The following is a 115,343-nucleotide window of genomic DNA, read 5'->3' on the forward strand; positions in this document are numbered from 1 at the left end:
TGACCATCGAGCGTGGCCGCGGCTACGTCTCCGCCGTCCAGAACCGCAGCGAGTTCAGCGAAGCGGGTCAGATCCCCATCGACTCGATCTACTCGCCCGTCCTCAAGGTGACCTACCGCGTCGAGGCGACTCGTGCCGGTGAGCGCACCGACTTCGACCGCCTGGTCGTCGACGTCGAGACGAAGCCGGCGATCTCGCCGCGCGACGCCATCGCGTCGGCCGGTCGCACGCTGACCGAGCTCTTCGGCCTGGCCCGCGAGCTCAACACCGCTGCCGAGGGCATCGAGATCGGCCCCGCGCCGGTCGACGCCGTCCTCTCGAGCGAACTGCAGACCCCGATCGAAGACCTCGATCTCTCGGTCCGCAGCTACAACTGCCTGAAGCGCGAGGGCATCAACACGGTGTCCGAGCTCGTCGCCCTCTCGGAGACGCAGCTCATGAACATCCGCAACTTCGGTCAGAAGTCGGTCGACGAGGTGAAGGACAAGCTCGTGGAGCTCGGCCTCTCGCTCAAGGACACGGTCCCCGGGTTCGACGGAGCCCACTTCTACAGCGGCTACGACGAGGAAGAGACCAACTAGGTCTCGTCTCCCGACGCCCTGATCATCTTCGACAGCTAGGAAACAACGATCATGCCCAAGCCCACCAAGGGTCCCCGCCTCGGAGGCGGCCCGGCTCACGAGCGTCTGATGCTCGCGAACCTCGCCGCTTCGCTCTTCGAGCACAAGAGCATCAAGACGACCGAGACGAAGGCCAAGCGCCTCCGCCCCGTCGCCGAGCGCCTCGTCACCTTCGCGAAGCGGGGCGACCTCGCGTCGCGTCGTCGCGCGATGCAGACGCTGCGCAACAACAAGGACGCCGCGCACATGCTCTTCACCGAGATCGCGCCGCTCGTCGAGAACCGTGAGGGCGGCTACACCCGCATCACGAAGCTCGGCTTCCGCAAGGGCGACAACGCCTCGATGGTGTCGATCGAGCTCGTGCTCGAGCCCGTCACCCCCAAGGTGAAGTCGTCGAGCAGCACGTCGGCCCCCGCGGCCGCCGCGCCCGCCGAGGAGGCCCCGGTCGAGGAGACCGAGACCGTCGAGGAGTCGGCACCCGTCGAGACCGAGACCGAGACGGCTGCCGCCGACGAGGTCGAGACCGACGCCGCCGAGAAGTCGGACGACGCCGCGAAGTCGGACGACACGAAGTAGTCCCGTTCCGCTTCGAAGGGCCCCGCAGCATCCGTGCTGCGGGGCCCTTCGGCGTCGGCGGGTCCCCTCGGTGCGTGACCTCGGTGACCGCCCCATGGCATCCTTCCGGCGATCGTGCGGCTCCGGTCCACCGCATGGGGGGCTCCGGCGTACCCCTCTCGGGGGGTGTTCATCTCGGCGACATGTGACAGAAACCTGTGAAGGAGCCAAGAAACGTAGGGTCGATTCATCCCTGCCTCTCCGACGAAGGATCACATGTCCGTTCGCCCCCGCCCTCTGACCCGGAAGCACATCGCCGTCGCGACCGGGTTCGCTCTCCTCGTCACACCCCTCGTCCCCTTCACCGCGGCGACCGCTGCGCCCGCGACGTCGACCGCCACCGCCGTGGCCGGCGGCCTGGTCATCGACGAGGCCTACCTGAAGGGCGGCAGCGCCAACGCACCCTTCACGAACAAGTTCGTGGAGCTCTACAACCCCACGACCAGCGCGGTGTCGCTGGCGGGCTGGTCACTGCAGTACCGTGCGGCCACGGCCAGCGCGGTCTCGGGTGTCGGCGCCCTCGCCGGCACCGTCCCCGCAGGCGGCAGCTTCCTCGTCCAGCTCGGCAGCAACGGCACCACGGGTGAGGCCCTGCCGACGCCGGACGCCACGCTGGGTCTGAACCCGAGCGGCTCGACAGGCACCATCGTGCTGTCGGACCAGGCGACGGCCGTGACCCTGCCGACCGGCGCCTCCTCGGTGGGTGTCGACGGAGTCGTCGACCTGCTCGGCTACGGCACCTCGAACACCTACGAGACCACGGTCGCGGCGACCTCCGGCGGCAACGCCGTCCCCAACTCGCTGACGCGCACCGACCATGTCGACACCGACGTGAACGCCGCCGACTTCAGCGTCACCGCCGACGTCACGCCTCGGAACTCGGCCGGCGGCGGCGACGTGCCGACCGACCCCGACGAGCCCGAGCTGCCGACCGAGCCGACTCCCGGGGTCGACGTCACGATCGCCGAGCTGCAGGGGACGACCGATACGAGTCCGTTCGCCGGGCAGCGCGTGACCACCCGCGGCGTCGTGACCGCGGCGTACCCGACCGGCGGTCTGAACGGCTACGTCATCCAGACTCCGGGCACCGGAGGCGCGCTCGACTCCGCGACGCACGTCGCGTCGGACGCGGTCTTCGTCTACTCCTCGGCCACCGCCTCCTCGGTGTCCATCGGCGACTACGTCGAGACCACCGGCACGGCGAGCGAGTACTTCGGTCTGACCCAGCTGACCGTCACCACCGCCGCAGACCTCGCCGTGCTCGACGCGGCGTCCGTGACGGCGCCGGTGGCTGCGACGGTCGGGTTCCCCGAGACCGACGCCGAGCGCGAGGCGCTCGAGAGCATGCTCATCGCGCCGCAGGGCGACTTCACCGTCAGCGACGTCTACACGACGAACCAGTACGGGGAGGTCGTGCTGGCCTCCGGCACGAAGCCGCTCATCCAGCCGACCGAGGTCGCCCGCCCGGGCAGTGCCGAGTACACGGCGACGGTCGCCGACAACGCCGCCCGGAAGCTCGTGCTCGACGACGGCTCGTCGGTGAACTTCTTCACGGCCTCGAACCAGGGGATCCCCGTGCCGTACCTCTCGACCGAGGCCCCCGTCACCGTGGGCGCGGCCGTGACCTTCGACGAGCCGCTCGTGCTCGACTTCCGCAACTCCACCTGGAAGCTGCAGCCCACCGAGCGGATCACCGGCGACACCGAGACGGCCGACCTGCCCGTCTCGTTCGAGGACATCCGTGAGGAGGCGCCCCGCGACGTCGGGGGAGACCTGCGACTCGCCGGCTTCAACGTGCTGAACTACTTCCCCACGACGGGCGACCAGCTGAGCGGCTGCACCTACTACACCGACCGCTTCGGAAACCCGGTGACCGTCCAGGGCGGCTGCGACGCGCGAGGCGCCGCGAACCAGGCGAGCTTCGAGCGTCAGCAGGCGAAGATCGTGGCCGCCATCAACGGCCTCGACGCCGACGTCGTGTCGCTCGAGGAGATCGAGAACTCGGCCCGATTCGGACAGGACCGCGACGAGGCGCTCTCGACCCTGGTCGACGCGCTGAACGCCGACCTGGGTGCCGACGAGTGGGCGTTCGTGCCGTCCCCCGCGACCGTCCCCGCCAACGAGGACGTCATCCGCCTGGCCTTCATCTACAAGAAGGCCACCGCGGAGACCGTCGGCGAGTCGCGCATCCTGACGGACGCCCCGGCGTTCAGCAACGCCCGTCAGCCGCTGGCGCAGACCTTCGCGCCCGTCGGCGCCCCCGCAGACGCCGACTTCGTCGTCATCGCGAACCACTTCAAGTCGAAGGGCAGCGGGTCGGGGGTCGACGCCGACCTCGGTGACGGTCAGGGCGCCTCGAACGCCTCGCGCGTCAACCAGGCGGAGGCGCTGGCCGACTTCTCGACGCGGGTCCAGTCCGACGCCGGGACCGACAAGGCGTTCCTGGTCGGCGACTTCAACGCCTACTCGCAGGAGGACCCGATCGAGGTGCTGCGCGACGCCGGCTACACCGACCTGGGCTCGACCGAGACCGACGAGTACAGCTACGTGTTCGGCGGCCTGAGCGGATCGCTCGACCACGTGCTCGCCAGCCCGGCCGCGGCCGAGGCCGTCACGGGCGTCGACATCTGGAACATCAACGCGGGCGAGTCCGTCGGGCTCGAGTACAGCCGGTACGACTACAACGCGGCCCCGCTCTACGCGGACGGCCCGTACCGGTCGAGCGACCACGACCCGGTCGTCGTCGGACTCGAGCTCGTCGGCGACGTCGACCCGGGCGAGCCCGAGCAGCCGGGCGACCCGGGTCAGCCCGATGAGCCCGGTCACGGGGGAGGCGCACCCACCCTGGGCCAGATCGTCACGGCCATCGTCACCGCGGTCATCGACTGGTTCAAGCAGCTGTTCGGCTGGCGCTGGCGGTGACCCGCCGGGTCGGATGACCCCGACCCGCCGATGAGACGGCAGGGCCCCGCGTCGTGGACGCGGGGCCCTGTCGTCGTCTCTCGTAGAATCCCAGGGTGACGACGACCGACGAGCCGACCCCGGACGACGCGGCCCTCGACCCGCCGAACCTGACGCGCATCCGGCTGAACGTCGCATACGACGGCACGAACTTCTCGGGGTGGAGCGAGCAGCCCGGCCGTCGCACCGTGCAGGGCGAGATCGAGCAGGCCCTGGTCACCCTCTTCCGCCGGCTCGGCGACGTCCCCACCGTGACGGTGGCGGGGCGGACCGACGCGGGGGTGCATGCCCGTGGTCAGGTGGTTCACCTGGATCTCACCGACGCCCAGATCGCGCAGCTGCAGCGCCCTCACCGGGGCATGGTCGACAGGACCCCGCTCGACGCCCCGACGGTGCTCGCCCGGCGGCTCAACGGGCTGGCCGGCGCGTCCGACGAGATCGTCGTCTCGGGAGGCCGGCTCGCGCCTCCCGGGTTCCATGCCCGCTTCGGGGCGCTCTGGCGACGGTACGAGTACCGCATCGCCGATCGCGGTGCCGAGCGCGACCCCGCGCGGCGCGGTCACACGCTCTGGTACGACCAGCGGCTCGACCTCGACCTGATGAACGCCACGGCCGCCGGGCTGCTGGGTCTGCACGACTGGGCCGCGTACTGCCGGTACCGCGAGTACGCGACGAGCATCCGCGAACTGCAGGAGTTCCGATGGAGGCGCGAGGCCGACGGCGTGCTCGTCGCGACGGTGCAGGCGGACGCCTTCTGCCACAATCTCGTGCGGAATCTCGTCGGCGCCTGCGTCGCGGTGGGCGAGGGGGTGCTGCCCCAGCACCGGGCCGTGGGGATCCGCCGCGAGGCCGAGCGGAACGGCGAGTTCAGAGTCGTGCCCGCGCACGGCCTCACGATGGTCGAGGTCGGGTACCCGCCCGACGACGAGGTCGCGGCGCGCACCGAGCTGACGCAGGTGAAGCGGTCGGCCGCTCAGGTCGACGAGTGACGTTTGACGCCCCAGGGGGTGTCGGGTATCGTTGCCCCTTGGTGTCTGCGCAACTGCGCGCTTTCGCCCGAAGTTGAGCCCTCCACCTGATTCGTTCTCGTCGCATCTGCCTCGAGAACGGCGCCGGAGCGGGATTCACGAACCTCTCACCTCGACAAGAAAGCAGCACTACTGTGACGCGCACTTTCTCCCCCAAGCCGGCTGACGTTCAGCCGAACTGGCTGATCATCGACGCCAACGACGTCGTGCTCGGCCGTCTGGCCAGCCACGTGGCAGCACTGCTGCGCGGCAAGCACAAGCCGACCTTCGCCCCCCACATGGACATGGGCGACTTCGTCATCGTCATCAACGCCGACAAGGTGGCCCTCACCGGCTCCAAGCTGGCCGAGAAGCTCTACTACCGTCACTCGGGCTACCCGGGCGGCCTCACGGCCACCACGTACTCCGAGATGGTGGAGAAGCACCCCACGCGTGCGGTCGAGAAGGCCATCCGCGGCATGCTGCCGAAGAACTCGCTGGGCCGCGCCCAGATTAAGAAGCTGAAGGTGTACGCGGGTGCCGAGCACCCCCACGCTGCTCAGCAGCCCACGGTTTACACCCTCGACCAGGTCGCTCAGTAGCGTCCGCCTTCAGACTTAAGGACTCCCACACAGTGGCTCAGATCGCAGATTCCATCGACCAGGCTCCCCAGAGCTTCACCACCGAGAGCACGTCCACCGAGGCCGAGGCGACGCCCCGCGCCGTCCTGAACGTCTCCGGTTCGGCCGTCGGCCGCCGCAAGGAGGCGATCGCTCGCGCTCGCCTCGTCCCGGGCTCGGGCACCTTCGTGGTGAACGGCCGCACGCTCGAAGAGTACTTCCCGAACAAGCTGCACCAGCAGCTGATCAACGACCCGTTCAAGGTCCTCGATCTGCTCGGCGCCTACGACGTCACCGTCAAGGTGACCGGTGGCGGCCCCTCGGGTCAGGCCGGCGCGCTGCGTCTCGCCATCGCCCGTTCGCTCAACGAGATCGACCGCGAGAACAACCGCGCGACGCTGAAGAAGGCCGGCTTCCTGACTCGTGACGCCCGCGTCATCGAGCGCAAGAAGGCCGGTCTCAAGAAGGCCCGCAAGGCCTCGCAGTTCTCGAAGCGCTAAGCGCGCACCCGAAGGCAGGTCTCGCGATGTCGCGTCTCTTCGGTACCGACGGTGTTCGGGGCCTCGCCAACCGTGAGCTGACCGCCGTGCTCGCCCTGGGCCTCGCCCAGGCGAGCGCGGTGGTCCTCACGAAGGGGCATCACGCCGATGCCCGTCGTGCCGAAGGGCGGCGGCCTGTCGCCGTCGTCGCACGAGACCCCCGCATCTCGGGGGAGTTCCTGACCGCCGCCGTCTCGGCGGGTCTGGCCAGCTCCGGTGTCGACGTGCTCGACGCCGGGGTCATCCCGACCCCCGCGGCGGCGTTCCTCGTGGACGACATCGGCGCCGACTTCGGCGTCATGATCAGCGCCTCGCACAACCCGGCCCCCGACAACGGCATCAAGTTCTTCGCCTTCGGCGGCACGAAGCTGCCCGACGAGGTCGAAGATCGCATCCAGGCCGCGATGGACGATCCGCAGCTGATGCCCATCGGCGGCGACGTCGGTCGCATCCGCCGGTTCGCCGATGCTGAAGATCGCTACGTCCTGCACCTCCTCGGCGCTCTGCCGAACCGTCTCGACGGCATCCACGTCGTCCTCGACTGCGCTCACGGTGCCGCGTCGGCGGTCTCGCCCGAGGTGTTCACCGACGCCGGCGCGAAGGTCACGCTCATCGGCGCCGACCCCGACGGCCTCAACATCAACGACGGCGTGGGGTCGACGCACCTCGACAACCTCGCCCGGGCCGTGCTCGAGCACGGCGCCGACGTGGGCATCGCCCACGACGGCGACGCCGACCGGTGCCTCGCGGTCGACGCGACCGGCGCCGTGGTCGACGGCGACCAGATCATGGCGATCATCGCCGTGGCTCAGAAGGAGCGCGGCGCGCTCGCGTCCGACACACTCGTCGCGACCGTCATGAGCAACCTCGGCCTCACCCGGGCCATGGCCGAGCACGGCATCACCGTGCGTCAGACCCGCGTGGGCGACCGTTACGTGCTCGAGGACATGGCCGAGCACGGCTTCAACCTCGGCGGCGAGCAGTCCGGTCACATCGTCTTCGGCGACCACGCGACGACGGGCGACGGCATCCTCACCGGCCTGTCGCTGGTGGCGCGCATGGCCGCGACCGGCAAGAGCCTCGCCGAGCTCGCCACCGTCATGACCGTCTTCCCGCAGATCCTGATCAACGTCTCGGGCGTCGACCGCACTCGACTCGCAGCCGACGCCGGGGTGGCCGAGGCCGTCGCGGCGTTCTCGGACGAGCTCGGCGACACCGGTCGGGTGCTGCTGCGTCCGTCGGGCACCGAGCCCGTCATCCGGGTGATGGTCGAGGCGGCCGACCAGTCGACCGCCGACCGCGTCGCCCACGCGCTGGCCGACGTCGTGCGCGAGCGCCTGGCCCTCTGACCCGGCGCGCCCAGCCTGCTCGGCTCGGCCGCGTCTCCGTCGAGGAGTCATGACGTGCCGCGGCGACCGCGAGAGGTGCGGCGTGTCGTGACTCCTCGAGGGGCATGGCGCAGGAGGCGCGGCGCCCGACCCGCTCGGAGAGTCCGGCATCATGAGCAGATGATCCTCCTCGTGCCGGCCCTCGTCTTCGCGGTGCTCTACGTCGTCAGCCGCCGACGCGACGCCCGTCGCCTGCGGAACGGCGTGTTCCTCGTGGCGGCCCTCGGCTGCCTGCTCCTCGCCGGGCTCGTCGAGCTGGACCGGTCGGGGCCGGCGCAGCAGTCGCTCGTCACGCTGGGGGCCCTGCTCGCCGTCGTGCTCGTCGGCGTGCTCGCCGTCGCCCTGATCGGCAACGGCGTGACGATGCTCCGATCGGAGGGCCGCAGCCTCGGCAATCTGCTGTCGCTCGTCGCCGGCGTGGCCATCCTCGTGCTGCCCGTCGTCGCGGTGGCCCTCGTGACGCTGCCGGGTCAGCTCGACCTGCCGTCGGTCGTCGACGTGCTGCTCGTCGCGCTCGGCCTGCTCGTAGCGTTCGGCTGCTTCTACGCGGCCGTGACCTTCGCCGCCTTCGGTCTCTACTCGCTCGTCTACAGCCGCTACCGGCACACGAAGACGCCCCGGGCGATCGTGGTGCTCGGGTCGGGCCTGATCCGAGGCGAGGTGCCGCCCCTCCTCCGCAGCAGACTCGACAAGGCGCTCGCCGTCTACCGCGGTGTCGCCGCCGACGGGCCCCGCCCCGTGCTGATCCCCTCAGGCGGGCAGGGTGCCGACGAGCCCCGCGCCGAGGGTGACGCCATGGCCGAGTACCTGCTCGGGCAGGGGGTCGACGCGGCCGACGTCCGCCCTGAGACGGCGTCGACGAGCACCCGCGAGAACCTGCTCCTCTCGCGCGAGGTGCAGCGTGCGGACGGCCGCGACGGTGCCACGCTCGTCGTGACGAACGACTACCACGTGCTGCGTGCCGCGCTGCTGGCTCGCTCCATCGGCAGCGACGCCCAGGTCGTCGGGTCGCCGACCGCCGCCTACTACGTGCCGAGCGCGTTCCTCCGCGAGTACATCGCCATCATGGTCGAGCACCGGCGACTGAACGCCGTCGCCGTCCTCGCGGCGGCGGCCCTCGTCGCGCTCGCGGCCGTGTGGTCGCTGCTGCCCGTCTGAACCGACCCGCGCCTCCTGCACTGACTCCGTGGTGCCGCGATGAGTCACGACGCGCCGCGGGGGTCTCGGGCGCGCGGCGTGTTGTGACTCATGGAGCTGAGGGCAGGGGGCTGGGGGGCAGGGGGGCGGGCGGGCGGCCCGGGTCAGATCTTGCGGAGCAGCACCGAGCTGACCTTGTGGTCGGCCGCCTTGCGCAGCACGAGGGTCGCCCGCGACCGGGTCGGCAGCACGTTCTCGAGCAGGTTCGGCTCGTTCACCCCGCGCCAGATGCCCGACGCGAAGCTGCGGGCCTCGTCTTCGTCCATGTCGGCGAAGCGGTGGAAGTACGAGCGCTCCTGGGTGAAGGCGCTCTTCTGCAGCGCCAGGAACCGCTCGACGAACCAGTTCTCGATGTCGCCGGTACGGGCGTCGACGTAGACGGTGAAGTCGAACAGGTCGCTGAGGGCGAGCCGGCCGCCGAGCGGGGGCTGCAGCACGTTCAGCCCCTCGACGATGAGGATGTCGGGTCGGCGCACGACCACCTCGGCGCTCGGCATGATGTCGTAGCTGGTGTGCGAGTAGAACGGCGCCCGCACCTCCTCGGCACCGCTCTTGACCTGCGAGACGAAGCGCAGCAGATGGCGGCGGTCGTACGACTCGGGGAACCCCTTGCGGTGCATGATGCCGCGGCGCTCGAGCTCGGCGTTCGGGTAGAGGAACCCGTCGGTGGTCACCAGCTCGACGCGGGGCGTGTCGTCCCACCGTGACAGGAGCTCCCGCAGGAGGCGCGCGACGGTGGACTTGCCCACCGCGACCGAGCCGGCGACGCCGATGACGAACGGCGTGCGCTGCGCCCGCTCGCCGAGGAAGTCGCTGGTCGCCCGGTGCAGGTTGCGGGCCCCGGCGGCGTACAGGTTCAGGAGGCGGCTGAGGGGCACGTAGACGTCTTGGACCTCGTGCATGTCGAGGCGGTCGCCGAGGCCTCGCAGCTGCACGATCTCCGTCTCGGTGAGAGGGAGGCGCGTGGCCGGGGCGAGCTCGGCCCAGGCGTCACGGTCGATCTCGACGAACGGCGAGGCGTGGCCGGTCGCCTGCGTCGTCGGGGTCGCGTCGGCCATGGGTTCGAGGCTACCCGGTGGCCGACACCGTAGGATCGTCCTCATGTGCGGAATCGTGGGTTATGTAGGGGAAACCGGTCTCGGCGAGCGGAGCATCGAGGTGCTGCTCGGGGGGCTCAAGCGTCTCGAATACCGGGGCTACGACTCCGCCGGGGTGGCCGTCGTCGACGCCGACGGCACGCTCGGCAGCCGCAAGAAGGCCGGCAAGCTGCAGATGCTCGTCGACGATCTCGAGTCCTCGCCGCTCACCGACGGCCGCACCGGCATCGGCCACACGCGCTGGGCGACCCATGGCGGGCCGACCGACGAGAACGCCCACCCGCACCTCGCCGACGACGGCAGACTCGCCCTCATCCACAACGGCATCATCGAGAACTTCTCCGAGCTGAAGGCCGAGCTGCTCGCCGAGGGCGTCGAGTTCCTCAGCGAGACCGACTCCGAGGTCGCGGCCCACCTCGTCGCCCGCGCCTACCGCTCGACGGGCGACCTCGCCGAGGCGCTGCGCACCGTCGTCAACACCCTGCACGGCGCCTTCACGCTGCTGGTGGTCCACGCCGACCAGCCCGGTCTCGTGGTCGGCGCCCGTCGCAACTCCCCGCTCGTGGTCGGTCTCGGCGACGGCGAGAACTTCATGGGCAGCGACGTGGCCGCGTTCATCGCGTACACGCGCCGTGCCATGTCCATCGGCCAGGACCAGCTCGTCTCGATCCGACCCGACTCGGTCGAGGTGGTGGACTTCGAGGGCCGCCCCGTCGAGACCACCGAGTTCGAGGTCGACTGGGACGCCTCGGCCGCCGACAAGGGCGGCTGGTCGAGCTTCATGGCGAAGGAGATCAGCGAGGAGCCCGAGGCCGTCGCCAACACGCTGCTGGGTCGCGCGGTCGACGGCGCCGTCACCCTCACCGACCTCGACGGCGTCCGCGAGCAGCTGCTCACCGTCGACCGCGTCATCGTCATCGCGTGCGGCACGGCCGCCTACGCGGGCATCCTCGGCAAGTACGCCATCGAGCAGTGGGCCCGCATCCCCGTCGAGGTCGAGCTCGCCCACGAGTTCCGCTACCGCGACCCGGTGCTCGACGCACGCACCCTCGTGGTGTCGATCAGCCAGTCCGGCGAGACGATGGACACCCTGATGGCCGTCAAGTACGCCCGCGAGCAGGGTGCGCAGGTGCTGTCGATCTGCAACACCCAGGGGTCGACCATCCCGCGCGAGTCCGACGCCGTGATCTACACGCACGCCGGGCCCGAGGTGGCCGTGGCGTCGACCAAGGCCTTCGTCGCGCAGGGCACGGCGCTGTTCCTCCTCGGTCTGCACCTGGCGACCCTCCGCGGCACGCTGACCGCCGAGCAGATCGCCGAGCAGGTCACCGACCTCCAGGCCATCCCCGAGAAGATCACCCGCGTGCTCGAGAGCTCGGAGCGCATCCGCACCCTCGCCGGCTGGATGGCCGACACGCGCTCGGTGCTGTTCCTCGGTCGTCACGTCGGGTACCCGATCGCCCTCGAGGGCGCCCTCAAGCTCAAAGAGCTGGCGTACATCCACGCAGAGGGCTTCGCGGCGGGCGAGCTCAAGCACGGCCCGATCGCGCTGATCGAGCCCGGGCAGATCGTGTTCGTCATCGTGCCGAGCCCGCGCGACCCCCGCAGCCTGCACCCCAAGGTCGTCTCGAACATCCAGGAGATCCGCGCCCGCGGGGCCCGCGTCATCGCCATCGCCGAAGAGGGCGACGCCGCCGTCCTGCCCTTCGCCGACGAGGTGCTGCACATCCCGCTCGCCGCGCCGCTGTTCGAGTCGCTGCTCGCCGTCGTGCCGCTGCACATCTTCGGGATGGAGCTCGCGGCGGCCAAGGGCCTCGACGTCGACCAGCCGCGCAACCTCGCGAAGTCCGTGACCGTCGAGTAGATGCGAGCCCGCCTCCGATGACACGCCGAGCACCCGCATGATCGTCGGGATCGGGGTCGACGTCGTCGACCTGACCCGCTTCGAGCGCTCGCTCGCCCGGACTCCGGCCCTCCGGGGCCGGCTCTTCGGCGACCACGAGACCGTGCTGCGAGACGGCGCACCCCGCCAGGTGCCGTCGCTCGCCGCCCGGTTCGCGGCGAAGGAGGCTCTGATCAAGGCTCTCGGCGGGTCGACCGGCGTGTCATGGCACGACATCGTCGTGGTCTCCGACGAGCAGGGCGCACCGTCGCTGACGCTGACGGGCGGGGCGCGTACGCTCGCCGACGCCCGCGGTGTCGCACGGCTGCACCTCTCGCTCAGCCACGACGGGGGTGTCGCCGTCGCCTACGTGATCGCCGAGGGCGACGACACGACGACCGCAGCACCGGTCGCCCCCGCCGACACTGCCCGCTCGGTCGCACCGGGCACCCCGAACCGAGACGAACCCGAGGAGGCGGTCAGCGCGTGACGCAGGACGTCAAGATCACCGTCGACACGTCGGCGCTCCGGCACAACGTGGCGGTGCTGCGCGAGGCCGTCGCACCGCACGCCGTCATGGTCGTCGTCAAGGCCAACGCCTACGGGCACGGCGCCGTCGAGTCGGCGAAGGCGTTCGTCGACGCCGGGGTCGACTGGCTCGGGGTCGCCGACCTCGACGAGGCCCTCGAGCTGCGCCGTGCGGGCATCACCGCGCCGATCCTCGCCTGGCTGCACGCGCCGGGCGAGACGTTCGAGTCGGCCGCGGCGCACGACGTGACGCCCGCGGTGTCCGACCTGGCGCAGCTCGAGGCGGCGGCGGCCGCAGGCGTCCGCGCCGTGCACCTCTGCGTCGACACCGGGCTGAGCCGCAACGGCGCCGTCGAGACCGAGTGGCCCGCGTTCTTCCGCCGTGCCGCGGAACTCGCCGACCGCCTCCCGATCGAGGGTCTGATGAGTCATCTTTCGAACGCCTCGCCCGAAGAGGACGGCCGGCAGGCGGCCGCGTTCGTCCGTGCCACCGGGGTGCTCGGCGGGCTGGGCGTCGAGCCGAGGCTGCTGCACCTCGCGGCCTCGGCCGCAGGTCTCAGCTACCCGGGGACCCGCTACGGGCTCGTGCGCTTCGGCCTCGCCGCCTACGGCCTCAGCCCCTTCGCCGGTCGCTCGGCCGCCGAGTGGGGGCTCCGTCCCGCCCTCTCCCTGTCCGCCCCGGTCACCACCGTCAAACGCGTCCCGGCCGGCGAGGGCGTGTCGTACGGCTACGTTTTCCGGCCCGAGCGCGACACGACGATCGCGGTCGTGCCGGTCGGCTACTCCGACGGCGTCGATCGGGCCGCGAGCGATCGGGCGTCGGTGACCATCGGCAGCCGCACCTACCGGGTCCGTGGTCGCATCGCCATGAACGCCCTCGTCATCGACGTCGGCGACGACCCCGTCGAGGTCGGCGACGACGTCGTCCTGTTCGGCGACCCCGCGGCCGGGCACCAGGGCGCGGCCGACTGGGCCACCGCCTCCGGGGGGATCACCTACGAGACCGTCGCCTGCCTGTCGGGCGCCCTGACCCGGAGGTACGTATGAGCACGGGCTACCTGCGTCGCGCGACCGTCGACCTCGCCGCCTACCGGGCCAACCTCGAGTCCCTCGTCGAGCGTCTGGCGCCCGTCGAGGTGCTCGCCATCGTCAAGGCCGACGCCTACTCGAACGGCATCGACGTCATGGTGCCCGAGGCCGTGGCGGCGGGCATCCGCTGGTTCGGCACCGTCGAGCTGGAGCCCGCCCTCCGGCTGCGCCGTGCCGGCATCGCCCTCGAGGCGTCGTTCTTCGCCTGGCAGCTCGGCCCCGACGACGACTACGCGGGCGCCGTCGAGCACGGCGTCGACCTCGGCGTCTCGACCCTCGACCAGCTCGAGCGCTTCGCCGAGGCCGCGCGCGACGCCGGCCGCGAGGCTCTCGTCCACCTGACCATCGACACCGGTCTGCATCGCGAGGGCTGCCTGCCCGCAGACTGGGCCGAGCTGGTGACCCGGGCGGTGACCCTCCGCGACGAGGGCGTGGTGCGCCTCCGCGGGGCCTTCTCGCACGTCTCCGAGACGAGCGAGGCCGACGACCACGCCGCCTCGGTCGTGTTCCGCAAGGCGCTCGCCGACGCCGAGGCCCTCGGGGCCACCTTCGAGAAGCGCCACATGTCGTCGAGCTCGGCCGGCATGGAGCACCCCGAGCGGCGCTTCGACATGGTCCGCATGGGGTCGAACGGCTACGGGATCCCCGTCACCGAGGGGGTCAGCGCGAGCGATCGCGGTCTCCGCCCCGTGCTGACCCTCAGCGCCTGCGTCGTGCGTGTGAAGCGCGTGCCCGCCGGCACCGGGGTGTCGTACGACTACACGTACCGCACCGACCGCGACACGACCCTCGCCCTCGTGCCGATCGGCTACGCCGACGGCGTGAGCCGTCGCGCGCAGCACGGCGTCGAGGTGACCGTGCGGGGGCGTCGCTACCCGATCGTCGGTCGGGTCGCGATGGACCAGTTCCTGATCGACGTCGGCGACGACCCGATCGAGGTCGGCGACGAGGTGCTGCTCTTCGGCCCGGGCGACGGCGGCGAGCTGACCATCGGCGAATGGGCCGATGCGACCGACACGATCCCCGAAGAGGTCTCGTGCCGCATCGGGGCCCGTGTGCCACGCGTCTACCTGGGCCGTCGGGGATGACCGCGAACGACCTCCCGCTCTACGACGGGCCGGTCGCCGACACCGAGACGATGGAGGGGCTGGGCCGGCGTCTCGGCGGGCTGCTCCGGGCCGGCGATCTGGTCGTGCTGACCGGGCCGCTCGGCGCCGGCAAGACGACCTTCACCCGCGGCGTCGGCGAGGGGCTGCAGGTGCGCGGGCAGATCGCGAGCCCGACGTTCGTCCTGGCGCGCACGCACCCCAGCGCCACGGGCGTGCCGCTGGTGCACGTCGACGCGTACCGGCTGGGCGGCGCGGCCGAGCTGGACGACCTCGACCTCGACTTCGAGGGCTCGGTCGTCGTGGTCGAGTGGGGCGCCGGTCTGCTCGACGGGGTCGCCGAGTCGTGGATCGAGGTCGTCATCGAGCGACCGACGGGTGCCGGCGCCGACGCCGCGCTCGAAGCCGGTGCGGCGAGCGACCCCCTCGACGCCGACGCCGACGCCGACGCCGACCCCGACGCCTCCGTCGACGAGCCGCGCCACGTGACCATCACGATGTACGGCCCCCGCTGGGCCGACCTCTAGACGAGCCGCGGGCGGCCGAGGAGGCGCGGGTCGACTCGGGGCGACCGCCTACGATTGACCCGTGATCCTGGCCATCGACACCTCCGCGGGAACGACCGTCGCCGTCGTCGACCGCGACCGCGGCGTGCTCGCGGAGCGCACCGAGTCCGACACCCGACGGCACGCCGAGGTGGTCGGCAGCCTGATCGAGTCGGCCCTCGCCGGGGCCGGTGTCGCCCCCGCGGATCTCAGCGCCGTCGTCGCCGGGGTCGGGCCGGGCCCGTACACGGGTCTCCGGGTCGGCATCGTCGCCGCGCGGGTCTTCGCCTTCGGGGTCGGGCGCCCCTGCCTGGCGCTCGCGAGCCACGACGCCATCGCCTTCGCGCGACTCACGGCGGGCGAGGGCGCCAGCGGGTCGGTCGCCGTGCCGAGCGGCCGAGTCGACGCGCCCCTCGTGGTCGTGACCGACGCCCGCCGCCGCGAGGTCGCGTGGACGGCCTACCGCGGGCTCGACGACGAAGGGCTGCCGGTGCGGGTCGAGGGCCCGTCGCTCGTGAGGCCGGCCGACCTCGACGACGCGCTGGGCGCCTCCTCGACGTCGCCTCGGACCGATCCCGACGACACCGTCGTGTCGGCGGCGGCCCTCGGGATGCTCGCCGAGCGGATGTTCGAGCACGGCCGCGGGTTCGCCGACCCGGCTCCGCTCTACCTCCGCGAGCCCGACGTCACCGTCTCGGCGGGCCCGAAGCCGGTCGGTCGATGACGTTCCACATACGTCGCGCCACGATCGACGACCTCGACGGGATCATGGCCCTCGAGACGTCGGTCTTCGTCACCGACGCCTGGTCGCGCGAGGGCATGGCCCACGAGCTGGCCTCGCCCGACGGGTGGTACCTGGTGGCCGAAGCCGGTTCGGAGGCCGGCGCGGACGCCGACACCGAAACCGGCATCGTCGGTTACGCGGGGCTCCTGGTGCTGCCGGGCGCACCCGACGCCGACGTCCAGACGATCGCGGTCGTGCCCGGGGCCCGGCGTCATGGGCTGGGGCGCACCCTGATGACCGCGATGATCGACGAGGCGCGGCGGCGCCGGGTCCGAGAGGTGTTCCTCGAGGTCCGTGCCGACAACCCCGGCGCCCAGCGCCTCTACGCCTCGCTCGGGTTCGAGTCGATCGCGGTGCGCCCGCGCTACTACATGCCCGACGGGGTCGATGCGGTCGTGATGCGCCTCAGCCTGACGACCTCCTCCGACGACGCGCCCGCACAGACAGGACCCTCCTCGTGAACCCGACCCGCGCCTCCTCGGCTCCCCGCTCCGCCGACTCGTCGGACGGGCCCGGTTCGTCGACGGGCCCGCTCGTGCTCGGCATCGAGACGAGCTGCGACGAGACCGGCGTCGGCATCGTCCGCGGCACGACCCTGCTCGCGAACGTCATCTCGTCGTCGATGGACGAGCACGCGCGCTACGGCGGCGTCGTGCCCGAGGTGGCCGCGCGGGCGCACCTCGACGCGATGCAGCCGGCCCTCGAAGCCGCGCTCGCCGAGGCGGGCGTCACGCTCGACGAGCTCGACGCGATCGCGGTGACGAGCGGCCCGGGTCTCGCCGGCGCGCTGATGGTCGGCGTGGGTGCGGCCAAGGCCCTCGCGCTCGCCACCGGCAAGCCGCTCTACGCGGTGAACCACCTCGTCGGGCACGTCGGCGCCGACGTGCTGCGGGCCGACGGCAGCGAGCTCGAGCTGCCGACCATCGCGCTGCTGGTCTCGGGTGGGCACACGTCGCTGCTGCACGTGCGCGATCTCGTCGACGACGTCGAGCTGCTCGGCGAGACCATCGACGACGCCGCGGGAGAGGCCTTCGACAAGGTCGCGCGCCTCCTCGGCCTGCCCTACCCCGGCGGCCCGCAGATCGATCGCGTCGCCGCCGACGGGGACCCGGCCGCGATCCGGTTCCCCCGCGGGCTGACTCTGCCGAAAGACCTCGTCAAGCATCGGTACGACTTCTCGTTCTCGGGGCTGAAGACCGCCGTGGCCCGCTGGGTCGAACGCCGACGTGACGAAGGAGGCGCGGTGCCGGTCGCCGACGTCGCCGCATCGTTCCGCGAGGCCGTCGCCGACGTGCTGCTCACCAAGGCGCTGGCCGCCTGCGCCGACCTGGGCGTGCCGCGCCTCCTGCTCGGCGGAGGAGTGGTCGCCAACGCCCGCGTGCGGCAGCTCGCACTCGAGCGCTGCGAGGCGGCGGGCGTCGAGCTGCGCGTGCCGCCGCTGTCGCTCTGCACCGACAACGGGGCGATGATCGCGGCCCTGGGTGCGCAGCTCGTCGCCCGCGGGCACGCGCCGTCGCCGCTCGACTTCGGCGCCGACTCGACGCTGCCGGTGACGACGGTGCAGGCGGTCTGAGCCGACGGGGCGTGGGCGTGGGGCCCTCAGGGCGAAGCGCGGGCGGGTCCGCGTAGGCTCGGGGCCACTCAGACAGAAGGAGACCTCGGCATGACCGACCACGACCCGGCCCGCCAGGGCCCGCAGAACCCCCCGGCGCCTCAGTACCCGCAGTACCCGCAGGGTTCGCAGAGCACGCAGGGGCAGCCCGGCGGCCAGCCGCAGCAGCAGCCGTATCAGCAGAACCCCTATCAGGGGCAGGCCCAGGGGCAGGGCGGCTACGGGCAGGGCGGCTACGGCGGCCAGTCGCCGAAGACCAACGTGCTGGCCATCGTGTCGCTCGTCGCGAGCATCCTGAGCTCGTTCGTCTTCAGCATCGTCGCGATCGTCACGGGCCACATCTCGCTGCGCCAGATCAAGCGGACCGGCGAGCAGGGCAAGGTCATGGCGATCATCGGCCTCGTGCTCGGCTACCTCGGCCTGCTCGGCGCGATCGCCGTCGTCGTGTTCTTCATCGTCGCGATCGCCGCCGGCGGGTTCGCGTACGACCAGAGCTACGAGTCCGGGTTCTGATCACTCCGAGTCCACTCATCGACGACGTCGATACCATGACGGGGTCCGCGCTCACCGGCGCGGGCCCCCTCGTGCATCGGGCGCTCGTCCGTCCGTCACGACCGCCGCACCGCACTCGAAAGGGTCCTCATGGCCACCGACGACACGACACCTCCCGGCCCGGTCCCTCCGGCCTCCACTCCCTCGCCCGAGTCGTCGGGGTCCGAGTCGTCGGGCTCGTCGGGCGCTGATCGGTCGGGTGCCGATCCGTCGGGCGCGGATCCCGCGGGCGCGACCGCCGAGGGCGGGGCGGCGTCGCCGTCGCTGCCCCCGACCGCGTACCCCGGGGCTCCGACGCAGCCCGCGCCTCCGACCCAGCCCGCGCCTCCTGCCGGGTCACGACCGGTCGGCGACCCGTTCGTCGCGCCGGGGCAGCAGGCCTCTCCGGTCGGGTCCGCTCCTGCGCCGCAGGGGCCTCCCGGGTCGGCGCCCTACGGCGCGGGTCCGCAGGGGCAGTACGGCCAGTACGGGCAGCCGGGGCAGTACGGACGACCCGCGCCCGGTCAGCAGGCATCCGACGGACCCCAGCCGTCGTCGGGTGGTCAGCAGTACGGGGCGCCGACCCGGCCCGGTCAGTCGCCGTTCGGCGAGCAGCCGGGCGGGGGAGCGCCGTACGGCGCCGCTCCGCAGCAGCCCTACGGTGCGCAGCAGGGCCAGCAGGGCCAGCAGGGCCAGCAGCAGTACGGACGCCCGCAGCCCTACGGAGCCCCGCAGTACGGGGCCCCGCAGAACGGGGGCCCGCAGTACGGAGCCCCGCAGCCCTACGGCTCGCAGTACGCCACGTACCAGCAGGGTGGCGCGCCCAGACCCTCGAGTCTGCTGAGCATCCTGTCGATGTCGGGGTCGATCCTCGGCGTGCTGATGTCGCTGGTGCTCTTCGGGTCGGGAATCCTCTTCTCGATCGCCGGCGTGGTGCTCGGTCACGTGGGGCAGAAGCGCGAACGCCATGCGCGTGGCTTCTGGCTGACGGGTCTCATCACCGGCTACGTCGGCATCGGGCTGTCGCTCCTGATCATCGGCGCCTGGGTGCTGTTCTTCACCGTGGTCTCCGGGATGCCGTCGACCGGCGACGGGTACTACAGCGGCACCTGAGCCGCCGACCCGGCTCCCCACGACGACGGAGGCCGCCGCACCCGAGGGTGCGGCGGCCTCCGTCGTCGTGCCGAGGGCTCAGGCGCGTTCGCAGAGCAGCGCCGTGTGCCGCCCGGCGACCCTGGTCAGCACGAGCGTGGCCGACCCCGAGCCCTGCAGCGAGAGGCGCTTGCGGAACGTCGCGGGGTCGACGTCGACCCCGCGCTTCTTGATCTCGAGGCGGCCGATGCCCCGCGTCCGCAGCTCGCGCTTGAGGGTCCGCTCGTCGAGGGGGAACGTCTCGAGCACCCGGAAGCCCTGGGCGAACGGGGTCTCGATCCGCTCGTCGGTCGTCAGCCAGGCGATGTCGCGGCTGATCATGCGGGCGTCGATCGAGCGGGCCAGGTCGCCGATCAGACGTGCGCGGATCACGGCGCCGTCGGGTTCGTACAGCCATTCGCCGAGGTCGCCCACCTCGACGTCGTCCGAGTCGGCGGGCGCCGTCAGCTCCGCCGCCCCGGAGGCGCTGATCACCAGGGCGGACCGGCCCACCCCGGCCCGGGCGAGCGGTCCGAACCAGACCCCGGCCTCGACCACGTCGCGATCGACCGAGATCCACTGGCACTCGGCGTCGTGGGGCAGGAGGTCGCGGTCGATCCCCGGGCCGAGCTTCACGCCCGTCGGCAGGCGGTCGGCGAAGGCGAACGCGACGTCGAGCGACGGCGACCAGTCGGCCGGATCGGCGATCCGCTTCGTGGCGCTGTGCCCGCCGGTGCGTCGCGCGGGGTCGAGGAACACGCCCTGCACATCGGTCAGGTCGGTCGTCTCGGCGTCGCCCTGACGGACTCGCGACGACGACCACGGAGACAGGTTGTACGAGGCCACGGCGGCGGTCACCTCGTCGCGGTCGACGGCCAGCACGTCGAGGTCGAGGGCCGCGAACGCCAGGGCGTCGCCGCCGATGCCGCAGCCGAGGTCGGCGACGCTGGTGAGTCCGGCCGAGCGGTAGCGGTCGGCATGGCGGGCGGCGACGCCGAGGCGCGTGGCCTGCTCGAGCCCGGCCTCGGTGAAGAGCATGCGACTGGCGAACTCGCCGAACTTCCCCTCCGCCTTGCTGCGGAGGCGCGCCTGGGTCAGCACGGCCGACACGCGCTCGGCGGGGTGGCCCTGCTTCCGCAGCGCGGCGACCGACGACACGACGTCGTCGGAGGCGCGCCACGGGGGAGGGAGTCGAGCAGCCGCAGCCCCTCGGGAGAGAGGACTTCGAGCAGCTCCGACGCATCCATGTCGTCCAGTCTCACGCATCCGGCGAGGTGCGGGGCCCGGGGTCGACGAGACCGACGCGCATCACTGGCACTCGGATTGACCGAGTGCCAGTGACGCCCTACAGTTGTTTCTGGCACTCGCACGTGGCAAGTGCCAACCCACGTTTTTCGAAGTTCCGAGAAAGTAGAGGCAACCGTGTCGGTCTCCATCAAGCCGCTCGAAGATCGCATCGTCATCCAGCAGGTCGAAGCCGAGCAGACCACGGCTTCCGGCCTTGTGATCCCCGACACCGCGAAAGAGAAGCCCCAAGAGGGCGACGTCGTCGCCGTCGGTCCGGGTCGCATCGACGACAACGGCAACCGTGTGCCGCTCGACGTCGCCGTCGGCGACAAGGTCATCTACAGCAAGTACGGCGGAACCGAGGTCAAGTACGGCGGAGAGGACTTCCTCGTCCTCTCGGCCCGCGACGTCCTCGCCGTCGTCGTCCGCTAGTCGGTCGACGCAGCTCCTCGAGAACCCCCGCTTCGGCGGGGGTTCTCGTCGTTGAGAGGCCGCAGGAGGCGCGGGTCGCCTCCTCCACCGGCCGCGCCTCCTGAGAACGGCGGTCGGAAGCGCCACCCTGTCGGAGGTGGACGTGTCGCGGTGTCGGTCGCCCGGCCTACAGTCGTGACGTGACCACCAGCCGCCCCCGCGCCTCCTCGGCTTCCGCCGCCCCGCTCGTCTCCGAGACGCAGGGCGGCGGCTCGCCCGGTACCGCCGGCGGGGGCGCCCGATCCGGGCTCGCGTTCGCGATCGGCGCGTACGGCCTCTGGGGCGTCCTGCCCGTGTTCTTCCTGCTGATGTCGCCGTCGGGGCCGTTCGAGATCGTCGCCTGGCGCATCGTCTTCTCGCTCGTGTTCTGCCTCGCGCTGCTCGCCGCGACCAGGGGCTTCCCCGCGTTCGTCCGCCTGCTGCGGCAGCCCCGTCTCGTCGCGACCATGGGGCTCGCCGGCGTCTTCATCGTCGTCAACTGGACGGTCTTCATCACCGCCGCCCTCGCCGGGCACGTCGTCGAGGCCGCCCTGGGGTACTTCATCAACCCGATCGTGACCGTGCTGTTGGCCGTCGTCGTCCTGCGCGAGCGGTTGCGACCCGCGCAGTGGGCGGCCGTCGGCCTCAGCGGCGTCGCCGTGCTGGTCATCGCGATCGGCACCGGCGACGTGCCGTGGGTGTCGCTCGTGCTCGCGTCCTCGTTCGGTCTCTACGGTCTCGTCAAGAAGCAGGTCGGCGGGCGGGTCGACGCCATCGGCGGTCTCACGCTCGAGACGATGCTGATGACCCCGGTGGCCGGGGCGGCTCTCGTCGTCATGGCCGTCACGGGGGTCGGCGGCGGGGTCGACTTCGGCTCCGTGTCGGTCGTCCACACCCTGACCGTGATCAGCTCGGGCATCGTCACCGCGGTGCCCCTGCTCCTCTTCGCCGCCGCCGCGCGTCGTCTCCCTCTGGCCACGATCGGTCTCACGCAGTACCTCGCACCGGTGCTCCAGCTGATCGTCGGCGTGGTGCTGCTGCACGAAGAGATGCCGGTCACCCGCTGGATCGGCTTCGCGATCGTCTGGGTCGCGCTCATCGTGCTCTCCGTCGACGCGGTGCGATCGTCGCGGCGGAATCGCGGTATTGAGCGCAAGTCACGAATTGCTAACGAAACGGTCCAGTGACGACCAGAACACACGCCAGAAACAATCCAGCCCTAGTTTCTACTCAATCGCGAGGACCGTCTGCCTAGTGTCGGTCCGGCTCTCCGCGCTTCACGAAAGGGACTACGGATGATCCGATCCACCAAAGGCCTGAAGGCTCTGGCGCTCGCAGGGGCCGCCTCCGTCTTGCTGGCCGCCTGTTCGTCGACGTCGTCGACTCCGGAGGACGGCGCGTCGTCGTCGCCTTCGGCTTCGCAAAAGGCCGACCCCGCAGCATCGTGCGAGGCTCCCAGCAGCCCCGGACAGGACGCGCTCCGCATCGGCACGATCCTGCCGAACACGGGAACCCTCGCCTACCTCGCTCCGCCCGCCGAGGCCGGCATCGGTCTCGCCGTCGAGGACATCAACGCCGCCGGTGGCGTGCTCGACCAGGACGTCACGGTCGAACCCCGCACCGACTCCGGCGACAGCAACGACCTCACCGTCTCGAGCGCCGCAGCGACGCAGCTCATCGACGCGAAGGTCCCGGTCGCGATCGGCGCCGAGTCGTCCAGCGTCACGCTGAACGTCATCGACCAGCTGACCGCCGCCTGCATCGTCGAGATCTCGCCCGCCAACACGGCGTCCTCGCTCAGCGGCTACTCGTCGTACTACTTCCGCACCGCGCCGCCGGACTCCGTCCAGGGGTCGGCGCTCGGCACCCAGATCGTCAACGACGGTCGCGCCAACGTCGCGTTCCTCGTCTTCAACGACACCTACGGCACCGGTCTCCGCGACTCCGTGCAGGAGTCCGTCGAGGCCTCGGGCGGCACCGTCGTCTACGGCGGCACCGGCGAAGGCCAGGAGTTCCCTCCCGGTCAGACCACCTTCTCGTCCGAGGTGACGGCGGCCCTGGCCACCGACCCCGACGCGATCGTGATCCTCGCGTTCGACGAGACCAAGTCGATCGTCCCCGAGCTCGTCGCCCAGGGTGCGGACATGACCACCATCTACATGTCCGACGGCAACACGGCCGACTACAGCGAGGACTTCGACCCGGGCACCCTCGAGGGCGCCCAGGGCACCATCCCCGGTGCGTTCCCGTCGTCCGACCTGCAGGAGCGCTTCAACACGTACTACCAGGAGAGCGCGGGCTCGGCGCTGACCGACTACTCGTACGCACAGGAGTCCTACGACGCCACCATGCTCGCCGCGCTCGCCGCGGTGAAGGGCGGCGGAACGGACTCCGGCACCATCCAGGCCAACATGGCCGCGGTGTCGGGTGCTGACGGCGGTACCGAGTGCTCGACCTTCGCCGACTGCAAGACGGCGATCGAGGCCGGCGACGACATCTCCTACACCGGCCCCTCGGGCATCGGAGCATTCGACGACCAGAACGACCCGTCGAGCGCCTTCATCGGCATCTACAAGTTCGACGGCGACAACAAGATCGTCTACCAGACGGCGGTCGAGGGCACGGTCCAGTAACCCGATCCCCTCTTCTGCGGAGGCCCCGGCGCGTATGCGCCGGGGCCTCCGTCGTGCGCCCGGGTGCCGCCGCCGGCCCGCACCACGGCCCGGGTGGTCGGAAACGGCCCTTGGCGGCGTCACGTGGGGCGCTTTCCGCCCACCCTGGGGGCGCGGCACGGGTGCGCGTGCGGGGCGCAGCGTCGTGCGTGCTTCGGTGGTCAGAAGATGCCCTTGGCGGCCTGCGGAACGGCGTTTTCCGCCCACCGTGGGGGCGCGGGGCGGGACGATGCCGCCACGGCACGACGGAGGCCCCGCACGTCGAGCGTGCGGGGCCTCCGGGCGATGCGGGTGGCGCGTCGGCGTCAGTGCGAGTCGTCGACGTCCTTCGCGAGCGTGCCCAGGTAGAGCTCGATCACCTTCGGGTCGTCGGCGAGCTCGCGGCCGGTACCCGAGTAGGCGTTGCGCCCCTGGTCGAGCACGTAGCCGCGGTCGCAGATCTGCAGGCAGCGGCGGGCGTTCTGCTCGACCATGATCACCGAGACGCCGGCCTTGTTGATGCGGCGGGTGCGGATGAACGTCTCGTCCTGGCGCACCGGCGACAGGCCCGCGGACGGCTCGTCGAGCAGCAGCACCTTCGGGTCCATCATGAGCGCGCGCGCCATGGCGACCGACTGCCGCTCACCGCCCGACAGCGATCCGGCCCGCTGACCGCGACGGTCGGCGAGCACCGGGAACAGGTCGTAGATGTACTCGAGCCGCTCGGCGAACTTCTTGGGGCGCAGGAACATCCCCATCTGCAGGTTCTCCTCGATGGTCAGCGACGGGAACACGTTGTTCGTCTGCGGCACGAAGCCGACGCCGGCCTGCACGAGCTTGTTGGCCTTGAGGTTCGTGATGTCCTCGCCGCCGAGGGTGACGGCGCCCGAGTGGATCTTGACGAGGCCGAACAGCGCCTTCAGCAGGGTCGACTTGCCGGCGCCGTTCGGGCCGATGATGCCGATCAGCTCGCCCGGGTAGCAGACCAGGTCGCAGCCGTTCAGGATGTTGACCCCGGGCAAGTAGCCCGCCACGAGGTCGCTGGCGTTCATGATCGGTTCGATGCCCGCGAACTTCTCGGTTCCCGGGTGCATCTGCGTGGTCGAGGCGCTCATGCCTTCTTGTCTCCGGTCTGCTGGTCGTCCGCCGCGTTGGTGGCGGCGGGGGTCGAGGGGTCGGGTGAGCCGGGCAGGTCGCGTCCGGCGATGCCGCCGCCGGTGGCCGAGGAGGCGCTGGTCGCGTCGTCCGCGCGGGCCGCGTCCTCTGCGGCCACCTCCTGCTCGAGCTCCTCGAGCACCGCGTCCGTCAGCAGCGAGTCGTCGCCCAGGTCGGTGTCGTGGTGCGCACCGAGGTAGGCGTCGATCACGGCCTGGTCGTCCATGACGGTGTCGGCGGGGCCCTCGGCCACGACCTTGCCCTCGGCCATCACGATCACCCAGTCCGAGATGTGGCGCACCATGTGCATGTCGTGCTCGACGAAGAGCACCGTGGTGCCCTCGTCCCGCAGGCTCTGGATGTGACCGAGCAGCGACTGGGTCAGCGCCGGGTTCACGCCGGCCATCGGCTCGTCGAGCATGATCATCTCGGGGTCGCTCATGAGGGCGCGGGCCATCTCGAGCAGCTTGCGCTGGCCGCCCGACAGGCTGCCGGCGTAGTCGTCGCGCTTGTCGTCGAGCTTGAACCGCTTCAGCAGATCTTCGGCCTTCGCCGTGATCTCGCGCTCGCGGGCCTTCCAGAGCGGCGGGACGATGCCGACGAAGAAGTTCTCGCCGGGCTGGTCGCGGGCGCCGAGCAGCATGTTCTGCATGACGGTCAGCCGCGACAGCGCCTTCGTCAGCTGGAAGGTGCGCACCATGCCGGCGCGCGCCACCTTGGCGGCGCCGACGTTGCCCATCGGCTTGCCGTCGAAGACCCACTTCGCCGTGCCCTCGCCGCGGTTGAACGCGGTGGGGGCCGACGAGGCCTTGTCGAAGCCGGTCAGCAGGTTGAAGAAGGTCGTCTTGCCGGCCCCGTTCGGGCCGATCAGCGCCGTGATCGCGCCGCGCTGCACCTCCACGTGTCCGACGTCGACGGCGGTCATGCCGCCGAAGCGACGCACGACGTTGTCGACGGTCAGGATGGGGTCGGGCTTCGACGAGCCCGGGGTGCGGTCGACGCCGGTCAGCTTGGCGCGGAGGGCGTCGCGGTCGTAGTCGTAGCCGGCCTTGCGTGCGCGGCCACCGGTCGTGGTTGTCTCAGACACTGAACGACAGCTCCTTCTTGTTACCGAGGATCCCCTGTGGCCTGAAGATGATCAGGCACATGAGGGCGACGCCGACGAGCACGTACGAGAACTGGTCGGCCTGTTGGTTGCTCATGATGCTCGCGGGGATGAAGTCGCCGGCCAGGGTGCGGATCAGCAGTCGCACGACGAAGAAGAGGATCGCGCCGAGCACGGGCCCGAACACCGTCGCGGCGCCGCCGAGCAGCAGGGCCGTCCAGATGAAGAAGGTCGTCGAGCGGCCGAGCGCGTCGGGCTGCACCGACGAGGGCAGCACGTAGATGATCCCGGCGAGCGAGCCGATCACACCACCGAAGACGAGCGCCTGCATCTTGTACGAGAAGACGTTCTTGCCGAGGCTGCGCACGGCGTCCTCGTCTTCGCGGATGCCCTTGAGCACACGACCCCAGGGGCTGCGGCTGAGCAGGAACACGATCACGCAGAGCAGGGCGACGAGGCCCCAGGCCACGATGCGGATCCACCAGCCGCTGACCCCGTTGTTGTCGTAGGTGAACCAGAGGATCGTGGTCTGACCGTCGGGCAGGGGCGAGAGGGCGGTGAAGGCGTCGCGGTACGACGAGCCGGTGATGCCGTTCGAGCCGCCGGTGACGTCGGTCAGGATGCTCGATCTGCCGACCATGCGGATGATCTCCGCCGCGCAGATGGTGACGATGGCGAGGTAGTCGCCCCTCAGCTTCAGGGTCGGCACACCGAGGATGAGCGCGAAGATCACCCCGCAGAGCAGACCGATCAGCACGGCCACCCCGATCGGCAGGCCGCTGGTCAGCGAGATGGCGAAGCCGTAGGCGCCGACCAGGAGGAAGGCCGCCTGGCCCATGTTGATCAGCCCGGTGAAGCCGAAGTGGATGTTGAGGCCGATGGCCGCGAGGGCGAAGGCCGCCGTGGTGGGCGCGAGCGCCTCGCCGGTGAGGGCACGGAGCAGTGAGATGACGTAGTCCATGAGTAGTCCCCTTAACCGATCCGCTCGGCGCGACCGAAGATGCCCTGCGGCCTGAACAGCAGGATCACGATCAGGATCAGCAGCGCGGTGGCGTACTTGAAGTCACCCGGCAGCACCAGGTTGGTCAGTTCGACGATGACGCCGATGATGAGCGAGCCGGCGAGGGCGCCGAACGACGTCCCGAGCCCGCCCAGGGTCACCGCGGCGAACATGAGCAGCAGGATCTGCAGACCGGTCATCCAGTTGACGCCGTTCAGCACGAGCCCGAGCATGACGCCCGAGAGGCCGGCGAGGGCGGCGGCGACGGTCCAGACCAGGCGGATGATGCGGTCGACGTCGATGCCGGAGGCCGCGGCGAGCGCCGGGTTGTCGGACACGGCGCGGGTGGCGCGACCGGTGCGGGTCTTCGTGAGGAAGAGACCGGTCAGCACCAGCACGACGATCGAGATGCCCATGGCCACATACGACTGCACCGTCAGGGTGATGCCCGCCAGGGTGACCGTCGACGGGTTCGCGGTCTGGATCCGCACGGTCGCGGCGCCGAAGAAGTACTGGAACGCGTACTGCAGCGCGATCGAGAGGCCGATGGTGACGATCATCAGCTGGGTGAGACTCAACCCCCGCCGTCGGAGGGGCTTCCAGATCGCCCAGTCCTGGATGAATCCGGTCGCGGCGCAGATCACGACGGTGATCATCGCGGCCAGGAAGATGTTCATGCCCAGCTGGTTCGCGAAGACGTAGGCCAGGAGGCCGCCGAGGGTCACCTGCTCGCCGTGCGAGAAGCTGCTGAGCCCGGTCGTGCCGTAGATCAGCGAGAGGCCGATGGCCGCCAGCGCGAGCAGCAGGCCGAGGCGGATGCCCGAGGCGAGCTGCTGACCGACGCGCTCCCAGTTGAAGGCGGCGGCCGAGTCGCCGGTGGTGGCTCCCTCGGTCGCGCTGAGCTGGAAGATGACGCCGGCGTTGGCGCCGAGCGTGGCGTTGACCATGCGCTCGTCCTGCTCGGCGTTCGTCAGGAACTCGCCGTCGGGCAGCGAGTCGGTGTCGAGGGCGACCGTGTACTGACCGCCCTCGGTCACGGGCAGGGCCCAGCGGCCGGTGCCGTCGACCTCGGCCGTGCCCTCGAAGCCGCCGGGCCCCGTCACGGTGAGCACGACACCTGAGGCGGGCTCGCCCTCGGAGGTGCGGATGCTGCCCTGGATGCAGGCCGTGGCGTCGTCGACGGTGCACGAGGCGGTCGCCCCGCCCTGGGCCCTGGCGGGCTCGGGCGCGATCATCACGGACAGGAAGGCGCCGGCGAGTGCGAGCAGCAGCGTCAGGACTGTGACGAACAGGGCTGGCCGCAACGGTGTCGGCGGAGCGATGGTCGTGTCGGGTTTCACGGAACCTCCTGGACAGGTGCCAGTCGGGGCGATGCCCCGGGTGCCGCTGGCTACCGTCGTTGGTGACGCTACTTTCGCCGTGTGTCGGCCATGTTTCGTGCACGACACAGGCAAGAGTCGAAAAATCGTCGCTGTTCTGTGACCTTCTCGCGCCTCCTCGGCCGTTTCGACCCGTCGAGCTCCGGAATGCAGGAGGCGCGGCGAGGGTTAACATCGACTACCGGCACTCGACGGCGATCCGGTGCACACCGCCCCCCATCCGCTCCTTCGAAGGGCACTCATGGACCAGCCGGATCCGTTCGGATTCATCGGACTCACGTACGACGACGTCATGCTCCTGCCCGGGCGCACCGACGTGATCCCGAGCGAGGCCGACACCTCGTCGCGGTTGACGAAGCGCATCCGCGTGGCCGTCCCGCTGCTGTCGGCCGCCATGGACACCGTCACCGAGTCGCGCATGGCCATCGCCATGGCGCGCCAGGGCGGCATCGGCATCATCCACCGCAACCTCTCGATCGTCGACCAGGCGGCGCACGTCGACAAGGTCAAGCGCAGCGAGTCGGGCATGATCACCAATCCGGTGACGACCAGCCCCGATGCGACGGTGGCCGAGGTCGACGCCCTCTGCGGTCAGTTCCGCGTCTCCGGTCTCCCGGTCGTCGAGGCCGACGGCACGCTCGTCGGGATCATCACCAACCGCGACATGCGCTTCGTGTCGACGTTCGAGATGCAGACCACCCTCGTGCGCGAGGTCATGACGACGGCACCGCTCATCACGGCGCCCGAGGGCGTCGACCCCGATTCGGCCATCGCGATCTTCGCCGAGCACAAGATCGAGAAGCTGCCGCTGGTCGACGCCGACGGCAAGCTGCGCGGTCTCATCACCGTCAAGGACTTCGACAAGAGCGAGAAGTACCCCGACGCCACCAAAGACGACGAGGGGCGGCTGCGGGTCGGCGCCGCGATTGGCTTCTTCGGCGACGCGTGGGAGCGCGCCTGCGCGCTCCGCGACGCCGGGGTCGACGTGCTCGTGGTCGACACCGCCAACGGCGAGAGCTCGGGCGAGCTCGACATGATCCGCCGCATCAAGGCCGATCCGTCGTTCGCCGCGATCGACGTGATCGGCGGCAACGTCGCGACGCGCTCGGGCGCCGAGGCCCTCATCGAGGCCGGGGCCGACGCCATCAAGGTCGGCGTGGGCCCGGGCTCGATCTGCACCACCCGGGTCGTCTCGGGTGTCGGCGTGCCCCAGGTCACCGCCGTCTACGAGGCGTCGCTCGCGGCGCGCGAGGTCGGCGTGCCGGTCATCGCCGACGGCGGGCTGCAGTACTCGGGCGACATCGCCAAGGCGCTGGTCGCCGGGGCCGACACCGTGATGCTCGGCTCGCTGCTGGCCGGCTGCGACGAGAGCCCGGGCGACCTGGTCTTCGTCGGCGGCAAGCAGTTCAAGAACTACCGGGGCATGGGCTCGCTGGGCGCCATGCAGACCCGCGGCAAGAACACGTCGTACTCGAAAGACCGGTACTTCCAGGCCGACGTGCCCTCCGACGACAAGCTCATCCCCGAGGGCGTCGAGGGCCAGGTGCCCTACCGCGGCGCGCTGGGCAACGTCGTCTACCAGCTGACCGGCGGCCTGCGCCAGTCGATGTTCTACGTCGGCGGTCGCACCGTCGCCGAGCTGAAGGCGAAGGGCAAGTTCGTCCGCATCACGGCGGCCGGTCTGAAGGAGAGCCACCCGCACGACCTGCAGATGGTCGTCGAGGCTCCCAACTACCGCCGCTAGTCCGCCGCCCCGCGCTGCGGCGCGGTGCGCTGCCCAGAACGGGCGAGCCCGGCGGAGCCGGTCGTGTCACCACGCCCGCCTCCGCCGGACTCGCCCGTTCGCCTGTCCGCGGGATGTGCACAGGGGACCCGCGAGGCGACCTGCACAGGAGGCGGCGACTCAGCTCCGTCCACAGGGCGACGGAGACCACCGGCCGACCGCCCGTGGGCCCGCCACCCTGGGGCGATGCTCCTCACCTCGCGTCACCCGGGTCTCATCCTCAGTCGCGACCTCACTGCTCTCGGGCTCGACGACGCCGAGCTCCGTCGAGCCTGCAGGCGTGGCGAACTCGTCGGCGTCCGCCGGGGAGCGTATGTGGAATCCGCTCTGTGGCGGCGGCTCGGAGTCGACGAGCGATATCGGCTGACGGTCGTCGCCGCGGCGGCCGCGTGCCGGACCCGGGTCGTGGTCAGCCATCTCTCGGCCGCGGTGCTGCACGGCCTGCCGCTCGTGGGGGCGCCGCCGCCGGTGGTGCATGTGCTCGTGGCCCCGCCGGGAGGCAGTCGTCGTGAGCACGGCTTCGTCAAGCACGCCCGCTCCGACTACGACCTGCCGGGTCTGCCGCAGATCGATGGCGTGCTGGTGACACCCGTCGAGACGACCCTGGTCGACGTGTGCCTGACCGAGTCGTTCCTCCGGGCGGTCGTCATGACCGATCACGCGCTGCGCATCGGAGCGGTCACCCTCGAGCAGCTGGCTCAGGAATTCGCGTCGCGCGACACCGCACGAGGCGCGACCCGTGTCCGCGCCGTGCTGCAGTTCGCCTCCCCGCTCTCGGCGGGGCCCCTGGAATCGGTCAGCCGAGTCGGGTTCCGGCTGCTCGGGCTGCCCGACCCCGTGCTGCAGCATCCCCTGTTCGACGCGACGGGTCGGAGAGTCGCCATCGTCGACAACTGGTGGCCGCACGCAGGAGCGGTCGGAGAATCCGACGGTCGCATCAAGTACACCGACCCGGCGGTGATGAACGGTCGCACCGTCGAACAGGTCGTCATCGACGAGAAGCATCGTGAAGACGAGATCCGGTCCCTGCCCGAGGTGCAGGGGTTCGCCCGCTGGGGCTGGTCGACGGCTCTCGACACCCGCCGCCTCGGTGAGGTCTTGGCCCGGGCGGGCGTCTCACCCGAGTCGAAGGCGCGAAAGCGGGCGAGTTCGATCGAGACGGGCGCCTCCGGTGGCCCGTTTCCGCCGGACTCGCCCGCTGACGGGGGCCCAGCGGCGGGGGAGCGAACCGGACGCGAGCGACCCGGGGGCACGAGCCGCGCCTCCGGTAGGGTGGCCCGGTGACTGAGGTAGAGATCGGCGTATCCAAGCGCGCCCGCCGTGCGTACGCATTCGACGACATCGCGATCGTCCCGAGCCGACGGACGCGAGACCCGCGCGACGTGTCGGTGAGCTGGTCGATCGACGCGTTCACGTTCGAGTCGCCCATCATCGCGGCGCCGATGGACTCGGTCGTCAGCCCCGCCACGGCCATCCGCATCGGTCAGCTCGGCGGTCTCGGCGTCCTCGACCTCGAGGGCGTGTGGACCCGCTACGACGACCCGGAGGCGGTGCTCGCCGAGATCCGCGGCCTGCCGGAGGCCGAGACGGTCGCCCGCATGCAGCAGATCTACGCCGAGCCGATCAAGCCCGAGCTGGTCACCGCCCGCCTCGCCGAGATCCGCGCCGCGGGGGTCACCGTGGCCGGCTCGCTCAGCCCGCAGCGCACCCAAGACCTGTACCAGACGGTCGTCGACGCCGGTGTCGACGTCTTCGTCATCCGCGGCACGACGGTGTCCGCCGAGCACGTGTCGAAGACGACCGAGCCGCTCAACCTCAAGAAGTTCATCTACGAGCTCGACGTCCCGGTGATCGTCGGCGGCGCCTCGACCTACACGTCGGCGCTGCACCTGATGCGCACCGGCGCCGCGGGCGTGCTCGTCGGGTTCGGGGGCGGCGCCGCGTCGACGACCCGCGCCTCCCTCGGCATCCACGCGCCGATGGCGACCGCCGTCGCCGACGTCGCCGGGGCGCGCCGCGACTACCTCGACGAGTCGGGCGGGCGCTACGTGCACGTCATCGCCGACGGCGGCCTCGGTACGTCAGGCGACATCGTCAAGGCCGTCGCCTGCGGCGCCGACGCCGTCATGCTCGGCGCGGCGCTGGCCCGGGCGACCGACGTGCCCGGCGGCGGGTACCACTGGGGCGCCGAGGCGCACCACCCCGAGCTGCCCCGGGGGCGCCGGGTGCACGTCGGCCAGGTCGGCACGCTCGAGAAGATCCTCTACGGCCCCGCCGAGACGGTCGACGGCCAGGCGAACCTGATCGGCGCCCTGCGACGCTCGATGGCGACGACCGGATACAGCGACCTCAAGGAGTTCCAGCGCAGCGAGGTCGTCGTCGCCCCTTACCAGCCGCACTAGCCGCTCGGCCGTCCCCAGCTGAGCGCCGCCTCATGGCGGGCTCGGCCGTGGGGGCGTTGGATGGACCCGTGGGCGCGACGAGCGTCCCGGTTCCGATCCAACGATGGAGGCTCGCATGGCCAGGTCCGCGTCCGTTTCGCTCTCGACGAAGCTCGGCCCCGACGAACGGGCGGCCGCCGTCGAGGTGATGAAGACCAGAGAGCTCGACATCCTCGTCATCGGCGGCGGCATCGTCGGTGCCGGCTCGGCCCTCGACGCCGTCACCCGGGGTCTGAGCGTCGGCATCGTCGAGGCCCGCGACTGGGGCTCGGGCACGTCGAGTCGTTCGTCGAAGCTCGTCCACGGCGGCATCCGCTATCTCGAGCAGCTGAACTTCCGGCTCGTGCGCGAGGCGCTCATCGAACGCGGGCTGCTGCTGCAGCGCCTCGCGCCGCACCTGGTCAAGCCGGTGCGGTTCCTGTACCCGCTGAGCAAGCCGGTCTACGAGCGGTTCTACATCGGCGCCGGCATGGCGCTCTACGACATCTTCAGCTGGACGGGCGGGCGTCCGCCCGGGGTGCCGCACCACCGGCACCTCACCAAGACGCAGGTGATGCGGGCGATCCCGAGCCTGTCGAAAGACGCGGTCGTCGGCGGGCTCACGTACTACGACGCCCAGGTCGACGACGCGCGCTACGTCTCGTCGCTTGTCCGCACGGCGTCCGCCTACGGGGCTCACGCGGCCAGCCGCATCCGCGTCGAGGGCTTCGTCAAGGTGGGCGAGCGCGTGGTCGGCGTCAAGGCGCACGACTACCAGACGGGCGAGCACTTCGAGATCCGGGCGAAGCAGGTCGTCAACGCGACCGGCGTCTGGACGGACGACACGCAGGCCATGGTCGGCGAGCGGGGCCAGTTCAAGGTCCGGGCGTCGAAGGGCGTGCACCTGGTGGTGCCCCGCGACCGCATCCACTCCGACATGGGCATGATCTTCCGCACCGAGAAGAGCGTGCTGTTCGTCATCCCGTGGGGTCGCCACTGGCTCGTGGGCACGACCGACACCGACTGGGACCTCGACAAGGCCCACCCCGCGGCGACGGCGGCCGACATCGACTACATCCTCGAGCACGTCAACAAGGTCATGGCCGTGCCGCTCACCCGGGCCGACGTCGAGGGCGTCTACGCCGGTCTGCGTCCGCTGCTGGCGGGCGAGTCCGACCAGACGTCGAAGCTCTCTCGCGAGCACATCGTCGCCCACACCGTGCCGGGCCTCGTCGTCGTGGCCGGCGGCAAGTGGACGACCTACCGGGTCATGGCCGAGGACGCGATCGACGAGGCCGTCGCGGCCCTCGACGGCCGCATCCCGTCGAGTACCACGATGGAGATCCCGTTGATCGGCGCCGAGGGGTACCACGCGGCGTGGAACAAGCGCGGCAAGATCGCGAAGGCGTTCGGCGTGCACAAGGTCCGCATCGAGCACCTGCTCAACCGGTACGGCACCACGACCGACGAGATCCTCGACCTCATCCGCGACGACCCCTCGCTCGCCGAGCCCCTCCCCGGGGCCGACGACTACATCCGCGCCGAGGTCGTCTACGCCGCGAGCCACGAGAGCGCCCTGCACCTCGAGGACGTCCTCGCCCGCCGCACCCGCATCTCGATCGAGGCGTGGGACCGGGGCGAGTCCGCCGCTCCCGTCGCCGCCAAGCTGATGGCCGGCGTGCTCGGCTGGAGCGACGACGAGGCCGAGGCCGAGGTGGCGAACTACCTCAAGCGCGTCGCGGCCGAGCGCGCCAGCCAGCTCGAGCCCGACGACGAGTCGGCCGACCGGGTCCGTCTCGAGGCCCCCGACATCGCCTTCGGCTTCGAAGAAGACGACATGGTGGTGCCCGGTGCCGATCAGGGAGGCGCGCCCGAGCCCGGCGAGAGCGTCGTCGAGCCCGCCGGCACCCCCGGCGACGACACCTCCGCCGACCGCCCCGGCGGCAGCGCGGGCTGAGCCGCGGGGGTCGCAGGGCGACCGGCCTGCAGGAGGCGCGGTGACGGGGCGACCGTCGCCGCGCCTCCTCGTCCACCCGGGAACAAACCCCCCGGGCATGCCGTTGCACCCACCGTGAGCAGCCCGGCCTCGGCGTCGTCACCCGACGCTAGGCTGAGACGACTGCCCCCGAGTGCACTGGAGACGAACCATGGTTGACGTGCGTCGAGTCAAGCTCCCCGGCGTCGGAGTACTGCACACCTTCATCACGGACGACGGCGGCAAGTGCGGGGTCATCACACACCGCTCGGGTCACAGCGACCTCATCACGTTCAGCGACGAGGCGGACGCGGCCGACGTCACGAAGGTGTCGCTCCGTCTGAGCGAAGACGAGGCGCACACCCTCGCCGAGCTGCTGGGCGGCACGCGCATCACCGAGTCGCTCTCGGCGCTCGATCAGATCCCCGGTCTCAGCATCGACTGGTTCACGGTCGACTACGACGACCACATCGCCGGGCAGCCCCTCGGCGATCTCGGCGCCCGGGGCGTGGTCGGCCTCACGGTCGTCGCCGTCGTGCGCGGCGACGCCGCCAACCCCGCGCCGTCGGGCGACTTCAAGGTGTTCCCCGGCGACACGCTCGTGGTCGCGGGTTCCCCTGAGAAGGTCGCGAAGGCGTTCTCGTACTACCGCACGGGTGAACTCAAGCACCGGTCGCCGGTCGACGCTCCTCCCGGGGGCTGACGCCCGTGCACCTGGGTGAAGAGCTGATCGTCCTCGGCATCCTCCTGCTGCTCGCGTACGTCCTGGGCAGGGCCGGCAAGCTGATCGGCCTCCCGTCGATCCCGGTGTACATGCTGGTCGGTCTGCTGGCCAGCACGAACACGGGGTGGTTCCCGCTCAGCTTCGAGAGCGACAGCATCGAGCTGATCGCGATCTTCGGGCTGATCCTGCTGCTGTTCAACCTCGGTCTCGAGTTCGACCAGGACGAGTTCTTCTCGAACGCGGGGCGGCTGATCGTCTCGGGCGGCAGCTACATCCTCGTCAACATGGGCGTGGGGCTCGTCTTCGGCTTCATGCTGGGCTGGGGCACCCGCGAGGCCCTGATCATCGCCGGCATGACGGCGACGTCGTCGAGCGCGATCGTGACGAAGCTGCTGATCGAGCTCAACCGGCTGGCGAACCGCGAGACGCCGATGATCCTGGGCGTGACGGTCGTCGAAGACATCTTCATCGCGATCTACCTCGCCGTGGTGTCGGTGGTGCTGAGCGGCGAGACGGACCCGCTGCCGGTGATCCTCAAGCTCGTCGTCGCCTTCGCGTTCTTGGTGATCATGTTCTCGATCGCGCGCTGGGGCGGCAAGGTCGTCTCGCGGCTGATGCGCACGAAAGACGACGAGCTCTTCACCGTGCTCTTCTTCGGTCTCGCCGTCCTGTTCGGCGGCCTCGGCGAGGTGCTGGGCGTCACCGACGCCATCGGCGCGTTCCTGATCGGTCTGATCGCCGGGGCGACCCGCTACCGCAACCGCATCGAGCAGTTCGCCCTGCCGATGCGCGACGTCTTCGGCGCCTTCTTCTTCTTGAACTTCGGGCTCGGGCTCGACCCCGCGCTCTTCCCGACGGTGCTCGGGCCCGTGGCGATCGCGATCGGCATCACCGTCGGTCTGAACATCGTCGCCGGGCAGTTCGTCGCGTGGCTCAACAAGCTCGGTCCGCAAGCCGGCATCAACACGGCGGCGATCCTGCAGAACCGCGGCGAGTTCGCGCTCATCCTGGCGACCCTCTCGATGGGGGCGGGCCTCGACGAACGACTGCAGCCCTTCGCCGGTCTGTACGTCTTGATCATGGCCGTCGTCGGTCCGCTCCTCGCGTCGAACTCGGAGCGCATCGGGGGAGTCCTGCTCCGCTCGCGCAAGCGCGCCGAGCGCGAGGAGATCGAGCGTCGGCGCCGCGAGAAGGCGGCCCGCGGCACCGACGAGATAGCCCTGATGGAGGCGGCGCTCGCCGATCCGGACGCCGCCGAGTCGGTCGACGACGCACCCGAGACCGAGACCGAGCGCGTGCGGCGCCGCGGCCCCGCGGTGACGGCCGCCGAGGGTGCGGCCGGTCGCCCCGGCGGCGCCGCCGGTCGCACCGCGAACGGCGCGGCGGACGACGACGACGATCTCGACGACCTCGACGAGATGGACGCCTCCGAGGCCGCGCTCTGGGCCGAGCAGGCCGGTCAGCAGTCCGACCAGCGGGCGACCCGGCAGCGCGACCCCGAGTACTAGGCGCACCCAGCGGGGTCACCGGCGGCCGACGGTACGATGCCGTTCGTGAGCCGCACCGACGAACGTCCCCTGACGACCGGTCCCGACGGCTCGCCTCTGCCCGAGAGCATGTGGCAGGTGGCTCGTCGCGGTCGCTGGATCGCGATGCTCGCGCTGTCGCTGGTCATCTCCGGCATCTTCGCCTGGCTCGGCCACTGGCAGCTCGAGCGCAGCATCGAGAGCGGACAGGTCGCCAACCCGGAGACCGAGACGGTCAAGGTGCTGTCCGACGTGACCGAGCCGCAGACCCCGTTCTACGACAGGGTCGGCGGTCAGATGGTCAGCGTGACCGGCGAATTCGCGCCCGGCGACTTCCGCGTCATCTCCGACCGCGTCAACGACGGCGATCTGGGCTACTGGCTGATCGGACGCTTCGTCGACGACGCGAACGGGGCGTCGACGGCGGTGGCGCTCGGCTGGTCGGCCGACGAGTCCGACGCGACCGAGGCCGAGTCCGACGTGCCCGTGGGCACCGAGCTGACGCTGACGGGTCGGTACTCGCCGAGCGAGGCGCCCTCCGACGGCGACTTCGAGAACGGCCGCGAGACGGTCGTCTCGGTCGCGAGCCTCGTCAACGAGTGGGGCGACTTCGACGGCTCCGTCTACGGCGGCTACGTCGTTGCGGCCGACAGCTGGGGCGAGCTCGAGCAGATCAGCTCGCCGGCCCCGGCCTCCGACGTGTCGCTGAACTGGCTCAACATCTTCTACGCCATCGAGTGGGTCGTGTTCGCCGGCTTCGCGATCTTCCTCTGGTTCCGCCTCGTGCGCGACGCCTACGAGCGCGAGATCGACGAGGCCGAAGAGGCCCGCCTCGAGGCCGACGCGACCTCCTGACCCACCCGGCCCGCGCCTCCTCGGCGACTCTCGGGCCGGTCGCCCCCGAGTAGAATCGACGCCATGCCTCCCAAGCCCCGGCAACGCGACATCCCGAAGATCCCGGGTGCGGTCAAGTTCTACCGCGTCTCGGCGTACATCACCGGCGTGATGCTCCTGCTGCTCATCTTCGAGATGGTGTTCAAGTACACGCCCCTCCAGCTCGAGATGCAGCTCGGCGGCGAGGGCGGGTTCCTCGTGCCCGAGGGGTCCATCACGACCGGGTTCAACCTGTCGACGGCGATCCTCATCGCCCACGGCTGGCTCTACGTCGTCTACCTCTTCGCCGACTTCCGTCTCTGGAGCCTCATGCGGTGGCCGTTCTCGCGGTTCCTCATCATCGCGCTCGGCGGCGTCGTGCCTCTGCTCTCGTTCTTCGTCGAGAGCCACATGACCAAGCTGGCGCTGCGCGAGCACGCCGCGCTCGTCGCCGACAAGGCGGCTCGACCCGATCAGACCACCCCGAAGCCCCAGGGAGCATCCGCGTGACAGAAGCCACCGAGACCGCCCAGAGCCCCGTGCTCGTCGTCGACTTCGGTGCGCAGTACGCGCAGCTGATCGCCCGACGCGTGCGCGAGGCCAACGTCTACTCCGAGATCGTGCCGCACACGATCACCGCCGCCGAGATCGTGGCGAAGAACCCCGTCGGCATCGTCCTGAGCGGTGGCCCGTCGAGCGTCTACGAAGAGGGCGCACCGGGTCTCGACCCCGCGATCCTCGACCTCGACGTGCCCGTGCTGGGCATCTGCTACGGGTTCCAGGCCATGGCGAAGGCGCTCGGCGGCGAGGTCTCGCAGACGGGTCAGCGCGAGTACGGCGCGACCGACGTCACCCTCGTGCCGGGCGAGAGCACGCTGCTCTCGGGTCAGCCGCTCGAGCAGACCACGTGGATGAGCCACGGCGACTCGGTCTCGAAGGCCCCCGAGGGCTTCGACGTGCTCGCCTCGAGCGCCTCGACCCCGGTCGCGGCGTTCTCCAGCGACGCCCGCAAGCTCTACGGCGTGCAGTGGCACCCCGAGGTCAAGCACTCGTCGTTCGGTCAGGCCGTGCTCGAGAACTTCCTGCACCGGGCCGCGGGCATCCCCGCCGACTGGAACAGCGGCAACGTCATCGCCGAGCAGGTCGAGCGCATCCGTGCGCAGGTCGGCACGTCGCGCGTCATCTGCGGGCTGTCGGGCGGGGTCGACTCGGCCGTGGCCGCGGCGATCGTGCACGAGGCCGTCGGCGATCAGCTGATCTGCGTGTTCGTCGACCACGGTCTGCTCCGTGCCGACGAGCGTCGTCAGGTCGAAGAGGACTACGTCGCCTCGACCGGTGTGCGTCTCGTCACGGTCGACGCCGAGCAGCAGTTCCTCGACGCGCTGGCCGGGGTCACCGACCCCGAGCAGAAGCGCAAGATCATCGGCCGCGAGTTCATCCGCAGCTTCGAGGGCGCTGCCGAGGCGCTCGTGCTCGAGGCGGCGGCCGAGGGCGAGTCCGACGTGAAGTTCCTCGTGCAGGGCACGCTCTACCCCGATGTGGTCGAGAGCGGTGGAGGCACGGGTACGGCCAACATCAAGAGTCACCACAACGTCGGCGGCCTCCCCGAAGACCTGCAGTTCGAGCTCGTCGAGCCGCTGCGCACGCTCTTCAAAGACGAGGTCCGCGCCATCGGCCGTGAGCTCGGTCTGCCCGAGGTCATCGTCGGTCGCCAGCCGTTCCCCGGGCCCGGTCTCGGCATCCGCATCGTCGGCGAGGTGACGCACGAGCGTCTCGAGCTGCTCCGCGCAGCCGATGCGATCGCCCGCGCCGAGCTGACGGCCGCCGGTCTGGACGACGAGATCTGGCAGTGCCCCGTGGTGCTGCTCGCCGACGTCCGCTCGGTGGGCGTGCAGGGCGACGGCCGCACCTACGGTCACCCGATCGTGCTGCGCCCGGTGTCGTCCGAAGACGCGATGACGGCCGACTGGACCCGCCTGCCGTACGACGTGCTGGCCCGCATCTCGAACCGCATCACGAACGAGGTCGACGGCGTCAACCGCGTCGTGCTCGACGTCACGTCGAAGCCGCCGGGCACCATCGAGTGGGAGTGACGCGCGACGTCGCTCTCATGGTCTGACCGGTCGCGTCCGACCGGCCCGGAGACGCCCCTCACGTTCGCGTGAGGGGCGTCTCCCGTGTGGCCCCCGTGGCGCGTCCCGTGCCGGGGCGGGCGTGCCGGGACGGGCGTGCCGCTCGGCTCGAGTGGTCAGAAGATGCTCTTCGTGGGCCCTGGAACGACATCTTCTGACCACTCGATGACGGGGTGAGCGCCACACACGAGCCCCGCGCGTTCCCGCACGACTCACGCGAAAGCGGGGCCCGCTCCTCTCGGAACGAGCCCCGCCGTGGGTGCAGCCGTGTCGCCTAGTCGTTGCCCCGCAGGATCGCGAGCATGCGCAGGATCTCGACGTAGAGCCAGATCACGGTCATGACGATGCCGAAGGCGGCCGACCAGCCGTAGATGCGCGGGGCGCCGCGCTCGACGCCCGTCTTGATCTGGTCGAAGTCGAGCACCAGCGAGTACGCGGCCATCAGGATGACGACGATGCCGATGAGGAACCCGATCGGGATGCCGAAGATCTCGCCGCCGCGGAGACCCCACGGGTTGTTGTTCGCGCCGAAGGCCATGAGACCGAGGTTGAGCAGCGAGAAGAGGCCGTAGCTGACCATGCCGATCATGAAGATCTTCGTGGCGCGCTTCGACGCACGCACCTTGCCGCTCTTGAAGAGCAGCAGGGTGACGGTGAACACGGCGGCCGTGCCGAGCAGCGCCTGGGTGACGATGCCGTCGAACTGGTTCTCGAAGATCACCGAGATGCCACCGACGAAGAGACCCTGGGCGGCTGAGTAGGCGAGCACGAGACCGGCCGACGGCTTCTTCTTGAAGATGTTGACCAGCGCGAGCACGAAGCCGGCGATGGCGCCGACGATCGCGAGCGCCGGGACGAACCAGCCGACCGCGGCGCCGACGAGCACGACCGCGAAGGCGAGCAGCGTCTTCGTGATGGTGTCTTCGTAGGTCATGCGGTCGGTCTGCGACGGGCCGGCCGAGGGCTGCGTGTAGAGGTTCTGCAGCTGCTCGGCGGTCATGCCGTCGTACTCGACGGGGCGCTGGCCAGCAGCGGCGCCGGCCTGCTGCTGCCGGATCACGGCAGCGCCCTTCTCAGAGAAGGCCGGCGACTGACTGAAGCCGGGATTCGAGAATGCCATCAGGATCCTTGTCTTGGTGATCGTGTCGGCCGCCGAGGGACTCGTCGACCGTTGGTCAACCGTAACGGTTGGTTTGTCTCGGATGGCTGGGGATACGCCTGATGAGAGCCGTATTCGCGCCGAGCGAACATGCAGTTCGTGCACCGTTCACGCGGCGACGGTCGGAAGCGACCGGGACGTCGAGGGAGGCGCGCTACCGTGGCCGCGTGACCCCCGTCCCGCTCGTCATCGCCCACCGCGGAGCCAGCGGCTACCGCCCCGAGCACTCCGAGGCCGCGTACCGCCTGGCCGTCGAGCTCGGAGCCGACGCGATCGAGCCCGACATCGTGGCCAGCCGCGACGGGGTGCTCGTCCTCCGGCACGAGAACGAGATCTCGGGCACGACCGACGTCGCCGACCGCCCCGAGTTCGCGGATCGCCGCACGACGAAGCGCATCGAGGGCGCCGACGTCACGGGCTGGTTCACCGAGGATCTCACCTGGGCCGAGCTCTCGACCCTGACCGTGCGCGAGCGGCTGCCCGAGTTGCGTCCGCGCAGCGCCGAGCACGACGGGACGGGACGCATGCTCCGCCTGTCCGATCTGCTGCGCCTCCTCGATGCCGCTGACCGGCCCGTCGGGCTGGTCGCCGAGATCAAGCACGCCGCCTACTTCGAGTCGATCGGGCTGCCGCTCGACTCGCTCGTGGCCGACGAGCTGCGGGCGGCGGGCTGGGCGGGCGACGAGCGCCTCACGATCGAGAGCTTCGAGCGGACCGTGCTCGACCAGGTGCGGGCCCGGGGCGTCGGCGCGCGCTACGTCTACCTGCTCGAGAAGCGCGGGGCGGCGGCCGACCTCGTCGCGAGTCTGGGCTCGGCCGCGCCGACCTACGCCGAGCAGCTCGACGAGGCGTCGCTCGCGGGCCTCGCGGCCGACGGTCTGCACGGCATCAGCCTCGACAAGACGACCCTGATCGACGCCGACGGGTCGACCGACCCCCGGGTCGTCGACCGGGCGCACGCCGCGGGGCTGCAGGTCTTCGCCTGGACGCTGCGGGCCGAGAACGCCTTCCTGTCGAAGGCGCACCGGGGCCCGGGCGGGCGTGCGGCGCAGGGGCACCACGCCGACGAGTTCCGTGCCCTGATGACCCTCGGTCTCGACGGGGTCTTCGCCGACCAGCCCGAGCTCGCGATCGCCGTCCGCGACGTGCTCTGAGCGGCCGACCGAGGCCGGGGAGCCGAGGAGGCGCGGTGCCCGTCCCCCTGCACCGCACCTCCTCGGCCCCACTGTCGGTGGCCCCGTTTAGACTGACCCGGACATGACGATCGTGCTCGACCCCTCAGACCCCACCGGTGCCGCCGGCGACCCCTTGACGGCCGGGCTCAACCCCCAGCAGAAAGAAGCGGTCGAGTACCGCGGGCAGTCGCTGCTGATCGTGGCGGGCGCGGGCTCGGGCAAGACGAGCGTGCTGACCCGCCGCATCGCCGGGCTCATCTCGTCGCGCGAGGCCTGGCCGAGTCAGATCCTCGCCATCACGTTCACCAACAAGGCCGCGGCCGAGATGCGCGAGCGCGTGGCCCACCTGGTCGGGCAGGCCGGCGAGGGCATGTGGATCTCGACGTTCCACTCGGCGTGCGTGCGCATCCTGCGGCGCGAGGCCGAGCAGTTCGGCTTCACGAAGTCGTTCACGATCTACGACTCGGCCGACTCGCGGGCCCTGCTCAAGCGCATCCTCAAGCAGCTCGACGCCGACACCCTCGGGTTCACCGTCAGCCAGGCGTCCGGCAAGATCTCGAAGCTGAAGAACGAGCTGACCGACGTCGAGACGTACGCGCGCCAAGTCAACGCGGGCGACCCGCAAGACGTGATGTTCCTCGAGATCTTCCGCCAGTACACCCGCGAGCTGCAGCGGGCGAACGCCTTCGACTTCGACGACCTCATCGCGCAGACGGTGTTCCTGTTCCGGGCGTTCCCGCATGTGGCGGCGACGTATCAGCGGCGGTTCCGGCACATCCTGGTCGACGAGTACCAAGACACGAACCACGCCCAGTACGCGCTGATCCGTGAGCTGACCCGGCCGGTCGATCCCGAGCTGGTCGACGAGCTCGAGCGCGGCGGGCAGTTCGTGCAGACGATGCGCGACGGCAGCGGGCGGATCCCCGGGGCGTCGTTGACGGTGGTCGGCGACAGCGACCAGTCGATCTACGCGTTCCGCGGCGCCGACATCCGCAACATCGTCGAGTTCGAGCGCGACTTCCCCAACTCGAAGGTCATCCTGCTCGAGCAGAACTACCGCTCGACCCAGAACATCCTCGACGCGGCGAACGCCGTCATCGCCAACAACTTCGACCGTCAGGCCAAGAGCCTGTTCACCACGGTGGGGGCGGGCGAGAAGATCGTCGGCTTCACCGGGTACACCGGTCACGACGAGGCGCAGTTCGTCGCCGACGAGATCGCGGCGCTGCACGAGGCGGGCACGGCCTACAAAGACGTCGCCGTGTTCTACCGCACCAACTCGCAGACGCGAGCGCTCGAAGAGATCTTCATCCGATCGGCCATCCCCTACCGGGTGCTCGGCGGCACGAAGTTCTACGAGCGCGCCGAGATCAAAGACGCGATGGCGTACCTGATCTCGGTCGCGAACCCCGCCGATCCGATGGCGCTGCGTCGCATCATGAACGTTCCCAAGCGCGGCATCGGCCCGGCGACCGAGACCGCGTTGCAGCGGTGGGCCGACACGAACGCGGCCGAGGCGCCGACCCCGCTCCGCGACGCGATGCGCAACGCCGACCAGCTGGGGCTCGGCCCCAAGGTCACCGGGGCGATCCGCGGGCTGGCGACCCTTCTCGACGAGGTGCAGAAGACCGCGGCGACGGCCCCGGTGCACGAGATCCTCACGGCGCTGATCGAGGGCAGCGGTCTGGTCGAGGTGCTGCGGGCGTCGCGCGACCCGCAAGACGAGGCCCGAGCCGAGAACATCGACGAGCTCGTAGCGGTCACGAAAGAGTTCCAGAAGAACAACCCCGACGGCACGCTGCTCGACTTCCTCACCGAGGTCACCCTCGTCGCGGCGGCCGACGACCTCGACGACACGAGCGGCACGGTGTCGCTGATGACGCTGCACACCGCGAAGGGGCTCGAGTACGAGGCGGTGTTCCTCACCGGTGTCGAAGAAGACCTCCTGCCGCACCGCATGTCGGCGAGCGAGCCGGGTGGGCCGGCCGAAGAGCGGCGTCTGTTCTACGTGGGCATCACGCGGGCGCGGCAGAAACTGTTCATCTCGCTGGCGATGACCCGCGCGCAGTTCGGCGAGGTCAACGTGGCGATGCCGTCGCGCTATCTGCAAGAGATCCCCGTCGAGCTCATCGACTGGAAGCAGTCGCCCGGCATGGCGAACGGTCGCGGCGGCACGCAGCCGCGGGCGCTCAACGCACGACGCGAGGGTGCAGGCGGCGGGGGCGGTCTCGGGGGCACGCCCCGCGCTTCCGGCGGGTACGGCGGCGGCAGCTACGACCGGGCGACGGCGGCCTCGAAGACGAAGCCGAAGACCGAGTGGGCCAACCGGGTCACGGGCACGGTGCGCGACAACGGCGACCTCGAACTCGAGACGGGCGACCGCATCTCGCACATCGACTTCGGCGAGGGTCGCGTCATGGCGGTCACGGGGGTCGGCGCTCGCCGCATCGCCGAGGTGCTGTTCGACTCGGCGGGTCGCAAGAAGCTGCTGATCAAGGTCGCACCGATCACGAAGGTCTGATCACCGCCGAGTCCGCCGGCCCTCGCGTCGAGGTCTGAGGCAGAGGGCCGGGTGGTCGGCGGACGACACGGACCCGGTGCTCGCCCAGCACGAGCACATCGCGACTGACGATCTTCACCGGCACCGCCGGGACCAGCGCCGATACGCTCTCGCCGCCCCGCTCGAGGAGCGTACCGTTGCCGGAGTCGAGGTCCTCCGCCCAGACCGACCCGTCGGGGCGGGCCATGACGCGGAGGTGGCGACGGGAGATCGATCGCGTCGGGTCGTCGATCGCGACCAGTTCGTCGCCGGTCGCCCCCGTCGGACGCCTCCCGATCACGATCGGTCGCCCTCCGATCTGCACTCGCGAGCCATCGGGCAGCTCGAGATCAAGGTGGCGGGGGCGGAGCAGCGTCGTGTCGAGGTCGTCGACGGGCTGAGGGGCGGCGGCGGGCGTGGGTGCCGCCGGCCGTGGTGCGGGGGAGGGGGTCGAGGGATCCGGCTGTCGCGCGGAGGTCGAGAGCGGGGCTGGAGCCGGGGTCGGAGTCGGGACCGGTGTCGACACCGGGGCGCTGGCCGACATCTGCGCGAGGCCCGGCGTCGCCGTCGTCTCCAGCGGAAGGTAGGGCAGCCGGACGACGCGCGAGAGCAGGCCCTGCTCGCGCAGTCGCGCTGCGCTCTCGGGGGTGAGGAGGTCGGTCGGCGTCACCGGGGATCCCCTGCGCCGGCTCTTCGTGTTCTTCCCTCGACCGGAACGCACTCGAGACTCCTCTGTGGAAAACAAAACGGTCTACTTACCCTATGTGACATATTGGAGTCCGTCGCCCAGCCGGGGCGGCTCCGACCGAGAGAGATCACTCATGGCAAACGTCACCGTCACCTACGACGACCTCCGTACCCAGTCCACGCAGCTCCGCAACGGCCAGCGGGCCATCGAAGACCAGCTCGGGCAGCTGAAGTCGCAGATCGCGAACCTCGTCTCGTCGGGCTACGTGACCGACAAGTCGTCCAAGGCGTTCGACTCGACCTACTCCGAGTTCACGACCGGTGCGACGACGACGATCGCCGCGCTCGAGGGCCTGGCCGGGTTCCTCGAGAGCGCCGCCAACGCGCTCGAGAGCACCGACGCGCAGCTCGCCAGCAGCCTGGGCTGACCCGACCGACCACCCCGTGGCCGCCCCGACACGGCCGGGGCGGCCACTCTGACGAGAGGAGACCGGCATGGGGCGATCGACCCTGACGGTTCGCGGCAGTTCGCTCGAGGCGCTGTTCTCGACACTGACCGTGATCAAGAGAGAGCTCGAGACGGCGGACGGTTCGGCGGACGAGGCCGCCGACGCCTGCGGGCACGCGGGCCTCGCAGAACGCGTGAGGTCGTTCTCGACCGAGTGGAACGACGTGAGGCGCGGCCTCTCCGAGTCGCTCGGCGACCTCGGGCGTTCGGCCGGGGCGTTGGCCGACGGCTTCTCCGAGGTCGAGAACCAGCTGGCCGGCCAGTTGGCGGGGCGCCGCTGATGGCGGGCGAGTTGTGGGCGATGCCGGTGGCGCCGGTGTCGGGCGATGCGGGCCGGGTCGTGATGATGGCCGACCGGTTCGGATCGACGGCCGAGTCGATCCGGTCGGCGGCACGGTCGCTGCGGGCGCTGGACGACGGCGGGTCGTCGAGTGACGCGGTCGATGCGTTCTTGGCGAAGGCGGGCGTGCTCGCCGAGCAGATGGGTCGTGCGGAGGGGCGCTACGAGGCCGCGGGTGATGCTCTGGTGGCCTATGCGCGGGTGCTGTCCGTGGCGCAGGAGTCCGCGGATCGTGCTCTCCGTCAGTACGAGTCCGCGGTCGACGACCACGAGTTGAATCATCGACAGGCGGAGAGATTCCGCGGGGAGGCGATGCTCGAGCCCGACGAGCTGTCGAAGCAGTGGTTGGAAGACCAAGAGCGGCTGCACCGGTCGAGAAGCGACGACGCGAGGAGGCGCGTGATCGATCTCGGGCGGGTGGTCGACGAGGCGCATGCCGAGGTCGCGGCAGCGGCGACCGTCGCGATCTCGCGTTTCGACGGCGCGAGCGGCGACGGCCTGCGCGACTCGGTCTTCGACGACATCGGCGGCGCCGTCGGCGTCGCCTACGACGGCTTCCAGACCTGGATGGAAGACAACGACGCCTGGATCTCGGTACTCCTTGAAGGCCTCGAGTTCGTCAGCGTTGCATTATTGCTGCTGGCGCCGCTCGTTCCGCTAGCCGGCGTGCTAGTTGCGGGGATTGCCGTCATCGTCTTGGTGGCGACTGCGGCGAGGGCGTTAGCTGGAACGGGTTCCTGGGTAGACGTCGCCGTCGCCTTGTTCTCCGTCGCCTCGTTTGGTACTGGTGCCGTTCTCGGCAAGAGTGCAGTAAGTGGTGTCAATGCACTCAAATCGTCCCGTGTCGACCAAATTACTCGTGCTGGTTTTGACGCCCCTCTTGCCCAAGCCTGGGTGAAACACATGTGGGCCCGTGCAGATCCGGGGATCATGAATAAGAATCTGCTCCTATCGCTAGGTGACCCGTTAGGTGCGCAAATAGCGCGATTCATAAGGCCTGCGACGATTCCAGGAGTTCTGGACGATCCACGGGTGGTCGCAACGGTTTTGGCCCGGTTGCAAGCTATGCGCCTCGTGCAGGTATCCAACTACGGGGTTGCCACCGCCGACCAGATGGGTGCCTTTGATGCGCTCAAGCACCGATTTCCTCCAAGGGTCATTGGGGGAGCGAAGTGGTGAGAGGGTACTCGCTGGCATTTGACTCGAGGGAACTCCCTTCTAGGTGGGTTCCTTTCCAGATCTTCCTATATTTCATGGCTCCAAGCACTGTTCTTATAGCCCAAGGTATTTACCTTTCGTATACCGTTCTATCGCTTGGTTGGAAGCAGGACGGAAGAAGAAGTAGCGGGTCAAGGGTTTTTGACCCGTCCCCTGACTGGCCACCCTTCGTCGCTCCAGGCTGGATTTTTCTGCCATCGATGGTGATCGTCGTCGTCGGTCTGCTAATGCTCTTCGTCGGCCCAAAGGATGGCCCCTTGAATGCTCATCCCTACTTGATCCCCTTCATTTGGGGAGCGAGCGCCTTGGCGCTGGTGCACTATTCGGTGATTTTCGACTACGCGGAGGGGTGGCCGACATACGTCATCTACTTCGCGGCGGTCATGGGCTTGTGCTCCGTGGTCGGGTTCGCGGCGGCGGTGGTCCGGAGCGTGCGGGAGCGGGCCGAGCGGCGGCGTGAACAGGCGGTCGAGGCATGAGCCGGGCGTTCGTGCATCGCTCGGTGAGTGGCGCGGCGCGGTCGTATTCGCTCGTGCTGCCGGCGGGATTCGTCCATGTGGGCGGGTCGTGGTCAGCCGACACCGCTCTCGCCGAGGTCGTCGGTCAACTCGGGCTGGAGGGTGACGACGAGCGCGACTTCCGGAGGCAGGCTCGCCCGCTACTCGACGTCATCCCTCCGACGCAGAGCGGATTGCGGTTGCTCGACAGCTACGTCCTCGCAGGCACCTGGCCGGGCACCCGCATCTCGGCCACCATCACGTGCGGGGTGGCGGACGTGCCAGACGGCACGGACCCGGACGACACGCTCATGGCGCAGGCCGCCAGGCACAGCGGATCGATCACGGCGGTCGCCGGAGAGCCGGCCGTCTTCTGGACGGACGGCGGCGACGTCGTCGCCCCTCCGCGCCTGGAGAGGACCGTCACCGTCCTGCGCCGCAGGACGACGCTCAGCCGCATCCACGGTCTCGCCTCACATCTCTTCGTCGTCGTCGCCACCGTGGGCAGCGACGACCACGAGGCCGTCGAAGACCCGGATGGGAGCATCGCAGACGCCCTCTCCGACCTCCTGGTCGCGATCGTCGAGAGCATCCGGTGGCGAGACCAGGACGGCAGCACCATCACGGACCGGGCCACAGCGTGACCGGTTCGCCGCACCGAACGACTCACGACCCCGCAAGGAGAACCGGCATGACCGACGTCGACACCAACGGCGACACCCACGACGTGCTCATGGGCTACGACCCCTTGCTCTGGGTCGCCCTGCCCCAGAGCTGGCCCTTCCAGGAGCACGCGACAGCCCAGTCGTGGGTCGACACCACGCTCCACGACATCCGAGGACGATCCGCTTCAGTGACCCGTTCCGGGCTCAAGCACCTGCGCCGGGTCCTCGAGCATCTGGCGCAGATCCCTCGCGAGGGCGAGTCGCACTACCTCTTCGCCCCGTCGATCGACGAGCTGGCGGGGCCGCTCCGGGTGCAGTACGGATTCTGCGACGGAGAACGGGAGACCACGTTGCGGCAGCTCGTGCTCGAGACCGATCTGGACCAGATCGAGCCGCCCCTCCTCGAAGCATTCTCGACTCCCGACCTCGGCGACGGGTGGCGCGGAGTCCGCTTCGCCGAGCACGAGGGCGCGCTCGAGGCGGCCGTCGTCTACTCGTTCCGTGTCGAGCCCTACGACCTCCGAGTCACCCTCCACATCGGACCTCCCGAGCAGACGAGCACGCTCGTCGCGTTCAGCGACGACTTCGTCCAGGGCATCAGCGTGGTGCCCGCCGAGTGAGGATCAGCGCCACCGTCAGACACGAACCGTCTCAGCAGACCACCGACTTCGTCTGGGAGGCGGAGCCAGGCACCACCCTGGCGGCGATCGTCGGGCACGCCGCGAGCCGCCTCGGCGTCGACGCGGCCGAAACGCAGCACATCCACGTCGACGGCGAGCCGGTCGACCCGCGCCGCACCGTCGAGGAGGGGGCGATCGTCGACGGCGCGGTGATCAGCTTCGGAGCGCCGCCGAGCGTCCCGCGGGTACCGGACGACCTGCCCACCGTCCGCATCGTGGGCGGACCGGGGGCGGGCACGGTCTTCGTCGTCGACCCCGGAGTCGTCGTCATCGGGCGGGGCAGCGGGTCGACGGTCGTCCTCGACGACCCTCTCGCGCCTCCTCTCGCGGCCGCCCTGACACTCGACGGGGCCGGGCGCTTCAGCATCACGCCGGCCCAGGCGACGGAAGACGGTTCGAGCACGACCGCCGACGACTCGACCGACGCCGAGACCGACGGTCTCGCGTCCGTGTACGTCGACCGGCGTCGGATCACCGCGCCCACCGACCTCGACGAGAGCAGCATCGTGACGATCGGCGCGACCCTGCTCGCGGTGTCGGGGGCGGGAGGCGCCCGTGCGGCCACCAGCCCGACCGACGGCGGCGGATACGTCGACTACGCCCGGCCGCCGCGACTGCTGCCGGACGACCCGCCGACGGTGTTCCGCTACCCGCCAGAACCGCAGCCCCCGGCACGTCGCCCGCTCCCCATCGTCGCCGCCGTCGCGCCCCTGATCATGGCCGTCGTGATGGTGCGCCTCTTCGGCAATCTCGGCTTCCTGGCCTTCGGACTCATGTCGCCGGTCGTGCTCGTCGGCAACCACCTCTACGACCGCCGAAACGGCCGCACCTCGCATCGACGTCGACTCGCCGAGCACGAGGCGACGAAGGCCGCCATCGCGGACGACGCCTCCGCCGCCGTCCGACAGGTCGAGGCCCACCGGCGGCTCACCGCGCCCGATCCGGCGACGGTCCTCGACATCGCCATCCGTCGCCGCTCCCGGCTGTGGGAGCGGCGACGCGGTCACGCCGACCACCTCTCCCTCCGGGTCGGAACCGCCGACATGCCCTCCGGCGTCACGGTCGAGGACCCCGCCGAGCTGGAGCACCGGCGGATCGTGTCGCGGCCGGCCCGCGACGTGCCCGTGAGCATCGCACTCGGCGAGCACGGGGTCGTCGGCCTCGCCGGACGACCCGACGACACCCGGGCGCTCGCCACCTGGTTCGTCGCCCAGCTCGGCGTGCTGCAGAGCCCCCGCGACGTCGAGATCGTCGTGCTCACCGCCCCCGAAGGGCGCGAGGCCTGGGCATGGCTGCGATGGGTGCCGCATGCGCGGACCGACGCGGGCGGAGACCGGGCCATCCGCCTCGCGGTCGAGTCGGGGGGTGTGGCAGGCCGACTCGCCGACCTGGGCAAGCTCGTCGACGCCCGCCGCCGAGTCGAGCGGCAGGGCCACGGTCGGCAGGCCGTCGCCACCGGCCCCGATGTCGTCGTCGTCATCGACGGCGCGCGGCGGCTCCGCACCCTGCCCGGGCTCGTCCCCCTCCTCCGCGACGGACCGGCGGTGGGCATCCTCTCCATCTGCCTCGACGCCGACGCCCGGTCGCTGCCCGAGGAGTGCCTCGCCGTGGTCACCTGCTCTCCGACGGGACACACGGTCGCGGTCGACCGCGCCCCCGTCGTCGAGCGTGTGCGCCCCGACCGTCTGCCGGTCGGATGGGCCGACGCCGTGGCCCGAGGCCTCGCCCCGTTGATCGACGTGGGGGACGAGGACGACGCGGCCGGTCTGCCCTCCCGATCGCGCCTCCTCGACGTCCTCGACCTGACCGAACCCACGGCGGCGAAGGTCCAGGCGCGGTGGAGCGCCCGAGGCCCCACCACCGAAGTCGTCGTCGGCCACGGCATCGACGGACGCTTCTCGTTCGACCTGCGCACCGACGGGCCGCATGGACTCGTGGCGGGGACGACCGGGTCGGGCAAGTCCGAGCTGCTGCAGAGCATCATCGCGTCGCTCGCGTCGTCGAACACACCCGACTCGATGACGTTCGTGCTCGTCGACTACAAGGGCGGCGCGGCCTTCCGAGACCTCGCGGCCCTGCCGCACACGGTCGGTCTCGTCACCGATCTCGACCCCCACCTCGTCGAACGGGCACTCGAGTCGCTCGGGGCCGAGCTGCTGCGACGAGAGCATCTGCTCGCCGAAGCCGGCGCGAAGGACATCGAGGACTACCTGGAGGTGCGAGACAGGAGCGCGCGACCCGTCGTGCTGCCGCGCCTGGTCATCGTGATCGACGAGTTCGCGAGCCTCGCCCGCGAGCTGCCGGACTTCGTCACGGGGCTCGTGAACATCGCCCAGCGGGGGCGGTCGCTCGGGGTGCACCTCATCCTCGCGACGCAGCGGCCGACGGGTGTCGTCACCGGCGACATCCGCGCCAACACCAACCTGCGCATCGCCCTCCGCATGACCGATGACGCCGAGAGCACCGACGTCATCGATGCCAGGGACGCGGCCGCCATCTCGAAGTCGACCCCCGGGCGGGCCTTCGCCCGACTCGGGGCCGGAGCCCTGCTGCCCTTCCAGGCAGGCAGGGTCGGCGGCAGAGCCCCCGGAGCAGCGACCGTGTCGGAACGACCTCTCTGGGGCGCCGTCGTCGCCGACTCGTCGATCGGCGGCCCGCTGCCGACACCCCCGCAGGAGGCGCGGGTCGTCGACGCGGACGAGACCGACCTCGTGCAGCTGGTCGCCGCCATCGCCGAGGCCGTCGAACGGCTCGGGCGCCCCGATCCGCACCGCCCCTGGCTCGACGCGCTGCCCGAGACCATCACCCTCGACGAGATCCGCCGCGCGCACGCCGTCGCTCCGACGGCCGGCGGCCGCCTCGCCGCGTTCCCGTTCGGACTCGAGGACCACCCGTCGAGTCAAGCTCGCCGACCCGCCACGTTCGACCTCGAGCACGACGGCCACCTCTACATCGTCGGGGCGCCGCGGACCGGCCGGTCGCAGGTGCTGAGGGCGCTCGCCGCCTCGATCGCCTCCGGGGCGTCGGCCGCCGACGTGCATCTCTACGGTCTGGACTGCGGCAGCGGGGCGCTGCTGCCGATGGTGAAGCTGCCGCACGTCGGCGCGATCGTGCAACGCACCGAGACCGAACGAGCCGCGCGCCTCCTCTCGCGGCTCGTGGGGGAGTGCCTCCGGCGACAGGAGGTCCTGGCGGGCGGCGGGCACGCCGGCGTCGTCGAGCAGCGCCGGGCCGTCGAGCCGTCCGACCGGCTGCCGCACATCGTCCTGATGATCGACCGTTGGGAGGGTTTCGTCGGAGGGCTCGGGGATCTCGACGGCGGGAGACTCACCGAGCAGGTCACGCAGCTGCTGCGGGAGGGGGCGAGCGCGGGGATCCACGTGATGGTCACCGGCGACCGTCAGCTCGTCGCCGGACGGTTCTCCACCCTCGTCGACCGCAAGATCGTGCTCCGGCTCTCGGACCCCTCCGACTACTCGCTCGCCGGTCTCGACATGCGACGGATGCCCGAGCGGATGCCCGAGGGAAGAGGCGTCGTGGCCGGCACCGGGGTCGAGCTGCAGATCGCGCTCATCGGTCGAGACCCGTCGGGACAGGCCCAGGCCGACGACCTGACACGGATCGGTGCGGAGGCGACGACCCGCGACGCGGGCTCGGGCCGACGACCGTTCCGCCTCGACCGGCTCGAAGGGCCGCTCCGTTACGACGACGCCATGAGTCGTCGTCGACACGGCTCGACCGCACCCGGCGGCGACGGCATGTTCGCGCTCGTCGGCGTCGGCGGCGACGATCTCGAGGCCGTCGGCCCCGACCTCGCGACGGGCGCGGGGACCTTCATGGTCGGCGGCCCGGGCCGCAGCGGGCGCAGCACCCTGCTGTTGTCGGTCGTGCGGTCTCTGGTCGACGGCGGCGCGGAGGTCGTGGTCGTGGCACCCAGGCCGTCGCCGCTCCGCGAGCTCGAGACCGGTCACGGGGTGCTCGCCGTCGTGACCGGGGCCCGCCCTCGGGAGGAGGAGCTGGCGTCGTGGTTCGACACCGCGCCTCCTCGGCGGGTGCTCGTCGTGGACGACGCCGAGCTGCTCCGCGATGCACCGGCTGCCGCCTGGCTGTCGTCGTTCGTCATGTCGTGCTCCGATCGGGGTCAGGGACTGGTGGTGGCGGGGACGTCGTCCGAGCTGGGCTCGGGTTTCTCCGGCTGGCTGGTCGACGTCAGACGGAACCGCTGCGGAGCCGTGCTCAGCCCGCAGCAGGCCGTGGACGGCGACGTGATCGGCGCGGCACTGCCGAAGAGCTCGCTCGCGGCCCGCCTGCGTCACGGTGTCGCCCTCGTGAACCTGGGCGGAGGCGAGCTGCTGCAGGTCCGGGTCCCGTGGGGATGACGGGGGAGCTGCGGTCGGATTCGGAGCCTGAGGGCGGGTCGAGGGGCGGACGGTCGAGGGGCGGACGTTCGGTGCCCGCCCCTCGGTCTCAGCAGGGTGTCATCGCCCGTCGTCCACCGCGGGGAGATCATCGTGGTCGAGGGGCGACCGGGCTCGGCCACGCAGGGGGCCCGCGACGAGGGCGATCAGCACCAGGAGCAGTCCGGTGCCCACCACCCCCGCGGCGAGACCGGCGATCCGGATGCCGTCGGGGCCGCCGGTGAAGGCCAGCTCCGTCTCGGGTGTCGGCTGCGGTTCGGGCTCGACGACGGCCGGGGTGATCGGCTCCTCGGGGATCTCGGGCACCTCGGGTGCGACGACCGAGACCATCTCGGACTCGTACACGAGCGAGTCCTCGAAGGCCGGGATGACCTGCAGGCCCGACTCGTCGGGTGTCGACCCTGTCGAGGTGAGGACGAACACGTACGTCCCCGGTTCGTCGACCGACACGCACGGCGACTCGTGCCGTCCGTCGCCGTCGATCGTCGTGACGACACGGCCCGCGAGCAGAGAGGGGTCGAGGTCCGCCAGCGGGCCGACGTCGTCTCCTTCGGAGAGCACCTGCTCGACCGGGAACGGCCCCACGAGGTACGACTCGACGTCGAAGGCCTCGACGGCGGGGTTCATCCCCGAGACGAGGAGCGCGTCGCTGACGCAGGTGCCCGTGAGCACCTGCTGCGGACCGACGACCTCGGTGGCGATGGTCGGCGACCACGGGACGAGCGTCGTCTCGGTGGCAGCCCCGAAGACCGACCGCCACGGGCGCAGCCGATCGCGCCCGGCGCCGGCCGGGGTGTCGGCCGGATCGATGGTCTCGACCCAGGTGTAGTAGCCGCCCGAGGGCAGCTCGCAGCCCGGGGTGTCGTAGGTGCCCGGTCCGTCGGTGATGACGAGTTCGACTTCGCACACCCGCGGCGCGTCGTCCGGCCACTCGGCGCTCTCGACGACGGGTGCGGCGAAGGGGCCCATCAGCGTGCTGCGCACGGTGATCGGGACGGGCGCCCATCGGCCGCCCGCGTCGTAGCGCCCCCATTCGGCGAGCAGGCCGTCGCCGGGTTCGACCGCGAGCGTCAGCTGGTCGGTGAGCACCGTGCCCGTCTCCGCGACGGCATCGCTCGTCATCGTGGACACCCGGGGCTGGAACGGGAGCGGCGACCTCGACTCGGTCGACGCGCTGCCGGCGGCGGCGACCGAGGTGCCTCCCGAGAAGAGGATCATCTGCGAGCCGACGGCGCTGCTGCCGACCGTCATGATGCGCCCGTAGGGGAGGCCCGTGAACTCCGCCTTCGCCTTCACCGTGACGACCGGGGTCGTCGCGGTCGTGCGGAACGCCAGCGTCTCGCCGTTGCGGGGGGTCGCCGTCGGCCGGCCGTCGGCGAAGACGGCGCCCTCGAGCGTGATCGTGCCGCGGTGCGTGGGCCCGAGCCTGGTCGGCCCGCCGGCCACCCGGTCGACGGTCAGATCGCCGCGGACGGACCCCGTGCCGTCGTCGCGCAGGTCGAGGGCCACCGTGCCGGCGACCGACCGCGAGGCGGCGGCGGTCGCCTCGGCGAGCATCTCGTTCGCCCGCTGCAGCACCACGGGCCACTGGTCGTTCGCCCGGCCCGCGTAGTAGCGCTGGTCGTGCCCGTTGAGCCCCGTGATCGTCCAGACCGCCAGCTGTCCCGCAGCCGCCGTGTTCGGGTCGCTCGTGCCGGCCCAGGTGCGTGCGATGTAGGCGAGGCGGGCGTGATCGGCGGTCGACACCCCGAAGACGTCGGCACCCGTCTCGGTGACGTACTCGTTGCCGATCGGCGACGACTTGCCGGCCTCCAGGCAGAACGCCTGGCGCCCGTCGGGCAGTCGGTAGGTGCCGAGCCACGAGGCCCGGTCGCCGTTCCACAGATGGCCGGTGCCCAGTCCGGTCGGGGTGATCGCCGATGCGGGCAGAGCGCCGAGCAGCGTGGCGCCGAGGATGCTCAGCACCAGCAGGAGGGCGGTCGGAAGTCGTCTTCGTGGGGCCCGCGAGGGGGCGTTCGTGGATGTCATGGGACGACGATGACGGGACGGGCGGGCGTGCCGACGCCGCGCCTCCTCGGCCTGTGGACCGTGACGGGGCGAGCCTGCCGGGGGAGGGCGCGGATGGGGAGGCTGTGGAACGACGGACGCCCCCGTCGCGCGGTGGCGGCGGTGGCGTCCGGTGGTTCAGGAGGCGCGCTCAGTCGGTCTCGTCGAGGTCGATCTCCTCGTCGGCCAGGTCGTTCTCGGCCGCGTCGGGCGATCCCTCACGGGGTGCGCCGCCGGTCGGGCCGTCATTGCCCTCGCCGACGCCGGGGAAGACCGTCTCGCCGGCGACGGCGTCGTTGGTCGCGATCTGCTCGGACTCGGCGAACTCGTCGGCCTGGTCGTAGGGCTTCTCGCCGGAAGCCGCGGGGTTGCTGGTGTCGCTCATGATGGATCCTCTCGGGAGTTCGCGGGATGCGGATGGGGCGGTGGTCAGGCGAGGCCGAGCTGCTGCTGCAGGCCCGCCTCGTCGGTGGCCCCCCAGCGCTCGACGAGCATGCCGTCGTCGTCGAAGCGGCCGACCTGGATGCCGCGGACGGTGAAGCTCCTGCCCGTCGGCTCATGCCCCTGGAACGGACCGGTGTGAGTGCCCGAGATCGTGAAGACGGCGGTGACGTGCTCGTCGTCAGCGACGAGGGTCTCCACCGCGAGGTCGACGTCGGGGAAGGCCGTGAAGAACTCACCCCAGAAGGCCTTGATGCCCTCGACGCCGGCCGGTGCGCCCGGGGCGGGGTCGTGATCGACGACGTCGGCGTGGAATCCCTCACCGAGTCGATCGACCTGCCGCGCGGTGAGGATCTCGCCGATCAGCTCCTGGGTCTTGATGTTCTTCTCTTTCGCCATCGTCGGCTCCGTTCCTGTCTCGTGTCTGGACTCCCGTCTACTCCTCCCCAGAGCGACGGACGGGCGGGTGCTCACAGGTCGCCCGACGGTTCACGTGCCCGTCAGGGCTCGGCGCTAGGCTGACCGGGGCTCGTCGCCACGACGTCCAGACCGTTCGACCAGGTGGCGACCGGCCTCCGCCGACACGTCGGCACGACCGAGCGAAGCAATGGCGCAGCGATGCGGATTGGAAGAACAGCGTGGATCTTTTCGAGTACCAGGCCAGAGACCTGTTCGAGCAGTACGGCGTGCCCGTGCTGCCCGGCATCACGGCCGACACCCCTGAGGAGGCGCGGGCCGCGTCCGAGAAGCTGGGCGGCGTGACCGTCGTCAAGGCGCAGGTCAAGGTGGGTGGCCGTGGCAAGGCCGGCGGCGTCAAGGTCGCCAAGACCCCAGACGAGGCCGAGGCCGCCGCGCGCGACATCCTCGGGCTCGACATCAAGGGCCACGTCGTCAAGCGGGTCATGATCGCCGGCGGCGCGCAGATCGCTCAGGAGTTCTACTTCTCGGTGCTGCTCGACCGGGCCAACCGCTCGTACCTGTCGCTCTGCAGCGTCGAGGGCGGCATGGAGATCGAGCAGCTCGCCGTCGAGAAGCCCGACGCGCTGGCCCGCATCGAGGTCGACCCCCGCTCGGGCATCGACCTGGCGAAGGCCACCGAGATCGCGAAGGCCGGTGGGTTCCCCGCCGAGCTGATCGAGAAGGTCGCCCCCGTGCTCGTCAAGCTCTACGCCGTCTACGAGGGCGAAGACGCGACCCTCGTCGAGGTGAACCCCCTCGTTCTCACCGAGCAGGGCGACATCGTCGCCCTCGACGGCAAGGTCTCGATCGACGAGAACGCCGACTTCCGTCACCCCGGCCACGCCGAGCTCGAAGACGCCGATGCGGCCGACCCCCTCGAGGCCAAGGCCAAGGCCGCCGGCCTCAACTACGTGAAGCTCGACGGCGAGGTCGGCATCATCGGCAACGGCGCCGGTCTCGTCATGTCGACCCTCGACGTCGTCGCCTACGCCGGCGAGGCGCACGGCGGCGTCAAGCCCGCTAACTTCCTCGACATCGGCGGCGGAGCGAGCGCCGAGGTCATGGCCGCGGGTCTCGACGTCATCCTCGGCGACGCCCAGGTCAAGAGCGTCTTCGTCAACGTCTTCGGCGGCATCACGGCCTGCGACGCGGTCGCCAACGGCATCGTCGCCGCCCTCGGCATCCTCGGCGACACGGCCACCAAGCCGCTCGTGGTCCGCCTGGACGGCAACAACGTCGACGAGGGTCGACGGATCCTGGCGGAGGCGGCGCACCCGCTGGTCACCGTCGTCGCGACCATGGACGAGGCTGCCGACAAGGCCGCCGAGCTGGCTTCGAAGTAAGGACTGAACAGAACAATGTCGATCTTCCTCAACAAAGACAGCAAGGTCATCGTCCAGGGCATCACCGGCGGTGAGGGCACGAAGCACACCGCTCTCATGCTCAAGGCCGGCACCCAGGTCGTCGGCGGGGTCAACGCCCGCAAGGCCGGCACCACCGTGACGCACGGCGACGTCGAGCTGCCCGTGTTCGGCACCGTCGCCGAGGCCGTCGCCGAGACCGGCGCCGACGTCTCGATCGTCTTCGTGCCCCCGGCCTTCGCCAAGGACGCCGTCGTGGAGGCCATCGAGGCCGCCGTGCCGCTCGTGGTCGTCATCACCGAGGGCATCCCCGTGCAAGACGCCGCCGAGTTCTGGGCGCTGGCCAAGTCGAAGGGCGGCGCGACCCGCATCATCGGACCGAACTGCCCCGGCATCATCACGCCCGGCGAGTCGCTCGTCGGCATCACCCCGGCCTCCATCTCGGGCGCAGGCCCCATCGGGCTCGTCTCGAAGTCGGGCACCCTGACGTACCAGATGATGTTCGAGCTGCGCGACCTGGGCTTCTCGACCGCCATCGGCATCGGCGGCGACCCGGTCATCGGCACGACGCACATCGACGCCCTCGAGGCGTTCGAGGCCGACCCCGACACGAAGGCGATCGTCATGATCGGCGAGATCGGCGGCGACGCCGAAGAGCGGGCCGCCGAGTACATCAAGGCGCACGTCACCAAGCCGGTCGTCGGCTACGTGGCCGGGTTCACCGCCCCCGAGGGCAAGACCATGGGTCACGCCGGCGCCATCGTGTCCGGCTCGGCCGGCACGGCTCAGGCGAAGAAGGAGGCCCTGGAGGCCGCCGGGGTCAAGGTCGGCAAGACGCCGAGCGAGACCGCCGCACTCCTGCGCGAGGTGTACGCGGCTCTGTAGGGCGACCCGCGCCTCCTGAACGGGCGTGTCCGTCGAGACCGGGTGGTCGTCATGACCCGGAGCCGACGGACACGCCCGTTCGGCGTCCGGCCAGGGCGAGCGCTCAGGGCGAGGCGCTCGGAGAGCGTCGGGGGCTGCCGGTACAGTCGACCTCGATGAACCGCCCTGCAACCGCCGCCTTCGCCGCGCTCGAAGCCCTGCTCGTCGTCGGCATCGGCGTGGGGCTGCCGGTCGCGATCACCAGCCTGCTCTGGGCGTTCCAGTACGGACTGCAGCTCGACTGGATCATCTTCTGGCGCGCCTCGATCGACACCTGGCTCGTGGGGCACGGGGTCGACGTGACCCTGAGACTGGGCGGTGCCGCCGCCGAGGCGACGGGGGTCGCCGGGGCCGACGCTCCCATCCACCTGACCATCGCGGCCCTCGGGTTCTCGGCCCTGACGGTGTTCTTCGGCGTCCGCGCCGGTCGTGCGATCGCCGAGACCGAGCACCGCGTGGTCGGCCTGCTGACGACGATCGGCACCTTCGCGCTGCTGTCGACGGGCCTGGCCGCCACCGCCCAGCACGAGCTCGCCTCGCCGTCGCTGTGGCAGGCCGTCGTGCTGCCGCCGCTCGTCTACGCCGTGCCCGTGCTCGCGATGGCCGAGATCACCCGCCGTCGCCGCGGAGAAGACCCCGGCGCGATCGCCTCCTCCGTCACCCGCCTCGTCGTCCGCGCACCGCTCGTCGCCCGCCTCGTCGCAGCCGGGGGGCTGCGGGCCGGCGTCGCCATCGCGTCCGTCGTGGTCGCCTGCGCGGCGGTCGTCGTCGCCCTGCTGCTGCTCACGCACTTCGCGCAGATCATCACGTTGTACGAAGGCGCCCACGGGGGTCTGCTCGGTGGCCTCGCGCTGACGATCGGCCAGCTGGCCCTGCTGCCGAACATCGTGGTCTGGGCCGCCTCGTGGCTCGTCGGCCCCGGGTTCGCCCTCGGCACCGGGTCGGGCATCTCGCCCCTCGGCACCTCCGTCGGGCCGCTGCCGGCTCTGCCGTTCTTCGGCGCGTTGCCGACCGCCGATCTCCCCTTCGCGTTCGTCGGGCTGCTCGTTCCCGTCGTGGCCGCCTACGTCGTCACGACGCTGCTGCGCCCGAGACTGCAGGCAGCCCTCTCCGCGGCCGGTGTCGACGACACCCTGCGGCGGGTGCTCGTCGGGGTGACCGCCGGCGTCGTGGCCGGTGTCGCGCTCGGGGCGGCGGCGTGGGCGTCGGCCGGGTCCGCCGGGCCGGGGCGCCTCGTCGACGTCGGGCCCAACCCCTGGGCGGTCGGCGGCTTCACCGCGCTCGAGGTCGCCGTACCCGCCGTCCTGGCCATGATCGTGACGCCGCCTCGGTTCGTGACGGGCGGGGGTCTGCCGACCCGCGCCTCCTCGGGGGGCGCACGCGATGCGGGGTCTACGGCGGCGGCTGCGTCGTCGCGCGGCGCCGGGTCCGCGGGCCGCTCTGCAGACGAGGCGGCGCGCGCACCTCGCGAGTTCGGCACGCCACGTCCCGGCGAGACCGCAGGAGGCGCGGCGACGGCGACCGGCACCGGCACGAGCGTCCTCGCGCCCGGGTCCGTATCAGGCGACGAGACCGAGACCGTCGCCGACGACGCCATGGTCGCCGGCTCACGGGGTGACCGCGACCGCGGCGGAGACGAGCCCGACCCCGACGGCGATGGTGCTGATCGCGACGGCGACCGCGACGACCGCGGCGACGATCCCGACGTCACGGGCCGGATCGACGGCATCACCCGCTGACCCCTCGCCGGGTTCGACCCGGGCACCGCCGGGCGCCGCGGGGTGCCGCGAGCCGCCACGCTAGGCTTGCCGCGTGCTGAAGCTCGTGGTGCTCATCTCCGGTGGCGGATCGAACCTCCGGGCACTGCTCGAAGCCGCACACGACGCCGAGTACCCGGCGCGCGTCGTCGCCGTCGGGGCCGATCGCGACGCCGACGGGCTCGAGCATGCCGACCACTTCGGGGTGCCGACCTTCACGGTGCCGTTCTCGAGCTTCGCCGACCGCGAGGCCTGGGGCGACGAACTGCTCTCGCAGGTGCGGCAGTGGCAGCCCGACCTGGTGGTGCTGAGCGGCTTCATGCGACTCGTGCCGCCCCGTGTCGTCAAGGCCCTCGCGCCGAACCTGATCAACACGCACCCCGCCTATCTGCCCGAGTTCCCCGGGGCGCACGGGGTCCGCGACGCCCTCGCCGCCGGTGTCGATCAGACCGGTGCGAGCGTCATCGTCGTCGACGACGGCGTCGACAGCGGCCCGATCCTGGCTCAGCAGCGCATCCCCGTGCTGCCCGGCGACGACGAGTCGTCGCTGCACGACCGCATCAAGCTCGTCGAGCGCGGACTGCTCGTGCAGACCGTGCTCGACATCGCCAACGGAACGATCGACCTCGAACAGGAGTCCACCGCATGAGCGGCCACGCCATCGACCCCAGCCTCTACCGAGACCGCGACACCGTGCCCGTCAGGCGGGCGCTCATCAGCGTCAGCGACAAGAGCGGCCTGCTCGACCTGGCGGGGGCGCTCGCCGGCGCGGGCGTCGAGATCGTGTCGACCGGCTCGACGGCCTCCACCATCCGCGACGCGGGGCACGAGGTCACCGACGTCAGCGCCGTGACCGGGTTCCCCGAGTCGCTCGACGGGCGGGTCAAGACCCTGCACCCTGCCGTGCACGCGGGCATCCTCGCCGATCTGCGGCTCGAGTCGCACGAGGCGCAGCTCGCCGAGCTCGACATCGCGGCGTTCGAACTCGTCGTCGTGAACCTCTACCCGTTCGTCGAGACGGTCGCCTCGGGCGCCGACGTGCCCACGGTGATCGAGAACGTCGACATCGGCGGGCCGGCGATGGTGCGGGCCGCCGCGAAGAACCACGCGAACGTCGCGATCGTCGTCTCGCCGACGAACTACCCGCAGATCGTCGACGCGCTCGCATCCGGTGGAACGACCCTCCTGCAGCGGCAGCGTCTCGCGGGCGAGGCGTTCGCCCACACGGCCTCGTACGACACGGCCGTCGCGGCCTACTTCGCCGCGAACGTCGGCCACGACGCCGACTCTGCGACGGCAGACGCGACAGCCGGAGCCGAGGAGGCGCGGGTCGGCTTCGCCCCCACGGTCACCGTCTCGGCCGAGCTGCAGCACACCCTCCGCTACGGCGAGAACTCGCACCAGTCCGCCGCGATCTACGCCACCCCGGGTGCGCAGGGCATCGCTCAGGCCGAGCAGCTGCACGGCAAGGAGATGTCGTACAACAACTACGTCGACGCCGACGCGGCGCTGCGGGCCGCCTACGACTTCGACGAGCCCGCCGTCGCGATCATCAAGCACGCGAACCCGTGCGGTATCGCCGTGGCCTCGCCGGGCGCCGTCGACGCCATCGCCGACGCGCACCGGCGGGCGCACGCCTGCGACCCCGTGTCGGCGTTCGGGGGCGTCATCGCCGCCAACCGGCCCGTCACGCGTGCCATGGCCGAGACCGTGCGCGACATCTTCACCGAGGTGGTCATCGCCCCCGGCTTCGACGCCGAGGCCGTCGAGATCCTCAGCGCGAAGAAGAACATCCGTCTGCTGACGCTGCCCGCCGACTACTCGCGCGACGACCGCGAGGTCAAGCAGATCTCGGGCGGCCTCCTCGTGCAGGACGCCGACGGGTTCAGCGGGTTCTCGTCGAAGGGCTGGACGCTGGTCGCCGGCGACGAGGCCGACGCGGCCACGCGCGCCGATCTCGAGTTCGCCTGGAAGGCCTCTCGCGCCGTCAAGTCGAACGCGATCCTGCTCGCCTCCGGCGGCGCGTCGGTCGGCGTCGGCATGGGGCAGGTCAACCGGGTCGACTCGTGCCACCTCGCCGTCGATCGCGCCGGCGAGCGCGCGACGGGGTCGGTGGCCGCGTCCGACGCGTTCTTCCCCTTCGCCGACGGGCTCCAGGTGCTGCTCGACGCCGGTGTCCGGGCCGTCGTGCAGCCCGGCGGCTCGATCCGCGACGACGAGGTCGTCGCGGCCGCCACGGCCGCGGGCGTCACCATGTACTTCACGGGAGAGCGTCACTTCTTCCACTGAGACGTGCCCCGAGGGCTCAGAGAGTTCCGAGCGCGCTCGGCGCCTCGGGCTCCCGGGCCTCGCCCCACGCCCCCGTCGCGATCCGAACCAACCGGTCTTGCGGCGGGGGTGTTCGTGCACCTATCCTGAAAGGCTGCCCAGCGCGGTGGAGTGACGATCCGCAGCGTGCCACGAGCAGGTCCGGACGACTGATCAGGTCGGCCGGATGCGGCCTCCACAGGTCGCCGACCTCACGACACATCCCCGGCGGCAGGGCTGCGAGCCGCTACGCCCCCGCCAGACGACGACACTTGGAACCGCCATGTCAGCACAGTCCACCTCCACCCCGTCATCGACCACCTCCGAGCACAAACCGTCGACCTTCCGCGCGCTCGCGCGGCTCTACCCGTACGCCCGCCCGGCCGTGCCGCGCATCGTGCTCGGCATGGTGGCGGCACTGCTCGCCGCCGTCGTCGCCCTGCTCATCCCCGTCGTCCTGCAGCTGCTCGTCGACGGCCCGCTGTCGAGCGGCGATCGATCGCAGGTGTGGCCGGCGTTCGCCGTCGTGCTCGCCCTCGGCGTCGTCGAGGCGCTGATGATCGCCGCCCGGCGACGCCTCGTGCTCACACCGAGCACCCACGTCGAGGCGTCGATGCGCAACGCGCTCTACGCGAAGCTGCAAGACCTGCCCGTGGCGTTCCACGACCGGTGGCAGAGCGGGCAGCTGCTCAGCCGTTCGGTCAGCGATCTCAGCCTCATCCGCCGGTGGCTCGCGTTCGGGCTGGTGCTGCTCGTCGTCAACATGCTGACGATCGTCGTCGGGTTCGTCGTGCTGTTCTTCTACAGCTGGGCCCTCGGGCTGCTGTTCGTGGTCGCGTCGCTCCCGGTGTTCGTGGTCAGCTTCGCGTTCGAGAAGCGCTACTCGCTCGTCGCCCGTCGCAGCCAGGACCAGGTCGGAGACCTCGCCACCAGCGTCGAGGAGAGCGTGCACGGCATCCGCGTGCTGAAGGCCTTCGGGCGGGGCAAGCACTCGCTGCGCGAGTTCGAGAAGCAGGCCGAAGACCTGCGAGGCACCGAGATCGAGAAGGCGCGGGCCATCTCGAAGCTGTGGCTTTGGCTGCTGCTCGTCCCCGACGTCGCGTTCGCGCTGTGCCTGCTCGGCGGCGTCTGGCTCGCCGCCGACGGGCAGCTGACCGTGGGGCAGCTCTTCGCGTTCTTCGCGACCGCGACGGTGCTGCGCTGGCCGGTCGAGTCGATCGGGTTCCTGCTCTCGATGACCTTCGACACCCGCACGGCGGCCGACCGGTTCTTCGAGGTGATGGACAGCGAGAACACCGTGACCGATCCCGAGAACCCGCAGACCATTGACCAGCCGCGGGGCCGCCTCGAGTTCAAGGGCGCCCACTTCCGTTACCAGGACTCCCCGGCGCAGTTCCCCGACCTGGTCGACGGCGTCGATCTCGTGCTCGAGCCCGGCGAGACCATGGCCCTGGTCGGTCTGACCGGCTCGGGCAAGACCACTCTGCTGGCCCTGGCGCCGCGGCTCTACGACGTCACCGGCGGGCAGGTGCTGCTCGACGGCGTCGACGTGCGCGATCTCACTCGTGAAGAGCTGCGTCGCCACATCGGCATGGCCTTCGAGGACGCCACGCTGTTCAGTGCGACAGTCCGCGACAACGTGCTGCTCGGCCGACCCGATCTCGCCGACGACCCCGTCGAGTCCGACCGGGTGCTGCGCGAGGCCCTGGAGATCTCGCAGTCCGACTTCGTCGACCGCCTGCCGGACGGCGTCGACACGCGCGTCGGCGAAGAGGGGCTCAGCCTGTCGGGCGGCCAGCGTCAGCGACTCGCCCTGGCCCGGGCGATCGCCGCCCGCCCCGCCGTGCTCGTGCTCGACGACCCCCTGTCCGCACTCGACGTCGACACCGAGGCCCGGGTCGAGGCGGGGCTGCGGCGCGTGCTGGCCTCGACCACCTCGCTCATCGTGGCCCATCGGCCGTCGACCGTCACCCTCGCCGACCGGGTCGCCCTGCTCGAGAACGGGGTCGTGACCGCAGTCGGCACGCACTCCGACCTGCTCGCCACCAACGAGCACTACCGCTACGTCATCTCGTCGCTCGACGACGACACCACCACCCGAGACGAGGTGCTCGCATGAGCGACCAGAGACCGGACGACCGCGACCAGGCGGACCGCGACCAGACCGGCCGCGACCAGACCGGCGACGCCGGGCGTGAGGCCCTCGACGGGCGCACCCCGGCCGAGAAGCGCGTCGGGCGGGGCTCGACCACTGAGGGGGTCAGAGGCGAGGAGCGCGACGACTTCACCCGCGACGAGAGCAAGCGGCTCCGGGGGCGTTCGCTGCGCCTCCTCGGCTCGCTGGTCCACCCGCTGCGATGGCGACTCGTCGTCATGGGCGTCATCGTCGTCATCAGCGTCGGGGCCCAGGTCGCCGGCCCGGCCCTGATCGCCTTCGGCATCGACCGCGCCCTGCCCGCCCTGATGGATCAGCAGGACTGGGCGCCGGCCATCCTCGTCGTCGTCGTGTACCTCGTCACCGGCGTGATCGGCGCCGTGCTGATGGCGCAGTACACGGTGCTGTCGGCGCGCATCAGCCAGGCGATCCTGATCGACCTGCGCAAGCGGCTGTTCCTGCACACGCAGCGACTGAGCCTCGAGTTCCACGAGACGTACACGTCGGGGCGCATCATCTCGCGCCAGACCAGCGACCTCGACTCGATCCGCGAACTGCTCGACTCGGGCATCAACCAGCTCGTCTCGGGGCTGCTCTACATGCTCTTCACGGCGATCGCGCTGGTCGCACTCGACCCGCAGAGCGGTCTCGTGCTGGCCGTCGCCCTCGTGCCGCTGGTCGCCCTGACCCGGTGGTTCCAGGTGCGCTCGCAGAAGCTGTTCCGAGCCACCCGTGTCACGAGCGCCCGCGTGATCGTGCACTTCGTCGAGACGATGACCGGCATGCGCGCCGTCCAGGCGTTCCGCAAGGAGGGGCGCAACGAGAAGGAGTACGGCGGATTCGTCGAGGATTACCGCCAGGCCAACTCGAAGGTCTTCACCCTGTTCGGCACCTTCGACCCGGGTCTCGTGCTGATCGGAAACGCCACCCTCGCCGCGGTCGTGCTGTTCGGCGGGTTCCGTGTCATCGACGGCACGCTGGCGATCGGCGCCCTGCTCGCGGTGGCCCTGTACGCCAAGCGGTTCTTCGACCCGGCCGAAGAGATGGCGATGTTCTACAACGGGTACCAGTCGGCCTCCGCCGCGCTCGAGAAGATCTCGGGCGTGCTCGAAGAGCAGCCGAGCGTGCCCGACCCGACGCACCCGGTCGACCTGTGGCACGCCACCGGCCGGGTCGAGTTCGACGACGTCGAGTTCGCCTACAACGCCGACACCGTCGTGCTGCCCGAGTTCGACCTGACGGTGCCCGCCGGGCAGACGATCGCCCTCGTCGGCTCGACCGGTGCCGGCAAGTCGACGTTGGCGAAGCTGATCTCGCGGTTCTACGACCCGACCCGCGGGCGCATCACCCTCGACGGAGTCGACCTCCGCGATCTCCACCCGAAGGACCTCCGCCGAGCGATCGTCATGGTCACCCAGGAGGCCTACCTGTTCTCGGGGTCGGTCGCGGACAACATCGCGCTCGGCAAGCCCGACGCGAGCCGCGAGGACATCGAGCGGGCGGCCCGCGCGGTCGGGGCGCACGAGTTCATCATGGCGCTGCCCGACGGCTACGACACCGACGTGAACAAGCGCGGTGGACGGGTCTCGGCGGGTCAGCGTCAGCTGCTCTCGTTCGCCCGGGCCTTCATCGCCGACCCGAGCGTGCTGATCCTCGACGAGGCGACGGCGTCGCTCGACATCCCCTCGGAGCGCATGGTGCAGGAGGCGCTGCAGACCCTGCTCGCCGACCGCACCGCGCTGATCATCGCGCACCGCCTCTCGACGGTCGCGATCGCCGACCGGGTGCTCGTGATGGAGTACGGCCGCGTCGTCGAAGACGGCAGCCCCGCCGACCTCATCTCGGGCACCGGCCGGTTCGCGCAGCTGCACGCCGCGTGGCGGGACTCCCTCGTGTGAGGTCGGCGGAGGTGCGGCGCCGGGCGCGACGACGGGCGAGTCCGTCGGAGGCGGGCGGCCGTGGCCGACCGGGGCGGACGGACTCGCCCGTTCCGGTCTGCCGTCCGTTAGCGTGTCACCGATGCCAGACACGACGAGGTACCTGCAGGCCTACGACGATCAACTCCGCACCGACGCCGAGACGCCGAGCGCGATCGGAGTGACGATGCTGGGCCCGCTCCGGCTCGTGACCTTCGCCGGCGGGCGCGGCTTCGTCACCTATCGCGATCTCGGCGGCTCCGATGCGGAGCGCATCAGCGGGCTGGTCGGCGAGGCGCTGGAGCACTTCCGAGCCGACCCCGTGATCGACCGCGTCGAGTGGAAGTCGCGCGGCCACGACCACGCCCCCGGTCTGCACGACGCCCTCGTGGCCCATGGCTTCAGGCCCGGTGAACCGGAGTCGATCATGATCGGACCGCTCGCGGCGCTCTGCGAGGTCGGCGACGTCCCGCCCGGGGTGACTGTCCGGCGGGTCACGACCGAGGCCGACGTGCGGGCGATGAGCGCGATGGTCGACGATGCCTTCGGCGAGGCCGTCGACGCGAGACAGGCCGACGCTCTGCTCTCCCGACTCGCCCGCGGCGACGGCATGGAGCTCTGGGTCGCCGAGGTCGACGGCCGGATGGTCAGCGGCGGCCGACTCGAGCCGGTGCCCGGCACGGACTTCGTCGGCATCTGGGGCGGTGCCACACTCGAGGCGTACCGGCACCGCGGCATCTACCGGGCGCTGACCGCCGCCCGGGCGCGCTCGGCCGTCGCTCTCGGCAAGACGCTCGTGCACAGCGACTCGACCGACGACTCGCGGCCCATCCTCGAGCGGTCGGGTCTCGTGAAGGTGTCCACGACGACGCCGTACGACTGGACGCGCTGACCGCTGCGTCGCTCGCGGCGACCGCCCGGCGACCGCGGGGCGACGGCGGGCGAGTCCGTCGGAGGCGGGCGGTCGGCGAGGACCGGCGGCGTCGGACTCGCCCGGGGTCGGCAGACACCACGCACCGACCGGGCGGCACGGTCAGCGGGCCTTCGAGGCCTCCGTCGGCGATGACTCCCGCCATGCGAACACCTGACCGTCGTCACCGGCCACGACCGACCATTCGCCGCAGACGACCCCTGCGGTCGGCAGGTCGGACGGCCACCAGGCGGGGGAGACGGGCGGGGTCGACTCGAGCGGGTCGGCGGGGATGCAGCCCGCGGCGTCGGCGAGGGGAGCCGTCGTGCGGAACGTGAGAACCGCCTCCTCGGGATCGTCACGGAGCGAGACGGCGCGGATCGACGTGGCGTCCGACGGAACCCACCCGGCGAGCACGAACGACCGCGTGCCCGACTTCGGCGCCTCGCCGTAGCTGTCGAACTCGAAGCTCCGCTCGTCGGACCCGAGGCTGCCGAGCGAGCAGGCGGCGAGGCCGAACGCGAGTGCGGAGACGAGGGCGGTCGCGGCGACGAGACGGGTGACGGAGGGCATGCTCCGAGCCAAGCGCCTCCCGGCGCCGAGCGGATCAGCCCGGAGTCGAGACGGTCTCATCCGTCAGGAGGATCGTGCCGGGTCAGGGCTCCCAGGAGGCGCGCTCGAGATCCACCCGGAACGCACCCGCCCGAGACCACCGCAGCGGCGTGCCCTCCACCCGGTACATCTCGAGAGCGCGGCTCTCGTGGTCACGGGGCGCATGCCCGGACGCCCGGATGACGCGCCACCACGGCAGCTCGGACCCCGCGTACGCCATCACCTGCCCGACCGCACGGGAGGCCCGCGAACCGAGCACGGCCGCGATCGACCCGTACGTCATGACACGGCCCGCCGGGATGGACTCGACGACCTCGACCACGCGCGAGGCGAAGTCGGCGCCCGGGTCGGCACCGGGGCTCACGCCGGGGTCAGCCTCAGCGCGGCGAAGTGCTCGCCGTACGGGGTCTCGCCGACGACCTCGAAGCCGATGCGGGCGAAGAACTCCTCGGGCCCGTCGTCGCCGGGTTCGTACATGACCGTCAGTCGGTCGAACCCCCGGCTGCGGGCCTCGTCGGCCAGAGCGTGCACGGCGAACCGCCCGACGCCGCGGCCCTGCGCATCGGCCTCGACATTGATGCGCCAGATGCAGCTGCGCAGCTTCTCGTCGTCGGCCGAGGCGTCGAAGTTGCCCATGATGAAGCCGACGACCGTGCTCTCGCCATCGGCGCTGTCGACGACGACTCGCGGCCAGGCGGTCGTCGGATTGACGTACGCCTCGGCGATCGAGTGCGACACCGGGGCCACGTACTGCTCTTGGCCCGGCTTGAGCGTCAGGTTGTTGGCCGCGACCACAGTCGCGGCGGACAGTTCTTCGAGGCGGAGATCCGACATGCCCTCAGGCTACTGGCGGCGGCGCTCGCGGCACCAGCACCAGCACCAGCATCGACCCAGGCCTCGACCCGGCCGACCCGCGCCACCTGACAGCGCGCTCGGGTTCGGCCCTGAGATCGCTGGCCGCTGGCGGTTCGAGGTGGCGCCGCCGGGTGGCAGGGAGTTGGCTTGCATATTCAAGTCATCGACCGACACGGTGACCTCTCGGCACGCCGGTTCCGGCCATGCCCCATCCGCGCCTCGAAGGAGCCCCCCGTGAAGATCCTCCTGCTCGGAGCGACCGGAGGCGTCGGCTCGCACCTCCTCCGCACCACCCTCGCCGCGGGGCACGACGTGCGGGTGCTCGTCCGCGATGCGACCGCCCTCGACACCAGCGACGGGGTCGACGTCGTCGTCGGCGACGCGACCACCGCCTCCCACATGGCCGAGGCGGTCGACGGGCGCGACGTCGTGCTGAACGCTGTGGGCTCGCGCAACTTCAGGGTGCCGGTCGAGCTCGAGGTCGGACGCGTGCTGCTGCCCGCCATGGACGCCGCCGGCGTCGAGCGCCTGATCGTCTGCTCGGCGTTCGGGGTCGGCGACAGCGAACGCGACGCCGGGCCGCTGCAGAAGATGTTCTTCCACAGCGTGCTGGGCAGGGTCTACGCGGCCAAGGAGGTCGCCGACGCCGAGGTCCGCGCCAGCGACCTCGACTGGACCCTCGTCTACCCCACCCGTCTCGTCGACGGCCCCGCGACCGGCGACATCGTCGTCGCCGAGAGGCTGCCGGCGGGGGCCTCGACGAAGGTCTCGCGCGCCGACGTCGCACGCTTCATGCTCGCGCAGCTCGGCGACGGCACCTGGTCGCGGCGGACCGCGGTCGTGACCGGCGCGGACTCCTGACCCGCGCCTGCCGCGCCTCCCGCAACCCCCGCGCCTCCCGCGCCTCCCGCACGCTCGGCTACAGCGAGACCAGCCGGTCGTAGGCGGCGTCGACCCCCGCGTCGATCGCGCGGCGGGCCGGGTCGGCGTCGTGCCAGGCGACGATCTGGCGGGCTCCTTCGGCGAACGGGACCCGCGCCTCCCACTCCGGGGCGATCGCACGGATCTTCGCCGTGTCGAACACGGCCGGGTGGCTGCGATCGCCGCAGAGGTCGGCGGTCCACTCGGGCACGGCCTCGGTGATGTCATGGGTGGTGCGGTGGACGAGGTGCAGCGGCGCCCCGGCGGCGTCGGCGAGATCGCGCGCGATCATGTTCCAGGTCAGCTGCTCGGGGGCCATGATGCTGAACGCCTCGCCCATCGCGTCGGGGTGGCCGAGCAGCGCGACGAACGCCCGCGCGAAGTCGGTGGAGTGCGTGAGCGCCCACATCGACGTGCCGTCGCCGTGCAGCACGATCGCGTCGCCCCGGCGCATGCGCTCGATGGTCGTCCAGCCGCCGAGCAGCGGCACGTGGGTCTCGTCGTAGGTGTGCGACGGGCGCACCACCGTGGCCTGCACCCGGCCGGCCTGGTGCTCGTCGCGCAGCAGCCGCTCGCACGCGATCTTGTCCCGCGAGTAGGCCCACCACGGGTTGAACAGCGGCGTCGCCTCGGTGATCGGCAACGAGACCGGGGGCTTCTGGTAGGCCGAGGCCGAGCCGATGAAGATGTACTGATCGGTCAGCGGCGCCACGACCCGCAGCATCGACGCGAGCTGCTCGGGCGTGAACGTGAGGTAGTCGGCGACGCTGTCGAAGCGGCGGCCGTGCAGGGCGGCGACCACCGCCTCCTCGTCGCGCACGTCGGCGGTGAGCTGCTCGACGCCCGCGGGCAGCGGTCTGATGGAGGTGCTCCCGCGGTTCAGCACGGTCACGGCCACACCGTCGAGCAGGGCCTGTCGCACCACCGCCGCGCTGATCTGCCCGGTGCCGCCGATCACGAGGAGGGACGTCGTCGTCATCGCCCCACTGTGCACCCGCTGCGCCGGGGCCGGGCCACATCGATGTGACCCGAAGCGGGCCGGAGGCGCGGTTCAGGGGTCCGAACGCGTCACCTCGATGAGTTGGCAGTGAAGCAGGAGGCGCGGGCCGGGCCCGGCCGCATCGAGGTGACCCGGAGGGGGCAGTAGGCGCGGGTCAGGGGTACGGACGCGTCACTTCGATGAACGGTGCGGGAGCGGAGCGGGGCCGGAGGCGCGTCGAGGTGACGCGAAAGGGGCAGGAGGCGCGGGTCAGGGCCCCGGACGCGTCACTTCGATGAAGCGGGGCGGGGCTGGGGGCGGGGAGAGAGGCGGCTCGCCGCATGCCGGGGGCGGCATGCATGCGGGTGCATGATGGCGTGATGCACGACGCGACCTCCGGCCCCGACTCCCCGACCCCGAGCAGCGCACCCGGCGACTCGGCGGCGACGACGGCGTTCCGCGCCGCGCGCGACCACCTGCTCGCCCTCGGCGACGACCTCGACCGGGCCGGCGCCGAGTTCCGCTGGCCCGACGTCGGCGACCGCTTCAACTGGGCCGTCGACTGGTTCGACGTCATGGCGTGGGGCAACGACCGCATCGCCCTCTGGCTCGTCGAGGAGGACGGCTCCGAGCAGCGCATCACCTTCGACGCGATGCGCCGCCGCAGCGACCAGGTCGCTGCCTGGCTGCACGGACTCGGCGTCGCCCGGGGCGACCACGTCATGCTCATGCTCGGCAACCAGGTCGAGCTGTGGGAGGCGATGCTCGCGGTGATGAAGATCGGCGCGGTCATCCTGCCGACGTCGACCGTGCTCGGCACCGCCGACCTCGCCGACCGCATCGAGCGGGGGCTCGTGCGGCACGTCGTCGCGAACGCCTCCGACGCGGCGGTCTTCGATGCCGTGCCCGGCATCGACGCGGTCACCCGCATCGCCGTGCTACCGCCTGCCGAGGCCGGAGCCGCAGCAGGCGCCGGCGCCGGGGCCGGCTCCGCACCCGCGGGCTGGGTCTCCTTCGGCGACTCGCACCGCGCCTCCTCGGTGCGCCCCGACATCGTCACCGCGACCGACGACCCCTGCCTCGTCTACTTCACCTCGGGCACCACGAGCCGACCCAAGATGGTCGTGCACTCGCACGCCTCGTACCCGGTCGGGCACCTGAGCACGACGTACTGGCTCGGGGTCCGCCCCGGCGACGTGCACATGACGATCTCGTCGCCCGGCTGGGGCAAGCACGCCTGGAGCTGCTTCTTCGCGCCGTGGACGGCCGAGGCCACCGTGTTCGTCTACAACTACGGGCGATTCCGGCCGGCGGAGCTGCGCGACCAGCTCGAGCGCGCCTCCGTCACGTCGTTCTGCGCGCCGCCGACCGTGTGGCGCATGCTGATCCAGTCGTCGCTCGGCGCCCGACCGCACGCTCTGCGCGAGGCGCTCTCGGCCGGCGAGCCGCTGAACCCCGAGGTCATCTCGCGCGTTCAGCAGGGCTGGGGGCTCGACATCCGCGACGGCTACGGGCAGACCGAGACCACCGCGATCATCGCGAACGCACCCGGCGGCACCATCAAGGCCGGGTCGATGGGGCGCGCCCTGCCCGGCGTCGACGTCGTGCTCGTCGACCCGGTCACGGGCGAGGTCGGCGACGAGGGCGAGGTCTGCCTCGACCTGACCAGCCGACCGGTGAACCTGATGACGGGCTACCTCGGCGACGCGGCGCGCACCGAGTCGTCGATGCGCGACGGGCTGTTCCACACCGGCGACGTCGCCTCCCGTGACGCCGACGGCATGATCACCTTCGTCGGGCGGACCGACGACGTCTTCAAGTCGTCGGACTACAAGGTCTCGCCGTTCGAGGTCGAGAGCGTGCTGATCGAGCACCCCGCCGTCGCCGAGTCGGCCGTGGTGCCCGCTCCCGACGACGTGAGACTGGCCGTGGTGAAGGCGTACGTGACGCTGGCGGCCGGTGTCGAGGCCTCGGCGGAGACCGCCCGCTCGGTGCTCGCCCACGCCCGCACCGGGCTGCCGGCGTACGAGCGCGTGCGCCGCATCGAGTTCGTCGACGAGCTGCCGAAGACGATCTCGGGCAAGATCCGCCGCGTCGAGCTGCGGCAGCGCGAGGAGGACGCCGCGGTCTCGAGCGAGCGGATCGCGGGGGAGTTCCGCGACTCGGACTTCCCCGGGCTGCGTGGGTAGGGCGTCCCGGCGCGGGCGCGGGTCCGGGCGCGGGCGCGGGCGCGGGCGCCTGAGCGACGCCGAGGAGGCGCGGCGCGGCGACCACGGGCATGAAGATTTCTCGACGACATCGGCCGAGCCCCTGGTCGTCTCGCGCCTTCTTGCCTAAACTCGATGCATCCACCCCGAGGAGAACCGTGATCCGCTGCGCCGACAAGACGACGACCGTCTCGTGAGCGACCCTCGGCACGATGCTCCGCCTCTGACCCGGCGCGAGGCCCTGGCCCGCGAGCGCGCGGCTGCCGCAGCCCCGGAGGCGCGGGTCGACACAGGCGTCCCGGCTGCCGCTTCGGAGGCACCCGCCCCGCAGGCCCCGGCCCCGCAGGCAGCACCGGTCGTGCAGGCCGCGGCTCCGCAGGCCACCGCTGCGCAGCACCCCGCCGCACGACGTCAGCCGGCCATCGCTCGCGTCCCCGTGCGCTCGACGCGGATCGTCTCGGGCCCCGAACCGCGCCTCCTGCCCTCCCGTCGTCCGAGCTTCCTGGCCCGGCGTGCGCGTGACGCGGCCGTCCCGGCCTTCGCGCTGCTGGCGGCGACCCTGTTCTTCTCGTCGAACGTGACTCCCGCATCGGCGTCCGACCTGGGCGGCTCGGGGATCCCCGTGTCGACGGCCGCTCCGATGACGGGTCAGACCATGGCCGCGTCGCTCGTCGTGCTCGCCGTCGCCGAGCGCGACTCGTACGGCGTGACCGACCCCCCGCCCCCGCCGCCGCCCCCGCCGCCCGTGGTGGAGGTCCCCGACGTGTCCGACTCGGCGTCGCCCGTCGAGTCGGTCTCGGCCGACGCGGTCGTCGGTGCGGCCGGGGCCGTCGCCTCGGGTGGCGGCACCGTCGTCAACAGCGGTGCCGGCGACATCCGTTGGCCGTTCCCCGGCAGCGTCGTGCTGAGCTCGGGGTTCGGTCCCCGCAGCGCACCGTGCGCGGCGTGCTCCAGCATGCACATGGGGCTCGACATGACCCCGGGCGGCGGCACCCCGATCGGCGCCGTCGCCGCCGGTACGGTCCGCACCGCCGGAGTCCACGCCCAGTTCGGCACCTACGTCGTCATCGATCACGTGATCGACGGCGGTCTGGTGAGCACGATGTACGCGCACATGCGGTCGGGCTCGAGCCCGATGTACGTCGGTCAGCAGGTCGGCGTCGGCGAGCTCGTCGGCACGGTCGGTCGCACCGGTGTCGCGACGGGCGAGCACCTGCACTTCGAGGTGCTCATGGGCGGATCGACGCAGATCGACCCCAAGGCCTGGCTCGACGCGAACGCCGGCCGCACGCTCTAGGTCGCGCCTCGCAGCGCCGGGCAGGGCATCTCCTCGCCGCGCCGGGCAGTGATGCGCCGGGCAGTGCTGCGCCGGGCAGTGCCGCGCCGGGCAGTGATGCGCCAGGCAGTGCCCCGCCGCGCCGCTCCCCGCCTCAGCGGAAGACGATCGTGCGGGCTCCGTCGAGCAGCACGCGATCCTCCGCGAACCAGCGGACGGCCTGGGTGAGGGTGCGGCTCTCCTCGTCCTGTCCGATGGCCATCAGCTCGGGGGCGCTGCGCGTGTGGTCGACGCGCACGACGTTCTGCTCGATGATCGGCCCCTCGTCGAGGTCGCTCGTGACGAAGTGCGCCGTCGCGCCGATCAGCTTCACCCCGCGGGCGTGCGCCTGCCGATACGGGTTGGCCCCCTTGAAACCGGGCAGGAATGAGTGGTGGATGTTGATCGCCCGCCCCTCCAGCGCCGCACACAGCTCGGGGCTGAGGATCTGCATGTAGCGCGCAAGCACGACGAGCTCGATGTCGTACCGGTCGACGACCTGCAGCACCCGGGCCTCGAACGCGGCCTTCGACTCGGGGTCGGTGACGGGGTGGTGCTCGAAGCGCTTGCCGTAGAACTCGGCGAGCCCCGTGAGGTCGTCGTGGTTCGCGAGCACCAGCGGCACCTCGATCGGCAGCTGCCCGGCGCGCTGCCTAAAGAGCAGGTCGTTGACGCAGTGCGCCGCCTTGCTCGCCAGCACGAGCGTCCGGATCGGCCGGCCGACCACGTCGAGCTTCGCCTGCATGTCGTAGCGGGCCAGCACGGGCGCGAGCGCCTCCTCCAGCGCGGCGCGCTCGCCGGGCGCCTCGACCTGCAGGCGCATGAAGAACGTGCCGGTGTCGTGGCTCGAGAACTGCGCCGACTCGGTGATGTTGCCGCCGGCCTGCACCACGGCGCCGCTGATCGCGTGGACGATGCCGGGCTGGTCGTGGCAGACGAGCGTCAGGGTCCAGTGCGTGGAGGGGGTGGAGGCGGTGGTCGCGTCGGTCACCCGCCCAGGTTACCGACAGCGAGGAGTCACGACTCGCCGCGCGAACCCGGGGCGCGCGGCGAGTCGTGACTCCTCGACGCGGGAGGTGCGGGGTGGAGGAGGTGCGGGATGGCTCAGAGCGCGGCGACCAGCAGAGCCACGAGGGCCACGAGCGGGAAGAGCCCCTGCGTCGCCGCGGCACGCAGCTTCGTGCGGTCGGAGAGCGCCAGCACGAGCGCTGCGGCGAGCATCGAGCCCGTGCCCGCGACCAGGAGGGCGAGACCTGCGGGGGAGGTGTCTGCGAGCTGACCCGCGCCTCCTCGGCCGGACGCCACGAGCACGACGCCGACGATCGTCACGATCGCGAGGAAGAGGTTGTAGAAGCCCTGGTTGAAGGCCATCGGCTTCGTGAACTCGGCCTGCCGGTCGTCGGTGATGCCGAAGGTCGCGCGGACGCGCGGCGTCGTCCAGAGCACGGACTCCATCACGAAGATGTAGACGTGCAGCAGGGCGGCGAGCGTGGCGGCCACGAGCGAGACGATGAGCATGCCGCCAGCCTAAGGCGCTGCATCGTCGAAGTGACCCGTTCGGTGCCCGGAGTCGACCTCGGGGCCCTGAACGGGTCACTTCGATGACGCCGCGGGCGCTACGCCTCGGGGTGCGGCGCGGGCTCGGTCGTCGCGGTGGCACGGGTGGCCTTCGCGAGGTTCTCGACGAGCTCGGCGCGGGTCTGCGACACGACGTAGGCGGGCTGGTCGCGCTCGACGCGCCAGCTCTCGCTCAGCGGTCCGACGTTGACGGTGTCGAAGCCGAGCTCGTCGTAGAGGCGCTGCACGAGCTCGGCGGCCTCCTCGAAGTCGCTCGACGTCGCGAGCGCGCGGCGACCCTCGGTGCCGGAGGGCTTGCCGTCGGTCGTGATGTCCTTCGCCATGATGTGGTTGAAGCCCTTGGCGACCTTGCTGGTCGGCAGGTGGCGCTGCAGCATCTGCGAGACGGTGTCGACGCCGGTGTCGAGGGCGGCGATGTTCCCGTCGCGCTCGAAGTAGTAGTTGTTGGTGTCGATGACGATCTTGTCGGCGAGCGGCTGGACCGGCACCTCCTCGACGTTCTTCAACGGGACGGTGACGACGACGATCTCGCCTGCCTCGCCCGCCTCCTCGGCCGTCGCCGCACGTGCCTTCGGGCCGAGGTCGGCGACCAGATCGGCGAGCGTCTCGGGCCCGCGCGAGTTGCTGATCACGACGTCGTAGCCCTGCTCGATGACCGCGCGTGCGACCTGGCTGCCGATGTTGCCTGCTCCGATGATTCCGATTGTTGTCATGCGGCCAGCCAACGCCCTGCGGGGGTGCGCATTCTGGGCTGGGGTTCAGCAGCGGATCAGGGAGCGCTCAGGAGGTGCGGTGCGAGAGGGCGGGCGGCGCTCAGGAGGCGCGGTGCGGTCGGTCGCGGACGCTCCCGGTCACGCCCCACCCAACCACGAGGCGAGTCGCCGCCACGGCCCCGCCGCGACCGGCGTCGGCCCGGTCTCGATCGTCGGCTCGGGGTCGGACCGAGGCGCGAAGCCGAGTGTGCCGCAGCGTGCGCACGTGACGATGTGGCGGTGGACCGAGAGCCCCGTGCCGAAGTACGGATTGGGTGCGAGGCGGGCGGTCTCGCCGCAGCCCGTGCAGCGCGTGGACCTCTCGGTCGTCGTGCTCTCGGTGTCCATCGTCGCCTCCTGCCGTCTCTCGAGTATGCGGACGAGCTGGTTCGGTGGTCCGCCCCACTTCGGGGCTCGGGTCTGGATGATGGGTCATGACTCGCCGCGGCGCTCGCGGTCGCGCGGCGTGTCGCGACTCCTCGACGGCCGGAGGCGCGAGCCGGCCCGGAGGCGCGGGCTGGCCCGGAGGCGCGAGCCGGCCCGGAGGCGCGACCCGGCTCCTACGAGCGAGCCGACCGCACCGCGAGCACCCGGTCGGTGACGAGCACCAGCCCGAGCACCACGACGGCGACGACGATGTACAGCACCGGCAGCGCGTCGAGCCCCGCACCGTCGAGCACGATCGCGCCGATCAGGGCTCCGCCGCCGATGCCCGCGTTGAACCCGGTCGTGTAGAACGCGCTCGCGAGGTCGCGCATCTTCGCGGGGGCGACCTGCAGCATCCGCGTCTGGAACAGCGGCGGCAGCGCCCCGAACGTGACGCCCCACACCACGAACGCGATCAGCGACGGGGTCGGCTGCCCCTCGAACGCCATCATCGCGAACACCGAGACGGCGACCACGCCGATGCCGATCGGGATGCTGATGCGGGGGCGCTTGCCGAGGAACCAGCCGACCATCAGCAGACCGACGCCTCCGGCGATGCCGAACGCGAACAGCGCGGCGCTGAGCGACGACTCCGCGATGCCCGTCGAGCGCACCAGGTACGGCGCGATGAACGTGAAGAACGAGTAGTGCCCGACCATGAACACCGCGGTGATGACGCAGCTGAAGACCACGCCGAGCACCGACGGCTTCGGCAGCGAACCCCGTCGTCGGGGAGCCGAGGAGGCGCGGGTCGGCACGATCGGCACCGATCCCGTCGCGGGGACCATCGTCGTCGCGGCCTCGGTGGACTCGGCGTCGGGGTCGGCATCGGCGCGCGTCGGCACGGGGGGAAGCAGTCGCCAGACGAGCACCGCACCCACGGCCATCAGTGCGGCCAGCAGGCCGAACGCGGGGCGCCAGCCGAGCGCCTGGCCGGCCGCCGTGCCGAGCGGCACGCCCAGCACGAACGCGAGCGTGCCGCCGCTCATCGCGACCGCCAGCGCGCGGCCGACCTGTTCGCGCGGCACGAGGTGGGCCGCGTACGCGCCGCCGATCGCCCAGAACGTGCCGTGCGCGAGCCCGCCGAGGATCCGCGAAGCGACGACCAGCTCGTACGTGGGCGCGATCGCGGTCAACCCCGCGCTGATCGCCAGCACGACGATCAGCCCCACGATCAGCAGGTGCCGGGGGAGTCGCCGCGTCAGATGCGTCAGCGTCGTACTGGTCAGCACCACGGTGAACGCGAAGATGCTGACCAGCAGGCCGATGCTGGACTCGCTGACGCCGAGCTCGGAGCTCATCTCGGGCAGCAGCCCGGTCGGCAGCATCTCGCCCGAGATGGAGAGGAACGTCGCGACGGCCAGAGCGAGCAGGCCGGCGAGGGGGAACTTGGCGGGAGGGGCGGTGGGCGTCGAAGGACGCGCGGAGGTGATCGTCATGTGAGGTCTCGGTCGTCGGCGGGCGCCGTTCCTGCTACCCGTGTGACACGGGGAGGATGGTGATCCCGACTGCGCGCTGTCGTGCGCGCCCGGGGCCGCGCGTGACGTGCGACCAGGGTCGATGGTAGCCGAGGCCGGTCTCCGCCGTCTAGGAGGCTCGAGCCGCCATCGAGGTGACGCGATCGGTGCCCTCAGCGGCGAACAAGTACCCGATCGCGTCACCTCGATGCGGGACGGAGGAGGCGAGGGAGACGCGGGTCAGTCGGCGGAGCGGGGCTCGCCCTTGCCGGGGCGCACGGCCGCCGTGTCGGCGACGTCGATCCGGGTGACGCCGTCGCCGCGATCCTCGGTGGTGATGCGCGGGGCGTCGTCGCCGGGGTCGGACTTCGGCGCACGGGTCAGCTGGTCGTGGCGCTTCTCGTCGTCGGTCATGCCGGTGGGGTCGTCGGAGCTCATGCGTGCACGCTACGCGACGGGGAATGGACGCGGTGCGCGCGCCTCCTCGGCCGACCTGCGCCTCCTCGGCGGTCCCGCTGCTCCGCGCCCGCATCGCTCTGGCCGATTCCGGTTGCGCCCAACATTGTTGCGCGCGACGTGTTACGGTCGAGTCATGTCCGACACCGCGCGCACCCCGCTGCTCGACGAGCAGATCTGCTTCGCCCTGTACAGCGCGTCGCGTGCTCTGACGTCCCGCTACCGCGACCTGCTCGAGCCGCTCGGCATCACGTACCCGCAGTACCTCGTGCTGCTCGTGCTCTGGCAGGACGGCGAGACCGGCGTCTCGGGTCTCGGCCAGCGTCTGCACCTCGACTCGGGCACGCTGTCGCCGCTGCTCCGTCGGCTCGAGGCGCAGGGTCTCGTCTCCCGGCGTCGCGGCTCCGTCGACGAGCGGGCCGTCCAGGTGGCGCTGACGCCGGCGGGCGACGCGCTGCGCTCCGAGGCCGCGAGCATCCCCGAGCGGATCTGCGAGGCGACCGGGTTGTCGCCCGACGTGCTGACGGCGCTGACCGAGCAGCTCGGCGGGGTCGCCGACCGGGTCCGCGCCGCCGCCTGACCCGCCCCCAGTCCAGCCCCCAAGACCAGCAACAGTCCCCCTCAACACCTCCGAACACCCACCCGAACACCTACGAAGGAGCATCGTGCCCACTCGCACCGCACGCACCGCCTGGAACGGAAGCCTCGAGACCGGCGAGGGCCAGGTCGAGATGACCAGCTCGAAGGTCGGCACCTACGGCGTCTCGTTCCCGAAGCGCTCCGCTGAGGACGCCAACGGCTCGACCAGCCCCGAAGAGCTGCTCGCCGCCGCGCACTCGGCCTGCTACGCCATGCAGTTCAGCGCCGTGCTCGGCCAGGCCGGCGGCACCGTCGAGGCCCTCGACGTCAAGGCCGACGTCTCGCTCGGCGCCGACCCGGCCGGTGGATTCCAGCTGACCGGCATCCACCTCACCGTCGTCGGCGAGGTCTCGGGCATCGACGAGGCCGCGTTCCTCACGGCGGCCGACGAGGCCAAGGCGACCTGCCCGGTCTCCAAGGCTCTGACCGGGGTCGAGATCACCCTCGACGCGACCTTCGAGAGCTGACCCGCACCTCCTGCGGACAACACAGAACCCCCGCGTGAGCATCGAACCCCGTCATCAGGGGGTTCGTCGCTCACGCGGGGGTTCTCGTCTGCGCTGCGCGGGTCGCATGCCCGAGGAGGCGCGGGTCGCGTGCCCGAGGAGGCGCGGCTCAGCGACCGAGGAGGCGCGGCTCAGCGACGCGGGTAGTTGCCGCCGGTCGAGCCGCCGCCACCGCGCTTCTTCATGATCTTGCGCACGACGAAGGTGATGATCAGGGGTGCGAAGCGGCGAAGCAGGGATGCCATGGTGATCTCCAGAGGTCAGGGGCGGTCGACGGTACCCGACCCGCGCCTCCTCGGCCTGGGTGGCGCCGGGCGGCAGCCGAACGCGGCCACGGCTCGCGCGCGCTCCGACCCCCGCGGGTACCGTTCGACCCCTCATGGACCGCACCCGCTGGATCTTCCTCGACCAACTCGGCCCGCACTTCGACGACGGCGGGCCGATGCTGCTCGTCGAGTCGAGGTCGTCGTGGCGGGGGCGCACGCTGCACCGCGCGAAGCTGCAGCTGCTGCTGTCGGCCATCAGGCATCGGGCGCGCGATCTCGGCGACCGGGTCGACTTCCGGCAGGTCGAGCACTACTCGGAGGCCGTCGACGGGCGTGACGACCTGCAGGTGATCGACCCCACCTCGTACCGGGCGCGACGACTGGTGCGGCGGGTCGGTGCCGAGATCCTGCCGAGTCGGGGCTTCGTCACGAGCGAGAGCGACTTCGCGGCGTGGGCCGATTCGCGTGCCGGGAAGCGCCTGCTCATGGAGGACTTCTACCGCGTCGTGCGCCAGCGCACCGGTGTGCTGATGGAGGGGCAGGAGCCCGCCGGCGGTCGCTGGAACCACGACCACGACAACCGTGAGAAGCCCCCGAAGGGCGCCGCCTCGCTCGGACTGCCCGCACCCCTCTGGCCAGAAGAGGACGACATCGACGAGGAGGTGCGGCACGACATCGCCCGCTGGGAGCGCGACGGCGTGGTCACCCTGGTCGGCGACGCCGGACCCCGCCGGTTCGCCGCGACCGCCGCCGAGGCCGAGGCCGCGCTCGCCGACTTCGTCGAGGTGCGCCTCCCCGATTTCGGCCCCTTCGAGGACGCCACGCTCAGCGGCGACTGGACCATGGCGCACTCGCTGATCAGCGCCCCGATGAACCTCGGACTGATCGACCCGCGCGACGTGATCGACGCCGTGGCCGCCGCGTACGCCGCGGGCGACGCGCCGATCCGCAGCGTCGAAGGGTTCGTGCGGCAGATCATGGGGTGGCGCGACTACATGTGGCACCTCTACTGGCGACTCGGCGAGGACTACGCGACGTCGAACAACAAGCTCGAGGCGCACGAGCCGCTGCCGCAGGTGTTCGCGACGCTCGGGCGCGACCTCGGGGGTGCCGGGGGTGGTGTCGGGGGCGCTGGCGGTGCCGGTGGTGCCGGGGGAGCCGACGGTGGTGCCGGTACCGGTGGCGGCACGGGCGAGCCGACCGACGCGGCGGGCGAGGCGGTCGTCGAGGCGAACTGCCTGGCCGAGACGCTCGACGGGCTGCACCGGCACGGGTGGAGTCACCACATCCAGCGCCTGATGATCCTCGGGAACTGGGCGTTGCAGCGCGGTGTCGAGCCGTCGGCGCTGAGCCAGTGGTTCATCGACATGTACGTCGACGGGACGCCGTGGGTGATGCCCGCCAACGTGGTCGGCATGTCTCAGCACGCCGACGGGGGGATCGTCGCGACGAAGCCGTACGCGTCGGGCGGCGCCTACATCAACCGCATGACCGACCACTGCGGCGGGTGCCGGTTCGACCCGAAGAAGCGGCTCGGGCCCGATGCGTGCCCGGTGACGGCGGGGTACTGGGCGTTCCTCGACCGGACGGGGCCGGTGCTGATGGGCAACCCGCGCATGCGGCAGGCGCTGTCGGGCCTGGCCGGTCTCGCCGATCGCGAGGCCGTCGTGCAGCAGGAGCGCGAGCGCACGCGCTGGTAGCAGGCGCGGGCGGGCTGATGAGGCGGTGCCGGAGGCTCGTCTGCTCCCTGGTGTGCAAATCGCGACCGGGCCTCGGTGCCGGCCGTGCCGAACCCGACCGCCCCTGGTGTGCAAATCGCGACCGGGCCTCGGCGCCGTGCGTGCCGAACCCGACCGCCGAGAGCCCGCCGGCCGTGCCGAACCCGACCATTTCAGTGCCATCCGGCCCCATAAACCTCGTTAAGACTGCCGCCGGCCCCGCCCCGGTCGCGATTTGCACAGAGGTGCGGGGCGGGGGTGCGGGGCGGGGGAGCCGAGGAGGCGCGGGTCGGGGGAGCCGAGGAGGCGCGGGTCGGGCACCGACAGGTCGCCGCCGTTAGGGTGGCAGGGTCCGTCGCGCAGCGAGTCGGCGGCCGACGTAGGGGGACCACCATGCGCACCATCAAGACCACGAAGACCGCGATGACGGTCGTCACCTCAGGCGCCGTCGCGCTCACGCTGCTCCTCGCGGGCTGCACCGGGTCGGGCGACTCCGAGTCGAGCGGCGACTCGAGCAGCTCGGCCAGTGCGAGCGCGGCACCGGAAGAGCGCGACCTGACCGGCGAGCTCGCCGTCACGACCTGCGCCGACGCGGGCGACTCGCTCGGCTCGACCGTCGAGGGCCTCGACCTGCAGGACGACAGCACCGAGTCCGACGCGCAGTTGCAGTGCTACTGGGCCAACGAAGAGGCCACCGCAGATGGCGACGAGGTCTCCCCGGACGCTGCGGCCGTCTTCTTCGTCGCTCAGAAGCAGGAGTTCACTGCGGAGGAGATCGTCACTCAGGGCGACGCCGCGGCTGCGCAGCAGGGTGCGTCCGAGATCGAGGACGATCGAGTGGCCGCCTTCGGGGGACGAGCCTTCTATGCGGATCCTGCACAGAGCGACACGCTCGTCAGTTCAGGAGCCCTCGTCGTCACGCCGCACGGCGTATTCGGTGTCCAGTCCGCGAGTCCCGGTGACGAGGCTCCGATCAGCTCCGAGCAGGCGCTCGACGCCACCCTTCAGCTGCTGAAGTAGCGCCGAGGGCCGATTCGCCCATGAACCGCGTTCGCGAAGATGAACCTCGATAGATCGTGGTTCATCTTCGCGAACGCGGTTCTTCGCGCGGTGGCGCAGTGGCGCACCGGCTGCCCGGCGCGGTGGCGCGGCTGCTCCCCGGCCCCGGCCCCGGCCCCGGCGCCGGCGCGGCTCCGCCCCGGCGCGGTGGCGCGGCTGCTCGCCGGCCCCGGCGCCTTCCGCCCCGGCGCCTCAGCGCCCGAGCAGCTCGATCATGTACTGCGCGATGACCCGTGCCCCGGCGTCGTTCGGGTGGATGCCGTCGTCGGACAGCAGCGAGGTGATGTCGCCGTCGCCCGCGGCGTCCGCCGGCAGGGCGTCGCCCAGTGACACGCGCACCGACCCGGTCTGCTCGGCGACGGACTCGACGGCGGCCGCGTAGTCGCCGCTCGATCCGCTCTGGTCGAAGAGGCTGGCGAGGTCCGAGCTGAACTCGTCGACGATGACGACGGTCGGCGGATCGTCGAGGCCCTTCAGGCCGCGGACGAGAGCGAGATAGCTCTCCTCCAGGTCGGCGGGGCTCGTGTTCACGGCGTCGTTGGCGCCGAGGGTGATGGTGACGAGGTCGGGCTGCACCGCCGCGACCTTCGACAGGAACCCGTCGAGATCCGCCGCGAAGGTCGCGACGGTCGCTCCCGAGTGGGCGGAGTCGAACAGCGACACCCCGCGGTCGCGGTCGCCGTCGAACGCGGTGATCCCCTCGAAGACGAAGCCGTCGGAGGCGTCCGGATCGACTCCGATGGTCACCGTGTGCACCGAGCTCTCGAGCCCGTCGATGCTCGTGATGCCGGCGCCGGAGACCGCACCGGTTCCGGAGTCCGCACCCGCGCCTCCGTCGGCATCGCTCGCCCCTGCCGCGCTCGTGTCGACCGGCTCGCCCTCGACGCCGTCGACCGCGTAGCGGAACACCCCGCCGCCCGGCGACCACCACAGGTCGAGGTCGGTGCCGCGCACCTGGTACGTGATGCTCGAGCCGGGTTCGAGGTCGACGCTGCGGTAGCCGAGGCTCGGCGTCGTGAAGTCGGGGGTGACGGCCTTCTGATCGGACTGCCAGGCGCCCCAGGTCGAGTCGGGCGGGTAGACCGCGAAGACCCCCGGCCGGTAGCCGACGCCGCCGGCGACGCCGTCGACCGGGTGCTGCCGCTGCAGGGCGTCGCGCGTGAGGTCGATCCACCGGTTCTCGATCGCGGAGGCGCCCTGCCCCTCGGTCAGCGAATCGCCGAGCGCCAGCCAGCGGGCCGACTCGGTGTCGGTCTCGGCGAGGGCGGAGTCCCATGCCGCCCACGGATCCGCCGTGGGCGTGGGCGCCGGCGTCGGGTCTCCGCTGCAGCCGGCCACGAGAGCGACGGCGGCGGCGACCGCGACGGCCGCGAGGCCTCGCACCTTTCGCCGGCGCGCCGGTCGCGGACTCGGCCCCGAGGCAGGCCCGGAGGTCGCCCCAGAGGCAGCCCCGGACACCGGGCGAGTCGACGACGACGGAGCCGAGGAGGCGTGGCTCACTGCTCCGTCACCGTCCCGTTCTCGACGCGCCACTGCCGGTCGAGTCGCACGCTCTCGAGCATGCGGCGGTCGTGGGTGACGAGCAGGAGGGTGCCGTCGTACGACTCGAGCGCCTGCTCGAGCTGTTCGATGGCGACGAGGTCGAGGTGGTTGGTGGGTTCGTCGAGCACGAGAACGTTGACCCCGCGGGCCTGCAGCAGGGCCAGACCGGCACGGGTGCGCTCGCCGGGCGACAGCTCGTCGACGGGGCGGTTGACGTGGTCGGCCTTGAGGCCGAACTTGGCGAGCAGGGTGCGCACCTCGGCTTGCGGCCAGTCGGGCACGAGCCCCTCGAACGCCTCGGCGAGGGGGACGGTGCCCGCGAGCAGTGCCCGCGCCTGGTCGATCTCGCCGACGGCGATGCTGGCTCCCCGACTCGCGCCTCCTTCGGTGGGCTCCTGTCGCCCGAGCAGACCGCGCAGCAGGGTCGACTTGCCGGCCCCGTTGGGCCCGGTGATGCCGATGCGATCGCCGCCGTTGACCTGCACCGAGACCGGTCCGAGCACGAACTCGCCCGTCGCGGGGTCGCCCTGGCGGAACACCGCGCCGCTGAGGGTCGAGACGACGGCGCTCGAGCGCGGCGCCTCGCCGATGGTGAACTCGAGCTGCCACTCCTTGCGGGGTTCGTCGACCTCCTCGAGGCGGGCGATGCGGCTCTCCATCTGGCGGACCTTCTGGCCCTGCTTCTCGCTCGACTCGGCCGCGGCCTTGCGACGGATCTTGTCGTTGTCGGGCGACTTCTTCATCGCGTTGCGGACACCCTGACTCGACCACTCGCGCTGCACACGGGCGCGCCCGACCAGGTCGGCCTTCTTGTCGGCGAATTCGTCGTAGGCCTCGCGCGCGTGACGGCGGGCGGTCTCGCGCTCGTCGAGGTACGAGTCGTAGCCGCCGCCGAAGACCCGGTTCGACGCCTGGGCGAGGTCGAGTTCGAGCACCTTCGTGACGCAGCGGGCGAGGAACTCGCGGTCGTGGCTGACGAGCACGACCCCGCCGCGCTGGCCCTGCACGAAGCGCTCGAGTCGTTCGAGGCCGTCGAGGTCGAGGTCGTTCGTGGGCTCGTCGAGCAGGGCGATGTCGAAGCGGCTGAGCAGCAGGGCGGCGAGCCCGACGCGGGCGGCCTGGCCTCCGCTGAGGGCGGTCATCAGGGTGTCGGGGCCGACGGTCGCCGTGCCGGGGTCGGCGGACGACGTCGCGCTCGCGGTCTCGAGGCCGAGGTCGGCGAGCACGCCCGGGAGGCGGTCGTCGAGGTCGGCGGCGCCGCTCGCGAGCCAGCGCTCGAGCGCGGTGGAGTACACGTCGGCGGGGTCGAGGCCATCGGTACGGGGTGAGGGGTCGGGGTCGCCGAGGGCTGCCGCGGCGGCGTCCATCTCGGTGGTGGCCTGGGTGCTGCCGGTGCGGCGGCCGATGTACTGGGCGACGGTCTCGCCGGGGAGGCGCTCGTGCTCCTGCGGCAGCCAGCCGACGAAGGCGTCGCCGGGGTTGAGGGTGATGGTGCCGCCCTGCGGCTCGTCGACCCCCGCGAGGAGGCGCAGCAGGGTCGACTTGCCGGCCCCGTTCACGCCGACCACGCCCACGACGTCGCCCGGTGCGACCGTGAGGTCGAGGTCGTCGAACAGGGTGCGGTGGCCGTGGCCGCCGGCCAGGCCCTTGGCCACGAGTGAAGCGCTCATCGGCCTATTCTCGCGTACCGGAGGGCGCTGCCGGGGTGGTTGTGGAGAGGAGGCTCGGCCGGCCCGTCGAAGTGACGCTACCGGCGAAGTCCCGGCCGCCCGGGCAGCCGTTCGCGTCACCTGGACGCAGGAGGCGCGGGGAAGCGAGCCGCGCCTCCTCGGCTTGGTAGCGTCGGGGCACACGAGGGCCGGGTGGCGGTGCCTCGAGTCAGGGGGATGACGTGTTCGGACTGTTCCGCAAGCGTGACGACGACGAGCGCGCGGTGCTTGTCGAGCCGTGGCCGCGCATCCCGGTGGCGCCGTGGTCGGGCAGCGGGGCGACGGCCGAGGCGGCGGCGGTCGAGGTCCCGTCGAAGCGTCGGCCGAGCGTGCCGGGCATCGTGTTCACGGTGCCCGAGGGGCGCGCCGGGGTGAGGCTCGACGAGGTGCATCGCTTCATGGACGACGAGACGGCCATCCTCGAGACGACCCACGGGCCGTCGTTCTATGCGGTGTGGACGCAGGCATGGCCGAAGAAGTCCGGCACGGCGGTGGGGGACATGCTGGAGGGTGAGGCTCCGGGCGGCCTGGCGTTCCTGTCCGCCGACGTCGATGCGCCGCCCACCGTGGTGCTGCGCGACGCCGAGCTGGCGTCGTTCAGGGCGTGGGTGGCGGCGCTCCCGTCGTGACCGGCGGGTGCATCGCTCTCAGCGGCGGGTGCTCAGGGCCCAGGGGGCCGAGGGCGCCGGTTCGCCGGTGCGGCTGAAGTGGACCGCGGCCTCGGTGGTGCGATCGAGCAGCACGGCGGTGGACGGGTTGGCCGGGATCGGCTGACCAGGCCCGGGGGCGACGATCGGGTCGACGATCTCGTACCAGGGGCCGGTGCTGACGTCCATGGCGTGGAGCACCGCGATGGGGACATCGCCCGGTCGGAGGATGTCGAGACCCGCGGTGCCACGGCGCAGCTCGATGCTGGTGGGGATGTTGCCCTTCGGCCCCTTGATGACCGTGCGGAGGCGCTTCTCGGAGGGGTCGAGCACCTCGAACTGCTCGCGTCCCATGCGCCACAGCAGCACGGTGCGACCGGGCACGCTCGCGGGGTCGGTGGGCAGGATGATGGCCTCGCGCGCCTCCTGCCGGGCCCTCAAGGCCGTGCCGATGGTCTGGCCGAAGAAGGCGGCGCCGGCGAAGGCGAGGATGATCCAGATGTTCGGGGCGCCGGAGGTGATCATGGGCACGCTCGCGACACTCACCAGGGTGATCGGCACCGCGATCGCGCGACTGCGGTCACGGAGGCGTCCGAGGAGGAGCGAGGCGACCAGCACCACGAGGCTGAGCGTGATCGCCAGGCCGGTGTTCGCTCCGCCGAGGAGTGCTGCGGCCAGACCGAGCACGTACGCGAGCGGGGCCAGGATCCTGCGCGTCGACGACGGCATCGCGACCGGCTTGGTGGAGGTCAGCCGACGAGGCTTCGTCTCGGTGGGTGCGGCGGTGCGGTCTGTGCTCATGAAGTCCCCCTGGTGCCGGCGATCGGCTTGCTCGCTGGACATCCTGGCACGAACCGGTCTGTCGGGGATCGTGGACGTCGGCCGACCTTGCACCAGTCGACATCACCGGTCGACGCCTTCTGCTGAATCACCGAGGCACCTCCCGAGACCAACGCGCCCGACGCGGCACCGATCAGCACCATGCCGACGGGCCCACCGACGCCCGTGAACATGAGACCGACGCCGACAGCGATCGCAGCACCAGCTGCGACGTACTCCCAGTTCTCGCCCCACCAGTCGCCCGCATCCGCCAGGGCACCCTGGTTGGCCTTCGCGTAAGCGTCGAGGTCCGCGTCCGACGACGACCCGATCCGAGCGGGGTGAGAACGGCTAAGGGCTCGCTGTCGAGGGGCTATCGAGCAGCTCGGGCTCGCCCCACACGGAGTAAGGGCTTCACCGGATTCGTTGGTAAGAAGCTCCAGGCCGATTTGTCATGTACTGATGGCTGCCGCGACATCACTCCGGCCTTACAGCACGCCTCCCGCGATCAGGAAGTCATGAGCCATGAAGAACTGCCCAGCGGTGAAGAAGAGCCAAAATGGAACGAAGATAACGAGGAGGAATTTCCGTTCTCCTCTCGGCAGTGATTCACTTGCCGCCCGGCGAGAACGCCACCATAGGCTCGCTAGAACTAGCGGAGCAAGGAGAAGCACCAAGAGTGGCATTTGCCATTCTCTCGACACCCTTGTGTACGAAACGGTGGTATCGATTGGAACCTGCATAGCTACGAAAACGGCCACGACGATGTCAAGAAGGACACCTACTAGCAGCACCCGTCGCAGCCAGACGATCGTTCGCCCGCCGAGAGGCTTTGCGGCATAATCCGACCCGACGTCACCGGGAGCCTGCGCGTTACTCATGGAATGACCTCTTGTGTCTCGAGTGCGAACTTCCCCACGTCAACGCCCCAACCCAGCTGCTGGCTCGCAGCTGCGCCCGCGTAGTGCACACCGAGCGATGCGCCCGCGTGGGGCCCGGGATTCTCGACGAAGCGGAGCCCGCACCGGCGTCGATGAGGCCCTCGAGAACGCTGTAGTCCTCACCAGCGACCAAATTTCCGGTGATATTTCCAATGGCGTTACCGCCCCCTGTGATTCCACACTCGACGAGGGTTCGAGTCATAGCGCTGTCGAATCGACCAGCCACGGGGCCTGCCACCGCTCCCATCGTCCCGTTGACTGCGCCGCCGCCTGCGGCACCGGCGAAGCCACGCCAATCCCAGTCACCCTGCTTGCAGCGACGTCAGCTGGAACGCGTTGTCGTAGTCGTACTCGAAATAACCGTTGGGTAAAGCGGCGGCTAAGAACTAGATTCTATTAAACCCCTCCTTGAGCCCACAAGGCCTCTATGAATTGCCAGCCGCAAGGAACGCGTTGACAAGAATAATCTGCCCAATCAAGCAAAAGGTTATGAAAATTGTTGCAAAGATAATCAAGACATAGCGCTCTTTAGTATCGATGACACCTGCGGCGGCACCCCTGCTGCGAATCCATATGACTGTCAGTATTGCAGGTATAGCAAGCATTGCGAATATGGGCATTTGAAATTCGCTGCTCAGTCGGTTGTAGGTAACTGTTGTATTGAGCGGAACTCGGGTCATAACAAAAACGATTGCAGCCAATGAGAAAGCAATACATGCCAGGTTCACACGATTAACCCATACCTGTGTCCTTGTTCCGAGCCTAATTTCCTCGTCAGTTGGTGGCTGTCGATCCGGTGTGTTATCTGTCCTCATTGGGAAGTATCCCCGTCCCTTCAGCTACGACCCTTGACGCGTTAAAAGTACTGTCATAACAGCATAACTAGTCGCTGACTACGAGGATCGATGCCGATTGGAAATGACTAGATATCTCAGGTGCGAACCGAAAACAGTGCCAGCCAGGGTTCCGAAAAGCCAAGTTATTTGACCGGTTGCCCAGGGTTCAGAGAGCCAGTTCAAAAGACCTCAGATGCCGAGCAGGCCAAGTAGCATGACGGGGTAAGCCCATTTCATTTTCAGCACTGCAAAAATGAACGAGCTGAAGACGGCTCCTGCTAAGAGTGTCCCAATGATAATGGGTAATGCAGAAGAAGTCCTAGAGCCTCCGACCATGAAGACCAGCACGATTCCAGCTAGAGACATCACAAAGGCAAAAGCCAGTCGGCCTCGCGATTGTCTTTGACTAAGTTCATTACTCATTTTTCACGGCTCAGGATTTCGATAGGTCGGAGACCCAGGTCGAATACGACCTCGGATACTGACGTCTATCGGGGATCAGGGGGCGAATCATCGCCTCGACCGGCTCTCTTCGCGACGGTGGCTCGCGACCAGGGACATGCGTACCCGCCTGCAACACCCCCGGCTATGAAGCCGAAGATCCAGGCGTACTGGACGGATCCGACGATGTCCTGGTTCGCGACGATGACGATCATGACCACCGGGACGAGTGCGAGAAGACCGAGACCGATCGCTCTGTTGCGGGGCGGGAAGCCGAAGAGGAGCAGGCCGTACGCGAGTCCGGCGACCAACGTGATGACGGTTGCGAGCACGCCTGCGCCCCCGATCGCTGTGCTGACCCATACCCCGAGCACTAGACCTACGGCGGCCGACATGGCCGCCACCGCGTTGTTCGGTCGCTTCGACCGTCTTGATGCCGCCATCGTCATCACTGTTCTCTAGTCGACGGTCAAGCCCACCTGAAACCGCCTCGTCGGTGCGAAGACCGATTCATACTCGTCCTCGAGAACTCACGATACGAGAGCGCCCCCGGAGATGAGGTAGTCCCGAGCCATGAAGAACTGGGCGCCCACGAAGAATGCCAGGAACGGCACAAAGATCGCGATGAGGAAGACGCGTTCCTTGGGGGGCAGCGGCTGATCCTTGGCCTTCCTGGTCTGCCACCACAGTGTCAGGAGCAGAGCGGGGGCGGCGAACAGCGCGAAGATCGGGATCTGCCACTCGTTGGAGACCCGCGTATAGGAGATCGTCGTGTCGAGGGGTACCCGAGTGAGGACGAAGCCAGCGACGACGAGATCGACCAGCACTCCTGCGGCGAGGAGACGCCGCAGCACGACGGCGGTCCTTCCACCGAGCGGCTTCACCGGCTCGGAAGCCGCTCCGTCTTCACGGGCGGAGTCGTTGTTCACGGAATGATCTCCTGTGTCTCGAGCGCTAGTTTGACCGTGTCGACACCCCAGGCGAGCTGCTGCCCCGCGGCCGCGGAGGCGTAGTGGGCACCGAGGCCGGCACCACCGTCCGGTCCCGGAATCTTCGACAGGGCGGCTCCCGATGTGCCGTCGATGAGCGCCTCTCCGAAACTGTATCCCTCACCGGCGATGGCGTTGCCCGCGAAGTTACCCAGTATGTTGCCTCCACCGCTGAGGCCGTAGTTGACCACGCGCTCAGTAAGGACGTTGTCCATCCGTGCCGCTGCCGGCCCTGCTACGGCGCTCATCGTGCCGCTGATGGCACCACCACCGGCGGCTCCGGCGAAACCGTTCCACGTCCAGTCCTCAGGACTCGTCGTCACCATATACGTACCGGTGTTGCCGGCGCTCCCCACCGTCGCGTTCGCGATGACGCTGCGCCCCAGCTGAGATGAGGCGGCCTGCCCTACGCGGCTTATCGCCTGCTGACCCGCATTCGCTGCTGTCGTCCCGATCCGGCCGCCTGCGTTGCCGACGGCTGTCGCGGCCCGACTTGCGCCGCTCGACACGGAGGCTGCGGCACGGGCGCCCATGGCGCTGGTCGCGAAGACTCCGGCACCCGCTGCTGCGCCGCCCATGACGCCGCCGATCGCGGCATCGACGCCGACCTTGCCCCAATCGACATCACCGGTCGTCGCCTTCTGCTGAATCACGGAGGCGCCTCCCGAGACCAGCGCGCCCGACGCGGCACCGATCAGCACCATGCCCACAGGACCGCCGACGCCGGTGAACATGAGGCCCACGCCAACGGCGATCGCAGCGCCAGCTGCGACGTACTCCCAGTTCTCACCCCACCAATCGCCCGCATCCGCCAGAGCGCCCTGGTTCGCTTTCGCGTAGGCGTCGAGGTCCGCGTCCGTCGCGGGGCGCAGCCCGAGCGGGTCGAGAGCGTGCAACGGGTCATTGCCCGCATACGAGTACGGGTTCCCCGCCCAGCCTGCACCCAGCACGGGCGCCAGCGGGTCGGTCGACAGGAATCCTCTGGTCGACGGGTCGTAGACCCGCGCCCCCAGCCAGTCGAGACCGGCGACCGCGAGGCCACCCGACGCGGACAGCTCCACACCGGCGGGCAGCTCGAGACCGGGGATCCCCGAGGAGGTGCGACGCGCCTCCCACGGGTCGGTGACGTCCGTCGCGCGGGCGCCCCGCCAGGTCGGCTCGAGCTGTTCACCGCCGACTGTCGTCGCGCCACCGGGAATCGTCACGACCGGTGCGCCACCGATCGACACGAGTGACGGCACAGCACTGGCGGTGTCCCACCAGGTGTCGACACCGTCGATCGTGGCGAGCTCGCCCAGCACATCGACGCAGAGACTCGTCTGCGAGACGACGCCGCCGTCGCTGTCCCGCGCAGTGATCGCGGTCGGCCAGCCGAGGTCACTCCAGGCGTACTCGGTGAACGAGCCGTCGGTGTCGATCCGACGGATCCGACGCCCGAGACCGTCGTGCACGTACTCGACGGAGGCGACCACGACGGTGTCGAGAGCGTCCGTCGTCGACCCGACCCGCGCCTCCTCGGAGACGAGTTGACCCGCGGCGTCGTAACGGAAGCTGCGCACCCGGCCATCGACCAGCTCAGGCGTCAGCCGGCCGGCGGCGTCGTAGGCGTAGTCGACCCGTCCGTCGACGGTGTCGAGGGCGACGATGCGGGCGTCGTCGTCGCGGATCAACCGCGTCGTGGACGATCCGTCAGGTACCGTGTTCGTGTGGCCGGCGAGGTGCCCGTCGATGTAGTCCCAGGTCTGCAGGTCGGCCCCGGTCGTGGCGCCCACGACCCGACTCGCGGTACCGTACGAGGCTTTCGTAATGAATGCGAGGGTCGCGGGCGACGAATCACTCTATGTGAGTTCTGCCGTCTCGCTGTTTATGTAGCTCATGATCTCAAGCCCAAGAGGACCTCGTCGGGGCCAGCCGTCGAGGATCTGATACGCCGCGAAGTTCAGTTTCTGGAGAAAAACCGACTCGTGTCCTGCGGCTCGTGCGTCGCGAGCCTGCACCAGTGCTTGGAGAACAGAATTGATGAGAATCGGGGACGCTCCGAAGTCTGGACTCTCAGTGCCCAGAGCACTCTCCGACTCCAACCTCATGATCAATTCGTGCAGTCGCCCGTCGCTCATCATTCGATCCTCTCGAGGATGTCCTTGTCTGGAACGACGTACTGTATACCGCCTCCAGGATGGCCGAAATTCGGCCCGACCCGACCGGAAAGAAACTCTGAGCCCTGCGGGATTTTAAATTGAGCCAAGTGTTGCATCGTGTTCCCGTTAGGCAAAGCCAACTCTGACCGCGTCGCAGGCAGCGTAGGTGTCAGGTAGTAGCCGCGCGCCTCGGACTGTCCGCCGTAGTGGCGAATCCCGTATGTGTCTGGACCGGCAGTCTCGATGCGCATCGTTCCCGTTTCGAACGAATCGATCGTCTGACGGTGCAAGACGTCGGGAATGCCCTGGGCCGACATCCAAGTCGATGCATCTGCCCTAGACAGACCGTTAGTCGGCACAAGGTCCCCGAGGCGATTCGTAGCGGACGACCCGACTGGTGCTATCCGGTTGATGGCGGATCCAGCACCGGCAGGCAGTAGCCCCGTGGCCGCGCTACTCGCGGTGGACCGTATGAAGCCGTCGACCGTATGAGGTCCAGGTGAAGTCGCGTAGCCGGCGGCGTTGCTCGCAACGCCGTCCACGACGCCCTCGGCGACATTGCGGGCCACAGCTGATCCTCCGCGGGCGGCGACCGCGAGGCCTGCGCCGGCCCCGAGTCCACCACCCACGCCACCGATCACCGCGTCGACGCCGACGCGACCCCAGTCGACCTCCCCCGTCGTCGCCTTCTGCGACGCGATGGAGATGCCGCCCGAGAGCATCGCTCCCGACGCAGCCAGAAGAGCGACACCTGCGGGCCCACCGACACCCGTGAACATCAACGCGACACCGGCGACGATCGCGGCACCCGCCGCGACATACTCCCAGTTCTCGCTCCACCAATCACCCGCACGCCCTATGACGCTCTGGTTCGCGGCAGCGTAAGCGTCGAGGTCCGCATCAGTTGCCGGCCGAAGCCCGAGCGGGTCGATAGCGTGCATCGGGTCGTTCCCGGCGTACGAGTACGGGTTCCCAGCCCACGCTGCACCGGTCACGGGGGCCAGCGGGTCCACGGACAAGAACCCGCGGGCGGCGGGGTCGTAGACCCTGGCGCCGAGCCACTCGAGCCCGCCGATCTGCAGCCCGCCGGTCGCCGTCAGCGACGCCCCACCCGGCAGCTCCAGCCCAGGCAGAGCAGACGAGGCGCGGCTCGATCCCCACGGATCAGCCGCATCGGTCGCCCGTGCGCCGCGCCATGCAGGGTCGAGCCACTCCTCGCCGACCTGCGTCGCGCCTCCGGGAAGGGTGAACACCGATGCCCCGCCGATGGACACGAGCGCCGGGACACCGCTGGCGGAGTCCCACCACGTCTCGGCACCGTCGATCGCGGCGAGCTCGCCGAGGGCGTCGACCCAGAGATCGGTGCGCCTCGCTTCGGTGTCGTCGGCCTGACGCTCCACGACAGCGGCAAGCCATCCGAGGTCCGACCAGGCGTACTCGACATAGGAACCATCGGACGCGATCTCGCGCACACGGCGACCGAGACCGTCATGGACGTAGTCCAGACGACGGCCATCCGGCAGCGAACGCGACAGCAACTGGCCGGCAGCGTCATACACGGACGACGAAGCGGCCCCGTCGACGGACTCTCGGATCAGACGACCGGCCTGGTCGTAGACCCAGGTCGAATACGACCCTCCGTCCGTTCGCAGCGACGTCAGCTGGCACGCGTCGTCGTAGCCGTACTCGACGCCGCCGTCCGGACCGGTCACCCGGGCGATACGGCCCGCGTCATCCCGCGTGATGCGAGTCGTCCGGGCACCGTCGGCACCAGTCGTCGTGTGTTCGACTAGGTCGCCGTCGGCGTAGGTCCAGCTCTGGAGCAGGTCCCCAGCCGCCGAGCCGATCACGCGCCCCGCGGCATCGTAAGAGACCGTCGACTCGACACCGGCGTGCAGCACGGACACGACTCGTCCAGCGGTATCGCGGCGGTACTCCGTGCGGGTGCCGTCGGGATCGATCCGGGCCGTGCGGCGTCCGTCCGCGTCGTACTCCCATGCGATCGACGACTCACCCCGCGAGCGACGCACCAAAGCGCCGCGGCGGTCGTAGGTCAACTCGTGCTCGACATCGCCGCCGTCACCACGGGTGTGGTCGGTCACGACCACCGACCGCGAGAACGCATCCCGCGACACGGTGGAAAGGCGACGGCCATCGACGACCGTCCCGACCTCCCGCCCGGCCTCGTCGTGCAGCCACTCGGTCACGTGCCCGTCGGGGTCACGCTGGGCCAGCTGGCGCCCGGCCGCGTCGTACTCCGCCGTAGTCGTCCGCCCGAGGGCGTCGGTGACGCTGGTGACCTTGTCGCGCTGGTCGTACGTCCTGCGCGTGACTCGACCGAGAGGGTCGGTGATGGAGACGACTCGGCCGCGGACGTCGTAGTCGAACCGCGTGACCCCGCCCAACCCGTTCGCGGCCTCAACCAGTTGGCCGGCGGCGTCGTAGCGGAAGCGGCGTCGACCATGGCGCGTGTCCTGGCTCGACGTGAGTCGGCCCACGGCGTCGTAGCCGAAGCGGGCGGTGCCATGGCCAGGAACCCGCTGTGAGGTCACACGCCCCACGGCGTCGTAAGCGACACTGATCGTCTCGCCGGTCGGAAGGGTCCGGGCGACGACCCGGGAGTCCACGTCGTAGGCAAGGGCCGTGCGTCCGCCGAGGGGGTCGATACTCGCCGACGGACGGCCGCAAGAGTCGTACTCGTACCGCGTGCGCGCACCGGTGGGAGAGGTCACCGTGATGACGCGTCCGGCGGCATCCCGCTCCAGACGGGTCAACCCGCCCTCTCCGTCGAGCATCTCGACCGGGCGACCGCACCGGTCGTAGGTCGTCAGTTCGGCCGACCCGTCCGTCGACGTCCGCGAGACGGGGCGGCCCAGGTCGTCGAATCGCAGCGTCGTGGTGTCGAACGAGTCGCTCAGGGTGCTGGTGCCGTCTGCGCGGTCGACCCGTGCCTCCTGCCGAACTCCAGTCGGGTCGACGACCGCGGCGAGAGCACCGGAGACGTCGTACTCGCGGGTCCAGTCAGAGCCCGACGGGTCCGTCACGGTCCGCAGGCGCGACAGCGCGTCATGTCCGAAACGCCACTCAGCGCCATCCGGCAGGGTGAGACCGGCGACGGCACCCTGATCGTCGAACGACCGAGTGACCACGCGTCCGAGAGGGTCCGTGGTGCTCTCGAGGTCGCCGTGCGGACCGTACTCGAGTTCCGTGCGACCGCCGAGCGGATCGACGATCGCCGTGATATTCCCGCCCCTGCCGTGCTCGAAGCGCCAGATCGCGCCGTCGGGGTCGCGACGCGAGACGACGTGACCGGCCGTGTCGTAGGCGTAGGTCGTGCGGGCGCCTGACGGGCTCGTCGCGGACACCGCCCGGCCCGCGGAGTCTCGCTCGATACGGGCGACGTCCCCGACCGCATTCACGGTGGCAACGAGATCGCCGAAGCGGTCGTATTCGCAACGGACGGTGACACCCGTGGGGTCTGTCGCCTGCCGGAGCAGACCGTCTCGCCACACGAGCTCGGTGCGGCCGCCCTCGGGGTCGACCAGTGCCGACGGGTTGCGCTCGGCGTCGTCGGCGTATTCGTACTCGACGACGGCGCCCGACTCGGTCACGACGGTGGTGACCCGGTCGAGGGCGTCGTAGCCGTAGGTGAGATCGGCGCCCGACGGCGTGACGGTGCGGACCTTGCGCCCGCGCTCGTCGTAGCCGTTGACGGTGACCGATCGGTCGCGCTCGGTGACCGAGACGAGGTTGCCGTTCGGGTCGTAGCTCATCGACTGGCGCTGGTCGTCGGAGTCGACGACCCCGACGAGTCGGCCCTTCCTGTCGGCCATGTAGCTGTTCGACCGGGTGCCGTCGACGTCCGAGACGACCGTGACCCGACCCGGCAGATACGCGAAACGCACGGTGCGGCCGTGCGGCGACACCTGCAGCGTCACGCGCCCCAGCTCGTCATACGTGTTCAGGGCCTCGACCACGCCGGAGGCGCTGGTCACCGTCGAGATCAGACCCGCGTCGTTCCAGTCGTACCGTCGCGTGCCCACCTCGTTCGCAGCGCCGGTCAGGCGCCCGGCTGCGTCGTAGGCGTACTCGACCCGGCGGCCGTCGGAGGCGGTGAGGGTCGCGACGCGACCGTCGACGTAGTCGATGTCGATCGTTCGACCACGCGCGTGGGTCAGGCGCGACGGGAGTCCGTCGGGGGCGCGGGTGACGCGGACGACGGTGCCCGCGCCTCCTCCGCTCGCCAGCCAGACGCCGGCGGGGAGAAAGCCCACCAGCCGCCGGTGTTGTCACGGACCACGAGGAGGGTCTCGGTGCCCGTGTCGCCGAGGCCGGGCAGGGTCGAGGCGACCTCGGCTGCGAGCCAGAAGTTCTCGCCGACGGCGCGATCCCACGAGCTGCCGAGACGGGGGAACGTGACGACGCGGCCGTCGTCCATCGTGAACGCTGCGCCCTCGTCGTCGAGGGTGAGGCCGATCTCGAGCACGGAGCCCCAGCCCGGGCCGAAGGGGCCGACGTGGTCGTCGAGCGAGTTGTAGGTGCGCGAGACCCGCAACGAGGAGGCGGCACCCGCGAAGGCGAGGTCGACCTCCGTCTCGAGGAAGTTGCCTGTGGTCGTGTTGACCGGGTCCATCGTGAAGCCGGTCGTGGGCGGCGACCCCCAGCCCTGGGCGGGCGGGACGACGAGGTCGTCGCGCTGACCCTGGACCCCGGCGGACTGCAGTGCGGCGGCGAGAGCCGAGTCCGCGACGGTCGAGACGACGCCCGAACCGCCCGCCGCCTCGAACGCGCCGGCGACCGTGTTCGCCCACGCGACATCGGTGTCGTTGGCGGTCAGCCAGGTCGAGAAGCTCGAGACGACGCCGTCGGCGTGGATGACGCCCCACTGGCAGTCGGACGCGAAGTCAGCGAGCTTGCCGGAGAGCGTCGAGGGGCGGCCCGCGAGCTCGGCGTCGAGGGCTGCGCTGCCGGTGGCGAACGAGCGGAGGTCGTCGGGCTTCGCCGACGAGGTGCCGCCGCTGCCGCCGCCCGTACCGGGCGCGGGAGTCTCGCGGGTACCGACGTTGGCGTCCTGGGGCTCGAGCTGGGGCGCCGGCTCGGGCTGCTCACGAGGCATCTCCTCGCCGCCGAAGATGTCGTCCAAGCCCTCCTTGAGCCAGCCGCGGTCGTCCTGGCGCTGCTGCCACTCCCGTGCCTTGCGGCGGCGGTCGTTCTCCTGCTTCGCCGCCTCCTTCAGCTCGCCGGCGAAGTCCGCTATAGCCCGGAAGCTCGTGGCGAGGGTGCTGGCACCTGTCGCAGCAGTCGCCGCGTTCGTGGTGAAGAGCTCGGAGAAGAGACCACGGAACTCCTGCGACGCGGTCGTGACGAGCGACGAGCGAGAACCGCTCTGCCCCTCGATGTCGTCCGCTGCGTTGTTGAACGCGGTGACGAGTGCGTCGGCCGTGCCGTTGTCGAACGGTACGGGCTCATTGCCGCCTTTGGGATCCCCCATGAATTGTCCTCCCCCTCAGGAGTGATGCTGCGATGTCGCGGATAGCTGGTGCTGACGCCTGCCGGGCGTCTGGTGTCGTCGTGCCGAATCTCACGGCGTCGCGTGATCTCTGACGCCCGGCGCGACGCGAACGCCCCCGTCCCCCGGAGATCGGGGTGACGGGGGCAGTCGTCTGGTGTTACGCGCCGCCGCCGGCGGAGAAGATGTTGGCGGAGATGTTGTCGAGCTGGGTACGGAGCTGCTCGAGCTCGGTCTTGGCCTTGTCGAGGGCGGCCTTGGTCTCGGGCCAGGTGGAGCCGCGGAAGGTCGCCGCGAGAGGTCCGTCCCAGACGTTGGGGTCGGACAGGATGCGGCCCTGAGCGTCGAGCTGCGAGATCTGGTCGGTGAAACCGCCGTTGACGATCGACTGGACCTGGCGGATGGCCGTCTTGGCCTGCTCGGTGGAAAGTACGCGTGACATGGTGATGTCCCCTTCATCTGGAATTAGCCCCCGTGCAAGACGCCCCCGGGGCTCGAACATGACGAGACTAGCTCGTCACGACCAGGATGCACCCCTCCTGCACCGATCTGTCGGTCCCCGTTCGGGGGGTGGCAGCCTGGGGAGGGATCACCGGCGTCGCAGCCTTCGCCGGCGCAGCCGCTCGGCGCGGGGTTCGCCCCGTCGAGCCGAGTTCGGCGTCGATGTTCGCCTGTGGAAAGGCCGCCGATCCTCGTCCCTGCACCGATCCGTCTGTCGCCGGGCCGCTCACGACCCTGATGGGGGACATCACAGCCGTCCGACATACCCCTATCATGCAAAGGAGGGACAGCACTTTCTAGGGGGAACGGTCTGCATGGCCAGGGGAACGAAGACACACAGCACGACTCTGCGACGGCACCGAGGGGGGCGCGCACTGGGCGTCGTCGCCATGGCGGGCGTCGTCGCACTGCTGGCCACGGCCTGCACGTCCGAGCCGACGGTCGTCGAGAATCCGTCGAAGGTCCTGCAGACCGTCGACACGGCACTCGCCACCGACGGGTCGATCACGGCCGTCTCGAGCACGGCCATCTCCGTCGACGACGCGACCCGTACCTCCTCGACGACCACCGCCGAGCACGTGCCCGCCGACGTCGCGGGCGACCTGCCGCTGCGCATCAGCACGCAGTACCGCACGACCGACGGCACGGGCACCGACCTGGCCGACCTCGACGGCTACGACGGCCGCGTCGAGATCGAGTTGACGGTCGAGAACCTCACCGTCGCCCCGCAAGACCTCAGCTACGACGTCGCCGGCGCATCCCGCACCGACGCGGCCCTCGTGGGCGCGCCCATCAGCCTCGCCGCATCGACCGTGCTGACCGGCGTCTCGCCGAGCCAGGTCATCTCCGACTCGACCGGCAGCGGCACGGGTGCCGGCACCGACGGCATCGTCAGCACCACCGAAGACGGCGACGCCGTCGTGCAGTGGGCCGCATTGCTCGCCCCTCCGCGCTCCGGCGCCAGCACGACCCTGCACCTCGTCGCCGATGTGACGGACTTCGCCGCACCCACGATCGACCTCGCAGCGCAGCCCGGCATCTCGACCGACCTCACCGTCGACGGCGTGCTCGGGTCGGCCTTCGACTCGTCGACGACCTCGGAGCTGGCGCTGCAGCAGCGCACCATCGAGCTGGTCGGCGACGTCAACACCGTCCTGAGCCGCGCCGGCGAGACGATCACCGAGGTGCGCACGAACCTCGAGAGCACGTCCGAGACGCTCGGCGTCCGCACCGCCGAGCAGCTGAAAGAGAGCAGCTCGTCTCTCGCCAGCACGATGGACGGCCTGAGCGGCCAGCTCGGCTCGCTCGAGACCGACCTCTCGGCCACCGTCACCGGCACCCAGTCGACCGTGCTGAGCCAGCTGCAGCAGACCGTCTCGAGCGTCGACTCGCTGCTCGGCGACACGTCGGCCACGGCACCCGCCGTCACGATCGACGGCGAGGGCTGCGCCGCGGTCGTCGCCGAACCGGGTCAGACCGCCAGCGTCTACGGCAGCCTGCTGCAGGTGTCCGCCCAGCTCGACGGGTACGCCCAGTCGACCGCCGGCTGCCGCGACCAGGTCGCCGCCGAGCTGCAGCGCACCGTCGGCCCGTCGAACCCCGACGTCGAGTCGTGCGCGACGACCACCTCGCTCACCTGCTCGCTCTTCGCCTCGTCGCTCGCCGTCACCCGCGCCCTGATCGGGCTCGTCACCGACGGGACCGAGCTGGCCGACGAGCTGCAGCCCGAGCTCGCTCAGCAGGCCATCGACAGCAACGACGCCCTCACGGCTCAGCTGACCGCCCTCGACATCCAGGTCGACGCTCTCGCGGCCGACGCCTCGGAAGACGAGGTGGCGACGGCCCTCGCGGCCCTGCGCTCCAGCGCGGACGCGGTCTCGGTCGGGGTGCCGACCCTGCGCGACCAGGTTCGCGGCGTGCACGAGAACGCCCAGGAGGCGCGCGACCGGATCGGTAACGAGCCCGACCCGGACTCCAGCTTCCGATCGCTCACGATGCAGGGGCAGAACGCCAGGCTCGCCGATCTGCTCTGCGATGTGATCGGCGGCGGACTCCGCGAGGGGCTCTCGCGCGCCGAGGTCGAGTACCTGCGCTCGTACCTGACGGATGTGGCCTGCGACGTGCCCGAAGGCGGCGATGACGACGAGGAGCCGACCGAGCCGACTCCGACGCCGACCCCCACTCCGGCTCCCACCTCGACCCCCGCCCCGGAGCCCACCGAAGTCCCCACGGCCGAGCCGACCGACGTCGCGACCCCGCTGCCCACGGACATCCCGGTCCCCGCGCCCACCGAGGGCCCGACGGCCGATGCCGCCGAGGCGCCGACCAGCGAGCCGGCGACTTCCACGGCCCGAGTCGCGGCGGACGACGAAGGAGGCGCGGCTGCACGGGCACTGCTGCCCCCGTTCCCCTACGACGCCCCGATGAGCGAGCGCCTCGCCGATCAGGCCGCCTCGTGGGAGTCGGTCATCACGGCCACGGACGTCGGCGACGACCGAGCCCCGGGAGGCATCGGCGACACGATCGTGACCCTCGAGACGACGACCGCCGACCTCGACGAGGCCATCGACGAGCTCGACCGCACGATCCAGGCGGGCAACGGTGGGCTCCAGTCGTCGATCGCCGCCCTGCAGGAGCGCGTCGCCGAGGCGCAGAAGCAGAACGCGGTGGTGAGCACGAGCCTCGTAGCCCTGAAAGACCAGCAGGACGCACTCGCCGACCAGGTCGAGGAGGCCTTCGCCGACGCCTCGGTCGAAGCCTCGGTCGAGATCCAGGACCTCATCGGATCGCAGGTCCGCGTCGTCTCCGAGCAGGGTGCCGCCACGCGCCAGACCGTGATCGACGCCTTCGACCGCTCGATCGTCGGCCTGTCGTCGACGTCCGACGTGGTCGTCGGCGACGCGAAGGAGACCATCGAAGGTCAGCGCATCGACCTCGACGAGCAGACCTCCGGTCTGGCTGCGGCGATCGACGAGCAGACCGCGTCGTCGCTCGAGCGCATCGCCGCGAGCACCCAGAATTCGACGCGCGACGTCGAAGGCGCCTCGACCCTCCTCGCGGGCGACCTCGCGAAGGTCATGCTCGACCTCGGCGACCGTCGGGTCGAGGGCTCGGGGATCCTCGGAGCGATGGCCACCAGCGCGGCCAAGGCCGACACCGCCGACTTCCAGCTCGCCCTCGCGACGCAGAACGCGTCGGGTTACGCCAACGTCCGAGCGGAGGACATCGCCGGCATCATGCTCCGTCAGGCGCAGTTCACCGCGTCGCTCGAAGCAGCCACCGCCCTGCCGGCGTTCCACCTCGACGTGCCCTCCGGTGCGACGTCGACCACCCTCTACGCCTTCACGATCGGCGGCGCACGATGAGCGAGCGCGGAGCACGCCACAGCGAGACGCCCGGCGCCACGACCGCAGGGGCCGGCAGCTCGCCGAGCGCGAAGTCGACCGACTCGGTCGAGTCGGCCGCATCGACTGTGGACACCGAGACCCGCCCGCGTCGCCGCGGTCGCACCATCGCCATCGTGGCGGGCGCCCTCGTCGTCGCGGCGGCCATCGTCGTGACCGTCATCGTCGTGCAGCCCGACGACGAACCCGTCGGGGCCCCCGTGGCCGCGACCCTCCCCGTCGCCCTGACCGCGACCGATCTGCCCGCAGGCACCACTGTCGGCGTCGTCGTCACCCTCGGCCCGGGCTCCGAGGGCGCCGACTGGAACGGGGCCGCCCAGGGCGCCCTCGTCGCCGAACGGCGCCTCGAGCTCGGCGGGGCCGACATCGCCCTCGCGACCGAGAACGACGGCGGCACCGAGGCCGGTGCGGCAGAGGCCGTGACCGCCCTCGTCGACCAGGGCGTCGCCGGCATCGTCATCGCCTCGTCCGGTCCGCACATCATCGGCGCGGTGACCGCCGCCGCCGACGCCGGCATCCCCGTCGTCCTCCCCTACGCCCCCGTACCCGACGGCGCCTCGGGCGACGTCTGGTCGACGGCACCCGACGCAGCACAGACCGGTGCCGCCCTCACCGAGGCGCTCGGCGGCGCGACCAACACGCTGCTCGTCGACGCCGGAGGCGGAGCCCCCGTCGGCGTCGAGATCGGCCGCACCGAGACGGCGACATCGTCGGCCGGCGACGAAGCCCTCGCCCGCGAGGTCGCCCGCCTCACCGGGTCGACTCCGCCGGCCACGAGCACGACCGCGAGCGGCGACGACGTCTCGGCCACCGCCTCCCAGGAGACCGAGCCGGTCGACGATCCGTCCGACGCCGTCCTCGTGAGCGGCTCGGCGACACGCCAGGCCGCCGTCGTCGCGCGGCTGCAGGCCGCCGACCTCGCCGTCCCCGTCGTGCTCACCCCCGACGCGACGAGCCCCGCGTTCTCCGCGGCGCTGAAGGAGGACGGCGCCAGCCTCTCCGGTTCGCTCGTCACGGTCGGCGCCGAGAGCGGCGACGCGACCGCCCTCCGCGGTGACGGCGCCGGTCGATCGGTGTCGGCGTTCCTCGGCGGAGTCCGCGTGCTCGCACAGGACCCGGACGCCGTGAACCTGACCGGCGATCAGCCGTTCTCGGTCGTCGCCGGTGCGGCCGACGCCCGCAGCCACGACGCCGTGGTCGCCCTCGTGCGTGCCGTCGAATCGGCCGGCTCGATCGAGCCCGGCGCCGTCGGCGACGCACTCGGAGCCCTCGGTCTCGGCGCCGGCGACGGCATGGCCGGCCCTGCCGTCGACTTCTCGTCGGCGCAGGCCCTCGACGCCGACGTCGCCGTGCTGAACTCGTCGTCGCAGGACCTCGGTCTGCGCCCCGCCGTCGACGACGGATCGACGGGACTCATCTGGTTCGCCGGCCCCGTCACCGCTCCCGCCGCCGGCTGACGAGAAGAACAGCACCCCCAGCGAGCCCGCCCCACCCCACCTCCGACCGAGGAGCCCCCATGCGTGTCCTGATCGATCTCGACGGCGACCGACGGAGCATCGACGTCGATCGCTGGCACGGCGCGGCGACCCTGGGCGAGCTCGTCACCACCGCCGGGGGAGCTCTCCACGACGGCGACGCCGACCTCTTCGTCGACGAGGCCGCCGTGCCGCTCGACACCCCGCTCGACGAGCTCGTGCTGCTCGAGGGTTCGCGCATCGCCCGCACCCCCGGCACTCGCCGACGCCAGGTCGCCGGCTGGAGCGTCACCCTCGCCGGCGGTCTCGCCGCCGGGCAGGTCGTCGAGGTGCCCCGGAGCCGGCCGCTCGTCGTCGGCCGCGCCCCGCAGGCCGACCTCGTGCTGCCGACCGCCAGCGCCTCATGGGAGCACTGCACCATCGAGAACGAGCCCGACGGCGAAGGGGTCCGCATCCGCGACGCCGGCTCGACCAACGGCACCCTGATCGGCGGCGAACGGGTCGACGCCGAGGGCCTCGTCATCACCGAGGCGACGACCGCCATCGTGGGCGGCGCCGTCCTGCTCGTCCGCCCCGCTCTGGCCGAGGTCACCGTGCCTGCGCCCGGGTCGCTGCACAACCTGACCCCCGCCTCCACGGCTCCCTTCAACCGCCCGCCCCGCCCGGGCCGCACCGACGACGGCGAACCGGTGCAGCCGCCCGACCGCAAAGAGGTGCCGCCCGCCTCGAAGTTCAGCTACATCACCGTGCTCGCGCCGCTGTTGCTGGCCGGTGCGATGGTCGCGCTGCTCGGCGACGCCCGCTTCGCCCTCTTCGCGCTGCTCAGCCCGGTGACCGCGATCGGCATGTGGCTCGAGCAGAAGCACCGCCGCACGAAGAACCTCCGCGAAGAAGAGGAGCGTTTCGAGAAGGCGATCGGCGAGTTCTCCGCCGAGATCGCCGAGGCGGCGGCCGAGGAGGCGCGGCGCCGCTTCGATCTCGTCCCCGACCCGGCGACGGTGCTGCGTCGCCCCGAGCTGCCGACCACGCTCCTCTGGCAGCGTCGGGTCGGCGCCGACGACTTCCTCGCGCTGCACGCCGGCATCGGCGACGTGCCCTGGCGGCCCGCCCTCGACGACCGCGGCAGCACCCGCCGCGACGACCGCGTCAAGGAGGCCCTCGCCGCGGGGCGACTCGCCTCGGCACCCGTCGTCGTCGACCTGACCGACGCCGGTGTCGTCGGCATCGTGGGCGATCGTGCCGGGGCCCTCGCCCTCGCCCGCAGCCTGCTCGCCCAGGCCGCCGTGCACTGCGGCCCCGCCGACCTCACGATCGGCACCTTCTGCGACCCCGGTCGCGACGGCGACTGGGAGTGGGCCTCGTGGCTGCCGCACACCCGTCAGGTCGGCAGCAGCACAGGCGACCGCTGGATGTCGGCCCGCCGAGAGGCGAGCGTGTCGATGCTGCGCGGCCTCCGCGAGACGGTCGACGAGATGCCGACCCCGGCCCTGCTCGTCGTGCTCGACTCCGAGGTGCTGACCGAGGGGCGTGACGCTCCGGCCCGCGCGATCCTCGGTCACGGCCGCTCGACGCCCGGTTCGTCGCTGCGTCCGAACGAACGCAGCGTGCGCGTGAGCGGCATCGTCATCGCCACCAGCGAAGAGCAGCTGCCCGCGTCGTGCACCACCGTCGTCGTGGTCGGCGAAGACGCCGCCGCGACCGTGCACCGCCCCGAAGACCGCACCCGCGTCGACGACGTCGTGCTCGCGGGGGTCGATGTGCCCACCGCCGAGGAGTGCGCCCGTCATCTCGCCCACTTCGACGACCCCGAGCTGATCGTGCCGGGCGCGTCGCTGCCCTCGCTCGTGCGCCTGCCCGAGCTGCTCGGCGTCCCGCGGGTCGACGCCGAGTCCGTGCAGTCGATGTGGCGCGCCCGCACCGGCGTCTCGACCCCGATCGGGTCGTCCGAATCGGGGGTGCTCACCCTCGACCTCGTCGCCGACGGCCCGCACGGACTGGTCGGCGGCACCACCGGTTCGGGCAAGAGCGAGTTCCTCCGCTCGCTCGTCGCCGGGCTCGCCGCGCGCAACGACCCGACGCGGCTGAACTTCATCCTGATCGACTTCAAGGGCGGCGCGGCCTTCGCGGCCTGCGAGCGGCTGCCCCACACGATCGGCACGATCAGCAACCTCGACGAGCAGCTCGCCGACCGCGCCCTCCGATCCCTCGAGGCCGAGATGCAGCGCCGTCAGCGCGTCTTCGCCGAGGCGGGCGACGACATCGACAACCTCGAGGCGTATCTGGCGACGTCTCCTGCGGAGCCGATGCCGCGCCTCCTCCTGGTCGTCGACGAGTTCGCGATGCTCGCGAAGGACTTCCCCGACGTGCTCAGCTCGCTCGTCAGCGTCGCCGCCGTCGGCCGCACGCTGGGCGTGCACATGATCCTCGCCACGCAGCGCCCGGCCGGCGTGGTGAACGACGACATCCTCGCGAACACGAACCTCCGCGTCGCGTTGCGGGTGCAGAGCCGCGAGGACTCCAGCAACGTGATCGGCGTGCCGGCGGCCGCGGGCATCTCGCGCGCGCAGACGGGCCGCGCGTACGTGAAGCTCGGACAGGACGACATCACCCCCGTGCAGACCGCGCTCGTCACGGGGCGCGCCCTCGAGGCGGCGGCCGAGGCCGTCAGCGTGCGCGAGATCGGCCAGTTCGGCGTGCCCGCACCGCGCCCGGCGCCCCCGCGCGCCTCTGCGAAGGACAGCACCGACCTCGACGAGCTGATCGACGCGATCGTCGCGGCCGACTCCGAGGCCGGTTTCGCGCCTCCTCGGCAGGTCTGGCCGGAGGCGCTCGGCGAGTCGATCGCGCTGGCCGGGTTCCCGACGGCGGAGTTCGCGACGGCGGAGGGTGACGGCGACGCGTCGGGCGACGGGTCGGGCGACGGCCGTGGGTCGGGCCCTGACCGCGTGCGCGGCGGCGGGCCGCAGGTCGGCGGGGTGGTCGGCGACCGGGTCGTCGTGGCCCTGGCCGACGAGCCCGATCTGCAGCGGCAGAGCCCCGCCGGGTGGGACATGGCGCAGGGCAACCTGCTCGTCATGGGGATCCCGGGCAGCGGCACGAGCACGACGCTCGCGTCCCTCGCGCTCGCCCTGGCGCGAGAGACCGACCCCGCCGACCTCGACCTGTACGTGCTCGACCTCGGCTCGCGCGATCTCGCGCCCCTGGCCGATCTGCCGCACACCGTCGCCTACGTCGGACCGGGTGCCGGGGCGAAGGAGCAGCAGGCGCGGTTCCTCCGGCATCTGCGCACCGAGCTCGAAGCCCGCCGCGCCGACCCGAGCGGCCGTCGTCGCGCCGTCGTGCTGCTCGACGGGCTGGCCGCGCTCCGCGACGAGCTGCAGGACTACGAGGGGCAGCAGCTGCTCGACCTGCTCTACCGCGTCTACGCCGACGGGCCCGCGCTCGGGCTCTCGTTCGCCGTGTCGACCACCCGCGCGAAAGCGGTGCCGTCGGCGATGGACGAGGTGACGACGCAGAAGTGGCTGTTCCGCCTCGCCGACCCCTACGACTACGCGTCGCTCGGGGTGAAGGGCAAGAGCATCCCCGCGCCGGTGCCCGGTCGTCTCGTCGACGTGACGAACCGGCTGCAGATGCACGTCGCGACCCCTCCGGGTAGCCTCGCCGAGGCCGTTGCGCACGTCGCCTCCGTCTGGAGCGACGCCGCCCCCAAGTCCAACGCCATCGGACAGCTGCCCGACGACGTGCGCGTCGACGAGCTCGGGCTCGCCCCGACCTTCGACGACGAGCCGTGGCGTCTGCCGATCGGCATCGGCGAAGACGACCTGACCCCCGCCGTGCTCGAGGTCTATGAGGGCGAGCACGTGCTCGTGGCGGGGCCCGCGCGGTCGGGCAAGTCGACGCTGCTGCTGGCGATCGCCGAGTCGATCCGGTCGGTGTCGGGTTCGGCGCGGCCCGTCGTCTGGGGCATCGGCGACCGCCGCTCGCCGCTCGTCCACGCTCCGCTCGACCGGGTCGCCGTCGGCGCCGACGAGGTGCCCGCGCTGCTGGCTGCGCTCCGCCTCGAACGCGGACCGGTCGTGCTGCTGATCGACGACGCCGAGCGCTTCGACGACACCGACCAGTCGATCGCGACCCTGCTCGCATCGAACCGGCCGGGCCTCTGCGTCATCGCGGCGGGTCGATCGGCCGACCTGCGCACGCTCTACGGGCACTGGACGAAGACCGTCCGCAAGTCGCGCTGCGGCGTGCTGCTGCAGCCCGACGTCGACTACGACGGCGAGCTGCTCGGCGTACCGCTGCCGCGACGGGCGCCGGTCGCACTGACCCAGGGGCGCGGCTACGCCGGTGCAGGAGGCGCGGTGCGGCTCGTGCAGGCGATGAGCCCGAGCGTCGCGGAGCCGGCCCGCACGGCCTGACCCGCGCCTCCTCGGCGTCGTGCCCGCGGTCGCCGCCGCGCCGTGCCCGCGGTCGCCGCCGCGCCGGGCCCGCGGTCGCCGCGGTGCCGGGCCGGGGTGCGCTCGGGTGCGCCGGGGTGCGCTCGGGTGCGCCGGGGTGCGCTCGGGTGCACCCGCACTCGTGCCCGCACGCGGCCGGAAGAAGGGTGGTCATTAAGCGCCCTTCCGAGTGCCGTGGAGGGTGTTTTCTGACCACTCGAGTGCGGTGGCGACGCCGGGGTGGGGCGCTCGCGGGTGGAAGCGGGGTCGAGTGGTCAGAAACTGCCCTTCCGAGGGCGGTGAAGGGCGTTTTCCGACCACTCGAGTGGGGTGGCGACGCCGGGGTGGCGCGGGCGCGGGTGGGCGCGGGGTCGAGTGGTCAGAAACTGTCCTTCCGAGTGCCGTGAAGGGCGTTTTCTGACCACTCGATTGCGGTGGCGACGCCGGGGTGACGTGGGCGCGGGCGGCGGCGGCGGTGAGTGGTCAGAAAGTGTCCTTCCGTGGGCGGTGAAGGGCGTTTTCTGACCACTCGAGTGGGGCGACCCGCGCACGCACGTCGGCCGGCCGGCCGGGCGGACGGCTAGTCGCGCGTCGTGATGCTGAAGGGCGAGCTCTCGAGGTTCGTGAAGTTGCCGACCGTGGCGCGCAGCACGCACGCGGGCGCGATCGACAGCGCCGTGACCACCAACCCGTCGGACGACACCGCCAGCGCCCCGCCGCAGCCGTCGGCGAATCGCACGCCGGCCTCGCCGCCCGCCACGTCGACGAGCATCTGCGACGGCGACCCGGTGCTCGGGCTCGAGTAGAGCGGGTTCAGCTCGTCGGGCCCGCCGGCCCAGACGGGCACGAGTGTGACGGTCAGCGGCGTCTGGCTGACCGTGCGCGACGGTGTCACGACCTGGACCCCGAGGAGGCGCTGCGCCGGATACGCGGACCCGGTCACCGTCTCGTCACCGGTCGCCTCGGTGGTCGCTGCCGCTGCCGCATCGAGCCAGGCGTCGAGCGCCGTGGCGTCGGCGAACTCGGCAGGGAGTGTCGCCTCGACCTCGACCTGACCGCCCGCGGGCACCTCGACCCCCGTGAGGGCCCAGCCGCAGTCGACCGTGACCCCGGTGACGGAGGGTTGGTTGCGGGTGCCGGTCGCGCCGGTCCAGGTGACGGGCGGGCAGCCGTCGCCCTCGGCGGGCGCGGGCAGCACCTCGAGCAGCGGGCCGGTCAGCGGGGCGCTCTGCGCGGCGTAGGCGATCGTCACCGACACGGTGCCCGCGTCGGGGTCGTAGCTCGCGTCGCGGACGATCGACAGCCCCGTCGGCAGTGCCGTGTCGCGCTGGCTGGCCGTGGCCGCATCGGGCGAGGTGGGGGTCTCGTCGGCGGGGGAGTCGCCCGGCAGCAGCACGACGAGCCCGATCACCAGCGCGGCGATCAGCACGACGCCCAGCGCGGCGAACGCCGCGACCTTGTTCGTGAGCCAGACGGGTCGCCACCCGGGGGCGTCGGCCTCAGCCGCCGCGGCCGCACGGGTCGGCGGTGCCACGCGACGGGGCATCGGTCGCACGATCGTGGCCGAGCCGCCGGTGCCGAGGTCGGGTCGGGGCTCGGCGAGGGCTGCGGCAGCCGCGTCGGAGCCGGCCGCGTCGAGGTCGCCGGCCGCCCCGGGGGACCGGCTCGCGCCTCCTGGGATGGTGTCGGGCGAGGCGGATCCGGCCGCCGCACCGCGGACGATCGTCGCCGGCCGCTCGACGTCGTCGAAGCCCTCGGGTGCGACCACCGGTGCGAGGGCCGGCAGCTCGGCGTGGGCCGCTGCGAGCCGGCGCATCGAGCTCGCCGCGTCGGCGGCCGACGGGCGTGCCGCGGGATCCTTCGACAGCACCGACTCGAGCGCGGCCCACAGATCGGCCGGCACGTCGAGGGGAGGGGGAGTCGAGGTGACGTGACGGTAGGCGACCGTGAAATCGGTGCCGGGCCCGGCGAAGGGCGTTCGACCCGAGAGGAGCTCGTAGAGCATCACACCGGTGGCGTAGACGTCGCCGGGCCCACCCGAGCGACCCTGACTGATCAGCTCGGGCGACATGTACTGCGGCGTGCCGAGCAGCCCGGTGGTCTGCCTCAGCTTCTCGTCGACCACCGAGGCGATGCCGAAGTCGCTCACCCGCACGGCACCGGTCAGACCGGGGCGCCACGGCTCGGAGAGCAGCACGTTGTCGGGCTTCACATCGCGGTGCGTGACCTGGCGTGCGTGCGCGGCCGCCAGGGCGTCGAAGACCTCGGCGACGAGATTCAGGGCGTCTCGAGCGGGCAGGGGCCCGGTCGCGGCGAGCAGGTCGCGCACCGAACCGCCGGGCACGAGGTCCATCACGATCGCGAGACGGTCGCCCTCGACCACCAGGTCTCGCACCCGAACGATGCTCGGGTGACGCAGCGAAAGCAGCACAGAGCGCTCGCGCACGAACCGCTCGACCAGGCCGGCGTCGTCGGCGTGCTCGGGTTTCAGCAGCTTCGCGGCGGCCTCGCCGGAGTCGGCGGGTGCAGCGTCGGCAGGCGAGCCATCGGCGGCGCCTTCGCCGCCGCCGTCACGCGTCACCTCGGCTCGCGCCACGGAGACGCGCCAGACCTCGCCGACGGCGCCGGTGCCGATCAGCTCGACGAGTCGATAGGACGCACCGAGAGCCTCCCCTGACCGCGACTGCGCCACTGCTTCCCCCTCGTGTACCCCCGTGCGGACGATCCGGGCCCGCGCCCGACCGTTCCACCCCTCATCGTACTGACCGCACCGGCACCGGGATGCGCGCGGCGCGGACCGCTGTGGAGACGACGCGACGCGGGCCGTTCAGACGTGCTGGACCTCTGTCGGTGGTCGATGCCATGCTCGATCCATGGCTACCCTCACTCGTCCCCGCCGCGGCAAGGTCATCGCCGGCGTCTGCGCCGCCCTCGCCAACCGCTTCAACCTCAGCCCGTTCTTCGTACGACTGCTCTTCGTGCTGTCGATCGTGCTGCCCGGGCCCCAGGTCCTGCTGTACGTCGTGCTCTGGGTGCTGTTCCCGAAAGAGAAGTAGGCGCGACCTGCCGCGTGGCGCCAGCCAGGCCGACCCCGCTCAGCGACGCGTCAGCGTCTGCAGCAGAGACTCCTGCAGGTAGCCGAGCCAGTCGAAGACGGCGTGCATCGCGCGGAGGTGCGGCTCGGCCTCGTCGGGCATCCCCTCGTCGGTGACGCCGAGGCGCGTTCCGAGGGTCAGCCGCAGATCGGTCAGGCTCCGCAGCCACGCCTGCTGGGCGGCGGTGTCGAGCCGGCGCTCGTCGGGGCGAGGTCCGCGCTGTCTCGACCCGCGCCTCCTCGGCTCCGTGTCGGCGGTCGGCGGGCCGGTGTCGTCGCCCGACGGCTCGGGCGGCCGGTCGGCGAGGGTCGCGAGCACGACGCGGGCGTTCGCGATCTTGCGGTTCGTCAGGTCGTCGGCGGTGAACCGTCTGAACTCCGAGGCGGCCTCGGCGTCGTCGGGGTAGGCGGACGGCAGGAGGCGCGCGACGGCCGCATCGTCGGCGTCACCGTGCTCGAGCAGCTGCACCACCTGCCGGGTCAGGTCGATCAGCAGTGCGCGCTCGTGTTCGGGCAGCTCGAGCAGCACGTCGTCGCCGCCGCGCTCGCGACGGAACGGCAGCTTCACTCGTCGGCCTTCGACACGGTCGCCCACAGGCCGAAGTCGTGCAGGGCCTCGACGTGGCGCTCCATCTGCTCACGGGGCCCCGTCGCGACCGTCGCCTTGCCGCTCGTGTGCACCTGCATCATCAGGCGTTCGCAGCGTGCCTTCGGGTAGCCGAAGTAGGTCTGGAAGACATAGGTCACGTACGACATCAGATTGACCGGGTCGTCCCACACGAGGGTGACCCACGGGGTGTCGGGGGCCCCGAGGAGGCGCAGGTCGGCCTCGGCCCGGGTGCCGGTGCGTTCTTCGTCGAGGGTCGTGCTCACCTCACCAGGGTGTCACGCCCGGCCGTCGTCGGGTCGCCCGGCGCCCGGGGCCTACCCGGTGCCGGGCGGTCGCGTTATGCTGGGGCGGTCGCGACTGGCGTTCAGATGGTCGACCATCGGGGAGCGACTGACACACGGTTGGTGGCCGTACGCCTGGGCCACGACACCAGATCCCGTCCGTCCCGTGTGCCGAGGAGCAGTCCCATGACCGTCAACCAGAAACTCCCGTCGACCTTCAACGAGCCGCTCTCGGTCGTCGACCCCGAGATCGCCGCCGTGCTCGAGCAGGAGCTGGGTCGTCAGCGCGACTACCTCGAGATGATCGCGTCCGAGAACTTCGTGCCCCGCGCCGTGCTCGAGTCGCAGGGCTCCGTGCTGACCAACAAGTACGCCGAGGGCTACCCGGGTCGCCGCTACTACGGCGGCTGCGAGTTCGTCGACGTCGCCGAGAACCTCGCCATCGAGCGGGCCAAGTCGCTGTTCGGCGCCGACTTCGCCAACGTGCAGCCCCACTCGGGTGCGCAGGCCAACGCCGCGGTGCTCGCCGCGCTGGCCGACATCGGCGACACCATCCTCGGTCTCGAGCTGTCGCACGGCGGTCACCTGACCCACGGCATGAAGCTGAACTTCTCGGGCAAGATGTACAAGGCCGTCGCCTACGAGGTCGACCCCGAGACCTACCTGATCGACATGGACGTCGTCCGTCGTCAGGCCATCGAGCACAAGCCGAAGGTCATCATCGCCGGCTGGTCGGCGTACCCGCGTCAGCTCGACTTCGAAGCGTTCCGCGCCATCGCCGACGAGGTCGGCGCGTACCTCTGGGTCGACATGGCCCACTTCGCGGGTCTCGTCGCGGCGGGCCTGCACCCGTCGCCCGTGCCGCACGCCCACGTCGTCTCGTCGACCGTGCACAAGACCCTCGCCGGCCCGCGCTCGGGTGTGATCCTCTCGAACCACGAGCCGCTGTTCAAGAAGCTGAACTCGGCCGTGTTCCCCGGCCAGCAGGGCGGCCCGCTGATGCACGTCATCGCGGCGAAGGCCACGGCGTTCAAGCTCGCCGCCGAGCCCGAGTTCAAAGACCGCCAGGAGCGCACGATCCGCGGCGCTCAGCTGCTCGCCGCCCGCCTGATGAAGGACGACGCGCAGGCGGCCGGCGTCGACGTGCTCACCGGCGGCACCGACGTGCACCTCGTGCTCGTCGACCTGCGGGCCTCCGAGGTCGACGGCAAGCAGGCCGAGAACCTCCTCCACGAGGTGGGCATCACCGTCAACCGCAACTCCGTGCCGTGGGATCCTCGTCCGCCGATGACGACGTCGGGTGTGCGCATCGGCACGTCGGCCCTCGCGACGCGCGGCTTCGACGACGCCGAGTTCACCGAGGTCGCCGACATCATCGCCCTCGCCCTGATGCCGGAACCCGACATCGCGGCCCTCGCGGCACGGGTCAAGGCGCTGACCGACGCGTTCCCCCTCTACGCGTGACGGCGGGCGCGACCGGGTCGACCCGCGCCTCCTCGGGAGACGCCGTCGATCCGGTGCTCGACGTGCCGACGGCCGGTGCGCAGACGGCTGATGTGCCGACCGCCGGTGCGGCGGCCGACGTGCCGACCGCTGATGTGCCGACGGCCGACGTGCCGGCCGCCGGTGCGCCGGTCGTGCCGCGCGAGCGGTTCGTCGCCGGTGACGAGTCGACCGCGATCCGTATCGACGGGACGGCGCTCGCCGCGGCCGTGAAAGACGACCTGCGGGTGCGGGTCGAGGCGCTGAAGGCGCGGGGGATCGCCCCGGGGCTCGGGACGATCCTGGTCGGCGCGAACCCCGGGTCGCTCTCGTACGTCGCGGGCAAGCACCGCGACTGCGCCGAGGTCGGCATCGAGTCGATCCGCATCGACCTGCCCGAGACCGCGAGCGAGGCCGAGATCCGCACCGCCATCGAGACCATGAACGCCGACCCCGCGGTCACGGCCTTCATCATCCAGCTGCCGCTGCCCGCCGGCATCGAGCCGACGGCCATGCTCGAGCTGATGGACCCGGCGAAGGACGCCGACGGCCTGCACCCCGTCAACCTCGGCGAGCTCGTGCTCGCGGTGCCCGGCGGCAAGGGGTCGATCGACACGCCGCTGCCCTGCACGCCGCGCGGCATCGTCGAGATGCTGACGGCGTACGACATCCCGATCGCGGGGCGGCACGTCACGATCATCGGCCAGGGGCTGACGGTGGGGCGCCCGCTCGGGCTGCTGCTGACGAGGCTCGAGGCGACCGCGACGCTGACCCACTCGCGCACGGCCGACGTCGCCGCCGAGGTGCGTCGCGCCGACATCGTCGTCGCGGCCGCCGGTGTCGCGGGGCTCGTGAAGCCCGACTGGGTCGCT

At 71.0% G+C, this 115,343-nt stretch carries 92 protein-coding genes, 2 pseudogenes and 1 riboswitch (2 of these 95 running past the window's edge); of the genes and pseudogenes, 61 read left to right on the plus strand and 33 right to left on the minus strand.

Annotation, left to right across the window (positions count from 1 at the left end; translation table 11 throughout):
* The 8 genes from ACZZY9_RS10380 to ACZZY9_RS10415 all read left to right on the plus strand — a co-directional run.
* On the plus strand, window positions 1-581 hold the 3' portion of the coding sequence (locus tag ACZZY9_RS10380) for a DNA-directed RNA polymerase subunit alpha (protein ID WP_055799947.1). The gene continues 412 nt to the left of window position 1, outside the view; only the last 581 of its 993 coding nucleotides appear in the window; its start codon lies beyond the left edge, outside the window; its stop codon occupies window positions 579-581.
* Between the two features lie 51 nt (window positions 582-632).
* Window positions 633-1,196, plus strand: coding sequence for a 50S ribosomal protein L17 (gene rplQ / locus ACZZY9_RS10385; protein ID WP_192061045.1), 564 nt, complete (start codon window positions 633-635; stop codon window positions 1,194-1,196).
* A gap of 255 nt (window positions 1,197-1,451) precedes the next feature.
* Window positions 1,452-4,157: an ExeM/NucH family extracellular endonuclease gene (locus tag ACZZY9_RS10390; protein ID WP_463464010.1), complete on the plus strand. Its 2,706-nt coding sequence runs from the start codon at window positions 1,452-1,454 to the stop codon at window positions 4,155-4,157.
* A gap of 95 nt (window positions 4,158-4,252) precedes the next feature.
* On the plus strand, window positions 4,253-5,185 hold the full coding sequence (locus ACZZY9_RS10395) for a tRNA pseudouridine synthase A (RefSeq protein WP_463464011.1): 933 nt from the start codon (window positions 4,253-4,255) through the stop codon (window positions 5,183-5,185).
* Between the two features lie 173 nt (window positions 5,186-5,358).
* Window positions 5,359-5,805 (plus strand): 50S ribosomal protein L13, encoded by a 447-nt coding sequence (gene rplM, locus ACZZY9_RS10400; protein WP_055799954.1) that lies wholly within the window; start codon window positions 5,359-5,361, stop codon window positions 5,803-5,805.
* Window positions 5,806-5,837: 32 nt separating this feature from the next.
* Window positions 5,838-6,323: a 30S ribosomal protein S9 gene (gene rpsI, locus ACZZY9_RS10405; RefSeq protein ID WP_192061047.1), complete on the plus strand. Its 486-nt coding sequence runs from the start codon at window positions 5,838-5,840 to the stop codon at window positions 6,321-6,323.
* A gap of 26 nt (window positions 6,324-6,349) precedes the next feature.
* Window positions 6,350-7,711 (plus strand): phosphoglucosamine mutase, encoded by a 1,362-nt coding sequence (glmM, locus tag ACZZY9_RS10410; RefSeq protein ID WP_320477447.1) that lies wholly within the window; start codon window positions 6,350-6,352, stop codon window positions 7,709-7,711.
* Between the two features lie 159 nt (window positions 7,712-7,870).
* A complete protein-coding gene (locus ACZZY9_RS10415) occupies window positions 7,871-8,908 on the plus strand; it encodes a YdcF family protein (protein ID WP_463464012.1) in 1,038 nt (345 codons plus the stop codon).
* Between the two features lie 143 nt (window positions 8,909-9,051).
* Here ACZZY9_RS10415 and coaA read toward each other — a convergent pair whose 3' ends face one another.
* Window positions 9,052-10,005 (minus strand): type I pantothenate kinase, encoded by a 954-nt coding sequence (gene coaA, locus ACZZY9_RS10420; RefSeq protein ID WP_463464013.1) that lies wholly within the window; start codon window positions 10,003-10,005, stop codon window positions 9,052-9,054.
* Window positions 10,006-10,048: 43 nt separating this feature from the next.
* On the opposite strand from coaA, the gene glmS reads away from it, so the two are divergent.
* The 10 genes and pseudogenes from glmS to ACZZY9_RS10470 all read left to right on the plus strand — a co-directional run bounded on the left by glmS (window position 10,049) and on the right by ACZZY9_RS10470 (window position 19,234).
* Window positions 10,049-11,908 (plus strand): glutamine--fructose-6-phosphate transaminase (isomerizing), encoded by a 1,860-nt coding sequence (gene glmS / locus ACZZY9_RS10425; RefSeq protein WP_320477449.1) that lies wholly within the window; start codon window positions 10,049-10,051, stop codon window positions 11,906-11,908.
* Between the two features lie 37 nt (window positions 11,909-11,945).
* Window positions 11,946-12,314 (plus strand): annotated as a pseudogene (locus ACZZY9_RS10430) (holo-ACP synthase); the annotation flags it as partial.
* A gap of 98 nt (window positions 12,315-12,412) precedes the next feature.
* Window positions 12,413-13,501, plus strand: coding sequence for an alanine racemase (gene alr, locus ACZZY9_RS10435; protein WP_463464014.1), 1,089 nt, complete (start codon window positions 12,413-12,415; stop codon window positions 13,499-13,501).
* Window positions 13,498-14,631, plus strand: coding sequence for an alanine racemase (gene alr, locus ACZZY9_RS10440; RefSeq protein ID WP_243214142.1), 1,134 nt, complete (start codon window positions 13,498-13,500; stop codon window positions 14,629-14,631). The genes alr (ACZZY9_RS10435) and alr (ACZZY9_RS10440) overlap by 4 nt, the downstream gene beginning before the upstream one ends.
* Entirely contained in the window at window positions 14,628-15,176 is a 549-nt protein-coding gene (tsaE, locus tag ACZZY9_RS10445; protein WP_463464015.1) for a tRNA (adenosine(37)-N6)-threonylcarbamoyltransferase complex ATPase subunit type 1 TsaE, read from the plus strand. The genes alr (ACZZY9_RS10440) and tsaE overlap by 4 nt, the downstream gene beginning before the upstream one ends.
* A gap of 61 nt (window positions 15,177-15,237) precedes the next feature.
* Window positions 15,238-15,918: a tRNA (adenosine(37)-N6)-threonylcarbamoyltransferase complex dimerization subunit type 1 TsaB gene (gene tsaB, locus ACZZY9_RS10450; protein WP_463464016.1), complete on the plus strand. Its 681-nt coding sequence runs from the start codon at window positions 15,238-15,240 to the stop codon at window positions 15,916-15,918.
* Complete coding sequence (rimI, locus tag ACZZY9_RS10455; protein WP_463464017.1) at window positions 15,915-16,439, plus strand: ribosomal protein S18-alanine N-acetyltransferase; 525 nt, start codon at window positions 15,915-15,917, stop codon at window positions 16,437-16,439. Before tsaB ends, rimI begins: the two co-directional genes overlap by 4 nt.
* A gap of 74 nt (window positions 16,440-16,513) precedes the next feature.
* Entirely contained in the window at window positions 16,514-17,551 is a 1,038-nt protein-coding gene (tsaD, locus tag ACZZY9_RS10460; protein ID WP_192061135.1) for a tRNA (adenosine(37)-N6)-threonylcarbamoyltransferase complex transferase subunit TsaD, read from the plus strand.
* A gap of 90 nt (window positions 17,552-17,641) precedes the next feature.
* Window positions 17,642-18,103 (plus strand): DUF4190 domain-containing protein, encoded by a 462-nt coding sequence (locus ACZZY9_RS10465; RefSeq protein WP_192061057.1) that lies wholly within the window; start codon window positions 17,642-17,644, stop codon window positions 18,101-18,103.
* Window positions 18,104-18,232: 129 nt separating this feature from the next.
* The gene (locus ACZZY9_RS10470) at window positions 18,233-19,234 is read left to right on the plus strand and encodes a DUF4190 domain-containing protein (RefSeq protein ID WP_463464018.1); all 1,002 of its coding nucleotides are present in this window, start codon (window positions 18,233-18,235) and stop codon (window positions 19,232-19,234) included.
* A gap of 78 nt (window positions 19,235-19,312) precedes the next feature.
* On the opposite strand, the pseudogene ACZZY9_RS10475 reads toward ACZZY9_RS10470, so the two are convergent.
* A pseudogene (locus ACZZY9_RS10475) lies at window positions 19,313-20,499 on the minus strand (class I SAM-dependent methyltransferase).
* 175 nt (window positions 20,500-20,674) lie between these two features.
* Here ACZZY9_RS10475 and groES point away from each other — a divergent pair.
* The 3 genes from groES (at window position 20,675) to ACZZY9_RS10490 (ending at window position 23,622) form a co-directional block, all read left to right on the plus strand.
* Window positions 20,675-20,971 carry a co-chaperone GroES gene (groES, locus tag ACZZY9_RS10480; RefSeq protein ID WP_192061059.1) on the plus strand — a complete coding sequence of 99 codons (297 nt, stop codon included), beginning with the start codon at window positions 20,675-20,677 and terminating at the stop codon, window positions 20,969-20,971.
* A 179-nt stretch (window positions 20,972-21,150) separates the two neighbouring features.
* A complete protein-coding gene (rarD, locus tag ACZZY9_RS10485) occupies window positions 21,151-22,176 on the plus strand; it encodes an EamA family transporter RarD (RefSeq protein WP_463464019.1) in 1,026 nt (341 codons plus the stop codon).
* Window positions 22,177-22,284: 108 nt separating this feature from the next.
* Window positions 22,285-23,622, plus strand: a complete 1,338-nt coding sequence (locus ACZZY9_RS10490; RefSeq protein ID WP_463464020.1) for an ABC transporter substrate-binding protein — start codon at window positions 22,285-22,287, stop codon at window positions 23,620-23,622.
* A gap of 344 nt (window positions 23,623-23,966) precedes the next feature.
* Here the strand turns inward: ACZZY9_RS10490 and ACZZY9_RS10495 are convergent, their stop codons facing one another.
* The 4 genes from ACZZY9_RS10495 to ACZZY9_RS10510 all read right to left on the minus strand — a co-directional run bounded on the left by ACZZY9_RS10495 (window position 23,967) and on the right by ACZZY9_RS10510 (window position 28,240).
* Entirely contained in the window at window positions 23,967-24,734 is a 768-nt protein-coding gene (locus tag ACZZY9_RS10495; protein ID WP_371740764.1) for an ABC transporter ATP-binding protein, read from the minus strand.
* Window positions 24,735-24,751: 17 nt separating this feature from the next.
* Window positions 24,752-25,804: an ABC transporter ATP-binding protein gene (locus tag ACZZY9_RS10500; protein WP_197981995.1), complete on the minus strand. Its 1,053-nt coding sequence runs from the start codon at window positions 25,802-25,804 to the stop codon at window positions 24,752-24,754.
* A gap of 70 nt (window positions 25,805-25,874) precedes the next feature.
* Complete coding sequence (locus ACZZY9_RS10505; protein WP_192061064.1) at window positions 25,875-26,861, minus strand: branched-chain amino acid ABC transporter permease; 987 nt, start codon at window positions 26,859-26,861, stop codon at window positions 25,875-25,877.
* Between the two features lie 11 nt (window positions 26,862-26,872).
* Complete coding sequence (locus tag ACZZY9_RS10510) at window positions 26,873-28,240, minus strand: branched-chain amino acid ABC transporter permease (protein WP_243215248.1); 1,368 nt, start codon at window positions 28,238-28,240, stop codon at window positions 26,873-26,875.
* Window positions 28,241-28,520: 280 nt separating this feature from the next.
* Between ACZZY9_RS10510 and guaB the strand changes: the two genes are divergently transcribed.
* The 9 genes from guaB (at window position 28,521) to guaA (ending at window position 39,673) form a co-directional block, all read left to right on the plus strand.
* Window positions 28,521-30,023 (plus strand): IMP dehydrogenase, encoded by a 1,503-nt coding sequence (guaB, locus tag ACZZY9_RS10515; protein ID WP_463464021.1) that lies wholly within the window; start codon window positions 28,521-28,523, stop codon window positions 30,021-30,023.
* Window positions 30,024-30,248: 225 nt separating this feature from the next.
* Entirely contained in the window at window positions 30,249-31,346 is a 1,098-nt protein-coding gene (locus ACZZY9_RS10520; protein WP_463464022.1) for a type IV toxin-antitoxin system AbiEi family antitoxin domain-containing protein, read from the plus strand.
* On the plus strand, window positions 31,343-32,464 hold the full coding sequence (locus tag ACZZY9_RS10525; protein WP_192061067.1) for a GuaB3 family IMP dehydrogenase-related protein: 1,122 nt from the start codon (window positions 31,343-31,345) through the stop codon (window positions 32,462-32,464). The genes ACZZY9_RS10520 and ACZZY9_RS10525 overlap by 4 nt, the downstream gene beginning before the upstream one ends.
* 115 nt (window positions 32,465-32,579) lie before the next feature.
* Window positions 32,580-34,439, plus strand: a complete 1,860-nt coding sequence (locus tag ACZZY9_RS10530) for a glycerol-3-phosphate dehydrogenase/oxidase (protein WP_463464023.1) — start codon at window positions 32,580-32,582, stop codon at window positions 34,437-34,439.
* Between the two features lie 190 nt (window positions 34,440-34,629).
* Window positions 34,630-35,160: a cation:proton antiporter regulatory subunit gene (locus ACZZY9_RS10535; RefSeq protein ID WP_192061069.1), complete on the plus strand. Its 531-nt coding sequence runs from the start codon at window positions 34,630-34,632 to the stop codon at window positions 35,158-35,160.
* Between the two features lie 5 nt (window positions 35,161-35,165).
* A complete protein-coding gene (locus tag ACZZY9_RS10540) occupies window positions 35,166-36,689 on the plus strand; it encodes a cation:proton antiporter (RefSeq protein ID WP_463464024.1) in 1,524 nt (507 codons plus the stop codon).
* A gap of 45 nt (window positions 36,690-36,734) precedes the next feature.
* Window positions 36,735-37,562: an SURF1 family protein gene (locus ACZZY9_RS10545; protein ID WP_463464025.1), complete on the plus strand. Its 828-nt coding sequence runs from the start codon at window positions 36,735-36,737 to the stop codon at window positions 37,560-37,562.
* Between the two features lie 63 nt (window positions 37,563-37,625).
* Window positions 37,626-38,090, plus strand: a complete 465-nt coding sequence (locus tag ACZZY9_RS10550) for a DUF3817 domain-containing protein (protein WP_192061072.1) — start codon at window positions 37,626-37,628, stop codon at window positions 38,088-38,090.
* Window positions 38,087-39,673 (plus strand): glutamine-hydrolyzing GMP synthase, encoded by a 1,587-nt coding sequence (gene guaA / locus ACZZY9_RS10555; protein ID WP_463464026.1) that lies wholly within the window; start codon window positions 38,087-38,089, stop codon window positions 39,671-39,673. The genes ACZZY9_RS10550 and guaA overlap by 4 nt, the downstream gene beginning before the upstream one ends.
* A gap of 313 nt (window positions 39,674-39,986) precedes the next feature.
* On the opposite strand, the gene ACZZY9_RS10560 is transcribed toward guaA, so the two are convergent.
* On the minus strand, window positions 39,987-40,832 hold the full coding sequence (locus tag ACZZY9_RS10560) for a Bax inhibitor-1/YccA family protein (protein ID WP_192061074.1): 846 nt from the start codon (window positions 40,830-40,832) through the stop codon (window positions 39,987-39,989).
* A gap of 206 nt (window positions 40,833-41,038) precedes the next feature.
* Here ACZZY9_RS10560 and ACZZY9_RS10565 point away from each other — a divergent pair, with 206 nt between their 5' ends.
* Together ACZZY9_RS10565 and ACZZY9_RS10570 are read left to right on the plus strand one after the other, a co-directional pair.
* Window positions 41,039-42,025 carry a glycerophosphodiester phosphodiesterase family protein gene (locus tag ACZZY9_RS10565; protein WP_463464027.1) on the plus strand — a complete coding sequence of 329 codons (987 nt, stop codon included), beginning with the start codon at window positions 41,039-41,041 and terminating at the stop codon, window positions 42,023-42,025.
* Window positions 42,026-42,128: 103 nt separating this feature from the next.
* Entirely contained in the window at window positions 42,129-44,567 is a 2,439-nt protein-coding gene (locus ACZZY9_RS10570) for an ATP-dependent helicase (protein WP_463464028.1), read from the plus strand.
* Here the strand turns inward: ACZZY9_RS10570 and ACZZY9_RS10575 are convergent.
* Complete coding sequence (locus ACZZY9_RS10575) at window positions 44,554-45,255, minus strand: FHA domain-containing protein (RefSeq protein WP_463464029.1); 702 nt, start codon at window positions 45,253-45,255, stop codon at window positions 44,554-44,556. The genes ACZZY9_RS10570 and ACZZY9_RS10575 overlap by 14 nt on opposite strands.
* 151 nt (window positions 45,256-45,406) lie before the next feature.
* Between ACZZY9_RS10575 and ACZZY9_RS10580 the strand changes: the two genes are divergently transcribed.
* The 7 genes from ACZZY9_RS10580 to ACZZY9_RS10610 all read left to right on the plus strand — a co-directional run bounded on the left by ACZZY9_RS10580 (window position 45,407) and on the right by ACZZY9_RS10610 (window position 53,559).
* Window positions 45,407-45,700, plus strand: coding sequence for a WXG100 family type VII secretion target (locus tag ACZZY9_RS10580; protein WP_192061078.1), 294 nt, complete (start codon window positions 45,407-45,409; stop codon window positions 45,698-45,700).
* Between the two features lie 67 nt (window positions 45,701-45,767).
* Entirely contained in the window at window positions 45,768-46,061 is a 294-nt protein-coding gene (locus ACZZY9_RS10585; protein ID WP_463464030.1) for a hypothetical protein, read from the plus strand.
* Window positions 46,061-47,299 carry a putative T7SS-secreted protein gene (locus ACZZY9_RS10590; RefSeq protein ID WP_463464031.1) on the plus strand — a complete coding sequence of 413 codons (1,239 nt, stop codon included), beginning with the start codon at window positions 46,061-46,063 and terminating at the stop codon, window positions 47,297-47,299. The genes ACZZY9_RS10585 and ACZZY9_RS10590 overlap by 1 nt, the downstream gene beginning before the upstream one ends.
* 239 nt (window positions 47,300-47,538) lie before the next feature.
* Window positions 47,539-47,817: a hypothetical protein gene (locus ACZZY9_RS10595; protein WP_463464032.1), complete on the plus strand. Its 279-nt coding sequence runs from the start codon at window positions 47,539-47,541 to the stop codon at window positions 47,815-47,817.
* Window positions 47,814-48,479 (plus strand): hypothetical protein, encoded by a 666-nt coding sequence (locus ACZZY9_RS10600; RefSeq protein WP_463464033.1) that lies wholly within the window; start codon window positions 47,814-47,816, stop codon window positions 48,477-48,479. The genes ACZZY9_RS10595 and ACZZY9_RS10600 overlap by 4 nt, the downstream gene beginning before the upstream one ends.
* 47 nt (window positions 48,480-48,526) lie before the next feature.
* Complete coding sequence (locus tag ACZZY9_RS10605; protein WP_463464034.1) at window positions 48,527-49,120, plus strand: hypothetical protein; 594 nt, start codon at window positions 48,527-48,529, stop codon at window positions 49,118-49,120.
* Entirely contained in the window at window positions 49,117-53,559 is a 4,443-nt protein-coding gene (locus ACZZY9_RS10610) for an FtsK/SpoIIIE domain-containing protein (RefSeq protein ID WP_463464035.1), read from the plus strand. Before ACZZY9_RS10605 ends, ACZZY9_RS10610 begins: the two co-directional genes overlap by 4 nt.
* Window positions 53,560-53,658: 99 nt before the next feature.
* Here ACZZY9_RS10610 and ACZZY9_RS10615 read toward each other — a convergent pair whose 3' ends face one another.
* From ACZZY9_RS10615 to ACZZY9_RS10625, 3 genes are all read right to left on the minus strand, one after another.
* The gene (locus ACZZY9_RS10615) at window positions 53,659-55,626 is read right to left on the minus strand and encodes a thioester domain-containing protein (protein ID WP_463464036.1); all 1,968 of its coding nucleotides are present in this window, start codon (window positions 55,624-55,626) and stop codon (window positions 53,659-53,661) included.
* 169 nt (window positions 55,627-55,795) lie between these two features.
* Window positions 55,796-56,029 (minus strand): hypothetical protein, encoded by a 234-nt coding sequence (locus ACZZY9_RS10620; protein WP_192061086.1) that lies wholly within the window; start codon window positions 56,027-56,029, stop codon window positions 55,796-55,798.
* 44 nt (window positions 56,030-56,073) lie between these two features.
* Window positions 56,074-56,484, minus strand: a complete 411-nt coding sequence (locus ACZZY9_RS10625) for an ester cyclase (RefSeq protein ID WP_243214540.1) — start codon at window positions 56,482-56,484, stop codon at window positions 56,074-56,076.
* A gap of 239 nt (window positions 56,485-56,723) precedes the next feature.
* On the opposite strand from ACZZY9_RS10625, the gene sucC reads away from it, so the two are divergent.
* The 8 genes from sucC to ACZZY9_RS10665 all read left to right on the plus strand — a co-directional run bounded on the left by sucC (window position 56,724) and on the right by ACZZY9_RS10665 (window position 67,856).
* On the plus strand, window positions 56,724-57,887 hold the full coding sequence (gene sucC / locus ACZZY9_RS10630) for an ADP-forming succinate--CoA ligase subunit beta (protein WP_192061088.1): 1,164 nt from the start codon (window positions 56,724-56,726) through the stop codon (window positions 57,885-57,887).
* Window positions 57,888-57,902: 15 nt separating this feature from the next.
* Entirely contained in the window at window positions 57,903-58,790 is an 888-nt protein-coding gene (sucD, locus tag ACZZY9_RS10635; protein WP_192061089.1) for a succinate--CoA ligase subunit alpha, read from the plus strand.
* A 155-nt stretch (window positions 58,791-58,945) separates the two neighbouring features.
* Window positions 58,946-60,568: a cell division protein PerM gene (locus tag ACZZY9_RS10640; RefSeq protein WP_463464037.1), complete on the plus strand. Its 1,623-nt coding sequence runs from the start codon at window positions 58,946-58,948 to the stop codon at window positions 60,566-60,568.
* Window positions 60,569-60,641: 73 nt separating this feature from the next.
* Complete coding sequence (purN, locus tag ACZZY9_RS10645; protein WP_463464038.1) at window positions 60,642-61,235, plus strand: phosphoribosylglycinamide formyltransferase; 594 nt, start codon at window positions 60,642-60,644, stop codon at window positions 61,233-61,235.
* A complete protein-coding gene (gene purH / locus ACZZY9_RS10650; RefSeq protein WP_463464039.1) occupies window positions 61,232-62,875 on the plus strand; it encodes a bifunctional phosphoribosylaminoimidazolecarboxamide formyltransferase/IMP cyclohydrolase in 1,644 nt (547 codons plus the stop codon). Before purN ends, purH begins: the two co-directional genes overlap by 4 nt.
* 301 nt (window positions 62,876-63,176) lie before the next feature.
* Window positions 63,177-65,012 (plus strand): ABC transporter ATP-binding protein, encoded by a 1,836-nt coding sequence (locus ACZZY9_RS10655; RefSeq protein ID WP_463464040.1) that lies wholly within the window; start codon window positions 63,177-63,179, stop codon window positions 65,010-65,012.
* Window positions 65,009-66,946 (plus strand): ABC transporter ATP-binding protein, encoded by a 1,938-nt coding sequence (locus ACZZY9_RS10660; RefSeq protein WP_463464041.1) that lies wholly within the window; start codon window positions 65,009-65,011, stop codon window positions 66,944-66,946. Before ACZZY9_RS10655 ends, ACZZY9_RS10660 begins: the two co-directional genes overlap by 4 nt.
* 121 nt (window positions 66,947-67,067) lie before the next feature.
* On the plus strand, window positions 67,068-67,856 hold the full coding sequence (locus ACZZY9_RS10665; protein ID WP_463464042.1) for a GNAT family N-acetyltransferase: 789 nt from the start codon (window positions 67,068-67,070) through the stop codon (window positions 67,854-67,856).
* A 141-nt stretch (window positions 67,857-67,997) separates the two neighbouring features.
* Here ACZZY9_RS10665 and ACZZY9_RS10670 read toward each other — a convergent pair whose 3' ends face one another.
* The 3 genes from ACZZY9_RS10670 to ACZZY9_RS10680 all read right to left on the minus strand — a co-directional run bounded on the left by ACZZY9_RS10670 (window position 67,998) and on the right by ACZZY9_RS10680 (window position 69,320).
* Window positions 67,998-68,447, minus strand: coding sequence for a hypothetical protein (locus ACZZY9_RS10670; protein WP_463464043.1), 450 nt, complete (start codon window positions 68,445-68,447; stop codon window positions 67,998-68,000).
* A gap of 82 nt (window positions 68,448-68,529) precedes the next feature.
* Entirely contained in the window at window positions 68,530-68,850 is a 321-nt protein-coding gene (locus ACZZY9_RS10675) for an MGMT family protein (protein ID WP_463464044.1), read from the minus strand.
* Window positions 68,847-69,320: a GNAT family N-acetyltransferase gene (locus ACZZY9_RS10680; RefSeq protein WP_463464045.1), complete on the minus strand. Its 474-nt coding sequence runs from the start codon at window positions 69,318-69,320 to the stop codon at window positions 68,847-68,849. The genes ACZZY9_RS10675 and ACZZY9_RS10680 overlap by 4 nt, the downstream gene beginning before the upstream one ends.
* A gap of 255 nt (window positions 69,321-69,575) precedes the next feature.
* Here ACZZY9_RS10680 and ACZZY9_RS10685 point away from each other — a divergent pair, with 255 nt between their 5' ends.
* Complete coding sequence (locus tag ACZZY9_RS10685; protein ID WP_192061098.1) at window positions 69,576-70,202, plus strand: NAD(P)-dependent oxidoreductase; 627 nt, start codon at window positions 69,576-69,578, stop codon at window positions 70,200-70,202.
* Between the two features lie 58 nt (window positions 70,203-70,260).
* On the opposite strand, the gene ACZZY9_RS10690 is transcribed toward ACZZY9_RS10685, so the two are convergent.
* Window positions 70,261-71,241: an NAD-dependent epimerase/dehydratase family protein gene (locus ACZZY9_RS10690; RefSeq protein ID WP_463464046.1), complete on the minus strand. Its 981-nt coding sequence runs from the start codon at window positions 71,239-71,241 to the stop codon at window positions 70,261-70,263.
* Window positions 71,242-71,621: 380 nt separating this feature from the next.
* Here ACZZY9_RS10690 and ACZZY9_RS10695 point away from each other — a divergent pair, with 380 nt between their 5' ends.
* Together ACZZY9_RS10695 and ACZZY9_RS10700 are read left to right on the plus strand one after the other, a co-directional pair.
* Entirely contained in the window at window positions 71,622-73,430 is a 1,809-nt protein-coding gene (locus ACZZY9_RS10695) for an AMP-binding protein (RefSeq protein ID WP_463464047.1), read from the plus strand.
* A gap of 211 nt (window positions 73,431-73,641) precedes the next feature.
* Complete coding sequence (locus tag ACZZY9_RS10700) at window positions 73,642-74,745, plus strand: M23 family metallopeptidase (protein WP_463464048.1); 1,104 nt, start codon at window positions 73,642-73,644, stop codon at window positions 74,743-74,745.
* Window positions 74,746-74,878: 133 nt separating this feature from the next.
* Here ACZZY9_RS10700 and purU read toward each other — a convergent pair whose 3' ends face one another.
* From purU to ACZZY9_RS10730, 6 genes are all read right to left on the minus strand, one after another.
* A complete protein-coding gene (gene purU / locus ACZZY9_RS10705; RefSeq protein WP_463464049.1) occupies window positions 74,879-75,754 on the minus strand; it encodes a formyltetrahydrofolate deformylase in 876 nt (291 codons plus the stop codon).
* Window positions 75,755-75,867: 113 nt separating this feature from the next.
* A complete protein-coding gene (locus tag ACZZY9_RS10710) occupies window positions 75,868-76,281 on the minus strand; it encodes a DUF1304 domain-containing protein (protein ID WP_320477482.1) in 414 nt (137 codons plus the stop codon).
* Between the two features lie 98 nt (window positions 76,282-76,379).
* Complete coding sequence (locus ACZZY9_RS10715; RefSeq protein ID WP_463464050.1) at window positions 76,380-77,054, minus strand: NADPH-dependent F420 reductase; 675 nt, start codon at window positions 77,052-77,054, stop codon at window positions 76,380-76,382.
* Window positions 77,055-77,192: 138 nt separating this feature from the next.
* A complete protein-coding gene (locus tag ACZZY9_RS10720; protein WP_463464051.1) occupies window positions 77,193-77,441 on the minus strand; it encodes a hypothetical protein in 249 nt (82 codons plus the stop codon).
* Window positions 77,442-77,653: 212 nt separating this feature from the next.
* Window positions 77,654-78,958 (minus strand): MFS transporter, encoded by a 1,305-nt coding sequence (locus ACZZY9_RS10725; RefSeq protein ID WP_463464052.1) that lies wholly within the window; start codon window positions 78,956-78,958, stop codon window positions 77,654-77,656.
* Window positions 78,959-79,216: 258 nt separating this feature from the next.
* Window positions 79,217-79,414 carry a hypothetical protein gene (locus ACZZY9_RS10730; protein ID WP_192061139.1) on the minus strand — a complete coding sequence of 66 codons (198 nt, stop codon included), beginning with the start codon at window positions 79,412-79,414 and terminating at the stop codon, window positions 79,217-79,219.
* 154 nt (window positions 79,415-79,568) lie between these two features.
* Between ACZZY9_RS10730 and ACZZY9_RS10735 the strand changes: the two genes are divergently transcribed.
* From ACZZY9_RS10735 to ACZZY9_RS10750, 4 genes are all read left to right on the plus strand, one after another.
* Complete coding sequence (locus ACZZY9_RS10735; RefSeq protein WP_192061107.1) at window positions 79,569-80,012, plus strand: MarR family winged helix-turn-helix transcriptional regulator; 444 nt, start codon at window positions 79,569-79,571, stop codon at window positions 80,010-80,012.
* Window positions 80,013-80,097: 85 nt separating this feature from the next.
* On the plus strand, window positions 80,098-80,538 hold the full coding sequence (locus ACZZY9_RS10740; protein WP_192061108.1) for an OsmC family peroxiredoxin: 441 nt from the start codon (window positions 80,098-80,100) through the stop codon (window positions 80,536-80,538).
* Between the two features lie 418 nt (window positions 80,539-80,956).
* On the plus strand, window positions 80,957-82,543 hold the full coding sequence (locus tag ACZZY9_RS10745) for a cryptochrome/photolyase family protein (RefSeq protein ID WP_463464053.1): 1,587 nt from the start codon (window positions 80,957-80,959) through the stop codon (window positions 82,541-82,543).
* 411 nt (window positions 82,544-82,954) lie between these two features.
* Entirely contained in the window at window positions 82,955-83,581 is a 627-nt protein-coding gene (locus ACZZY9_RS10750) for a hypothetical protein (protein ID WP_463464054.1), read from the plus strand.
* Window positions 83,582-83,812: 231 nt separating this feature from the next.
* Here ACZZY9_RS10750 and ACZZY9_RS10755 read toward each other — a convergent pair whose 3' ends face one another.
* Together ACZZY9_RS10755 and ACZZY9_RS10760 are read right to left on the minus strand one after the other, a co-directional pair.
* Entirely contained in the window at window positions 83,813-85,003 is a 1,191-nt protein-coding gene (locus ACZZY9_RS10755) for an SGNH/GDSL hydrolase family protein (protein WP_463464055.1), read from the minus strand.
* 113 nt (window positions 85,004-85,116) lie between these two features.
* Entirely contained in the window at window positions 85,117-86,832 is a 1,716-nt protein-coding gene (locus ACZZY9_RS10760; protein WP_463464056.1) for an ABC-F family ATP-binding cassette domain-containing protein, read from the minus strand.
* 221 nt (window positions 86,833-87,053) lie between these two features.
* Here ACZZY9_RS10760 and ACZZY9_RS10765 point away from each other — a divergent pair, with 221 nt between their 5' ends.
* A complete protein-coding gene (locus ACZZY9_RS10765) occupies window positions 87,054-87,500 on the plus strand; it encodes a hypothetical protein (protein WP_463464057.1) in 447 nt (148 codons plus the stop codon).
* A gap of 18 nt (window positions 87,501-87,518) precedes the next feature.
* Here the strand turns inward: ACZZY9_RS10765 and ACZZY9_RS10770 are convergent, their stop codons facing one another.
* From ACZZY9_RS10770 to ACZZY9_RS10800, 7 genes are all read right to left on the minus strand, one after another.
* Window positions 87,519-88,319, minus strand: a complete 801-nt coding sequence (locus ACZZY9_RS10770) for a hypothetical protein (protein ID WP_463464058.1) — start codon at window positions 88,317-88,319, stop codon at window positions 87,519-87,521.
* Between the two features lie 2,283 nt (window positions 88,320-90,602).
* Window positions 90,603-90,887, minus strand: coding sequence for a hypothetical protein (locus tag ACZZY9_RS10775; RefSeq protein WP_463464059.1), 285 nt, complete (start codon window positions 90,885-90,887; stop codon window positions 90,603-90,605).
* Between the two features lie 198 nt (window positions 90,888-91,085).
* Window positions 91,086-91,484 (minus strand): hypothetical protein, encoded by a 399-nt coding sequence (locus ACZZY9_RS10780; protein ID WP_192061825.1) that lies wholly within the window; start codon window positions 91,482-91,484, stop codon window positions 91,086-91,088.
* Window positions 91,481-93,316 carry an RHS repeat-associated core domain-containing protein gene (locus ACZZY9_RS10785; RefSeq protein WP_463464060.1) on the minus strand — a complete coding sequence of 612 codons (1,836 nt, stop codon included), beginning with the start codon at window positions 93,314-93,316 and terminating at the stop codon, window positions 91,481-91,483. Before ACZZY9_RS10785 ends, ACZZY9_RS10780 begins: the two co-directional genes overlap by 4 nt.
* 344 nt (window positions 93,317-93,660) lie before the next feature.
* The gene (locus ACZZY9_RS10790; RefSeq protein WP_463464061.1) at window positions 93,661-97,956 is read right to left on the minus strand and encodes an RHS repeat-associated core domain-containing protein; all 4,296 of its coding nucleotides are present in this window, start codon (window positions 97,954-97,956) and stop codon (window positions 93,661-93,663) included.
* Window positions 97,857-99,173 (minus strand): DUF6531 domain-containing protein, encoded by a 1,317-nt coding sequence (locus tag ACZZY9_RS10795; protein ID WP_463464062.1) that lies wholly within the window; start codon window positions 99,171-99,173, stop codon window positions 97,857-97,859. Before ACZZY9_RS10795 ends, ACZZY9_RS10790 begins: the two co-directional genes overlap by 100 nt.
* A gap of 178 nt (window positions 99,174-99,351) precedes the next feature.
* A complete protein-coding gene (locus ACZZY9_RS10800; protein ID WP_192061299.1) occupies window positions 99,352-99,633 on the minus strand; it encodes a pyrophosphorylase in 282 nt (93 codons plus the stop codon).
* 448 nt (window positions 99,634-100,081) lie between these two features.
* Here ACZZY9_RS10800 and ACZZY9_RS10805 point away from each other — a divergent pair, with 448 nt between their 5' ends.
* From ACZZY9_RS10805 to ACZZY9_RS10815, 3 genes are read left to right on the plus strand one after another with little or no spacing between them, the layout of a single operon-like run.
* Window positions 100,082-103,057: a hypothetical protein gene (locus ACZZY9_RS10805; RefSeq protein ID WP_463464063.1), complete on the plus strand. Its 2,976-nt coding sequence runs from the start codon at window positions 100,082-100,084 to the stop codon at window positions 103,055-103,057.
* Complete coding sequence (locus ACZZY9_RS10810) at window positions 103,054-104,553, plus strand: ABC transporter substrate-binding protein (RefSeq protein ID WP_463464064.1); 1,500 nt, start codon at window positions 103,054-103,056, stop codon at window positions 104,551-104,553. The genes ACZZY9_RS10805 and ACZZY9_RS10810 overlap by 4 nt, the downstream gene beginning before the upstream one ends.
* 59 nt (window positions 104,554-104,612) lie before the next feature.
* A complete protein-coding gene (locus ACZZY9_RS10815; RefSeq protein ID WP_463464065.1) occupies window positions 104,613-108,986 on the plus strand; it encodes an FtsK/SpoIIIE domain-containing protein in 4,374 nt (1,457 codons plus the stop codon).
* A gap of 598 nt (window positions 108,987-109,584) precedes the next feature.
* On the opposite strand, the gene ACZZY9_RS10820 is transcribed toward ACZZY9_RS10815, so the two are convergent.
* Window positions 109,585-111,696: a serine/threonine-protein kinase gene (locus ACZZY9_RS10820; protein ID WP_463464066.1), complete on the minus strand. Its 2,112-nt coding sequence runs from the start codon at window positions 111,694-111,696 to the stop codon at window positions 109,585-109,587.
* Between the two features lie 181 nt (window positions 111,697-111,877).
* Between ACZZY9_RS10820 and ACZZY9_RS10825 the strand changes: the two genes are divergently transcribed.
* Entirely contained in the window at window positions 111,878-112,060 is a 183-nt protein-coding gene (locus ACZZY9_RS10825) for a PspC domain-containing protein (protein WP_192061304.1), read from the plus strand.
* 39 nt (window positions 112,061-112,099) lie between these two features.
* Here the strand turns inward: ACZZY9_RS10825 and ACZZY9_RS10830 are convergent, their stop codons facing one another.
* Window positions 112,100-112,666: a DUF2017 family protein gene (locus ACZZY9_RS10830; protein ID WP_463464067.1), complete on the minus strand. Its 567-nt coding sequence runs from the start codon at window positions 112,664-112,666 to the stop codon at window positions 112,100-112,102.
* Window positions 112,663-112,971 carry an ATP-dependent Clp protease adapter ClpS gene (clpS, locus tag ACZZY9_RS10835; RefSeq protein ID WP_374231425.1) on the minus strand — a complete coding sequence of 103 codons (309 nt, stop codon included), beginning with the start codon at window positions 112,969-112,971 and terminating at the stop codon, window positions 112,663-112,665. Before clpS ends, ACZZY9_RS10830 begins: the two co-directional genes overlap by 4 nt.
* An 80-nt stretch (window positions 112,972-113,051) precedes the next feature.
* A riboswitch (ZMP/ZTP riboswitch) is annotated at window positions 113,052-113,137 on the plus strand.
* A gap of 38 nt (window positions 113,138-113,175) precedes the next feature.
* On the opposite strand from clpS, the gene glyA reads away from it, so the two are divergent.
* Both glyA and ACZZY9_RS10845 read left to right on the plus strand, forming a co-directional pair.
* Window positions 113,176-114,453, plus strand: a complete 1,278-nt coding sequence (gene glyA / locus ACZZY9_RS10840; RefSeq protein ID WP_192061306.1) for a serine hydroxymethyltransferase — start codon at window positions 113,176-113,178, stop codon at window positions 114,451-114,453.
* A 173-nt stretch (window positions 114,454-114,626) separates the two neighbouring features.
* On the plus strand, window positions 114,627-115,343 hold the 5' portion of the coding sequence (locus tag ACZZY9_RS10845; RefSeq protein WP_463464666.1) for a bifunctional methylenetetrahydrofolate dehydrogenase/methenyltetrahydrofolate cyclohydrolase. Its footprint extends 192 nt past the window's final position; 717 of the gene's 909 nt are visible here — the first part of the coding sequence; the start codon lies at window positions 114,627-114,629; the stop codon falls past the right edge of the window.

The sequence above is a fragment of the Frigoribacterium sp. AC394 genome (assembly GCF_979258095.1).

Excerpts from the sequence above, each read along its gene's own strand:
- ACZZY9_RS10595 (WP_463464032.1), top strand. The coding sequence starts at position 47,539 with ATGGTGATCGTCGTCGTCGGTCTGCTAATGCTCTTCGTCGGCCCAAAG.
- ACZZY9_RS10560 (WP_192061074.1), bottom strand. The coding sequence starts at position 40,832 with ATGGCATTCTCGAATCCCGGCTTCAGTCAGTCGCCGGCCTTCTCTGAG.
- ACZZY9_RS10695 (WP_463464047.1), top strand. The coding sequence starts at position 71,622 with ATGCACGACGCGACCTCCGGCCCCGACTCCCCGACCCCGAGCAGCGCA.
- ACZZY9_RS10415 (WP_463464012.1), top strand. The coding sequence starts at position 7,871 with ATGATCCTCCTCGTGCCGGCCCTCGTCTTCGCGGTGCTCTACGTCGTC.
- ACZZY9_RS10665 (WP_463464042.1), top strand. The coding sequence starts at position 67,068 with ATGCCAGACACGACGAGGTACCTGCAGGCCTACGACGATCAACTCCGC.
- ACZZY9_RS10640 (WP_463464037.1), top strand. The coding sequence starts at position 58,946 with ATGAACCGCCCTGCAACCGCCGCCTTCGCCGCGCTCGAAGCCCTGCTC.
- glyA (WP_192061306.1), top strand. The coding sequence starts at position 113,176 with ATGACCGTCAACCAGAAACTCCCGTCGACCTTCAACGAGCCGCTCTCG.
- ACZZY9_RS10680 (WP_463464045.1), bottom strand. The coding sequence starts at position 69,320 with ATGTCGGATCTCCGCCTCGAAGAACTGTCCGCCGCGACTGTGGTCGCG.
- ACZZY9_RS10745 (WP_463464053.1), top strand. The coding sequence starts at position 80,957 with ATGGACCGCACCCGCTGGATCTTCCTCGACCAACTCGGCCCGCACTTC.
- ACZZY9_RS10715 (WP_463464050.1), bottom strand. The coding sequence starts at position 77,054 with ATGACAACAATCGGAATCATCGGAGCAGGCAACATCGGCAGCCAGGTC.
- ACZZY9_RS10795 (WP_463464062.1), bottom strand. The coding sequence starts at position 99,173 with ATGGGGGATCCCAAAGGCGGCAATGAGCCCGTACCGTTCGACAACGGC.
- ACZZY9_RS10465 (WP_192061057.1), top strand. The coding sequence starts at position 17,642 with ATGACCGACCACGACCCGGCCCGCCAGGGCCCGCAGAACCCCCCGGCG.
- rimI (WP_463464017.1), top strand. The coding sequence starts at position 15,915 with ATGACGTTCCACATACGTCGCGCCACGATCGACGACCTCGACGGGATC.
- ACZZY9_RS10505 (WP_192061064.1), bottom strand. The coding sequence starts at position 26,861 with ATGGACTACGTCATCTCACTGCTCCGTGCCCTCACCGGCGAGGCGCTC.
- sucD (WP_192061089.1), top strand. The coding sequence starts at position 57,903 with ATGTCGATCTTCCTCAACAAAGACAGCAAGGTCATCGTCCAGGGCATC.
- ACZZY9_RS10620 (WP_192061086.1), bottom strand. The coding sequence starts at position 56,029 with ATGAGCGACACCAGCAACCCCGCGGCTTCCGGCGAGAAGCCCTACGAC.
- ACZZY9_RS10660 (WP_463464041.1), top strand. The coding sequence starts at position 65,009 with ATGAGCGACCAGAGACCGGACGACCGCGACCAGGCGGACCGCGACCAG.
- ACZZY9_RS10690 (WP_463464046.1), bottom strand. The coding sequence starts at position 71,241 with ATGACGACGACGTCCCTCCTCGTGATCGGCGGCACCGGGCAGATCAGC.
- ACZZY9_RS10550 (WP_192061072.1), top strand. The coding sequence starts at position 37,626 with ATGCCTCCCAAGCCCCGGCAACGCGACATCCCGAAGATCCCGGGTGCG.
- ACZZY9_RS10710 (WP_320477482.1), bottom strand. The coding sequence starts at position 76,281 with ATGCTCATCGTCTCGCTCGTGGCCGCCACGCTCGCCGCCCTGCTGCAC.
- ACZZY9_RS10390 (WP_463464010.1), top strand. The coding sequence starts at position 1,452 with ATGTCCGTTCGCCCCCGCCCTCTGACCCGGAAGCACATCGCCGTCGCG.
- purH (WP_463464039.1), top strand. The coding sequence starts at position 61,232 with ATGAGCGGCCACGCCATCGACCCCAGCCTCTACCGAGACCGCGACACC.
- ACZZY9_RS10600 (WP_463464033.1), top strand. The coding sequence starts at position 47,814 with ATGAGCCGGGCGTTCGTGCATCGCTCGGTGAGTGGCGCGGCGCGGTCG.
- ACZZY9_RS10770 (WP_463464058.1), bottom strand. The coding sequence starts at position 88,319 with ATGAGCACAGACCGCACCGCCGCACCCACCGAGACGAAGCCTCGTCGG.
- ACZZY9_RS10750 (WP_463464054.1), top strand. The coding sequence starts at position 82,955 with ATGCGCACCATCAAGACCACGAAGACCGCGATGACGGTCGTCACCTCA.
- ACZZY9_RS10670 (WP_463464043.1), bottom strand. The coding sequence starts at position 68,447 with ATGCCCTCCGTCACCCGTCTCGTCGCCGCGACCGCCCTCGTCTCCGCA.
- ACZZY9_RS10535 (WP_192061069.1), top strand. The coding sequence starts at position 34,630 with ATGGTTGACGTGCGTCGAGTCAAGCTCCCCGGCGTCGGAGTACTGCAC.
- ACZZY9_RS10655 (WP_463464040.1), top strand. The coding sequence starts at position 63,177 with ATGTCAGCACAGTCCACCTCCACCCCGTCATCGACCACCTCCGAGCAC.
- glmM (WP_320477447.1), top strand. The coding sequence starts at position 6,350 with ATGTCGCGTCTCTTCGGTACCGACGGTGTTCGGGGCCTCGCCAACCGT.
- ACZZY9_RS10825 (WP_192061304.1), top strand. The coding sequence starts at position 111,878 with ATGGCTACCCTCACTCGTCCCCGCCGCGGCAAGGTCATCGCCGGCGTC.
- ACZZY9_RS10810 (WP_463464064.1), top strand. The coding sequence starts at position 103,054 with ATGAGCGAGCGCGGAGCACGCCACAGCGAGACGCCCGGCGCCACGACC.
- ACZZY9_RS10520 (WP_463464022.1), top strand. The coding sequence starts at position 30,249 with ATGCTCCTCACCTCGCGTCACCCGGGTCTCATCCTCAGTCGCGACCTC.
- glmS (WP_320477449.1), top strand. The coding sequence starts at position 10,049 with ATGTGCGGAATCGTGGGTTATGTAGGGGAAACCGGTCTCGGCGAGCGG.
- ACZZY9_RS10625 (WP_243214540.1), bottom strand. The coding sequence starts at position 56,484 with ATGGCGAAAGAGAAGAACATCAAGACCCAGGAGCTGATCGGCGAGATC.
- ACZZY9_RS10735 (WP_192061107.1), top strand. The coding sequence starts at position 79,569 with ATGTCCGACACCGCGCGCACCCCGCTGCTCGACGAGCAGATCTGCTTC.
- ACZZY9_RS10470 (WP_463464018.1), top strand. The coding sequence starts at position 18,233 with ATGGCCACCGACGACACGACACCTCCCGGCCCGGTCCCTCCGGCCTCC.
- ACZZY9_RS10805 (WP_463464063.1), top strand. The coding sequence starts at position 100,082 with ATGGCGGGCGTCGTCGCACTGCTGGCCACGGCCTGCACGTCCGAGCCG.
- ACZZY9_RS10580 (WP_192061078.1), top strand. The coding sequence starts at position 45,407 with ATGGCAAACGTCACCGTCACCTACGACGACCTCCGTACCCAGTCCACG.
- ACZZY9_RS10730 (WP_192061139.1), bottom strand. The coding sequence starts at position 79,414 with ATGAGCTCCGACGACCCCACCGGCATGACCGACGACGAGAAGCGCCAC.
- ACZZY9_RS10800 (WP_192061299.1), bottom strand. The coding sequence starts at position 99,633 with ATGTCACGCGTACTTTCCACCGAGCAGGCCAAGACGGCCATCCGCCAG.
- ACZZY9_RS10530 (WP_463464023.1), top strand. The coding sequence starts at position 32,580 with ATGGCCAGGTCCGCGTCCGTTTCGCTCTCGACGAAGCTCGGCCCCGAC.
- guaB (WP_463464021.1), top strand. The coding sequence starts at position 28,521 with ATGGACCAGCCGGATCCGTTCGGATTCATCGGACTCACGTACGACGAC.
- ACZZY9_RS10490 (WP_463464020.1), top strand. The coding sequence starts at position 22,285 with ATGATCCGATCCACCAAAGGCCTGAAGGCTCTGGCGCTCGCAGGGGCC.
- alr (WP_243214142.1), top strand. The coding sequence starts at position 13,498 with ATGAGCACGGGCTACCTGCGTCGCGCGACCGTCGACCTCGCCGCCTAC.
- ACZZY9_RS10495 (WP_371740764.1), bottom strand. The coding sequence starts at position 24,734 with ATGCACCCGGGAACCGAGAAGTTCGCGGGCATCGAACCGATCATGAAC.
- ACZZY9_RS10615 (WP_463464036.1), bottom strand. The coding sequence starts at position 55,626 with ATGACATCCACGAACGCCCCCTCGCGGGCCCCACGAAGACGACTTCCG.
- ACZZY9_RS10815 (WP_463464065.1), top strand. The coding sequence starts at position 104,613 with ATGCGTGTCCTGATCGATCTCGACGGCGACCGACGGAGCATCGACGTC.
- rplQ (WP_192061045.1), top strand. The coding sequence starts at position 633 with ATGCCCAAGCCCACCAAGGGTCCCCGCCTCGGAGGCGGCCCGGCTCAC.
- tsaE (WP_463464015.1), top strand. The coding sequence starts at position 14,628 with ATGACCGCGAACGACCTCCCGCTCTACGACGGGCCGGTCGCCGACACC.
- ACZZY9_RS10720 (WP_463464051.1), bottom strand. The coding sequence starts at position 77,441 with ATGGACACCGAGAGCACGACGACCGAGAGGTCCACGCGCTGCACGGGC.
- ACZZY9_RS10585 (WP_463464030.1), top strand. The coding sequence starts at position 45,768 with ATGGGGCGATCGACCCTGACGGTTCGCGGCAGTTCGCTCGAGGCGCTG.
- ACZZY9_RS10590 (WP_463464031.1), top strand. The coding sequence starts at position 46,061 with ATGGCGGGCGAGTTGTGGGCGATGCCGGTGGCGCCGGTGTCGGGCGAT.
- ACZZY9_RS10605 (WP_463464034.1), top strand. The coding sequence starts at position 48,527 with ATGACCGACGTCGACACCAACGGCGACACCCACGACGTGCTCATGGGC.
- ACZZY9_RS10570 (WP_463464028.1), top strand. The coding sequence starts at position 42,129 with ATGACGATCGTGCTCGACCCCTCAGACCCCACCGGTGCCGCCGGCGAC.
- coaA (WP_463464013.1), bottom strand. The coding sequence starts at position 10,005 with ATGGCCGACGCGACCCCGACGACGCAGGCGACCGGCCACGCCTCGCCG.
- ACZZY9_RS10760 (WP_463464056.1), bottom strand. The coding sequence starts at position 86,832 with ATGAGCGCTTCACTCGTGGCCAAGGGCCTGGCCGGCGGCCACGGCCAC.
- ACZZY9_RS10725 (WP_463464052.1), bottom strand. The coding sequence starts at position 78,958 with ATGACGATCACCTCCGCGCGTCCTTCGACGCCCACCGCCCCTCCCGCC.